At 47.9% G+C, this 113950-nt stretch carries 137 protein-coding genes and 1 pseudogene (2 of these 138 cut by a window edge); 127 read left to right on the top strand and 11 right to left on the bottom strand.

Features of this window, described 5'->3' with window-relative positions:
- From NST99_RS20625 to NST99_RS20600, 6 genes are all read left to right on the top strand, one after another.
- Positions 1 to 2093, top strand: the 3' portion of a protein-coding gene (locus NST99_RS20625) for a DNA ligase (RefSeq protein WP_341094089.1). The gene continues 217 nt to the left of window position 1, outside the view; 2093 of the gene's 2310 nt are visible here — the last part of the coding sequence; the start codon falls outside the window, past its left edge; its stop codon occupies positions 2091 to 2093.
- The gene (locus tag NST99_RS20620; protein ID WP_038593587.1) at positions 2090 to 2389 is read left to right on the top strand and encodes an EscU/YscU/HrcU family type III secretion system export apparatus switch protein; all 300 of its coding nucleotides are present in this window, start codon (positions 2090 to 2092) and stop codon (positions 2387 to 2389) included. Before NST99_RS20625 ends, NST99_RS20620 begins: the two co-directional genes overlap by 4 nt.
- A complete protein-coding gene (locus tag NST99_RS20615) occupies positions 2386 to 2772 on the top strand; it encodes a YraN family protein (protein WP_038593584.1) in 387 nt (128 codons plus the stop codon). Before NST99_RS20620 ends, NST99_RS20615 begins: the two co-directional genes overlap by 4 nt.
- 134 nt (positions 2773 to 2906) lie before the next feature.
- Entirely contained in the window at positions 2907 to 3320 is a 414-nt protein-coding gene (locus NST99_RS20610) for a hypothetical protein (RefSeq protein WP_341094088.1), read from the top strand.
- 66 nt (positions 3321 to 3386) lie between these two features.
- Complete coding sequence (locus NST99_RS20605; RefSeq protein WP_341094087.1) at positions 3387 to 3896, top strand: phosphoesterase; 510 nt, start codon at positions 3387 to 3389, stop codon at positions 3894 to 3896.
- Between the two features lie 193 nt (positions 3897 to 4089).
- Positions 4090 to 5430, top strand: coding sequence for a YifB family Mg chelatase-like AAA ATPase (locus tag NST99_RS20600; protein WP_445744977.1), 1341 nt, complete (start codon positions 4090 to 4092; stop codon positions 5428 to 5430).
- On the opposite strand, the gene NST99_RS20595 is transcribed toward NST99_RS20600, so the two are convergent.
- The 4 genes from NST99_RS20595 to NST99_RS20580 all read right to left on the bottom strand — a co-directional run bounded on the left by NST99_RS20595 (position 5387) and on the right by NST99_RS20580 (position 9100).
- A complete protein-coding gene (locus NST99_RS20595; RefSeq protein WP_341094086.1) occupies positions 5387 to 7030 on the bottom strand; it encodes a recombinase family protein in 1644 nt (547 codons plus the stop codon). The two genes, NST99_RS20600 and NST99_RS20595, sit on opposite strands and share 44 nt — an antisense overlap.
- A 15-nt stretch (positions 7031 to 7045) precedes the next feature.
- The gene (locus NST99_RS20590) at positions 7046 to 7927 is read right to left on the bottom strand and encodes an ImmA/IrrE family metallo-endopeptidase (protein ID WP_341094085.1); all 882 of its coding nucleotides are present in this window, start codon (positions 7925 to 7927) and stop codon (positions 7046 to 7048) included.
- Positions 7928 to 7999: 72 nt separating this feature from the next.
- Positions 8000 to 8725, bottom strand: coding sequence for a hypothetical protein (locus NST99_RS20585; RefSeq protein ID WP_341094084.1), 726 nt, complete (start codon positions 8723 to 8725; stop codon positions 8000 to 8002).
- Between the two features lie 30 nt (positions 8726 to 8755).
- Positions 8756 to 9100: a helix-turn-helix domain-containing protein gene (locus tag NST99_RS20580; protein WP_341094083.1), complete on the bottom strand. Its 345-nt coding sequence runs from the start codon at positions 9098 to 9100 to the stop codon at positions 8756 to 8758.
- A gap of 163 nt (positions 9101 to 9263) precedes the next feature.
- Between NST99_RS20580 and NST99_RS20575 the strand changes: the two genes are divergently transcribed.
- The 34 genes from NST99_RS20575 to NST99_RS20410 all read left to right on the top strand — a co-directional run bounded on the left by NST99_RS20575 (position 9264) and on the right by NST99_RS20410 (position 30166).
- Entirely contained in the window at positions 9264 to 9509 is a 246-nt protein-coding gene (locus NST99_RS20575) for a helix-turn-helix transcriptional regulator (protein WP_341094082.1), read from the top strand.
- Between the two features lie 88 nt (positions 9510 to 9597).
- Entirely contained in the window at positions 9598 to 9738 is a 141-nt protein-coding gene (locus tag NST99_RS20570) for a hypothetical protein (RefSeq protein WP_341094081.1), read from the top strand.
- Between the two features lie 12 nt (positions 9739 to 9750).
- Positions 9751 to 9891 (top strand): hypothetical protein, encoded by a 141-nt coding sequence (locus NST99_RS20565; protein ID WP_341094080.1) that lies wholly within the window; start codon positions 9751 to 9753, stop codon positions 9889 to 9891.
- Between the two features lie 129 nt (positions 9892 to 10020).
- Positions 10021 to 10536 (top strand): XRE family transcriptional regulator, encoded by a 516-nt coding sequence (locus NST99_RS20560; protein WP_341094079.1) that lies wholly within the window; start codon positions 10021 to 10023, stop codon positions 10534 to 10536.
- 9 nt (positions 10537 to 10545) lie between these two features.
- Positions 10546 to 10818 (top strand): hypothetical protein, encoded by a 273-nt coding sequence (locus NST99_RS20555; RefSeq protein WP_341094078.1) that lies wholly within the window; start codon positions 10546 to 10548, stop codon positions 10816 to 10818.
- The gene (locus tag NST99_RS20550; protein ID WP_341094077.1) at positions 10815 to 11084 is read left to right on the top strand and encodes a hypothetical protein; all 270 of its coding nucleotides are present in this window, start codon (positions 10815 to 10817) and stop codon (positions 11082 to 11084) included. Before NST99_RS20555 ends, NST99_RS20550 begins: the two co-directional genes overlap by 4 nt.
- A 4-nt stretch (positions 11085 to 11088) precedes the next feature.
- Positions 11089 to 11343, top strand: a complete 255-nt coding sequence (locus NST99_RS20545) for an AbrB/MazE/SpoVT family DNA-binding domain-containing protein (protein ID WP_341094076.1) — start codon at positions 11089 to 11091, stop codon at positions 11341 to 11343.
- A gap of 116 nt (positions 11344 to 11459) precedes the next feature.
- Positions 11460 to 11711, top strand: a complete 252-nt coding sequence (locus tag NST99_RS20540) for a hypothetical protein (RefSeq protein WP_341094075.1) — start codon at positions 11460 to 11462, stop codon at positions 11709 to 11711.
- A gap of 105 nt (positions 11712 to 11816) precedes the next feature.
- Positions 11817 to 12047, top strand: coding sequence for a hypothetical protein (locus tag NST99_RS20535; RefSeq protein ID WP_341094074.1), 231 nt, complete (start codon positions 11817 to 11819; stop codon positions 12045 to 12047).
- Positions 12044 to 14032: a hypothetical protein gene (locus NST99_RS20530; protein WP_341094073.1), complete on the top strand. Its 1989-nt coding sequence runs from the start codon at positions 12044 to 12046 to the stop codon at positions 14030 to 14032. Before NST99_RS20535 ends, NST99_RS20530 begins: the two co-directional genes overlap by 4 nt.
- Before the next feature lie 253 nt (positions 14033 to 14285).
- Positions 14286 to 15191, top strand: a complete 906-nt coding sequence (locus NST99_RS20525; RefSeq protein ID WP_341094072.1) for a recombinase RecT — start codon at positions 14286 to 14288, stop codon at positions 15189 to 15191.
- Positions 15191 to 15898 (top strand): MBL fold metallo-hydrolase, encoded by a 708-nt coding sequence (locus NST99_RS20520; protein WP_341094070.1) that lies wholly within the window; start codon positions 15191 to 15193, stop codon positions 15896 to 15898. The genes NST99_RS20525 and NST99_RS20520 overlap by 1 nt, the downstream gene beginning before the upstream one ends.
- 187 nt (positions 15899 to 16085) lie before the next feature.
- Complete coding sequence (locus tag NST99_RS20515) at positions 16086 to 16292, top strand: hypothetical protein (RefSeq protein WP_341094069.1); 207 nt, start codon at positions 16086 to 16088, stop codon at positions 16290 to 16292.
- Positions 16289 to 16567 (top strand): hypothetical protein, encoded by a 279-nt coding sequence (locus NST99_RS20510; RefSeq protein ID WP_341094068.1) that lies wholly within the window; start codon positions 16289 to 16291, stop codon positions 16565 to 16567. The genes NST99_RS20515 and NST99_RS20510 overlap by 4 nt, the downstream gene beginning before the upstream one ends.
- A gap of 51 nt (positions 16568 to 16618) precedes the next feature.
- Entirely contained in the window at positions 16619 to 17599 is a 981-nt protein-coding gene (locus NST99_RS20505) for an HTH domain-containing protein (protein ID WP_341094067.1), read from the top strand.
- Entirely contained in the window at positions 17586 to 17930 is a 345-nt protein-coding gene (locus tag NST99_RS20500; protein ID WP_341094066.1) for a hypothetical protein, read from the top strand. Before NST99_RS20505 ends, NST99_RS20500 begins: the two co-directional genes overlap by 14 nt.
- Positions 17923 to 19344 (top strand): replicative DNA helicase, encoded by a 1422-nt coding sequence (gene dnaB / locus NST99_RS20495; RefSeq protein WP_341094065.1) that lies wholly within the window; start codon positions 17923 to 17925, stop codon positions 19342 to 19344. Before NST99_RS20500 ends, dnaB begins: the two co-directional genes overlap by 8 nt.
- Positions 19345 to 19358: 14 nt before the next feature.
- Positions 19359 to 19520, top strand: a complete 162-nt coding sequence (locus NST99_RS20490) for a DUF6906 family protein (RefSeq protein ID WP_341094064.1) — start codon at positions 19359 to 19361, stop codon at positions 19518 to 19520.
- Positions 19520 to 19723, top strand: coding sequence for a hypothetical protein (locus NST99_RS20485; RefSeq protein WP_341094063.1), 204 nt, complete (start codon positions 19520 to 19522; stop codon positions 19721 to 19723). The genes NST99_RS20490 and NST99_RS20485 overlap by 1 nt, the downstream gene beginning before the upstream one ends.
- A 131-nt stretch (positions 19724 to 19854) precedes the next feature.
- On the top strand, positions 19855 to 20268 hold the full coding sequence (locus tag NST99_RS20480) for a RusA family crossover junction endodeoxyribonuclease (protein WP_341097708.1): 414 nt from the start codon (positions 19855 to 19857) through the stop codon (positions 20266 to 20268).
- Positions 20269 to 20290: 22 nt separating this feature from the next.
- On the top strand, positions 20291 to 21076 hold the full coding sequence (locus NST99_RS20475) for a hypothetical protein (RefSeq protein ID WP_341094062.1): 786 nt from the start codon (positions 20291 to 20293) through the stop codon (positions 21074 to 21076).
- A 32-nt stretch (positions 21077 to 21108) separates the two neighbouring features.
- The gene (locus NST99_RS20470; RefSeq protein ID WP_341094060.1) at positions 21109 to 21309 is read left to right on the top strand and encodes an IDEAL domain-containing protein; all 201 of its coding nucleotides are present in this window, start codon (positions 21109 to 21111) and stop codon (positions 21307 to 21309) included.
- Positions 21302 to 21568: a hypothetical protein gene (locus NST99_RS20465; RefSeq protein ID WP_341094059.1), complete on the top strand. Its 267-nt coding sequence runs from the start codon at positions 21302 to 21304 to the stop codon at positions 21566 to 21568. The genes NST99_RS20470 and NST99_RS20465 overlap by 8 nt, the downstream gene beginning before the upstream one ends.
- 2 nt (positions 21569 to 21570) lie before the next feature.
- Positions 21571 to 21801: a hypothetical protein gene (locus NST99_RS20460; RefSeq protein ID WP_341094058.1), complete on the top strand. Its 231-nt coding sequence runs from the start codon at positions 21571 to 21573 to the stop codon at positions 21799 to 21801.
- A 3-nt stretch (positions 21802 to 21804) separates the two neighbouring features.
- Positions 21805 to 22395, top strand: a complete 591-nt coding sequence (locus NST99_RS20455; protein ID WP_341094057.1) for an HNH endonuclease signature motif containing protein — start codon at positions 21805 to 21807, stop codon at positions 22393 to 22395.
- A 19-nt stretch (positions 22396 to 22414) separates the two neighbouring features.
- The gene (locus NST99_RS20450) at positions 22415 to 22861 is read left to right on the top strand and encodes a hypothetical protein (RefSeq protein ID WP_341094056.1); all 447 of its coding nucleotides are present in this window, start codon (positions 22415 to 22417) and stop codon (positions 22859 to 22861) included.
- Between the two features lie 12 nt (positions 22862 to 22873).
- Positions 22874 to 23203 carry a LexA family protein gene (locus NST99_RS20445; RefSeq protein WP_341094055.1) on the top strand — a complete coding sequence of 110 codons (330 nt, stop codon included), beginning with the start codon at positions 22874 to 22876 and terminating at the stop codon, positions 23201 to 23203.
- Positions 23204 to 23288: 85 nt separating this feature from the next.
- Positions 23289 to 23747: an ArpU family phage packaging/lysis transcriptional regulator gene (locus NST99_RS20440; protein ID WP_341094054.1), complete on the top strand. Its 459-nt coding sequence runs from the start codon at positions 23289 to 23291 to the stop codon at positions 23745 to 23747.
- 105 nt (positions 23748 to 23852) lie between these two features.
- On the top strand, positions 23853 to 25553 hold the full coding sequence (locus tag NST99_RS20435; RefSeq protein ID WP_341094053.1) for an AIPR family protein: 1701 nt from the start codon (positions 23853 to 23855) through the stop codon (positions 25551 to 25553).
- 762 nt (positions 25554 to 26315) lie between these two features.
- Positions 26316 to 27011 (top strand): hypothetical protein, encoded by a 696-nt coding sequence (locus NST99_RS20430; protein ID WP_341094052.1) that lies wholly within the window; start codon positions 26316 to 26318, stop codon positions 27009 to 27011.
- A gap of 419 nt (positions 27012 to 27430) precedes the next feature.
- On the top strand, positions 27431 to 27967 hold the full coding sequence (locus NST99_RS20425) for a transcriptional regulator (RefSeq protein WP_341094051.1): 537 nt from the start codon (positions 27431 to 27433) through the stop codon (positions 27965 to 27967).
- A complete protein-coding gene (locus tag NST99_RS20420) occupies positions 27964 to 28995 on the top strand; it encodes a DNA cytosine methyltransferase (RefSeq protein ID WP_341094050.1) in 1032 nt (343 codons plus the stop codon). The genes NST99_RS20425 and NST99_RS20420 overlap by 4 nt, the downstream gene beginning before the upstream one ends.
- A 70-nt stretch (positions 28996 to 29065) precedes the next feature.
- Positions 29066 to 29761: a hypothetical protein gene (locus tag NST99_RS20415; RefSeq protein ID WP_341094049.1), complete on the top strand. Its 696-nt coding sequence runs from the start codon at positions 29066 to 29068 to the stop codon at positions 29759 to 29761.
- Positions 29762 to 29953: 192 nt separating this feature from the next.
- Positions 29954 to 30166, top strand: coding sequence for a hypothetical protein (locus NST99_RS20410; RefSeq protein WP_341094048.1), 213 nt, complete (start codon positions 29954 to 29956; stop codon positions 30164 to 30166).
- On the opposite strand, the gene NST99_RS20405 is transcribed toward NST99_RS20410, so the two are convergent.
- Positions 30163 to 30678, bottom strand: coding sequence for a hypothetical protein (locus NST99_RS20405; protein WP_341094047.1), 516 nt, complete (start codon positions 30676 to 30678; stop codon positions 30163 to 30165). The two genes, NST99_RS20410 and NST99_RS20405, sit on opposite strands and share 4 nt — an antisense overlap.
- A 116-nt stretch (positions 30679 to 30794) precedes the next feature.
- Here NST99_RS20405 and NST99_RS20400 point away from each other — a divergent pair, with 116 nt between their 5' ends.
- The 32 genes from NST99_RS20400 (at position 30795) to NST99_RS20245 (ending at position 60028) form a co-directional block, all read left to right on the top strand.
- Complete coding sequence (locus NST99_RS20400) at positions 30795 to 31700, top strand: phage terminase small subunit-related protein (protein ID WP_341094046.1); 906 nt, start codon at positions 30795 to 30797, stop codon at positions 31698 to 31700.
- On the top strand, positions 31687 to 33003 hold the full coding sequence (locus NST99_RS20395; protein ID WP_341094045.1) for a PBSX family phage terminase large subunit: 1317 nt from the start codon (positions 31687 to 31689) through the stop codon (positions 33001 to 33003). The genes NST99_RS20400 and NST99_RS20395 overlap by 14 nt, the downstream gene beginning before the upstream one ends.
- A gap of 2 nt (positions 33004 to 33005) precedes the next feature.
- On the top strand, positions 33006 to 34484 hold the full coding sequence (locus NST99_RS20390) for a phage portal protein (RefSeq protein WP_341094044.1): 1479 nt from the start codon (positions 33006 to 33008) through the stop codon (positions 34482 to 34484).
- Complete coding sequence (locus tag NST99_RS20385) at positions 34477 to 35307, top strand: phage minor head protein (RefSeq protein ID WP_341094043.1); 831 nt, start codon at positions 34477 to 34479, stop codon at positions 35305 to 35307. The genes NST99_RS20390 and NST99_RS20385 overlap by 8 nt, the downstream gene beginning before the upstream one ends.
- Positions 35308 to 35336: 29 nt before the next feature.
- Positions 35337 to 36563: an XkdF-like putative serine protease domain-containing protein gene (locus NST99_RS20380; protein ID WP_341094042.1), complete on the top strand. Its 1227-nt coding sequence runs from the start codon at positions 35337 to 35339 to the stop codon at positions 36561 to 36563.
- Between the two features lie 21 nt (positions 36564 to 36584).
- Entirely contained in the window at positions 36585 to 37532 is a 948-nt protein-coding gene (locus NST99_RS20375; protein WP_341094041.1) for a major capsid protein, read from the top strand.
- A complete protein-coding gene (locus tag NST99_RS20370) occupies positions 37532 to 37837 on the top strand; it encodes a Rho termination factor N-terminal domain-containing protein (RefSeq protein ID WP_341094040.1) in 306 nt (101 codons plus the stop codon). Before NST99_RS20375 ends, NST99_RS20370 begins: the two co-directional genes overlap by 1 nt.
- On the top strand, positions 37815 to 38201 hold the full coding sequence (locus NST99_RS20365; RefSeq protein ID WP_341094039.1) for a hypothetical protein: 387 nt from the start codon (positions 37815 to 37817) through the stop codon (positions 38199 to 38201). Before NST99_RS20370 ends, NST99_RS20365 begins: the two co-directional genes overlap by 23 nt.
- Positions 38198 to 38524, top strand: a complete 327-nt coding sequence (locus NST99_RS20360; protein WP_341094038.1) for a hypothetical protein — start codon at positions 38198 to 38200, stop codon at positions 38522 to 38524. Before NST99_RS20365 ends, NST99_RS20360 begins: the two co-directional genes overlap by 4 nt.
- A complete protein-coding gene (locus tag NST99_RS20355; RefSeq protein ID WP_341097707.1) occupies positions 38517 to 39005 on the top strand; it encodes an HK97 gp10 family phage protein in 489 nt (162 codons plus the stop codon). The genes NST99_RS20360 and NST99_RS20355 overlap by 8 nt, the downstream gene beginning before the upstream one ends.
- Positions 39005 to 39478 carry a hypothetical protein gene (locus tag NST99_RS20350; protein ID WP_341094037.1) on the top strand — a complete coding sequence of 158 codons (474 nt, stop codon included), beginning with the start codon at positions 39005 to 39007 and terminating at the stop codon, positions 39476 to 39478. The genes NST99_RS20355 and NST99_RS20350 overlap by 1 nt, the downstream gene beginning before the upstream one ends.
- A gap of 161 nt (positions 39479 to 39639) precedes the next feature.
- The gene (locus NST99_RS20345; RefSeq protein WP_341094036.1) at positions 39640 to 40539 is read left to right on the top strand and encodes a dihydrodipicolinate synthase family protein; all 900 of its coding nucleotides are present in this window, start codon (positions 39640 to 39642) and stop codon (positions 40537 to 40539) included.
- 80 nt (positions 40540 to 40619) lie between these two features.
- Positions 40620 to 40865, top strand: coding sequence for a hypothetical protein (locus NST99_RS20340; protein WP_341094035.1), 246 nt, complete (start codon positions 40620 to 40622; stop codon positions 40863 to 40865).
- Positions 40846 to 42198, top strand: coding sequence for a phage tail sheath subtilisin-like domain-containing protein (locus tag NST99_RS20335; RefSeq protein WP_341094034.1), 1353 nt, complete (start codon positions 40846 to 40848; stop codon positions 42196 to 42198). Before NST99_RS20340 ends, NST99_RS20335 begins: the two co-directional genes overlap by 20 nt.
- Positions 42199 to 42201: 3 nt before the next feature.
- Positions 42202 to 42645, top strand: a complete 444-nt coding sequence (locus NST99_RS20330; RefSeq protein WP_341094032.1) for a phage tail tube protein — start codon at positions 42202 to 42204, stop codon at positions 42643 to 42645.
- 59 nt (positions 42646 to 42704) lie between these two features.
- On the top strand, positions 42705 to 43115 hold the full coding sequence (locus tag NST99_RS20325) for a hypothetical protein (protein WP_341094031.1): 411 nt from the start codon (positions 42705 to 42707) through the stop codon (positions 43113 to 43115).
- Positions 43116 to 43561: 446 nt separating this feature from the next.
- Positions 43562 to 47497, top strand: coding sequence for a hypothetical protein (locus tag NST99_RS20320; protein WP_341094030.1), 3936 nt, complete (start codon positions 43562 to 43564; stop codon positions 47495 to 47497).
- Between the two features lie 3 nt (positions 47498 to 47500).
- On the top strand, positions 47501 to 48139 hold the full coding sequence (locus NST99_RS20315; protein ID WP_341094029.1) for a hypothetical protein: 639 nt from the start codon (positions 47501 to 47503) through the stop codon (positions 48137 to 48139).
- A gap of 1 nt (position 48140) precedes the next feature.
- Positions 48141 to 49121 carry an XkdQ/YqbQ family protein gene (locus NST99_RS20310; protein WP_341094028.1) on the top strand — a complete coding sequence of 327 codons (981 nt, stop codon included), beginning with the start codon at positions 48141 to 48143 and terminating at the stop codon, positions 49119 to 49121.
- Between the two features lie 2 nt (positions 49122 to 49123).
- Positions 49124 to 49465: a hypothetical protein gene (locus NST99_RS20305; protein ID WP_341094027.1), complete on the top strand. Its 342-nt coding sequence runs from the start codon at positions 49124 to 49126 to the stop codon at positions 49463 to 49465.
- Positions 49455 to 49895: a DUF2634 domain-containing protein gene (locus tag NST99_RS20300; RefSeq protein WP_341094026.1), complete on the top strand. Its 441-nt coding sequence runs from the start codon at positions 49455 to 49457 to the stop codon at positions 49893 to 49895. The genes NST99_RS20305 and NST99_RS20300 overlap by 11 nt, the downstream gene beginning before the upstream one ends.
- Complete coding sequence (locus NST99_RS20295) at positions 49892 to 50722, top strand: baseplate J/gp47 family protein (RefSeq protein ID WP_341094025.1); 831 nt, start codon at positions 49892 to 49894, stop codon at positions 50720 to 50722. Before NST99_RS20300 ends, NST99_RS20295 begins: the two co-directional genes overlap by 4 nt.
- Positions 50719 to 51540, top strand: a complete 822-nt coding sequence (locus NST99_RS20290) for a hypothetical protein (RefSeq protein WP_341094024.1) — start codon at positions 50719 to 50721, stop codon at positions 51538 to 51540. Before NST99_RS20295 ends, NST99_RS20290 begins: the two co-directional genes overlap by 4 nt.
- Positions 51540 to 51836, top strand: a complete 297-nt coding sequence (locus tag NST99_RS20285; RefSeq protein ID WP_341094023.1) for a hypothetical protein — start codon at positions 51540 to 51542, stop codon at positions 51834 to 51836. Before NST99_RS20290 ends, NST99_RS20285 begins: the two co-directional genes overlap by 1 nt.
- A 12-nt stretch (positions 51837 to 51848) precedes the next feature.
- The gene (locus NST99_RS20280; protein WP_341094022.1) at positions 51849 to 55679 is read left to right on the top strand and encodes a hypothetical protein; all 3831 of its coding nucleotides are present in this window, start codon (positions 51849 to 51851) and stop codon (positions 55677 to 55679) included.
- A 14-nt stretch (positions 55680 to 55693) separates the two neighbouring features.
- A complete protein-coding gene (locus tag NST99_RS20275) occupies positions 55694 to 56500 on the top strand; it encodes a hypothetical protein (RefSeq protein ID WP_341094021.1) in 807 nt (268 codons plus the stop codon).
- Between the two features lie 93 nt (positions 56501 to 56593).
- Complete coding sequence (locus NST99_RS20270) at positions 56594 to 56998, top strand: hypothetical protein (protein ID WP_341094020.1); 405 nt, start codon at positions 56594 to 56596, stop codon at positions 56996 to 56998.
- Positions 56999 to 57009: 11 nt separating this feature from the next.
- Positions 57010 to 57714 (top strand): M15 family metallopeptidase, encoded by a 705-nt coding sequence (locus NST99_RS20265; RefSeq protein WP_341094019.1) that lies wholly within the window; start codon positions 57010 to 57012, stop codon positions 57712 to 57714.
- Positions 57714 to 57929 carry a phage holin gene (locus NST99_RS20260; RefSeq protein WP_341094018.1) on the top strand — a complete coding sequence of 72 codons (216 nt, stop codon included), beginning with the start codon at positions 57714 to 57716 and terminating at the stop codon, positions 57927 to 57929. The genes NST99_RS20265 and NST99_RS20260 overlap by 1 nt, the downstream gene beginning before the upstream one ends.
- A gap of 133 nt (positions 57930 to 58062) precedes the next feature.
- Positions 58063 to 58722: a hypothetical protein gene (locus NST99_RS20255; RefSeq protein WP_341094017.1), complete on the top strand. Its 660-nt coding sequence runs from the start codon at positions 58063 to 58065 to the stop codon at positions 58720 to 58722.
- A complete protein-coding gene (locus NST99_RS20250; protein ID WP_341094016.1) occupies positions 58715 to 58933 on the top strand; it encodes a hypothetical protein in 219 nt (72 codons plus the stop codon). Before NST99_RS20255 ends, NST99_RS20250 begins: the two co-directional genes overlap by 8 nt.
- 450 nt (positions 58934 to 59383) lie before the next feature.
- On the top strand, positions 59384 to 60028 hold the full coding sequence (locus NST99_RS20245) for a hypothetical protein (protein WP_341094015.1): 645 nt from the start codon (positions 59384 to 59386) through the stop codon (positions 60026 to 60028).
- A gap of 238 nt (positions 60029 to 60266) precedes the next feature.
- On the opposite strand, the gene NST99_RS20240 is transcribed toward NST99_RS20245, so the two are convergent.
- Together NST99_RS20240 and NST99_RS20235 are read right to left on the bottom strand one after the other, a co-directional pair.
- Entirely contained in the window at positions 60267 to 61130 is an 864-nt protein-coding gene (locus NST99_RS20240) for an ATP-dependent DNA ligase (protein WP_341094014.1), read from the bottom strand.
- A 68-nt stretch (positions 61131 to 61198) separates the two neighbouring features.
- Positions 61199 to 62182, bottom strand: coding sequence for a hypothetical protein (locus NST99_RS20235; RefSeq protein ID WP_341094012.1), 984 nt, complete (start codon positions 62180 to 62182; stop codon positions 61199 to 61201).
- Between the two features lie 365 nt (positions 62183 to 62547).
- Between NST99_RS20235 and NST99_RS20230 the strand changes: the two genes are divergently transcribed.
- Positions 62548 to 63027 (top strand): hypothetical protein, encoded by a 480-nt coding sequence (locus NST99_RS20230; RefSeq protein WP_341094011.1) that lies wholly within the window; start codon positions 62548 to 62550, stop codon positions 63025 to 63027.
- Between the two features lie 137 nt (positions 63028 to 63164).
- Here NST99_RS20230 and NST99_RS20225 read toward each other — a convergent pair whose 3' ends face one another.
- The 3 genes from NST99_RS20225 to NST99_RS20215 all read right to left on the bottom strand — a co-directional run bounded on the left by NST99_RS20225 (position 63165) and on the right by NST99_RS20215 (position 64983).
- Positions 63165 to 63380, bottom strand: a complete 216-nt coding sequence (locus tag NST99_RS20225; protein WP_341094010.1) for a DUF3006 domain-containing protein — start codon at positions 63378 to 63380, stop codon at positions 63165 to 63167.
- Positions 63377 to 64429 carry an MBL fold metallo-hydrolase gene (locus NST99_RS20220; protein WP_341094009.1) on the bottom strand — a complete coding sequence of 351 codons (1053 nt, stop codon included), beginning with the start codon at positions 64427 to 64429 and terminating at the stop codon, positions 63377 to 63379. Before NST99_RS20220 ends, NST99_RS20225 begins: the two co-directional genes overlap by 4 nt.
- 158 nt (positions 64430 to 64587) lie before the next feature.
- On the bottom strand, positions 64588 to 64983 hold the full coding sequence (locus tag NST99_RS20215) for a helix-turn-helix transcriptional regulator (RefSeq protein ID WP_341094007.1): 396 nt from the start codon (positions 64981 to 64983) through the stop codon (positions 64588 to 64590).
- Positions 64984 to 65063: 80 nt separating this feature from the next.
- Here NST99_RS20215 and NST99_RS20210 point away from each other — a divergent pair.
- Together NST99_RS20210 and NST99_RS20205 are read left to right on the top strand one after the other, a co-directional pair.
- Positions 65064 to 65180 (top strand): annotated as a pseudogene (locus tag NST99_RS20210) (ATP-binding protein); the annotation flags it as partial.
- On the top strand, positions 65169 to 65540 hold the full coding sequence (locus tag NST99_RS20205) for a magnesium chelatase subunit ChlI family protein (protein ID WP_341097706.1): 372 nt from the start codon (positions 65169 to 65171) through the stop codon (positions 65538 to 65540). The pseudogene NST99_RS20210 and the gene NST99_RS20205, both read left to right, overlap by 12 nt.
- 122 nt (positions 65541 to 65662) lie before the next feature.
- On the opposite strand, the gene NST99_RS20200 is transcribed toward NST99_RS20205, so the two are convergent.
- On the bottom strand, positions 65663 to 66091 hold the full coding sequence (locus NST99_RS20200; RefSeq protein ID WP_341094006.1) for an organic hydroperoxide resistance protein: 429 nt from the start codon (positions 66089 to 66091) through the stop codon (positions 65663 to 65665).
- Positions 66092 to 66238: 147 nt separating this feature from the next.
- On the opposite strand from NST99_RS20200, the gene NST99_RS20195 reads away from it, so the two are divergent.
- From NST99_RS20195 to NST99_RS19940, 52 genes are all read left to right on the top strand, one after another.
- Positions 66239 to 66703 (top strand): MarR family winged helix-turn-helix transcriptional regulator, encoded by a 465-nt coding sequence (locus NST99_RS20195; RefSeq protein WP_038593568.1) that lies wholly within the window; start codon positions 66239 to 66241, stop codon positions 66701 to 66703.
- Between the two features lie 348 nt (positions 66704 to 67051).
- Positions 67052 to 68209, top strand: a complete 1158-nt coding sequence (gene sucC / locus NST99_RS20190; protein ID WP_341094005.1) for an ADP-forming succinate--CoA ligase subunit beta — start codon at positions 67052 to 67054, stop codon at positions 68207 to 68209.
- Between the two features lie 66 nt (positions 68210 to 68275).
- Complete coding sequence (gene sucD, locus NST99_RS20185) at positions 68276 to 69205, top strand: succinate--CoA ligase subunit alpha (protein ID WP_038593560.1); 930 nt, start codon at positions 68276 to 68278, stop codon at positions 69203 to 69205.
- 227 nt (positions 69206 to 69432) lie between these two features.
- Positions 69433 to 70551 (top strand): DNA-processing protein DprA, encoded by a 1119-nt coding sequence (dprA, locus tag NST99_RS20180; protein WP_341094004.1) that lies wholly within the window; start codon positions 69433 to 69435, stop codon positions 70549 to 70551.
- Between the two features lie 99 nt (positions 70552 to 70650).
- Positions 70651 to 72747 carry a type I DNA topoisomerase gene (gene topA / locus NST99_RS20175; protein WP_341094003.1) on the top strand — a complete coding sequence of 699 codons (2097 nt, stop codon included), beginning with the start codon at positions 70651 to 70653 and terminating at the stop codon, positions 72745 to 72747.
- A gap of 24 nt (positions 72748 to 72771) precedes the next feature.
- Positions 72772 to 74130, top strand: coding sequence for an FADH(2)-oxidizing methylenetetrahydrofolate--tRNA-(uracil(54)-C(5))-methyltransferase TrmFO (gene trmFO, locus NST99_RS20170; RefSeq protein WP_341094002.1), 1359 nt, complete (start codon positions 72772 to 72774; stop codon positions 74128 to 74130).
- A gap of 66 nt (positions 74131 to 74196) precedes the next feature.
- Positions 74197 to 74739 (top strand): ATP-dependent protease subunit HslV, encoded by a 543-nt coding sequence (hslV, locus tag NST99_RS20165; protein ID WP_341094001.1) that lies wholly within the window; start codon positions 74197 to 74199, stop codon positions 74737 to 74739.
- Between the two features lie 33 nt (positions 74740 to 74772).
- A complete protein-coding gene (gene hslU / locus NST99_RS20160; RefSeq protein WP_341094000.1) occupies positions 74773 to 76173 on the top strand; it encodes an ATP-dependent protease ATPase subunit HslU in 1401 nt (466 codons plus the stop codon).
- 380 nt (positions 76174 to 76553) lie between these two features.
- A complete protein-coding gene (gene flgB, locus NST99_RS20155) occupies positions 76554 to 76961 on the top strand; it encodes a flagellar basal body rod protein FlgB (RefSeq protein ID WP_076110108.1) in 408 nt (135 codons plus the stop codon).
- Between the two features lie 6 nt (positions 76962 to 76967).
- Positions 76968 to 77414 carry a flagellar basal body rod protein FlgC gene (flgC, locus tag NST99_RS20150; protein ID WP_341093999.1) on the top strand — a complete coding sequence of 149 codons (447 nt, stop codon included), beginning with the start codon at positions 76968 to 76970 and terminating at the stop codon, positions 77412 to 77414.
- A gap of 30 nt (positions 77415 to 77444) precedes the next feature.
- The gene (gene fliE, locus NST99_RS20145; protein WP_341093998.1) at positions 77445 to 77753 is read left to right on the top strand and encodes a flagellar hook-basal body complex protein FliE; all 309 of its coding nucleotides are present in this window, start codon (positions 77445 to 77447) and stop codon (positions 77751 to 77753) included.
- Between the two features lie 35 nt (positions 77754 to 77788).
- On the top strand, positions 77789 to 79378 hold the full coding sequence (gene fliF, locus NST99_RS20140; RefSeq protein WP_341093996.1) for a flagellar basal-body MS-ring/collar protein FliF: 1590 nt from the start codon (positions 77789 to 77791) through the stop codon (positions 79376 to 79378).
- 4 nt (positions 79379 to 79382) lie between these two features.
- Positions 79383 to 80399: a flagellar motor switch protein FliG gene (fliG, locus tag NST99_RS20135; RefSeq protein ID WP_341093995.1), complete on the top strand. Its 1017-nt coding sequence runs from the start codon at positions 79383 to 79385 to the stop codon at positions 80397 to 80399.
- Positions 80392 to 81246, top strand: a complete 855-nt coding sequence (locus NST99_RS20130; RefSeq protein ID WP_341093994.1) for a FliH/SctL family protein — start codon at positions 80392 to 80394, stop codon at positions 81244 to 81246. Before fliG ends, NST99_RS20130 begins: the two co-directional genes overlap by 8 nt.
- On the top strand, positions 81239 to 82552 hold the full coding sequence (gene fliI, locus NST99_RS20125) for a flagellar protein export ATPase FliI (RefSeq protein ID WP_038600094.1): 1314 nt from the start codon (positions 81239 to 81241) through the stop codon (positions 82550 to 82552). Before NST99_RS20130 ends, fliI begins: the two co-directional genes overlap by 8 nt.
- 6 nt (positions 82553 to 82558) lie before the next feature.
- A complete protein-coding gene (gene fliJ / locus NST99_RS20120; RefSeq protein WP_341093992.1) occupies positions 82559 to 83002 on the top strand; it encodes a flagellar export protein FliJ in 444 nt (147 codons plus the stop codon).
- Between the two features lie 18 nt (positions 83003 to 83020).
- Positions 83021 to 83968: a MotE family protein gene (locus NST99_RS20115; protein WP_341093991.1), complete on the top strand. Its 948-nt coding sequence runs from the start codon at positions 83021 to 83023 to the stop codon at positions 83966 to 83968.
- A gap of 23 nt (positions 83969 to 83991) precedes the next feature.
- A complete protein-coding gene (locus NST99_RS20110) occupies positions 83992 to 85626 on the top strand; it encodes a flagellar hook-length control protein FliK (RefSeq protein ID WP_341093990.1) in 1635 nt (544 codons plus the stop codon).
- A gap of 28 nt (positions 85627 to 85654) precedes the next feature.
- Positions 85655 to 86146, top strand: a complete 492-nt coding sequence (gene flgD / locus NST99_RS20105; protein WP_341093989.1) for a flagellar hook assembly protein FlgD — start codon at positions 85655 to 85657, stop codon at positions 86144 to 86146.
- Entirely contained in the window at positions 86143 to 86526 is a 384-nt protein-coding gene (locus NST99_RS20100) for a TIGR02530 family flagellar biosynthesis protein (RefSeq protein ID WP_076110103.1), read from the top strand. The genes flgD and NST99_RS20100 overlap by 4 nt, the downstream gene beginning before the upstream one ends.
- A gap of 123 nt (positions 86527 to 86649) precedes the next feature.
- Positions 86650 to 87468 (top strand): flagellar basal body rod protein FlgG, encoded by an 819-nt coding sequence (gene flgG / locus NST99_RS20095; RefSeq protein ID WP_341093988.1) that lies wholly within the window; start codon positions 86650 to 86652, stop codon positions 87466 to 87468.
- 84 nt (positions 87469 to 87552) lie between these two features.
- Entirely contained in the window at positions 87553 to 87777 is a 225-nt protein-coding gene (locus NST99_RS20090) for a flagellar FlbD family protein (RefSeq protein ID WP_038593507.1), read from the top strand.
- Positions 87774 to 88241 (top strand): flagellar basal body-associated FliL family protein, encoded by a 468-nt coding sequence (locus NST99_RS20085; RefSeq protein WP_038593503.1) that lies wholly within the window; start codon positions 87774 to 87776, stop codon positions 88239 to 88241. Before NST99_RS20090 ends, NST99_RS20085 begins: the two co-directional genes overlap by 4 nt.
- A 39-nt stretch (positions 88242 to 88280) precedes the next feature.
- Entirely contained in the window at positions 88281 to 89279 is a 999-nt protein-coding gene (fliM, locus tag NST99_RS20080; RefSeq protein WP_038593500.1) for a flagellar motor switch protein FliM, read from the top strand.
- Entirely contained in the window at positions 89269 to 90579 is a 1311-nt protein-coding gene (gene fliY / locus NST99_RS20075) for a flagellar motor switch phosphatase FliY (RefSeq protein ID WP_341093987.1), read from the top strand. Before fliM ends, fliY begins: the two co-directional genes overlap by 11 nt.
- A gap of 26 nt (positions 90580 to 90605) precedes the next feature.
- Positions 90606 to 90971, top strand: a complete 366-nt coding sequence (locus NST99_RS20070; RefSeq protein ID WP_019910416.1) for a response regulator — start codon at positions 90606 to 90608, stop codon at positions 90969 to 90971.
- A 9-nt stretch (positions 90972 to 90980) separates the two neighbouring features.
- On the top strand, positions 90981 to 91508 hold the full coding sequence (locus NST99_RS20065) for a flagellar biosynthetic protein FliO (RefSeq protein WP_341093986.1): 528 nt from the start codon (positions 90981 to 90983) through the stop codon (positions 91506 to 91508).
- Entirely contained in the window at positions 91505 to 92272 is a 768-nt protein-coding gene (fliP, locus tag NST99_RS20060) for a flagellar type III secretion system pore protein FliP (protein WP_076110099.1), read from the top strand. Before NST99_RS20065 ends, fliP begins: the two co-directional genes overlap by 4 nt.
- Before the next feature lie 22 nt (positions 92273 to 92294).
- A complete protein-coding gene (fliQ, locus tag NST99_RS20055) occupies positions 92295 to 92564 on the top strand; it encodes a flagellar biosynthesis protein FliQ (protein WP_038593488.1) in 270 nt (89 codons plus the stop codon).
- Positions 92565 to 92574: 10 nt separating this feature from the next.
- Complete coding sequence (gene fliR, locus NST99_RS20050; RefSeq protein WP_038600090.1) at positions 92575 to 93360, top strand: flagellar biosynthetic protein FliR; 786 nt, start codon at positions 92575 to 92577, stop codon at positions 93358 to 93360.
- Positions 93361 to 93382: 22 nt separating this feature from the next.
- Positions 93383 to 94477, top strand: coding sequence for a flagellar biosynthesis protein FlhB (flhB, locus tag NST99_RS20045; RefSeq protein ID WP_341093985.1), 1095 nt, complete (start codon positions 93383 to 93385; stop codon positions 94475 to 94477).
- A 20-nt stretch (positions 94478 to 94497) separates the two neighbouring features.
- Entirely contained in the window at positions 94498 to 96531 is a 2034-nt protein-coding gene (flhA, locus tag NST99_RS20040) for a flagellar biosynthesis protein FlhA (protein WP_341093984.1), read from the top strand.
- Positions 96528 to 97958, top strand: coding sequence for a flagellar biosynthesis protein FlhF (flhF, locus tag NST99_RS20035; RefSeq protein WP_341093982.1), 1431 nt, complete (start codon positions 96528 to 96530; stop codon positions 97956 to 97958). The genes flhA and flhF overlap by 4 nt, the downstream gene beginning before the upstream one ends.
- Entirely contained in the window at positions 97958 to 98833 is an 876-nt protein-coding gene (locus NST99_RS20030) for a MinD/ParA family protein (RefSeq protein WP_341093981.1), read from the top strand. Before flhF ends, NST99_RS20030 begins: the two co-directional genes overlap by 1 nt.
- Before the next feature lie 38 nt (positions 98834 to 98871).
- Positions 98872 to 100275, top strand: coding sequence for a protein-glutamate methylesterase/protein-glutamine glutaminase (locus NST99_RS20025; RefSeq protein WP_341093980.1), 1404 nt, complete (start codon positions 98872 to 98874; stop codon positions 100273 to 100275).
- Between the two features lie 34 nt (positions 100276 to 100309).
- The gene (locus NST99_RS20020; RefSeq protein ID WP_341093979.1) at positions 100310 to 102367 is read left to right on the top strand and encodes a chemotaxis protein CheA; all 2058 of its coding nucleotides are present in this window, start codon (positions 100310 to 100312) and stop codon (positions 102365 to 102367) included.
- A gap of 27 nt (positions 102368 to 102394) precedes the next feature.
- Positions 102395 to 102856, top strand: a complete 462-nt coding sequence (locus NST99_RS20015) for a chemotaxis protein CheW (RefSeq protein ID WP_341093977.1) — start codon at positions 102395 to 102397, stop codon at positions 102854 to 102856.
- A 3-nt stretch (positions 102857 to 102859) separates the two neighbouring features.
- Positions 102860 to 103486: a chemotaxis protein CheC gene (locus tag NST99_RS20010; RefSeq protein WP_038593470.1), complete on the top strand. Its 627-nt coding sequence runs from the start codon at positions 102860 to 102862 to the stop codon at positions 103484 to 103486.
- On the top strand, positions 103479 to 103976 hold the full coding sequence (locus tag NST99_RS20005) for a chemotaxis protein CheD (protein WP_038593467.1): 498 nt from the start codon (positions 103479 to 103481) through the stop codon (positions 103974 to 103976). Before NST99_RS20010 ends, NST99_RS20005 begins: the two co-directional genes overlap by 8 nt.
- Before the next feature lie 2 nt (positions 103977 to 103978).
- Complete coding sequence (locus NST99_RS20000) at positions 103979 to 104392, top strand: hypothetical protein (protein ID WP_341093976.1); 414 nt, start codon at positions 103979 to 103981, stop codon at positions 104390 to 104392.
- A gap of 76 nt (positions 104393 to 104468) precedes the next feature.
- Positions 104469 to 105257, top strand: a complete 789-nt coding sequence (locus NST99_RS19995) for a FliA/WhiG family RNA polymerase sigma factor (protein WP_076110092.1) — start codon at positions 104469 to 104471, stop codon at positions 105255 to 105257.
- A 29-nt stretch (positions 105258 to 105286) separates the two neighbouring features.
- Positions 105287 to 106690 carry a DUF342 domain-containing protein gene (locus tag NST99_RS19990; protein WP_341093975.1) on the top strand — a complete coding sequence of 468 codons (1404 nt, stop codon included), beginning with the start codon at positions 105287 to 105289 and terminating at the stop codon, positions 106688 to 106690.
- Between the two features lie 117 nt (positions 106691 to 106807).
- The gene (locus tag NST99_RS19985) at positions 106808 to 107119 is read left to right on the top strand and encodes a hypothetical protein (RefSeq protein WP_341093974.1); all 312 of its coding nucleotides are present in this window, start codon (positions 106808 to 106810) and stop codon (positions 107117 to 107119) included.
- Between the two features lie 37 nt (positions 107120 to 107156).
- The gene (locus NST99_RS19980; RefSeq protein WP_341093973.1) at positions 107157 to 107735 is read left to right on the top strand and encodes a hypothetical protein; all 579 of its coding nucleotides are present in this window, start codon (positions 107157 to 107159) and stop codon (positions 107733 to 107735) included.
- Positions 107732 to 108358 carry a hypothetical protein gene (locus NST99_RS19975; RefSeq protein WP_341093972.1) on the top strand — a complete coding sequence of 209 codons (627 nt, stop codon included), beginning with the start codon at positions 107732 to 107734 and terminating at the stop codon, positions 108356 to 108358. Before NST99_RS19980 ends, NST99_RS19975 begins: the two co-directional genes overlap by 4 nt.
- Before the next feature lie 201 nt (positions 108359 to 108559).
- Entirely contained in the window at positions 108560 to 109261 is a 702-nt protein-coding gene (gene rpsB / locus NST99_RS19970) for a 30S ribosomal protein S2 (RefSeq protein WP_036692565.1), read from the top strand.
- 129 nt (positions 109262 to 109390) lie between these two features.
- A complete protein-coding gene (gene tsf, locus NST99_RS19965) occupies positions 109391 to 110041 on the top strand; it encodes a translation elongation factor Ts (RefSeq protein WP_341093971.1) in 651 nt (216 codons plus the stop codon).
- Between the two features lie 108 nt (positions 110042 to 110149).
- A complete protein-coding gene (gene pyrH / locus NST99_RS19960) occupies positions 110150 to 110878 on the top strand; it encodes a UMP kinase (RefSeq protein WP_038593446.1) in 729 nt (242 codons plus the stop codon).
- Complete coding sequence (gene frr / locus NST99_RS19955) at positions 110878 to 111432, top strand: ribosome recycling factor (RefSeq protein WP_038593444.1); 555 nt, start codon at positions 110878 to 110880, stop codon at positions 111430 to 111432. The genes pyrH and frr overlap by 1 nt, the downstream gene beginning before the upstream one ends.
- A gap of 79 nt (positions 111433 to 111511) precedes the next feature.
- Complete coding sequence (locus tag NST99_RS19950) at positions 111512 to 112285, top strand: isoprenyl transferase (protein WP_341093970.1); 774 nt, start codon at positions 111512 to 111514, stop codon at positions 112283 to 112285.
- Between the two features lie 21 nt (positions 112286 to 112306).
- Positions 112307 to 113110: a phosphatidate cytidylyltransferase gene (locus tag NST99_RS19945; protein WP_341093969.1), complete on the top strand. Its 804-nt coding sequence runs from the start codon at positions 112307 to 112309 to the stop codon at positions 113108 to 113110.
- A gap of 23 nt (positions 113111 to 113133) precedes the next feature.
- A protein-coding gene (locus tag NST99_RS19940; RefSeq protein ID WP_341093968.1) for a 1-deoxy-D-xylulose-5-phosphate reductoisomerase crosses the window boundary here: on the top strand, positions 113134 to 113950 show its 5' portion. 323 nt of this gene lie beyond the right edge of the window; only the first 817 of its 1140 coding nucleotides appear in the window; the start codon lies at positions 113134 to 113136; its stop codon lies off the right edge, out of view.

Raw genomic sequence — 113950 nt, 5'->3', positions numbered from 1 at the left:
CTCCGGGTGAGGGCGGGCTGCCCGTATTGAAGCCGGTCTCCCTTGGCGAATCAGCTCTTGCATCATCTCAGAGCATGGGGGAGGCACTGGAATCACTTGGGCTGTCAGATTCCAAGGCAGGACGGGAGATTATTCAGGCCATGCAATCAGGAGGCCTGCCCCTGACCAAAGAGACGGCGGCGAAGCTCGATGCGGTGATGAACGCCAAGCCGCAGGGCGTGCCGACTTCGGAGTGGCTGGAAGCGGCAGTGATCTCAGTGAAACGGGGACTGCCTGTGACAGCGGAGAGCGTGAAGGGGCTGCAGCAGGCTGTGTTTGGTCCGAAACTGCATGAATTGCTGACCAAGCTTGAAACGGAGCTTACGCTCTGGGCACAGCAGGAAAGTGAAGGGGATGGTGGAAAGGCCATAGGTGGTTCGGAGAAGCTTACGGCTCCTTCCAGATCGGCTGCCCCTTCTTCTACCGGCAATACTGGTACTGGTCTCGCTGTGGCAGGCGGAGAGGTTGATGTCGATCCGGCAGCGGCTAAAGCTGCCTTAGCGGCTTCTGCTATGCCGGACGAAGCTGCTGACGGGGCCAAACCAGCTGTGCAGTCTACGGCAGCGCAGGCTGGTGTAGGGAAGGGTGAACAGGCTGCGGCAGCGATGGCCGCGAACACACCCGAAGCCGAAGGTGCTAAGCCTGAAGCCGCAGCCAAGAACGTGGCAGGTACTGCTGCGGCTGTGCCGACAGACAACGAATCTGCCGACGCGGGTGTTCTCCCTAAGGCAGCAAATGCGGCTTCAGGGAGTTCGGCTGAAGGAGCTGACACGCAGAATCCTGCGGCGCGGCTGAAAGAGAGTGGAACAGATCCTGCGGTGGTACGAATCGGTGCAGGATCTGCCGGATCAGAGGGGGAGCCTGCGGCGAATGCGGCAAAGCCGGGGAGCGCAGCTCAGCCGGAGCGTGCGCAAGCTGCTGCAAGCAATGCCAGTGCACCGACAGCGCAGCAGTCCGGCACGGCCCTGCTAACGAAGCTGCAGGGCGTGCTCAGCGAGCTGCGCGGCACACAGCCGCAGCTCGCCGCTTCGCCGCCCGCTAACGTTGCGGGCGGAAGCCCTGCCCCAACGGCAGCTTCTACGCCGGCGGCAGCACCAACGCCAGCGGCAGCGCCAACACCGGCAGCAGCGCCAGCGTCTACGCCAGCACCAGCGCCATTGGCTGCGCCAACGGCGGCAGTGCCAGCGCCTGCGGCTGCGCCGCCGCAGGGCAATGCAGCCCCGCTGACGCAGGCGGGGCAAACCCAGGCTCCCGCGGCGTCAGCGCCGCGCGGGGAGAGCCCGGCTGCTGCGTCAGCGCCGCAGCCGGGGCCCGCTGCCACCCAGGACACGGAGTCCTGGGTGGGGCGGGTGCTGAAGCTGCTCGGTGCGGAGCACGAGCAGCAGGCGGTGCGCGGCGGCTTCGCAGCAGCCGCAGAGGCGCGGCCTGTGCCAGCGGCCGCGGGAACGCGTGAAGCAGCGCTGCCGCTGGCGGCGCTGCAGGGCGGTGCGGCGGCGGGTGAAGACGCCGCCGACACGCTGAAGGGCGTGCTGCTGCAGGTGATGAGCAGCGATGCCCCGCCTGCGGTGAAGGAAGCCGCAGGCCAGCTTGTGCAGCAGCTGACGGGACAGCAGCTGCTGCTCAACACGGACCGTACGGCACCGTTCGCACAGGTGACGCTGTTTCTGCCGCTGCGGGGCGGGGATGGACAGGAAACGGCTTCTGTCCATATTCAGTCGCGGCGTGGCCGCAAGGGTGAACTGGATGCGGCGAACTGCCGGCTTTGGTTCGATTTGGACATGAAGCAGCTGGGACAGACACTGGTTGACGTCCAAGTGGTCGACCGGATCGTAAGCCTCAAGGTGCATAATAATGATCCTTGGGTACTTGAACTGCTGGAGGATCGGCGGGAGGATGTCCAATCCGCAGTAGAGTCAATAGGCTACCAGCTTTTAAGCTTGCGCACAGAGCCCTTGCCGGAGCCCAGCTCGCTTGCGGCACCCGGTATGAAGACTGTGTCCAAGCTGGCAGACTATGTTCCTGACTCCTACAAAGGAGTCGATTACCGGATATGAGTGAGCCAAATGAAGTTTCACAGAACCTTAAGAAGGCTGTTGCACTGAAATATACTCCAGGCCAAAGCGAAGCCCCGGTAGTTGTGGCCAAAGGGCAAGGTGCTGTGGCGGATATGATTTTGCAGCGGGCCAAGGAGAACGGGGTTGCTGTTCAGGAGGATGCAGCATTGGTGGAGGTCTTGTCGAAGTTGGACCTCGATCAGCAGATTCCTCCTGAGCTGTATCATTTGGTGGCGGAGATTCTAAGCTATATCTACCAGAGTGACCGTTCTGCAGGAGAGCGGAGGCTCAAGTGAGGGAAAACGGCACAGGCGGGCGGTATAGCCGCAAACAAAAAGGCACAGCAGCTGAACAAGCTGCTGTAATGTATTTGACTTCCCAAGGTTACGATATTATTAAATGCAATTGGCGCTGCCGCAGCGGCGAGATTGACATCATTGCTGAGCTTGAAGGCAGGCTGATCTTCGTGGAAGTACGGAGCCGCAGCGGAAACCCTCAGCAGGGGACCCCCGAAGAATCTGTGAACACCCGCAAAATACGGCAGGTGCGCAATACGGCAGAGGTCTATTTGCATGCCACAGGTCAGGAAGAACGGCAGGTCTCCTTTGATGTGATTTCAGTATTACTGAATGACGATACGAGTATTGCTGCTCTAAGGCATATTCGCGAGGCGTTTTAAGCGGGTTTTTGTCGATTTAATGTCCATTTTAGAGCTTATGTCTTGACATTACTTCCGTGTCATGGGTCATTTCTTAAGGGAAATGGGTAAACATTATTGTAACTTTTAATGCTGCCATGAGGAGGGTTGTCCGCATGAGGAATCAACCATTTGATATACAAGTAAGTTTTACATGCCAAGAATGTGAACAGAAGATCGCTGTAGATTTAGGCGGAGAGCCATTATCCGTTGTCTGCTGCAGCCAATGCAACAAAACCTTCACCGTTATGCGGCCAGCCATTGCCGAGGAGATATTGATTGATTGGGAGAATGAGGCGCTTATTCAAAAGATTCGGGCCGAAAAGAGCCAAAGCGACAGCAACAGCCTGTTGTCACTGGTTATTAAAGTGATAGAGCTGCTAACCTGGCGGGATAAGGGCAATGGACAGGTGGAGGCAATTAGAGAAATGCGTAAATGGCTTATTGATCATGAAGAAGTCCCGCCACTCGCTGAATTGATTCAGCTGGATGCAAACCAGCGTTCCAACAAACGGGAATGGCGTAAATAAAATTAAGTTCAGCATAATTGTGAAATCAGAATATACGGAGTTTCCGTGAAAGTTGGGTGTACGCGAATGTCTAAAGTATTTTTTACCTCAGACCACCATTTTGGGCATAAGCTGATTATTGATTTTGAGTCCCGTCCCTTCAGTGGTGTGGAAGAGATGAACCGGACGATGATCGAGAACTGGAATTCCGTGGTGGGGGAAGGGGATACGGTATTTCATCTTGGGGATTTCTCATTTATGAACCTGGAAGCGACGACGGGAATAGTATCTTCACTGAACGGCTACAAGATACTGATTCTCGGCAATCATGACCGCGGGCGAAGCCGCAAATGGTGGCTGGATTCGGGCTTCGACGAGGTTAGTGAATACCCGATGATCTACAAGGATTTCTTCTTTCTTTCACATGAACCGATGTATATGAACAAACATATGCCTTACGTGAATGTGCATGGTCATATTCATGGACAGAAATATGAAGGAAACAATCATTTTAATATTTGTGTGGAGCATTGGGGCTACAAACCGCTCTCTTTTGAGCAAATTACGGATGCTGTGGTGGTAAATGAAGAGGGTTAATTCATCACCTTTTTAAATGCTCTTTCACATTTGTGCAAATAACTGGAGGATGATCTCCCGTTCAGCTATTGCGCACGGCTGCAGATCATTTGTATACTGGTTATAATATAATCTCGGAAAATGAGGAAGCACCCTTTTTCTTGAAACGACAACGCTTATTTTTGGCGTATTTCAGGAGAAGAGGTGTTTTTTTATGTATGGAAAAATGCACAGCGCCTGCCTGTATGGGATTGAGGGTGTGATGATCGGTGTTGAAATTGATCTGGCCAACGGTTTACCACAGACGAATATCATTGGATTGCCTGATTCTGCTATTCGTGAAGCTGTGGAAAGAGTGCGTGCGGCGGTCAAAAACTGCGGTTATCGTTACCCTCAACAGCGTGTTACGGTCAATTTAGCCCCCGCTGATCTGCGTAAGGAAGGTTCGGCATTCGATCTGGCTATTGCCCTGGGCATTCTGACGACAAGCGGCCAACTGGTGATGCCTGAGGCAGAAAAGCTGCTGCTGATCGGCGAACTTGCGCTCGACGGCAGCCTGCGCCCTGTGACAGGTGTGCTGCCGATGGTAGAAGCAGCGCGTCGCGCCGGATTCCGTGCTGTATTGGTGCCATTGGGCAATGCTGCTGAAGCTGCTTTAATTAGCGGGATTACAGTGTATGCGATAGAGCATTTGGGGCAGCTGCCGCAGCCTGAGCACGAATCGGTAATGAACATGGCGGACATCGCAAGGAGAAGCGAGGTAGAGCAAATAGTAAGTGTGAATACAATGGCTGTTGATGAATCGGGTGGCTCAGTCAAAACTAAATCTTCTCTGCCCATAGGATTGGCTGTTGCTGAAGCTGAAGCTGTGACAAAGGAGGATGTCCTGCAAAATTCGCTGCCGTTTCCGGTTTCTGTCAGCAGCGGTCTTGCGAACAGCGAGCGTCCTCCGGTCATGGCGCTTACGCTGGATCATCTGAAATATATACCGGCAGTGATATATGAAGGATCTGCCATAACTGAAGACAACGGTATGCTGGAGGATTACAGTGATGTTCTAGGGCAAAATCATGTGAAGCGGGCTTTAACCATTGCGGCGGCGGGGATGCACAATATTATCCTGATGGGGCCACCGGGAACGGGGAAAACGATGCTCATCAAACGGCTTCCTAGTATTCTACCACCGCTGAATGACAGTGAATCTCTGGAGGTGACCAAAATTTTCAGCGCGGCGGGCAAGCTTAAGGATGCCCACAGCGGGCTGCTGCGGGGGCGCCCGTTCCGTTCGCCCCATCATACCATCTCTGCGGCAGGGCTTATTGGCGGTGGAGGGATTCCCAAGCCGGGGGAGGTCAGCTTAGCCCATCGCGGTATTCTCTTTCTGGATGAGCTGCCGGAATTCTCGCGCAATGTACTAGAGGTTCTGAGGCAGCCCTTGGAGGACCGGGTAGTGACGATCAGCCGTGCCCGCGCTGCATTTACCTTTCCTGCCCAATTTTTGCTGGCCTGCTCTATGAATCCTTGCCCGTGTGTAGAACACCTCTGGATTTATTAAATGAATAACGAATATTCACAATCGCTTTTTTGCGTCCTCCCTCTAATGGCTCAATCGTCTCCACAATGATTTCTTCAACGAGTGTTTTCACTATTTCACGTTTCGTTTCAAAAGTAATATCATTTTCTATTTTCGCTCTTAATTCGGATAGGAGCTCTTCAGCTGAATCAAATTGGTAAGCCAGGTCTTGCTCTGCTTCCATTAATTTATCAAGTTCCTTAACGCGGTATTCTAATGCTACGGTTTCCGACAAAATATCTTGTAGTTGCTTTTCAACGTCGATTGCTTTAATCATCTTCTGGCGATAAAGGGAAAGGATACTTTGTCTCTCCGGTTCTTTTTCCTGTATTCTTTTTAGGATCATTGCTTTTTCCTCGATATATTTAGTCCTAAAAGTTTTTCTTGTATACATTCCTGTTTCGAGTTCTTTTAAAGCTTCCCCTGGATTCTTAATAAAACGAAGGCATTCTTGCCAAGCCAAGTCCTCGATCCATTCTGCAGGAATATTTTTGGAATAACATTTGCCCTGAAGAGGTCCCTTATAAGCGGTCTTTCCGCCGCACATATAATAAGCTTTTTGTTTCCTTTTAGGTCCATTAAAGGCGCCGCCATAATATGTCAAGCCGCAGCATCCGCATTTAATAACCCCACGTAATAAGTAGAATCTGGTCTGATTTCGGAAAGCTTCAATTTGATTATTCCTTAAAGCTTGTTGAGCTCGTTCCCAGGTTTCTACAGATACAATTGAAGCCACCTCACGCACGATTAGTTCTCTTTCTCTAGTCGCTCGTCTTCCGTATTCATGGATGCCTTTGTAAGTTGGATTAACAATCATGTTCCTGATTCGTGAGGGGCTCCATACTCCGGCAGTGTTTTCTTTGCGCTTACCTTTTGTTACTTTCCGACCATGAACAACATATGAGGGCGGGATTCGCAGCGAATTAAAATAATCAGCAACTTTAACTGTTGACATTTTTTCATTAGCTACTAGATGGTACATCAGTCTGATAATACTTGCTTCAGACAAATCTAGTTTTCCAGGAAGAGGCTCTTCATTAACTTCAAGAAATCTTTCTTCATTGACTCGGTACCCAAAGGGGACAATTCCACCAAGCCATTTCCCTAATCGAGCATGACGATTCGCTCCATGCCATAATGTGTCGAGGAGGGTGTCACGGTCAAACTCAGCTTGACCGGCTAAAACGGTTATAATGAATCGCCCCATTGGGTCGCCAGTATCAAAGGGTTCAGTCATACTTTTGATTTTAACACCATGTTCTTCGAGCTGGTAAATGGCATCAAGTGTGACGCGTGCCTTTCGGCCAAGACGCTTCATGTTGTAGATGAGCACGGTTTTGAAACGGCCTGACTTGGCATCCTCCAGCAGCTGTTTTCCGTCCTCACGCTGTTCTAGGCCAATTGTGCCGGTAACTCCATCATCTTTGTACCAGCCCACGATATTCAATTTATGTAACTCACCATATTTCTGAGCAAATTCTATTTGATTTTCAATGGTTTCTCGTTCCTGCTGATCATCTGAAGATACACGGGCATAAACAACAACATCTTTCTCATGCAATACATTTGTAAAATTAAGCATTCATACTTCCTCCCATTAATAATTTAAAGCGTCATCGACAGCTTCCATTGGTAAAATCAATCGGGTTACTGTTTGACCATGACGCCAGGCAACACGGGATAAGTTTATTGTCACATACCCTCTTTGATTTGGTGGGAGTGAAAGGTCACCCGGCAGAACAGTAGCATCATGTCTGGATCGATAGAAGGACGAATTATGAAGCTTATAGTGTCGCTCCATATTGAGAAGTAATGGCTCGTTCCAGTTGAAACCCTGACGCTGCTCGATTACCAGAGCCTCTGGGCGGGAGAGATTGTCTGAACCATACAACGAATGAATACGAGGCTGCTGAAGGTAATCGAGGCCTGTAACAGGGGATTCGAGAATGGTTGCCTCTAGACTAGGCGGAGTAACGCTGGTGTATGTATAGGTTGATAAGAATTTTGACTCGGTTATTCGATCTTCAACTTGTTTGAGGCGCAGCTTAGCAAAATCCAGATGAATTTGGAATTCACTGACCAGTAAGCTAATCACCTCACTTCTGTTCGCTGGCAGTTGCAGCTGTTCAATCATAAAGAACGGTATCATTGCATAAAGCGCGAATCGGTTTGCGTCGTTCTCTTGGGCTTCGCGAAACAATTCTGGCATCCAACGTTGATCACCAGAGTGACGGATGACATGACAAAGCTCGTGAAAAAAGATTTTTCGCTGCTCTATGTAGTCATCGCGCCTGTCAATAAAAATGACTTTATCCTCATTCTCACTAAATGGGCTATTGTCGCAATAAACGATATCTACACCGAAAATCATAGCGATCCTGTCTATATCAAGATCTAGTGGTTTAAGAACGCCATTAGCTCGGTACTGCTCCTCGATCCATTGTTCCATAGGGGTTTTAAAGTATTTGCAAAAATCCATGTTTCTACCTCCTGTACACGTACATATGTTCTATTTTTGTGTTAAAAGAAAAGCCATTGCTGGCTTGAAGTATTATTGTGATGCTCTTATGTTGAATGTTGAAAGGTTATTGTCTTCGATTTTAAACCTATATTTAAGACCATCTCTAACTGTGGCTCCATCAAAGTCTTGAAGGTTTATATCATCTTCTAGGAGCCTGATATCTTTCAAAATGCCCTGTGCATCTTCATAATTGTAAGTAATATTTGAAGTCATTATTAATGTCATAATGGCCGTCAATAGATTTTCACTATTTTCTTCGCTAAAGCCCTTATCTGCTATTAACATAACTTCTTCTATTTTCTTTTCTGAATTTAATGTCCCAACCATGCTTATATGCTCAGTGAAGGTATAGTTAAATGCTTTTGATTCCATTTTCAGACTGGTTATGTGTAGAAAATCAGTTTTATAACCATCCGTTATCGTGTTGAATGCTGATGTGAATTCGGTAGGGCTGACTCCAATTAAATAGTTTAGTTGCTCTTGATTTATTTCATCCGATGTAGCATCTATTTGTCTTGAGCCATCTTCTTTTGAGGAGACATCTTCTTGTGCTTCTTCAATTGTTTTATCATTCTGAGAAGAACCAATCTCGTACGCCCCTATAAAAAATAATGCAAGGAACAGTAATGCAAGAAAAAATCTTTTTTTTGCGTTATTTTTCTTTTTATACAGTGCCACCGATCCCATAACACAAGCTGATAGAAAGCCTATGAGACCTAGTATTAGAAAAGCGTAACCCATTATTAAATGCTCCAATGTCATTTCCTCATCGGCTGAGGGATTTGCTTATTCATTCTGTTTTTTGGCTTGTTCTGCAGCACGTTCTTTCATTTCCCGATAACGTATTAAAGCTGCTTCCATTTCGTCAAGTTCATCCGGAGTGTATTTGTCAGGGCCGCCGTAAAAGGACATGTTTGTTTCGAATTTTGGTATATCCCTTCTACCCAATAAATAATCGGTATCAACATCAAGGGTATCAGCTAACGCAACAAGAGTTTCATCTGATGGGCTGCTGTGTCCATTTTCATAGTTACTTATTGCCGATTTTGTCATTTTAATTTTTAAGGCAAGTTCCTCTTGAGTTAGTTTTCTTATCTTCCTCCATTTGGTAAGTCGATCTCCTCGGAACAATATTAGCCCTCCCCTAAATGAAAAGTACAAGTATATTGTACATTTATAATCTTTGAAAATAAATAAAGTACATGAAACTTGTATTTGTATGTTGACATACACTAAACTTGTACTTTATAATCAACTCACAAGTACAAGGTTAGTGTACAAATGAGGTGAGGACATGAGAAATGAATCCTTGACACAGGCTCGAAAGAGGAAGGGTTTCACTCAGGAGGGACTTGCAGAATTGATGGGTTATTCAAAAGCAAGTGTAAGTAACTGGGAGAACGGTTATTCAAATCCTTCACTTTCGGATGCGTTCAAGGTATCTGAAATTCTTAAAGAGGACATAAACACACTTTTTTCTGGCCTGAAAGTACAATTTCAGTGTACAGAGGAAGAAATCTCAGATAAGGAGGTGGGGTAAGGACAAGTAAAACTAAGAACGCTCACCTCTTCCTAAATGTGATATGGACAACAACCATTAAGTTAATCAGCGAGGGGGGTGAACCATTTTGGAAATTAAAGATATTCGTGAAATTAAGGAAACACGGAAGGTCGAAGAAGTTAACCAACTGATTGCGCAGGGTTGGACTCTTGATTACCGGGAACATGGCCAAGGCTACTCCCGGTATGTGCTTATCAAAATCAAATAAGGGGGGACTGGTGTGGAGAATCCAAAAGGTATCGAATACACAGCTACCTATGAGCCGGACATGAGCAAAATGGTCAAAGCTTTACAGATCGTTAAGGAGGCACCGCTTCCGAATCGACCAGAGGAAGTGCAGAATGAGCGGGATACCGCATGAGAGAAACCCGCCGAGCTGTACCGGCAACGGCGGGTGGGGGATACGGCAAGGGGATTTGCTTAACAACATCATACATCATGCCTCTGTCCGATAGCATCCCATAAAACGGACAAAGGAGAGCGAAATCAATTGGCAATCGGACAATTTGGACCAGCACTACAAGAAGTGCTTAAACGCGCTGGAGAAAACCGGCATAGCGCTGGAAAAGTAGTTAACGTCGATGCTTCTCAAATCGGGAAAATTGTAAAAGGAACCCGCAAAGCTTCAAAACCAGTGATGAAAGCGGCAGCTCAGCACTACGATGATGGACAACTTTATCTTGCAGCTGCTGCTGAAGTGACCGGTGGTGCGTCAGTTCCTTGGCTTGATAACGTTGATCTACATCCCAGTTCAACCCATATCAAAACGATAGAAGAGGTTCAGGAAGCTCTACAAGCATTGTTGAAACTCCCGATTACAAAGAGTCTTGAACAGCTTACTCGCAGTGATCGGGAGCAAATCAAAAATGGAATCATGGAACAGCTTGAGGCGATAACAGCTCTTTCCCATAATACTGCGGTTCTTTGCCGCAAATATGATTTTTCCTACACTGGGTTGTGGAATGAGCACCGAGCGGAATTGAAATCAAAAAGATACTTGAAATGAGGGATTACTTTGGAAAGAGAGCAGTTGGTTGCTGAGGCAAGGGAAGCAGGTCAACATGCAGTACATAACCTGCAGATGATCCGGAAGAACCCGGAAAGGATGTTGCCCGGAAAGGTTGAAAACGCAGAGGAATATCTGAATAACATGATTCGATTTGCGGAAATGGAAATGAAAAATGACCGCCTGGCGGGGCAGTCACTTGGTTTGAAATCTCGGTTAGAGAATCTCTTGATGTCCATTTTAACCCCGAAGCGTGAAAAGCGCAAGGAGGGGGCGGCGTGACGGAGCAGCAGATAAGAAACTTTGGTCAGGCACTGGCTGAACGTTTTAAACAGGTAAGCGATGAAAAGGTCGCCGCAGAAAGACTGTTCCGCGAATCACTTTATTCTCTATTATCAACTCGCTTTGAGGTTCTGGAGCTGGAGCGGAAACGGGATATTGCCCAAGCTACTTATGAAACATGGGACGAGGTCACCGGAAATCTACCTTCAGAGATTCAAAGCGCCTTTACAGAACACTACCAAAAAATAAATTCTCCGGAGGCTTAACTATATGAAATCTACTGGAATTGTACGCAAAATTGACGAGCTTGGACGTATAGTGATCCCGATTGAATTACGTCGCACTATGAACTTGGAGATAAAGGACCCTGTGGAGATTTTTGTTGACGACGACAAGATTATCTTCCGCAAATATGTGCCGGGCTGCGCGATCACTGGAAGCCAAGAAGATTTGGTTCCGTTTGAAGGGAAGCTTTACAGCCGCGCGATCATTCAGCAAATGGCAGCCGCTGCTGGCATTCAGTAGGACAAGCAAGGGCTTCGGCCCCTGTCTTGGAGTATCGGAGCTTAGAAGTAACCTTCCTCCCTCCGGTATTCCAAGATGCGGCTGACGCATCAAGTACATATGAAAGGAGGCAGCGTATGCAAGTCATTCAGAGATTGACAGTGGTAAGTAATCCGACTCGTATTTTTGAAGTTGGTACGGAAGTGGATGGCCGGGAAGTAATTGAGATCCGGCAGGTTGGTGTGAATTACGAAGAGCATGTTCATTCCGAATTTCATGTTGAAGATGAAAATGGTGACTTAATCGCAAGCGTGGAGAATGCACCAGTCATACTTGACTGGAAAAACATTGTTGAGCACGATGCTCCTACTCCCTTATTAGAAAAATAAAAAATGACCGCGGGCAGGCGGCCATCTTAGTTCTTTGACAATTGAATATATTCTCGCCCCCATTTTAGCAGGTGGGGGCGCATTACACAAGAGGAAGTGTTTGGAATGTCAACTGCCTTTTCTGCTGACATCAGTGGTCAGCGCATCGAGGTTGGAATTAAACCTCCTACTAATTACTCTCCGTCGGTGCTTACTATCCGGCAACAATCCGGAACATTCCAACTGCATGCCGATCCTGATCAGCTTGCAGAAGTGGAGTATGCTATCCGCTCTTATCTGGATAGCATCAAATACCCGCAGCCGGTTACTCCGGCAGCTAAGGAGGGAATCGCTTGAAACGTATCGTTCTGGAGCGCTTGACGCTCCGTAATTTCAAAGGAATCAAGGAATTTGATGTTCCGGCCAATGGTCGGGATATTGACATTTTTGGAGATAACGCCACAGGCAAGACCACGATATTCGACGGTTTCTTGTGGCTCCTGTTCGGTAAGGACAGCGAGAATCGCACAGAACAGAAATTCGAGATTAAAGAGCTGAATTTGGTCGGCATGGTTCAGCAGCACAAACTGGAGCACGAAATTGAAGGCTCGCTCCTGGTGGATGGCACCCGGCGGATATTCCGGAGGGTGTACGCCGAGAAGTGGACGAAGAAACGTGGCGCGCCAGTTGAGAGTTTTGAGGGTCACACTACTACGTATTATGTTGATGGCGTTCCACTCAGCATGCGGGAGTTCCAGGCTGAGGCCGACACCATCATCAAGGAAGATTTGTTCAGGTTGCTAACCAGCCCTTCATATTTCAATGGAGTGTTGAAGAAGGAGGAACGCCGCAAGGTGCTGCTGGAGGTTTCCGGCGATCTTACGGATGCTGAGGTCATTCACGACAACCACTTGCTGGCCGAGCTGCCTGCAATCCTGGCAGGGCGGGAGATGGAAGCCCATAAAAAGATAGTGGCCGCCCGCAGTGCCGCCATTAACAAGGAGATTAAGGAGCTGCCGGTGCGGATCAGCGAAGTTCAGCGGCAGATGCCAGATGTCGCTGGATTGGATGAGGAATCGCTCCGGGAAGACATCGCCACGCTGCGTGGTCGCATTGAAGCACGGGAGGCGAAAGTCTCTCGTATCCTCTCCGGGGGGGAGGTTTCGGTAAAGGAAAAGCGGCTTCGGGAAATCGACGCCGAGCTGTTGGACATTAAAAACCGTCTACAGTCGGCTGTGCTGGATCAAGTGGCCATCAAACGTGATGAAGTTAATCGGCTCCATCTGGAGATGGATAAATACCGTCGGACGGTGGAGGACAAGCAGCAGCGTATCAAACAAAACGAACGGATGGCGGCAGGGCGCCGGCAGGAAGCTGAACGTCTCCGGGCTGACTTTGCAGCATTAAAAGAAGAAGTCTTTGAACATCACCATGATGAAAGCTGCCCGACCTGTGGCCAGGCTCTGCCAGCGGAACAGGTACAAGCTGCTCATGACAAGGCGTTGGCCGACCATAACCAGCGCTTGTCTGAACGCAAGGCCCGGATTAATGCTGACGGGAAAGCAGCGGTTGCTGATGCTGAGAAATTTGAACAGGAGACCGTTCGGCTACAGGGTGAGATTGATCAATTAAGTGATGCACTTGCCACCCTGCAGGGAGAGATCAGTGCCGCTGAAACGGAGCTGAGCGAACTGCGCGCAGGCGTGAAAGACCCGGCTGCCGATCCGGAATATGCCGGCAAGCAAGCGGAAGCTGCCCGACTCCAGCAAGAGATTACAGAACTGCGCCAATCCAGCCAAGCCGCCGCTTCAAACGTCAGGGAAGAGATCACACGGCTCCGGCAGGAAGTTGCAGACTTAGAGCATGATTTGGCCAAATTCGATGGCATCCGGCGGGCGCAGCAGCGTATCACGGAGCTGGAGCAGCAGGAGAGTAGCCTGGCCGCTGAATATGAGCGCCTGCAGCACGAACTGTTCCTTTGTGAAGAGTTCACCCGCACTAAGGTCAATCTGCTGGATGCCAAAATCAACAGCAAGTTCAAGCTTGCCCGGTTCCGGTTGTTCGAGGAACAGGTAAACGGTGGGCTTAAAGAGACATGCGACACGCTCTACAAGGGAGTACCGTACGAAGGCGGGCTGAATAATGCCGCCCGGATTAATGTCGGCTTGGATATCATCAACACGCTGAGCACTCATTACGGATTCTCAGCTCCGATCTTTGTTGATAACGCTGAGGCAGTAACCAAGCTGATCGGAACGGATGCCCAGGTGATCCGCCTGGTTGTAAGTGAAGCAGATAAGAAGCTACGCATTGAGACGGTATCTATACAGGAGGCGATTTAATTGTTCGACGTACAGAAAAGCATCATAGCACAGAAAAAATACTGTCAAGAAAATCAAGCGCCACACTTTGCCCCAGAGTCAGGTAACTGCTGGAGCTGTCATAGAAACATCTATGCTTCGTTCGAACGCACTGGATGGAATGGGGGTACGTATACAAGCGGAATCACGGTCGAAAAGGCCGGCTCTGAATTGGTTACGGGTTGCCCTCATTGCAACCGGTCATACTGCGATTAATACACAGGAGGCGATTTGATTGAGTACAGGTAATCAAGTGACAATTATTCAAAAGGACATCACCGATGATGTTAATCGGAGCCTTACACGGTTGCAGGATGACGGGTTGATCTTGCCTCTGAATTACAATGCGAGCAATGCGCTAAAAAGCGCCTTCTTCAAGCTCCAGGAGGTACAGGATAAGAATGGCAAGCCTGCGCTGGAGGTATGTACGCGGGAATCTGTCGCAAATGCGTTGCTAGATATGGTTGTGCAAGGTCTAACCCCGGCCAAGACACAATGTTACTTTATCGTGTACGGCAGCAAGCTTCAGCTTAATCGCTCCTATTTTGGGACACAGGCTGTGCTTAAACGTTTGTCCAACGTAAAGGATATTTGGGCAAACGTGATTTATAAGGGTGATGTATTTGAGTATGAAGTTGCTGGCGGACGCGAAAAATTGGTCAAGCACGAAACCAATTTTGAAAATCGGGACAATGAGATGCTGGGAGCCTACGCCGTGGTCAAAACGCTCGAAGATGAAGAAATCCTTACGGTTATGACTCGAAAGGAAATTGATGCCTCCTGGAGTCAGTCCAAAACAGGACAAGCCGTACACAAAAAGTTTCCGCAGGAAATGGCGAAGCGGACGGTGATCAATCGCGCGGCCAAGGCTTACATCAATACGAGTGATGATAGTGATCTGTTGGTCGATGCCATTTATCGGTCGACAGAAAACGAGTATGACGAGCGTGTTGATGTGACTACTGAAGAAGTCAAATTAGAGATTGCAGAGCATGCGAACAGAGAAGTGATTGATATCAAACCGGATGCTACTCCACCTTCAACGAAACAACAGCCGGCACCACGTACAAAGCAACCTGTCGATGACCCTCATGGTTTTGCTGCAGATGTTCCTCCTAAGGAACAAGAGTTGGATTTTTAATGATAGACATCCAAAGCCTCGGCTCCAGCAGCGCCGGTAATGCCTACCGAATATCGGACGGCCACACCGCGCTCCTGCTTGAAGCCGGTTTTCCTTATAAGTCGATTCAGCGGGCCTTGCAGTTCCGAATGACGGACATTGCCGGGTGCCTGATTACACACGAGCACGGCGATCACAGCCGGGCGGCGGCGGACATCATGCGCGCCGGTATCCCAGTGTATACCAGCCGCGGGACGGCGGATGCACTTGGCTTGTCCGGGCACCGCCTGCGCGCCGTGGTGGTGCTGGAGCCGTTCACGCTTGGCACTTGGATAATCATGGGTTTCGGCGTAGAGCACGACGCAGCGGAGCCGCTGGGCTGGCTGCTGGCGAATCAGGACGGCGATAAGCTTCTCTTCCTGACGGATAGCTATTACTGCCGGTACAAGTTCCAAAGACTCACCCACATTATGATTGAGTGCAATTATTCCATTGACATCGTAAATCGCCGGGTACTGGCGGGTGAGCTTCATCCAGCGCAGAAAAAGCGGCTGCTCCGCTCTCATTTCAGCCTGGAGCATGTAAAGGATTTTCTGAAAGCCAATGATACCCGCGGTGTGGAGGAGATTTGGCTGCTCCATTTGTCTGACGGCAATAGTGACGCTGAGCTGTTCAAACGCAAGATCATGGAGCTTACTGGAGCAGTCGTCCAGGTGGCCTACCGATGAACGGTCCACTCGGAGAGCGTATTTGGAAAAGCATGATAGGCGAGCGGTTATGGGCCTTACGCCCAGTCGATGAAGAGGCATTCAAAAGAGAGGTGCGAGATTATTACGCTCGAGGCAATCCTGGCTTTCGGGTGATCAAAGCAGCCTATCCCTATATTTACATTCAAGACGATAGGGGGCCTGAACAATGAACGCGGTGCAGCAACTTGATCTATTTGCGCTTATTGATTCACCGAAACCAAAGGCTCCAGAACTCAATGGAATGTACTACGAACGGGCCACTGGATTATTCGTCTCATTTGTACGAGGACGACGGCATTACGAAGTCTCTTGGGGACAATGCCTGGGAGATAAGAGCTGGAAAGAAAAAACGAAGAGGGAGCGCGCCATATGAACGAACTGGATAGTAGAAAGGTCTTATTCGATCAGTTGGAATCATCACTGGAGGACGCATACAAACAAGGGCCTGACGGTATCATTGAATATTTAAAAGCCTTGTCGTATTCACTTGGGGCTCAGGTGGCCATTGTGAGTAAGCCAGAACACATTCCAGATATGATCAACGAGGTAATGACGACTTTTGGCCAAGGACTGCAATCTGGAATGCTGGAGCTTCACGGTCTGAACGGCAAATTTAAAGTACATGTCAATGGTGTAATTAGGACCTAATCCTTACACGCTATATAGAACCATTCGCAATATTAGGCAGGGGATGATTGAATGCCCGAAGGCAGTTACCCGTTTCCAACATACTCAGGGCTTTTGCAGCCACAACATTACAAACAAATAGGCAGCGCGATATGGCTTTTCCTGTGGTGTATAAGCTCCACGACAGCGGAGAAGGAGAGAGAGGGAACTGTCTGGGGCATCGTCCTCGGGAACAAGCCTATCCGGATTAATGAGCTTGAAGAGACCTTTGAGGTAAGCAACCGCACTATCCGTTCTTGGATCAAAACACTCGAGGATTATGGTTACATACGAGTGACAAGAGCACCATATGGCCTCATTTTCAGTGTTAAGAACTCTAAAAAGTATCAAAACAGATCGGCAGAAAACTTCCACTCTGATATTGGAGATCGGCAGAATGTTGCCACTCTGAATGATAGTGATAGGCAGAATATTGCCGATCACGCGGCAGAAAACTGCCGATCTAATAAAGATATTATAAAGACTTTGATTGATAGATGGATTGATGGCTTGGAAGAAGATGATCAAAAAGAGTTGAGTTCAAGGTCCGGGGTTCTTTCCACCGCTGTGGGTGCCGTCTCCACAGGCAAAATAGACTTTGATAAACCGACAGTCGAACAGCGTGTCCTTCAAATCGAGAAGTATTACATGCAGCGCAACGGGCTACTCAGTCCCGTTCCTACCGATTGGGAACATGTTCGTGAGATTGCGAACGAGGCCATGCCGCTGGATCTCGTATACTTTTTCATCGATCTGGCAATTGCCCGGAAGAAAGCTAAACGGAGGAGACCTTCGGACAAGATCCGGACGTTCTCGTATTGCAAAACCGTGATTTATGGCTGCTGGGATGAATTGTCCTCATTTCTTGAGCGGTACCTAACTCCCCCCGCGCCTTCACAGCGGGGAACAGTCGCCCTGGGAGTCTCAAGAGAGCGTCGGAAAAGCCACCGGCAACAAGAGATCGACGAGCTTGAAAAGTTCATCGAGGAGGAGAAAAAGCGTGGAAGTGGTTGAAATTGCTCAGCTTTACCGAGAGATCAAGAAGCATTTCCCGTTTTTTGATGCTTCTGTCGAAAAGGTGAAAGCAGATTATAAATATCTCAAAGATTTTCCGGCAGAAACAGCCCAGGAGAATATTGATCGCTATATTCTGACTGAAACGGTAGAGCCCAAGATTGCAAATATTCGTGGTCGGTTGGGTGATTTGCAAGATAGCCAGCGCAGCAAGGAAGCTGCTGCACAACATTTTGCCAATCTCGATGAGTGGAGTTCTAGCGATAAACCACCACCTGAGGGTTACTGGGAAGTTATGAGAAAGAAGCTTCGAGGTGAAACGGATGCTTGATCGTGACGCCTTTCTAGCGGTGACGGGAATTGAAATGCCGGTCGATCTGCAGGCTGAGCAGGCAGTGTTGGGTGCTGTCATGCTCAACCAAGCTGCCTATGATGCTGTAGCAGATATCCTGCAGGGTGGCGAGTTTAGCGATGGCGGACACGCCCGGATATACAGGGCGATGCGTCGTCTCAGTGATGCCGGTCAGCCGATAGATTTGGTCAGCTTAACCTCTCAACTCCAGGACAGCGAGGAACTTGATAAGGTCGGCGGGGTTAGTTATCTGGCCAAGATGGCGCATGCGGTGCCAACAACAGCCAATGTTGCTTACTACGCCGAGCGGGTGCAGGAGATGTTCCTGCGGCGCCAAGCGATTGATGTAGCCCTCGATTTGCTCCAGAACGCTGGTGAAGAACAGGATGTAAAAGGCTTTGTGGCAATGGCTGAGACGGCTGTATCCAAGCTTTCTGACCAGACAGTTCCAGTGCGTGAGTTTGTTGGAATCAAGGATGTGTTAATGCAAGTCTGGGAAGAGGCTGAGCAACGGTACAATGTCCGAGACATAAACCGCGGCATCACAGGTATTGAGTCCGGCTTCGCAGACCTGGATAAGATGACTGCCGGCTTCCAGAAAAACGACTTAATAATCGTGGCAGCACGGCCATCAGTCGGTAAAACGGCGTTTGCACTGAATATTGCTCAAAATGTCGGAGTACGGGCGAAGGAGAATGTTGCTATTTTCAGCTTGGAGATGAGCGCTGCGCAACTTGTTCAGAGAATGATCTGTGCTGAAGCTCAGATCGATGCAAGCCGCATGAGGACAGGACGCTTTGAGGAAGATGACTGGGAGCGCATGGCTTTAGCTGTCAGTGCACTTTCCGAGGCAGATCTTCACATTGATGATACGCCAGGTATTACGGTGAATGATATCCGCGCCAAGTGTCGGAGGTTGAAGAAGGAAAAGGGCCTCGACCTGATCGTCATCGACTATTTGCAGCTCATTCAGGGGCGCGGACAGCGAGGAACCAATCGACAGGAGGAGGTATCCCAAATCAGCCGAACCCTGAAGCAAATCGCCCGGGAGCTTGAGGTGCCAGTCATCGCACTATCTCAGCTCAGCCGTGGAGTTGAGCAGCGTCAGGACAAGCGTCCAATGATGAGCGACCTTCGGGAGTCAGGCGCGATTGAGCAGGATGCCGACATCGTAGCGTTCCTCTACCGCGACGATTATTACGACAAAGGAACTGAAAAAAAGAACATCATTGAGGTCATCATTGCCAAGCAACGTAACGGCCCGGTGGGGACCGTCGAACTTGTCTTCATGAAGAATTTCAATAAATTTGTCAACTATGAGCAGGCGCAAACGGACCAACCACAGCCGCCTGCGGGGAATCTAAAAAATATGGACAAGCGAAAATGGGCTTGAAGGAGAGGATCGGGATGAAACAGGGGAAGCGGCCGACCAGGAAACAGAAAATAATGTTGGCAGGTCTTGATCGGGTAGACCCGAAAAGCTGGCTGATAGAGCGAGACACACCTGAAGAACTGGTTTTGGTTAGTCGTAAGACGGGCAAGCCCAAGACGATCAAAAAAGGTGTGTAATGAGCAGGCGTAATTATTGGCACGTTTATAACTGGCTGCGCCGGCATTATATCGCCACGGGTGCAGTAGCGGAGCGCATGGATCTCCTGGAAGAGTTCGCGGAGCTGGAGTCCGGAGAGATTGACGAAGGCGTTGCAGAATTTGAGCTTGCGATCGGCAAGCGGAAACGGGAGGCGGTACAGGATGGCAAAAAGCACACGTAAACCCATTGATCCAATCTTCCAGCAGCGACATTCCTTTTCTGTATGGGGTGACGGTGGTCAGCTGGCTGGGACAGTGTTTGTACTCGATCCTGGAATGCTTCCGCGTAAGCGAAGAAGGGGGCGTCGAAAGAATGATAGAGTTTACGGTTCTCGGAGAGCCAGTCGCACAAGGTAGGCCGAAATTCAGTACCGCCGGGGGATTCCCGCGGGCTTATGATCCGGCTAAGTCCCGGGATTACAAAGATTACGTTCGGCTGGCGGCGCGAGAGTTTGCGCCGGCTGCACTGCTGGAGGGCGCTCTTGGGATCGCAGTGATAGCCTACCGTTCGACTCCGAAGAGCTTCAGCCAGAAAAAGACAGCAGCGGCTGAGCGTGGTGAAATCCTGCCAACAACTAAGCCGGATGCAGACAACTACCTGAAAGGGGTGAAGGATGCTCTGAAGGGCATCATCTGGAAGGACGACAGTCAGGTTGTGGATGCATTTGTTAAGAAGCGGTACAGCTCAAAGCCGCGGATTGAAATTAAAATTAAGCAACTCCAATAAAATCAGAGGGGACGGGATCGCAATGATTAGGGATTATGCGAAATTTAGCGCAACGGTAGCAAAGGGGATTAAGGTCGGAGATACGGAGGTTGAGATTAAACTGCTGCTTCCGCTGAGAGTCATGCAGGAGAATTTCCTGTTTCTAAGCAGCAATCAAGGGGAGAAGATCAATGTCTTCATGGGCGATCCGCAAGCTGCCTTTGATTTTGACGAAGATGACGGTGATATCTTCCGGGAAGTAACCGGTCGCCGTGTGACTACCGATGCTTCCGGTGTTGTGGTGGACATTGAAAAGCGGGAAGGCGACGATCCAAATCAAGCCAATTTGTTTGATCAGCAGGAAGTCTCGGACAGTGAACAGCTTGATGTTGATGAAGGGGAAGGCTCGCCGGATCAGGCCGAGGGTGACGAGCAGCAAGAAGGAGAACCAGGCAGCGAGGAAGAGCTTGGTGACGATGGATTGAAGCCGGAATGGTTAGAGGAGCAATCTGACGGCCAGTCTGACGAAGTTGTAGAAGAGGGTTCCGAAGAAGAGCAAGACCCCGAAGGTGCAAGTATTCCGGAAGAAGTGAGTAAGGAAGCGCTGGAAGCCTTTATTCTGACCAATCGGCCAGTTTATGACGACATCGAAATTGACGGCACACCTATTCTATTTCCCGAGCTGCTGCAGGAGCGCTTGGATCTGAAGAAGACCTGGAAGGAAATTGCCCAGGAGAAAGAGGTTAGCCCATCTGTGTTATCCGCCAAGTGGGGCGCCTACAAGAAGCGGGTTGAGAGAAAAATGAAGGATGGCGGAGGAGCAGCGTAAGCTGCTCTTCTCTTACAAAGGAGGAGCTGGCGATGCAAACGGGCTTGAACAATCTAACTAGGGAGCATTACGAGACCCTGCTCAGCATTCACGCCGAAGTCGTGTTGGAGGCTGCCATTGAGAAACGGCTGCGACGGTTAATCGACCAGGCACTTGATCAGGGGGATGAGGCAGCATTTCGGCTCTATGCGGCCGAAATGGCTGGGAAGCGGAAGGATGAGGAACATGAATGAACAGGAGCGCCGGCGCATTTTTCAGAAAGTGAAGTCGATGTCGAATACGAAATTTTGGAACTGGATGAACTTCGTCCATTCCCGGGCCTATGCCAAGGCCCAGCAGCATTACGAGGAAGCGATGGGGATCGTCCTGCAGCCGAAGCAGGCTGCGGCAGTGACGGCAAAGGCCAGAGAGATACGGGAAACCTGGGACGGCATGGCCACGATAACGATGGGTGAAACGGAAGGTGCAGAACTCAAATCGGTAGGGGGATGAATATGAGGAACACTATGGGGGATCTGAATAATCACTTATTTGCTCAATTAGAGCGACTGAGCGATGAGGAACTGACCGGAGAAAAATTAGCGGACGAGATCAGTAGAGCAAAGGCAGTAACAAGTGTTGCTTCTCAGATTATCGCAAACGGATCTCTGGTGTTGGACGCCATAAAGCTGGCTGACGACAAGATGAATGCTAATACAGCTATCCCTAAGATGCTGGAGGGATGATCGATGTTTCGATTCACTTCTGAGCAAAAGGAGTATATTCGTACCCATATACAGGGACGGTATGTCTTGGAACTAACCGCATTATTTAATACGAATTTCGGCGTCGAGCTGCAGCCTTCGCAAATGCGAGCCTTTATCAAAAATAACGGCTTGAAGAGCGGCATCGATGCCCGGATTAAACCGGGCAACATTCCACCCAATAAAGGCAAGAAGAAGCTATGGGCCGGTGGTGAAGCTACTCAATTCAAGAAGGGTCATAAGCCTCACAATTATGTTCCTGTAGGATCCGAGAGGGTTAACGGGGATGATTATGTCGACATCAAGATTGCCGACCCTAATAAGTGGCGTGGGAAGCACCTGATCATTTGGGAGCAGCACTGCGGGCGCACCGTTCCGAGGGGACATGCCATTATATTTGGAGATGGGGACAGGCGAAACTTCGATCCAGATAACTTAATCCTTGTTACCCGCGGGCAGTTGGCCATCATGAATAAAAGAGGACTCATCCAAAAGGATTCTAAACTCACGCGGAGCGGCGTGATTCTGGCCGATATTATTCAGAAAATCGGAGAAAGAAAGCGGAACAGCAGTTAATGGAAAGGAGCTTAATGTAATGGAGCATGATGATGAACTGATTGAAATGCATTTGCGGGAAGGTCGGCTTACCGAACATCAGGCGGAAATCGTGCGCGCATATCTTCTGTGCGAAGACCTGAGTAGAACGGCCAAGGCAACCGGAACCAGCTATACTTCAACAGCCTCGACCTTGAGCCGGCTGAAGAGCATTGGAGTATTGGAGAAGAAAGGCAGCCGTTCCCCGTACAAGCTTCGTGAGAATGTTGCGGAACCGGCAGTTTCAGAGAAACATGAAGTCAACCGGCTCTCGGTTCAGACAGATATCCGGATCTCAGATTTTGAGTGTAATTGGATGATTGAACATTATCCCAAACTTAAGCATAAGCGTGGAGCCGCCGCAGCTGCGCTGGGCTGTGATCGATGGAGAGTGTGTCAACTGGCCATAGCTTTGAAGCTGGATCAAAAGAATGCTTCATCCAGATAGGAGGAATTGGTCATGACCAGCGGGCCATTAACGAACAGGCAGAAACAGACACTCGAACTAATAAAAGGCTTTATCGCTCAAAAGGGCTATGCCCCATCTGTTACCGAGGTGGCAGATCTCCTTCAGTTAAAGTCACGTTCCACTGCTCACTCACTTGTTGAGCAGCTTGTAAGGAAAGGATATCTCACTAAGACAGAAAATGAGGTCCGGACACTGCGGGTAGTTGGGGAAGAAGACAGAGGTTCACTCGAGTCATATGAAGCTTTGCGGGAAGAAAATCTGCGGTTGTTGCAGGAGAATGCGGAGCTGAGGGAAAAGCTTGCGGATTTTGAGAATCGATAATATGCGAAGACCCCCATTACCTTGGCGGGGCGGGGGTCGAATCTCTTACCTTCATTCGAATTATACCACGAGTGAGGGGATTATCATGGGGAAAAGCGACAAATTAGCAATCCAACTGGCTTTTGACATCCTCCCGATCGACGAAACAGAGACCCGTCGCAGGGTGGAGGAATACTTAGAAACAGTCCGTGTGTACCGACAGATTGGATTTGTACGACGCCAGGCGGCACTTACGGCCAGTACGGAGCCGCGGTATCATGGATCAACAAATGCAATTAGCCGGACTACGGAAAATATAGCAGTATGGAACACAGACAGGGAGGCGGAACTGGAGCGACAGTCAATGCTGCTGGATCTGGCAATGGGGCGACTTAAGAAGGCTGAGCGGGAAATCATACAGTTGCGTTACCTGGAGCATGAGGATGAGTATGATTCAATACTGTGCGGCGAACTGGGAATGAGCGAACGTAAGTATCGGCGGGTAAAATCCAGAGCTATTTATATACTGGCTTGTGCATTAGGCCTTGAAATTTTAATAGAATAAATATATAGAGTAGCTAGTAAAAAAGCACTAGCTATTCTTTTTTATTTGAACTACTGTATTCATATCCCAACAATGATGATTTGTTGGTTCATAAGGAGGGGTAATATGGATTTAATAACTCAAAATTTATTAGGATCCTTTAGAAAGGAACAAGGTTTTTTAGAAGATATTGATGTTCCAACTTTATTTGAGCATTTTGCAAATTACTGTGTAGCGGCAAGTGAATATGACGAAGATTTCGAACTTGAAAGCATCAGTGTAGCTGGTGGGAATGATCTCCAATTAGATGGAGTAGTAGTGCTAGTCAACGGTGTCATAATCAATTCTATTGAAGAAGTTGATGAACTAGCTAGGATAAACCGATACGTTGAAGCAGAATTTATTTTTGTCCAAGCTAAATCAGGCAGCGATTTTAAAGGTTCCGAAATCTCTGATATGTATTTTGGTATCAGAGAATTATTTTCAACAGAGGCTAAAATGCCAAGAAACGAGTTACTAAGTGAAAAAGAAAAATGCATTAAACACATTTATACTAAAAGTGAATTATTCAAGCATGGAAATCCTGTAATAAAAATTTATTACGTCTCAACAGGAAAATGGGCTGAAGATTCTCAATTAATAACACGAATCAGAACGGGTAATGAGTCACTAGAAGAATTGTCGATATTTGGCCAAGTTTTATTTACTCCAATTGATGCTAGGGGACTGCAACAATTATTCAGTAAAGCAAAAAACAACTTAACAAAAACATTTATATTCTCAAATAGAGTTACTCTCCCGCAAATAAATAGTATTAGAGAATCTTATTTGGGCTACGTTTCTGCTAACGAATACATAAATTTGATTTCAGATGAAAATAATAATTTGATTCGTTCACTTTTTACTGAAAATGTACGGGATTTTCAAGGTGATAATCCAGTTAATAACGAGATAGACAGCACTTTAAAGACGGACGAAAAAGAAGCTTTCGTTGTTTTGAATAATGGTGTAACAATAGTAGCGGAGGATCTAAAGATAACTGGCGATAAGTTTTCTTTGACTGGTTACCAAATAGTTAATGGCTGCCAAACAAGTCATGTTTTATTCAACAATAAAGATTCTATAGACGAATCCGTTCAAATTCCACTAAAGCTGATCATAGCCCCTGATTCAACTATTAAAAATAAAGTTACCAAAGCAACTAACAGACAAACTCCAGTGAAAATTGAGGAACTCTCTGCTCTAACCGATTTTCAAAAACATCTTGAGGAATTCTACTCAGCAATTACTGATAGACACAAACTATACTATGAGAGAAGATCGCAACAATTTCGATCGGATGCTGGGATAGAGAAAATACGGATTGTTACAGTATCTTCACAAATCCGTTCATTCGCTGCTATGTTTTTAAAGCGTGCTCATCAATCAAGTAGATATTATGGAACACTTTTGAAAGATGTCGGAAGTAGAGTCTTTGTTGAAGGGCATCCACCTATTGCTTATTATATCGCCTCGTATACTTTATTTAGGATCGAATGGTTTATGAGAAGAAATCAAGTGGACAATATATATCGACCTTTTAAATATCACTTAATGGGAATTATACGCATGCAAATTCTAGGTCCAGATCTTCCCGAAATGAAGGCAAATAGATTTGTTAGAAGTTGTGAAAGAATACGAGATATTTTATGGAATGATGAAGAGTGTTTAACAGCAATACATAATGGATGTGAGCTGTTGAATCGGATTCTAGAGGGTGATTTGAACAGGGACAACGCTAAAGACTCTACTATTAGTGACAAAGCTGCAGAATTACTAAGGAACTAAATAAAATTGGCCGCTTTTCGACCGGCTTTTGACCGCACAATGGCCGTTCATTAGGCTTTAAGCATGATATATTTGTAATGTGGAAATAAGGCGAGAGTTACACGCACGGCCGCACCTGCGGCACTTAACCGGGGCGTATCTCCTCTCGCTTTTTCTATTTCGAATAATGATCTAGGATCATACCGCCGATCAATCCAATTGAAAGGACGATTACTATTCGTATCACTGCCTTTTTAATAAGTTCTCGCAATACATCGTCTCCTCAAACTCATTTTTTACAGTATAATCCACTAACCGATATGTGGATATGAAAGAGTTAGAGATTTTGAGGATTTTAGAGTCAGCGTAGCAGGAAAGGTTTGAAATCGTCTCTGGCGCTTTTGACTTCGATCTCAGCAGCTCTGTAAAATGGTCTTGTTCTCCTTTGTAACAAAGTTCGTAAAGATTCTAAGCAAAGAGCGTAGCGCATTTGCTGCGGATGCAGAGCGGACGCCGTTCTATAGATCAGACTCATTGCACGATTGAACAGAATACATATTCGGAAGTCGCTCATTATTGGGCGGCTTTTTTATATTGGGGGAATTAATTTGAAGAAGAAGCAACAGCAGCGGCGTTTAAAAGATCCACCTCAGCAGCCGGCTAAGTGTAAGGGCTGCATATGGGGCAGATGGGAAGGAACTGCACAGTTTTGTGGCAGGGTGAAATGTCAGAAGGAAAATACTTCCTAGATGTCGAAATGTGATGTTGAAAGGAGGGGGATTTATGAAGAAAAAAATTGTGCTAATATTTGGAGCTGTATTCCTACTAGCGGCATGTGTACAGTTCTTGTTTCTTGATGGCTTTGAAATGAGTGATATGAAGAGTCTTAATATTAATGTAATGGTAAGCATTCTGTCTATATTGGCAACTGTCATTATAATCGATAATTTGGTTAAAAAACATGAAACCAAAAAGAGACTCGAAGATTATTACTCAATATTAGGTAGAAGTCACGATGTGTTTTTTAATAAACTGAAACAGCCGTATATTCAGATCATTACCAAGGAGCCTAAAGAAATAGAATTAGATGAATTGTTAAGGGATTTGAGCGTATACATTGATGGAGACTTTATAAGGAAAAAAATAAAAGTCCTTCACCTGAATCCTACTAGTATATTTGAATCCAAGGAAATTGAAATAGGTTATTTTGAATTTTTAACTGGTTTTAAAAAAACGATAGATCATGAAATTACATTATATCTGAATAGATATGCTTCAATTATCCCGACAGAAGTAATGAACCATATTTGTAAAATAAGCGAGATATTAAAAGATAACATGCTGGTCAGTCCTTCAGATTTCGGTATTACTGACCAATCGTTTAACGCCAATACAGCGAAATTCGAGCCAAAACAATTTATTGATGTTTTTGAAAGTTTAGGCAGCGAGATATCAGCTTTAAGGAAAATTAACTATTAAGCACCTACGGGTGCTTTTTTTTATGCTCTTTAATGGCCTTCTGTGAGCCGTTCTTAGGCTTTAAATGTAGGAGCGTGTTGTTAGGTGGTGGAGGGCGGAAAAGAGCAGGACGGGCCGATTCTCTTCGTCTCCCTCTAAGTTTCCACCTACCCCAAGATGAAAAACCAACTCAACACAAAAAAGGGCAAACCGTCATAGTCTGCCCTTTTTGCCTACTTCAAACGCTTGAATTTAACTACAGCTGTTTTACACGTGTAATACGCCGCGACCGCACTGCAGATAGCCGGTATTGTCGTACTTAGAATTATAGTAAACATCTTTTTCGCTCCCTTCCTGTTTAGTCACACTAACTATCGTTTTAGTAGTGGTTCCAGTTGGGATGTATTTCTGAGAATATTTATAAAGAGGAGGCATTCACTATGGACATCAGAATTATACCGATCAACCAGCTCAATGCAGCTGTCTATAACCCCCGCGTCGACCTTCAGCCAGGAGATCCGGAATACGAGAAGCTTCGCCGCAGCCTGGATGAATTCGGCTACGTTGACCCGATCGTGTGGAATGAGCAGACCGGCAACATGGTCGGTGGCCATCAGCGTTACAAAGTGCTGGTGACCGAGCAGGGCTGCACGGAGCTGACCGTATCGGTAGTCAACTTGGACCCGGAGCGTGAGCGGCTGCTAAATCTGGCGCTAAATAAAGTGTCTGGCCGCTGGGATGATGAGGCACTGGCGCAGCTGCTGAATGAGCTGCAGGAAGGCGGGGCGGATCTGGCGCTGTCCGGTTTTGATATAGGAGAAGCTGAGAGGTTAATCGCCGATTTCACGGAGCCAGCTGCTGATCTACTTGGTGACTTCCAAAACCGGGAGCTGGATGTGAGTGAATTTGATGAATCTCGATTTGACTGCAAGTGCCCGCGCTGCGGATTTGTTTTCGACCAGGAAGGTGCCTCATGAGTAGGCCAGCATGGGACTGGAGGCTATCAGACCTTGCTAGCGCGCCGAAGCATGGGAAGACGGTATTCTCTTGCTTCTCCTGTGGTGGCGGCTCCACAATGGGCTATAAGCTTGCGGGATACACTGTGCTCGGTAATGTGGAGATAGACCCACAGATGATGCGGATCTATCGGCAGAACCATAACCCGCGGTATCCGTTCCTTATGCCTATTCAGGATTTTAAGGCATTGCCGGATGCGGAGCTGCCGTCGGAGCTGTTCGACCTGGACCTCCTGGACGGATCACCACCGTGTAGCGTGTTCTCGATGTCTGGCAAGAGGAAAGATAAATGGGGAAGTGAACATCGTTTTAGAGAGGGGCAGGCCGTGCAACGGCTGGATGACCTCTTTTTTGATTTTTTGGATGTGGCAGAAAAGCTGCAGCCCCGCGTTGTCGTTGCAGAGAACGTTATTGGGATGATCCGCGGGCAGGCGAAAGGTTTTGTGAGCTTGGTCTTGTCCCGTTTCCGGGAGTTGGGTTATAAGCCACAGCTCTTTCATCTGAATTCAGCCACGATGGGCGTTCCTCAAAAGCGGGAACGTCTTTTCTTTGTGGCAGCCCGGGAAGATCAAGAATTCGCACCGCTTCGTTTGGATTTCAATGAACCACCTGTGTTATATCGGGATGTCCGGAGCGGTGAGGGGAAACCGTTGAATCCTTCGAAGAAAACTTACAATCGCTGGAAAAGGAAACGTCCAAGTGACCTGAGCATGGGGGACATTACTGAGCGAGAGAAGGGGAAGGCAAGCGATTATAACACGATCATCCTTAAAAATCAGAAGGTCTCGAATACATTGGCAAGCTCATCCTGGTTTCTTAGGTCAGATGAGCCATGCCGAATCAGTGATATGGATTCGATTCGGATTCAGACCTTTCCTAGCGATTATAATTTCATGGATGCAGATGTTTCTTATGTATGCGGAATGAGCGTTCCTCCATTAATGATGCACCGGATCGCTGAGCAAATTAATCTTCAATGGTTATCATAGCGATTTCACATAGCGTAAAGAATCGGTAATAACTTACAATAGACTCGAGTCTATTGTGAGGAGGATTTCTGTGAGTGAGATTGAGAAGGATCTAGGTAATACTTCAGGTGATTATTTACATTCTATTGCTAAGGCGGGATTAGCTGCTATACCCATTATTGGTGGAGGAGCTTCTGAATTGTTCTCATTATTAATAGCTCCCCCATTGTCGAAAAGGAGGGATGCATGGTTAATCAGACTGGCTGAAGGAATTGATGAACTGAGGGAGACTATTTCAGAATTTCAGATTGAATCGTTAATTGATAATGAAATTTTTGTTACGACGGTTTTACAAGCAACACAGGCAGCTTTACGTAATCATCATGAAGAAAAACTGACTGCGTTAAGAAATGCTGTGCTTAATTCCGCTGTAGGTATTGATATTGATGAAAGCATTCAGCTTATGTTTCTTAACCTAGTTGATTCAATGACCCCTTGGCATCTTCGTGTGTTGTTACTATTTCAAAATCCTGAAAAATGGTTTGAGGATAACCAGAGACAAGCGCCACAGTTTAGTATGGGTTCTCCAAAAGGAGTTCTTGAATCTGCATTTAATGAATTGAACGGAAAACGTTCATTTTATGATATTCTAGTCAAGGATTTAAATACACAGGGCCTTTTGGGAATAGATAGTCTACACACAATGATGACAGGTAGCGGGGCAATGGCACCAAGAACTACAGATTTTGGTAATTTGTTTATTTCATACATTACACCGCCTTATTAATTGAAATGAAGGCCGCACCGCCTGCTATACTTAGAGGCGGTTTTTCTTCTGCCCAAATTTAAAGGAGGACGCGCTAACGTCCTCCCCATCACCCAGGGTATCCCCCGGCTGAGACAGCGGCGCGCCACGCGTGGCATTCACAGTCATCCGCTGTCTCGTTTCCAAATATACACGGAAGCCGAGGGGAACGCAATGGGAACAAAAGATGAAGATTTATTGCAACAGTATGAGCTTGAAGTTATAGCCGGCATCTTGGAAAGCAAGGCACAATACCGCAAAATTGTTAAGGCTGGCATAGCCAAGTGGGTCAAGGACTTTCAAGACGGCCGGATTGAGATCAAGACGGTGGACGATCTGAAGAAGCTGATTGAGATAGATATTGAGCTGCAGAAGGACGAGATTTAATCGTCCTCCTTTAACGCTTCTTCAATAAATCTCAGGTGCTTCTTTTTGAGGTTGTTTTTTGTATGTTGAATTTGGGAATGCAAACTAAAGACAACAAAAACGAAGGAACAAACTAAGAGGAATTTAATATAAAACCCCATGCCGTTTGAGAAGTTAAGTAAATTGATTTGTACATTTTCAATCCATGAAGTTTGATCTTCTTGAAGAATTTTATTGTCTTTTAGGAAGCTTAGATTTGCTACAGAGATAGTAATTGTAACTGCAATAGCTGCTGTTGTAATAGATATCACTAATTTATGGAACATATCTATAATTTGAGTCATTGAGGTATTATTGTATTCCTCCGATTCAAGCTTTAATTTAAGTAAATTAAGGTTTTTCTTTGGGACTAGTTTATAGCGCTGGAGTAGCTCGTCAGTAGTATATAAATAACGCGATACTTTCTCGACCTTTATTTTTCTGTATGTATTGTTTAACATTCTTTTGAACAAGAAAAGATTGATATAATCCATCAATGTTATAAAAGTAAGTGCTGATACAGATAGAAGAATTAAAGGATTTAAGTTCATTAACAATTCAAATCACCTTTTTATTAATAATATCGGTTCAGGGGGTGGTGAAATGTAGCATGGCCAGAGAGCGCAGTCCCGAGCGGGACAAGGCAAAGCAGATGTGGTTAGAGAGCGGTGGGACGATGAAGCTAAAGGACATCGCCGCCACTCTTTCTATTTCAGACAGTAAAGTCCGAAAGTGGAAGACAATGGACAGCTGGGAAGATGAGCTCAAAGGGAGCGTTTCACCCGAATTCAAAGGGAGCGCTCCAATTGAAACGAAAGGGAGCGCTCCACTTCGCGGCGCTCCCAAAGGAAACAAAAACGCTGCTGGTAATCGCGGCGGCGCTCCCCCAGGGAATCAGAATGCCAAAGGAAACAGCGGCGGTGCTGGTGGGCCGCTTGGCAACAAGAAGGCAGTTACTACCGGTGAGCATGAAACCATCTGGCTGGATACCCTGACCGAAACCGAGCAGCAGTTATTAGAGCAGATAAATACGGACTCTCTCGTTCAGGCTGATGAGTCAATTGCTATGTATTCCTTGCGTGAGCGTCGTATGATGCTTCGAATTAAAGAACTGATGGATGGCCTCTCTGAAACAGAACGTAGTGTATGGTACGAAATGAAAGCCATCAAGGAAGTTGCTGAGATCCACGACGAGAAGACCGGCATCACGAAGAAGATTCCGCATAGCCGGAATGAAATGATGGAATCGAAGATCGAGGAAAAAGGGTTTCGAAAGCTGGACGACATTGTGAAGCTGGAAGAAGCGCTGACCCGCATTCAGGATAAGAAGATCCGCGCTATTGAGCTTAAGAACCGGTTAACCGATGACGAGAAGCGTATCCGTATTGAAACCATGGAGTATGAGCTGCAGATGCTGCGCGGTGGTGGCGGTAAGGAAGACTTCGAGGATGATGGCTTTATCGATGCGCTGAAGGGTATGGCGGCGGGAGTGTGGAGCGACGATGGCGAAGCTTAAACTCAAGCCGCCGGCGTTCAAGTGGTCTCCTTTTTCGCAGAAGCAGCTGAAGGTTCTGACCTGGTGGACACCGGAAAGCCCGCACCATGATAAGGATGCAATCATTTGTGACGGTTCGGTCCGAGCCGGGAAGACGGTCTGCATGTCGTTCTCTTTTATTGCCTGGGCGATGGACACCTTCCGAGGTGAACAATTTGGTATGTCCGGTAAGACTATCGGAGCGCTGCGGCGTAACGTAATCGGTCCGCTGAAGCGCATGCTGGCCAGCCGTGGGTATAATGTTCATGACAATCGATCTGAAAATGTTCTGACCGTTACCCGGGGGCTTATCAGCAACCGCTTTTTCTTGTTTGGCGGCCGAGATGAAAGCTCGCAGGATCTGATCGCCGGTATTACGCTGGCCGGTATGTTCTTCGATGAGGTTGCCCTGATGCCGAAGTCCTTTGTTGACCAGGCGACCGCCCGCTGTTCCATTGATGGTGCCAAGCTGTGGTTTAACTGCAACCCCGCTGGCCCGTATCATTGGTTCAAGATGGAATGGCTCGATCAGCTTCAGAAGAAACATGCGCTGCACCTGCATTTCACAATGGAGGACAACCTGTCTCTCTCCGAGCGTGTGCGTGAGCGGTACCGGCGCATGTACAGCGGGATTTTCTATCAGCGGTACATCCTGGGCCTTTGGGTTATGGCCGAGGGAGTAATCTTCTCCAAGTTTGATGATTCGGTCCATAAGAAGGCACGGGACTGGTTTCCGGCCAAGTTTGACCGCAAGTTCATTTGTATCGACTACGGGGCCAATAACCCAACGGCATTCCTAAAGTACGGTGTCCGCGGGAACATCTATTATGAGTTGGATGAGTATTATCACAACATCCGCCGTAAGGGCGAGAAAACAAATGGCGAATATGCTGATGACCTGGAAGCCTTTATTGACGGCGATGAGTATTCAATCTTCATCGACCCGTCAGCAAAGGCTTTTATTATTGAGCTGAAGAAGCGCGGTATCAACAATATCCGAGCTGCCGTGAATACAGTGCTAGATGGAATTCAGACGGTGTCCAACCGGTTCCAAAACAATGAGTTGTATATCTGTGCTGACAACACCAATTCCCTTCAGGAGTTGGTGTCTTACGTATGGGATGAAAAAGCCGCCGAGCGTGGCGAGGACAAGCCCATTAAGCAAAACGACCATACCTGTGACGCACGCCGGTATGGCATTCATACTGATTATCTGCTGCAGCAAGTGAAGCAGCGCAAAAAGGAGAGAGAGGAGCGACATGATCATGGCGTTGGGTGGGTGTAAGCATGACTAGTGAGGCGCAATGGTTCCAAATATCAAAAGCAGAGGACAGGCATATCCCTTCCAGCGCTCAGCTGCCGGATAGCTTTGAAAACCTCTACGATCAGAACGGGCTGCTGCCTTTCCCTCCTGGCAACGACCCTGCCTCCTGCAAGCTGCTGGTCAAGAACAGCAACATCATCCCACAGTGCATTGAGGCATATAAACGGAACATTGCCGGCTATGGGATTGCGCTCGAATATCTGCCGGGGGAGAACGATGAAACGGCAAAAGAGGAATGGGATCGTGCAGAAAAGTTTCTTGAAACCTGTAATTTGGAGGATTCACCGGATGAGATCATCAGTTCATTAATTGAGGATATAGAGAGCAGCGGAAATGCAAATGTGGAGGTAGCCTGGCCTGCCGGCAGCGAGTTTCCAACACTCTACCGCATGAATCCCAAGTATGTGCGCTGCACAAGGGAGACTAATCGGGCAACAATCAAGCGGAAGAGACTGATTCGGTCAACGAAAAAGATCGAGGAGTTCTCTCAAGACATCTACTCCCGGAAGTATGCCATGAAGCGCGGGACGTCTGTGGTGTGGTTCAGACCATTTGGAACCGAGGGCCAAGACAATCAGATCATTCCGTTGAAGTTGGGGAATGACGGCCCGTATGGAGAGCCGCGTTGGTTTGGGAATGCGCCGGGCGTGGTCGGTAGTCGAGAGGCGGAGGAACTGAACGTTTCCTATTTCAGCAATGGCCGCATGCTCTCAATGCTACTGACGGTAACCAATGGCCGTCTGACCAAGAAGTCTATTGAACTGCTGCAAAAAGTAAAGGGTTCGCAGTCGCAAGGGGGAATTCTGTACCTGGAGGCGATAGGTGAGGAAACGGGTGGTTTGGTAGATGAAAAGATCGAAAAGGTATCTATCAAGCTGGACAAGCTGAATGATCTGCTTCAGCAGGATGCCTTATTCCTGGAATACGGTAAGGAGAAGAAGGCAGACATCCTGTCTTCGTTCCGGCTGCCGCCGATCCTAGTTGGCCAGAGTTCGGATTACAACCGCGCGACCGCGGATGCAGCGCTGCGGTTTGCAGAGGAACAGGTCTTTGAGCCTTACCGCAAGTGGATCATGGACGAGATTTTCAACAAGCGGTTGTTCCCGGCTATGGGCATCTTCCGTGTGAAAGCTACCTTGCGCGGCCCGCGCATCATTGATCCGGAAGACCGCAAGGCGTTGCTGGACTTTATTGCAGATAAAGGTATTATGCTGGTCCGGGATTTGATTCCGATCGCAGAGGAAGTGCTGGATACCACAATCGATGAGTCCAAGTACAGTGAAGAATACCTAGATACACCAATTGCTCAGCTCTTAAACAGCCAGCCTGCATTAACCGTGCCTGAACCTGACACCGATGCGAATGATCTGCAGGAGCAGGTATCCGCCATTGCCAAGCGTCTGCTACGTCAGAGTCATGATGAGGTAGTCAACCATGTGTAAGGAATGCTGGGAGCAGATTGCCAAAGCGGATGATACCGAATTCCTGGATGGCTTGGAACTGACCCATGCTGAGCGGGCGGTCTTGGAGGAGCTTTACAAACAGGGAGAGACGCGGATTGTTGAGATCCTTGAGTTGCAGGGGAAGGAACTGCACGAAGCTATTCTTGAACTCAGCGAGGATTTGCTGATTGATATTGGAGAACTGGGTAAGGTGCTGGCATCGGTACAGACCGGAGAGCTGTTCACCATCCAATTCGAGCAGGCTGTATATGATGCGTTTACCCCATTGTTTCATTTAGCAGGAGAAACGGAACTGGTAGAGCTTGATCCTGACAAAACATGGTCCGTCAAAAACAAAGCTGCTTCACGATTTGCAAAGAATCTGCAAAAGCTGGTTCCAGACATGAACGGCACCAGCGCGGACGTTATGACCAGGGCATTCCAGAAGGCCATCAAGGAGGGAAAGACACCTTCTGAACGGGCCTTAATGGTTCGCGAGATTAGTGCAGCAGCTGCCAAAGGAGACGCAGGTCCTTTTACGATGGAGAGGGCCATCACGGTTTCCCGGACCATGAGCACAGCAGCTGCAAATGGTGGGAAGCTGGAGGGTTGGAAGCAGTCGGATGTTGTCAACGGTAAGAAGTGGCGGTCTTCCAAGGGTGATCGGGCCCGGAAGACACATAAGAAGACCAATGGACAGGTGCAACCGCTGGACAAGCCCTTTGAAGTCGGTAAGAGCAAGCTTATGTTCCCTGGCGATCCAAGCGGACGGCCAGAGGAGATTATTCAGTGTCGTTGCACAATGCAATCTGTAATGGTTTGACACTTTATGAAGGGGGGTGAGAACAGAACATGAGTTATAAACTGAAAGACGCTAAGATCACGCACATCTCCCTGGTAGACAAGGGAGCCAACGGCGTGCCGTTTGCTATCATTAAAGCTGACGGGAAGAACGCCATTCAGAAGCAGGTCCAGATCGCCAAGGTTGATGATGCTAAGCGGGTTGTAATCGGTGTGGTATATCAGCCGGATGTGTTAGATGCCCATGAAGATGAGATGGAAGCCGAAGAGATTGAGAAAGCCGCACATCTGTTTATGGAGAAACAGCACACCTACAATATTGATAAGCAGCATGACCTGGAAGTGGACAAGGGATATGTCGTTGAGTCTTACATTGCTCCTTGTGATATGGAGATTGGTGATCAAATCATTGCGAAAGGTTCCTGGGTGGCCGGGGTGAAAGTAACTGACGATGATACTTGGGATTCCATCAAGAAAGGCGAGATAACCGGATTCAGTATGTGGGGTGTCGGTAAGCGGGAAGAGATTGAGGTGGAAGAGGAGGTATCCAAGGGATTCTTGAGTAGAATCGCTAAGATGCTGGGCCTAATTGAGAAAGGCGCGGTCTCAGATAAATATCATAAGAACCGGAAGAACCGAGAATTTTGGGCGGCACAGGATGCCCTCAACTCGGTTCTTTTTAATTGGGACACTTGGCAAAGTGGTCTGGAAACCGATCCGGAGACCATCCGGGAGGCCCTGCAGGACTTTGTCGATATTGCGCAGGATGTGCTTACCAAGGAAGACATCGTCAAAGCCATTGGCACACCGCCAGAGCAGATTGCCAAGGCAGGCAAGAAGATTTCCACTAGCAACCTGAAACATGTAGACGATGCTATTGCAGCACTGACTGAACTGAAAAATAAAACGGCTCCCGTAGAGGAAGAGTCCGAGGAGGAAGACGATTTGAAAGCTGAAGATATTGCCAAGGCGGTTACGGCTGCCGTTGCGCCGATAGCGAAACAGGTGGAAGGCCTGACCGCTGAAATTGCAGAGCTTAAGAAGGCCGAGGGTGGCGAGGAAGAACAACCTGCTGGCGGAGAAAAGGACGCGGCCACGCCGGAGCAAGCTTCTTTGACAGAAACCATTGCCATGGCCCTTGCCCCGTTGACAGAGCAAATGCAGACGCTAGCAGCTGATGTGCAACTGGTGAAGAATAGCCGCGGTGCTTCCGTGCAAGGTGATGAAGAAGAAATCCAAAAGTCAGGCGGCGCCGTAAGTTTCGGACGCTTTCTGTAAATTGAAGGGGGAATGCAAATCATGAGAACAAACGGCACAATTGCTACTACCAGCATCCAGAAATCCACAATCATCACTCCAATGGATAACACTGCTCTTACGTATGAAGAAGTTACACAGTTTATTGATTGGGCATATGAAAGCAATTCATTTTTGAAAGGGATCCGGAATGAAACCCGAAAGAGTTCTTCCGGTACCATCGACAAAATCGGTGTCCGTGGCCGGAATCTCCGGAGCAAGAAAGAGAATGTCATGGCTACAAACACTGCAACACCCACATTTCCGCAAATTCCTTATGCGGTTGAGCCGGTTGTTCTGCCATTTGAAATAACAGAAGAATTCATCCGGCAGACACAGCGTGTCCGTGGCCAGAACGCAGAGGAGATCATTATGCGCGGCATGGCGAACAACTACGGGGAGAATATGCAGGATATTGCCTTTAACGGTGACACAGCGACACTGGCGACTGATCCGGATTATGAATTCCTTAAAATCAACGATGGCTGGCTGAAGATCGCCAAGGCGACCGGTCATTACTTGGATTGGGCAACGCTATCGGCAGCCGAGAAGACAGGGATTCTGTTTGAGGTGGAGAGAGCCATTCCAACCCGGTTCCGTTCCGGTGGAGTCTTCAAGTACTTCATGCACCCGAATACGTTTAGTGAGCGGCTGCAGCGCCTGGCGGAAAAGGACACCAGTGCTTCCATTCAACTGCAGATCACAGGCGGGGTGAAGAAGATCAACTCTTATGATGTGGAAGAGGTTTGGAGCATGCCTGAGGGCGCTGTCCTCTTTACCTACCAGCCTAACTTCGTCATGGTTCACACCTACGACATGCAGATTCGCAAAACGACCGAGGGCAAGGAAGCCATCTATGCAGACAAACGATTCTACGCCACTCATTCCGACTTTGACGCCATCTTTGAAGAACCTCAGGCTCTGGCCTATGTGGAAGGGGTGGAATTTTAATGCCATATGTAACCTACAGGGGCAAAAACGCCTCCCTCCGGCTGCATAGTATCCGATTTGAGCCGGCTAAGCCAGTCCTGGTTGAAAACGAGACTGCGCTGAAGAACTTGCGGGAGCACCCGGATTTTGAAGTTAATGAGGAGAAGATTATCCCGCTGGAGGACTTGTCGGTGGTGCAGCTGAAGGACAAGGCGAAGAAAGCCGGAATTGAAGGTTTTTCGGACTTGAAGAAGCCGGAGCTGATCGCCGCCCTGAAGGCGCTGGAAGGCGGCGGTGTGCCGGATGTTGACAACGACACTCCTTAAGAGCCGCAGCCGTGTCAGCGTCGTACAGGAAGCGACAGACGCACAGCTTGATCAGTACATCGATGATGCACAGACCCGTATTGAGCTGTATTTGCCTGTTCTTTTCCCGGAGATTGTCGACAAACAGCTTATGCTGGCCTGGGTGAAGCTGGCGGAGTCGCTGGCCTTGCAAGACAGTGAGGAATACCTGGCTTCCGTTGCCCGTGGATATTCTGCGGAAAGTGACGGTGCTTGGACGTATACCCGACAGGCAGTTGAAGGGAAAACCACGGGCAATGCCGATGTGGACTCTATTCTTTTTCTCTGGGTCAAAAAACAGCAGTCCGGGCCGGATGACGGGAACATCACGGCTTATTTGTTGTGAACCATCGCATGAATACCCCGCTGGTGGTGTACCGGGTCGGCCGCCAGCAGGATGCGGACAACCTGTTCAGCGATCGGAAGACAGGGAAGGTTGCGGACTTGAAGTGTTTCGTTGTTAAGACGCAGACTGATGCCAAGGCAGAATCCACTCCTGTCATATACATTGTCAAAAAGACAATCGGTGTTGCAAAAACAGCGGACGTCCGAATCAGCGACGAAGTGTTATTGTTCGGACGTAAGTATTTGGTGATTGACTCTAACCCGCGCCGTTACTGGCGCGAGTTATTAGTTACTTGCGAGGTGAAAGGCAGTGAACATGCATGATTTTGACGGCCTGGCGAAGAAATTCAAGAAGCTGAGTGACGAAGGCGTGAATCAAATCCTTCGGAACATCGCGGAGGCCGTGGGCGAGACGCTGCTGAACCTTGTTGTTGATGAGATTGATAAACAAGAGCTCATTGATACTGGCCTGATGTGGAACTCTTTTTCCCACGGCGAGGACGCGAACGTATGGGAGTGGGATGTGGACCGCAATACTATTTCTATTGAAGTGGGATCCAACCTTCCTTATGCGCGACATCTCAATGACGGATACACTATTCACAAAGCTCACTTTGTGCCGGGATTTTGGAGAGCGAACGGCAAGTTTGTATATGATCCTCGCGCAAAGACCGGGTTTATGGCTAAACCGCGTTCCTTTATTGGCAGACATTACTTTGATATTGCTGTTCAACAGCTGGAAGGCGGCATGAATGCTTTGATTATGAAACGGCTGGAGAAGGAACTGGAGAGGATGCTGTCATGATGGATGTAGGATTAAAAGCTTGGGCAGAACTCGTGCAGCAGGTCTACCCGGATCTTCCGATTTTGCGGAATCGCTCTCGCTGGATGGCAGGGCAGTTTGATCGTCCGAGCGTGTTCATTGAGACGGACCTGGTGTCCGATAAAGCACACACACCGAGGGCAGACCGGATCATTGAGGATGTGGGTCTTGTCTTTCATTATGACATGGACCGTAGCGGGGCAGAGGAAGCCGGGGAGCCGATTCCCTTAGACTTATCCCCCTTCATCCTTTTCCTTCGGCAGCAGCGGTTCTGCGTGGCCTCTCAGCGTTTTGGCATCATGATGGTAATTGAAGCCCCGCACACACGACCGTTGAATGATCGGATGGAAGTCACCTTCAGGTATTCATACCTTTTACACGTGCCAAAGCTGCTTGTGAATGATGATGGATGTCCAGTTGATAAGATCAACGACTTTTTTATTGAGCAAAGCTGAACTTACTGTTAGATTATTTTTTAAACTAATGGGCAATTTACGTTAATAAAGAATCATTAGACTGGCCTAGTCAAATAATTAAAAATTGTACCTTTTAATCCTTTTGTGCGAGGTCTATGCTCGTATTAAAGACATTTTACTATTGAAAGGTTGTATTTATTATGTTTACAGGCTTATCTGCATTTCCTCTAACTCCAATGAATGAGAATGGAATAGATGAGATGGCTTTAATACGATTGCTCAAACGTTTAGCCTCAGCAAAAGTGGATTCGATTGGAGTTTTAGGGTCGACTGGTAGTTATGTTTATCTCAATAGGGAAGAACGGCTGCGTGTTACTCAACTTGCAATTGAGTATGCCGAGGGGATACCAATAATGATTGGAATTAGTGCTTTACGTACACGCGATGTTCTCCAATTTGCCGAAGATGCCCAGAAGGTAGGGGCGAATGCTGTACTTTTAGCGCCTGTTTCCTATCAGCAACTTACTGATGATGAGGTGTACTCACTGTATGAGACAGTAACAAAATCTCTTTCTATACCATTGTGTGTGTACGATAACCCAGGTACAACTCACTTCTGGTTTAGTGATCATTTGCATGGGCGTATTGCGCGGTTACCAAAAGTCCATTCCATAAAGATACCCGGGGTACCTGATTTGGTTTCTGCTAAACAGAGAGTGGAACAACTACGTGCTCATATACCAAAGGATGTGACTATAGGAACTAGTGGAGATCCGTTTGCGGCCGTTGGTTTAAATGCCGGGTGCGAGGCATGGTACTCTGTACTTGGTGGTCTGTATCCTGATATTTGCATAAGTATAACACGTGCTGCTCTGGGCGGGCATTCGATCAATGCTGAAAGTCAATCTGCTTTTCTTGCCCCTCTTTGGCAGATGTTTCAAAGGTACGGTAGTTTACGCGTCGTTGCTACAATTGCGGAAATGCAGGGGCTGATCAAGAATCCGAGTCTTCCGTTACCGCTAAAAAGTTTAGATGGGGTTGCTCGCCAAGAATTAGGAAATATCCTTGCCGATTTGCAACTCGAAATCCCGTTACGCTAACGGGAAACTATAGTAAGGAATTAACCGCTTAGGGAGAGAGCGGTTTTTCTTTTGGACAGAAAAGGGAGGAGAACTTAAGCATGAGTGTAAGAAAACAGATTCGCCAGTCTACTGATGCTGTTCCGAGTGATTTGAACAAGCGAAGCAAACAAGAATGGATTGAGAGCGCAGTGGTTTTGAAGCGGGAACGCTTTGAAGTCGCCGGCGCTCTTTTTGATTGTGCGGATGATGCCCTGCTCTCGCAGCAGGAAGTTGTCCGGAGAGTGGAGGCCTATTTGGGTATGACAACAAAGGAGGAAACAGTGAATGTCGATACAACGGAGTAGACCCGGGGCGTATGTGGAGCTGCAGGCGGTGGCAAAGTCGCGTGTCTTATCAGTATCTGGCCGCGTGCTGGTGCCATATCAGGCCGAGTGGGGCCAGCCGAACAAAGCTATGGATATGACGGATCAGGCGGAACGCTTGAAGGAAACAGGGCTGCAAGTGGATGAATTGGAGCTGGCTGCAGAGAGTGGTGCGACCGTAATTGGGTACCGGGTAACCAATGGCAACGAGAAGGCGGCCGCTGCCGCCGTGGAGGACAGCTACACCATCGAGGCCCGTTATCCTGGGACGCGGGGCAATGATTTCGAGTACATGGTACGTGCTGCTCTGGTGGACTCCAGCAAAAAGGAGATCGTTATCCGGGATAGTAAGGGCATTTTTGATACGGAAACGTTCTTGGTGGCCGATAAGGCCGGTGCCGCTGAGGCGCTCCAGAAATCGAATATGGTCCGCTTCAAGGATACTGGGGCCGTGACTCTGGCCGATGTAGCCTATACCAAGCTGGCTGGCGGCGTTACTGGCACTGCAGCCATCAGTGCCGCTAATTGGAGTGGCATCTTTAACCGGATTGACGGTCTGGTGTTTGATGTCGTGTATCTGCCTTCCCCTGACGCTGCTGTGCAGGCAGCGGCCAAGCAATGGCTGCTGGATCGCCGGACCAAGGCCCGCAAGCTGGCACAGTTGGTTATCGCCGGGGCTGCCGCGACAGACGGTGACATCGAGGCTCACAATACGCGCAGCCGCGCGGCGAATGCCCGTTATATCATTAACTGCTCTTTAGCTGGTGAACACACTAATGGCAAGACCTACGGCTCTTTGCAATGGGCGGCATGGGTCGCAGGCTTGGTAGCAGGCACACCGGCAAATAAGTCTTTTACTGGTGTAAAGGTGCCAATGACCGAGGCAAAGGTGGACTGGAGTCATAGTGAGGTTCTGAAAGGTCTTTCCGAAGGCACACTTATGGCCACACGTGATGGATATGATTACATTATTGAGTCGGCTGTCAACACATTGACCACGCTGGGAGCCGGTGAACGAGAGGACTTTGGAAAAATCCGAGTGTCTATGACGATTGATCAGGTCCTCAACGACATTTACGCTGCTGGCAAGAAGAACAAGGCTAAGCTGGATAATGATCCAGAAGGCCGCGGCTTGTTTATCGCAGCCGTAGTTGGATACCTTAAAATCCGCGCTGAACAAAAGGCGATCGGCTCAGAATTTACATTTACTGAGCATCCGACAAAGAAAAGCGAAATTGATTATGCGTATTTCTCATTGTCCGCCAAGCCGCTTGATGCGATTGAAATATTTAATATTGACTGGGAGGTGGCTTAATACATGGAACGCGAACTAATTGGCCGTAATCTTTCCCTTCAGGATGATAATGGGGACCCGATCCAGACGGTCAAGGAGGTAGAGGTAATTCTGAAGCCGGAAACCTTAGATATTATCCGTGCGAGAAAGATGTCCAAGACAAAGCAGATCGTCGGATTTGAAATCACCGTTAAACTGGTCATGTCTAAACTGGAATCCCGGCTGCGGTACCGGTTGCTGGCAGATTTCAAGGCAGGCAAAACAATGTACCTTGAACGGATCACCGGATCCCTCGAGGACCGTCAGACTGGGAATACAGAACGTGTGATGATTAGCGGTATCCACATCCACGATGAGATGGACATTCTGGTGGCCAAGATCGACGAGAACAACGGTATTGACATTACACTGTCTGGCACAGCGAATGATTTTGACTTTATAGAGCAGTTTCCGGATTACATGGCTTAGGGGTGGGGAACCGCCCTCTTCTATTTAACAACAATATAAAATATATGGAGGAATTGAACATGAGCGACAAATTGCAGAAGTACCTGGCTAAAGGTAAAGAAGGCCGTAAAGACGACACCATCACTGTTTCGGTGGACGGTGAAGAATGGTCTGTTCGCCGTCTGACTACTATGGAGGTACGTCGATCTTATGAGCTGGCGTATGAAGATAATGGCGATCCGAAGGAATCTTATAATGAGATCGATGTGATGATCGTAAAGGCGACCGAACATGAATTTGATTGGAACAATACAGAGTTGCTGAAGGCCTATAAGTGCGCCAGTAAGTTTGAGCTTCCGCCGCGCTTATTTGATAATCCTGCTGATTATTCGGAGCTCAGTAAGGCAGTACGAAATTTCCAAGAAACGAAGGAAGCTCTGCTTAAAGAAGCAAAAAACTCATCAAGCAAGATGGAGAAGCAAGCTGGGTAGCGTCCTTTTGGATAAACCAGAAGCAGCTGCCGGCTGAAATTCTTCCTTTTGAGGTAGACAAGCAGCGGCAGTATTTTTTCTGTCTTGCTGCTAGCATGGTCGCGGAAGAAGAAGCCAAGCGCCTGGCCAACAAGAAATAGGCGGGATGGAGGTGAAAGATTATAGCAGCTACAACAAAGGTTACGGTCCCGTTCGAGGCAAAGGACCTTATTTCCGGCGCTGTCCGGAATATGCGGAATGCACTTCGTGGAGCAACCGATGATTTACTTGATTTCCGGAGAGCCGCTGGGCAGATGGGGGATAACCTGATATCGGATCTTCGGAGATCCCGGAGCGCAGCGGATGATTTAAGTAGTCGCATTAGTGGTGCTGCGGACGAGACACGTCGACTAGGACGATCCAATGTAGATGATATTTTCCGGCGTGCTCGTTCGGGAGCGGATGAATTGCGTCGCTCCGCATCTCGCGCAGACTCAGAAATTCGCGGATTGAGTGATTCTCGGGTGCATATACAAGCGCAAGATGGAGTCAGTCCGGTTATAGACGGGATTTCCTCAAAGTTAACAACTTTGGCAGCAACAGCTGGAGCGATTCTCATTGGCGGCGGTATCAAAGACGCCTTATTCGGAAACGTGATGGACTACTATTCCGAAGCTGCCCGCAGTGCAACGGTCTTACCTGAAAAGGACCGGCTCAATGCTCTTCAAGTAGGTAATGAGTTGCATGCCAAAGGCCTTGTGGCTTCGCAAGCCCAAGCAGCTGGAATGCTGGGAGATTTATCCCCAATGGTTCGCGATAAATCGAAGGCGGGCGATATGCTTTCATCTGCTGTGCAACTTCAATTTCTTATTCCAGATGCAAGTATTGAGGAAATTGGGAGAGGGCTCTCGCAATCTGCGAATACCTTCAAAGAATCCTATGCTTCTGTTGCAGACAGCATGGCGTACGCCTATAGCAAAGTAGGTGATCCACAGAAAGATCTCTTCGATACATTTTGGGAGTATTCCGGATATTTTAAGAACACTGGCGCAAACTCGGGTCAGATGGCCAACTTCTTGACCCAGAGTGTGAAGGAAGGAGCCTTCAATTTTGACAAGCCAGCCGATTTTATCAAGGAAACTTTTGGTGTGAAGGCTCTCGACGCTGGCGACATGGAGAAATATTTTACTCTTCGCGGTGCTGGGAAGATTGATGCAGCGAAGCAAGCAGCTTCCTTCACTGGTGATATCAATTCCGGCGATGAGCAGCGTGCAAAGGGTGCTTTGATGGCCCTAGTTGGTGATTTGGCTAGTCAAACGCAGAGTCAACTGAAAGCTTCGTTGGTTTCGCTTGGCTCGGCTACTGCAGAGGACAACGGACTTGCTGTGCTTAAGACTTTCCAAGTGCCATTTCAGCCGGCTCCTGCAGAGATTGCAGGAACAACGGAAAGAATGGTTCAAGCTCAACAGGCCGCAAATCCGATGCAAGATATTATCCAGACCCGTGCGCAGATCGATCAGCAAATGCAGGAACTGGGTGCGAATTTATCAACGGCTGTACTTCCGGTGCTTCAAGAATTTAATACCCTTCTCACAGAAAATAAAGATAATATTCAAGAACTTGGTTCAAAAATTGTTGGCATGGTCAGCAAAATGACAAGCTTTTACAATGACAATTTCAACACAATTAACAATGGGTTGTTACTTATTGGAGGTAGCATCGCTGCTTTTAAAGTAGCAAAACTCGGAAAAGGGTTAAAAGAAAAAACGGTTGCTGGAGCTAGTAAAGTCCGGAGTTGGTTAAGTTGGGGAAATGCAGGTGTTCCACCTACTTCTGCTCCATCCGAAGAAGTAGGCGGCCCTACAAGTCGCCGCTTCACGCTTAATCGAGGGCGTAGAGGTAGTGGCAGCAACGGAGGAATTGGCGGGCTGAGCTCCTTATCATCCATGACTGTAAATGCAAGTGTGGTCTATCTCAACGAGGCTGGAGGGCTTGGTGGGCAAAATCGCGGTGGGAGAAATAACAGAGGTGGTCAGAGACGAGGGCGACGCGGTCGATCTGGGAGCGGTGGTGCAAATACCCGAAGTGGCCGTAACTCGAATGGCTCTCTCTCTGCACGTCGTAGGACGAGCACACCGGACATGCCTGACATCGATACTCCAGATGTGGGACAACGGCGGACTGGTCGTGTAACCTACCGGAACACTAATAGGCTCCCGACTGGCTCACCGATCCCAGATGTTATTCCAGATGCACCGGGCGGCAGGGGAATCAGGGGATTGTTTAAAGGTGGGAAGAAGGCTCTTAAAGCTGCCGGGATACTCGGGACGGTGGCTGGAATTGGCCTTACCGGATATGATCTATACCAAGCTTCAAAGGAAGACGGCTTGAGGGCAGAACTTTCCTCGACAGGCGGCTCTAGGGTAGGTGGTATGGCTGGAGGGGTAGTCGGAGGAATAGTTGGTACTATCGCCGGTCCGCTTGGAACCGTATTGGGAGCAACAGCGGGCGGTTGGGTTGGCGACAAATTGGGTTCTCTAGCTGATTCTAGCGGAATCACTAAGTCTGTCGTAGATGGGGTGGTTTCGGCTGCTGGCGGCATTAAGGATGCGGCAGCTTCAATAGGTGGTTGGCTCGGCATCACCAAGAAAAAAGAAGAGAAAAAGCCCGAGGTTAAACCTCCGCCTGAATCCAAGGTCACCTTTGGCAACTTAACGCCCGAGCGTGAAAAGCAGCTGCAGGAGACCTTCAACGTATTCCGAGCCAATGTGGCCAAGGATGGATTAAAGACTGCATTGACCAGCGCCGTTAACGAGAGCGGTGTGAAGGGGACTGTCGATAAGATTAAGAATACCTTTGTTGGCGCATGGAAAAGCACGGAATCAGGCAAGGCTCAGCAAAATGTGCAGGCCGTTGGAGCAGCTGCACAGATAACAACTGGACAGACTCAGCAGCTAGGTGTAACTACGAAGAACAGCACCGCCGGAATTGTCCAGGGTGCTGGTGCAGCGGGTTCGAGCATGTTCGGTGTCGGGGCCGCTGTAAAAACGGCTACAGACGAGACAAAGCAGCACTTGCTTTCCATCCAGACCGTCACGAGCCAGGCCGAGAGCTGGGGGAGCAATTTTGTTACGCGGATTGCTGCCGGAATGCGGAGTAAATACCCTGCGGTGACGGCCGTGGTATCTGAAATCGGTAAAGCGTTCAAACAATTAATTACCTCGGGAGCAGCGCCGACATCCGGAAACAAACCCCATACCTCCTCCGGCGGAGCAGCTTACGCTAACGGCGATATTATTACTCGGCCTCATATCGGGTTGGTCGGTGAGGCGGGGCCGGAAGCTATCATTCCGCTCTCTGGCGGTCGCCGCAAACGTGGCGTGGAATTGTGGGAACGGGCAGGGCAAATGCTTGGTGTCCGCGCTTATGCCAATGGTGGCATTGTTGGCGCACAGCCTCTGCGGACTCATGCGTACCAAGCTAAGGCTTATATCGATGATAACAATGACCGTATTGGCTACGGAGCCGGTTATGCTGAAGGCATCCATGGATCTCTTGAAATGGTGAAGAAGCAAGGCCTGAAACGTTACACTAGGGCTATGAGCAAAGCCAGTAACCTCACAGATGCGTATAAAATCAGGGCAACCGGACATCAACTGCGTAGGCAAGCCGCTAAGATGAAGACCTTTGCCAGGGGGACAAAACTTCTCAGCAAAGTGGTTCGTCCGGTTGGTTACGCTATGGACGGTTGGGATATCCTCTTTGCTGGCAAAGGTAAACGAGGACGGCAGGCAGCCAAAGTAGCCGGTGGAATTGGAGGAGGGATCGCCGGCGGAGCTGCAACTGGAGCACTGTTAGGCACTTTCCTCATGCCTGGTGTCGGCACAGCTGTTGGTGGTGCGATTGGCGGTCTGTTGGGGACGATCGGTGGTGAGAAGCTGGCAACCAAACTTTTCGATGGGATTTCCGGTTTCTTTGGCCGCAGAAAGAAGCGGAAAAAGAAGAAATATGCGTTTGGGGGCCTAATCAGTGACCCTCATCTCGGTCTGGTCGGCGAAGCCGGTCCAGAAATGATTATTCCTTTGTCCGCTGGTAAACGGGGGCGAGGGCTTGACCTATGGAAACAAGCAGGTGAACTGCTGGGTGCCCGTCCTTATGCAAACGGTGGTGCAGTAGGAATGAAGTCCTCTTCCAGCATTCCAGTGGCCAAGACGCTGGCACAAGCCCCTGCATCGATGCGGGATGTCATCATTGAGAATATCAACATCGACTTTGGCGAACTGGCCAAAGGAATAACGAACTTTGCTGAATTTGCGAAAATGCTGAACAGCTCGCAGGGTCGAGCGTTGTTCCGGAAGATTTTTGGCGAAGAGTTTTATAAAGCTTTGGAAAGTGGAGGGTAAGGCATGTTAACCATGATCCGCGACAAAAATCGATTCACCTTCCCCATTACGCCGGCGGAGATACAGATCACAAGCAGCAATGAAGTTGAAACGTTTGTTGTAATCACAGGGCGAGAAAAGACAAGTAAGAGACTCACTTCTAAGCTGAAGCGAGTCTCTTTTTCCGTGATCTTCCCCCGGTCATGGGAGGAACTCTGGGAAACTGGCAAAGAGACGGTGGCCTACCAATCTCCGGAGCAGGCGTGGAAGCTGATGGAGCAATGGAAGGCCAAGCAGGTTGTGATCAACTTCGAGTCACTGTTCTCGCAAACCATGTGGTTTGAGAGTTTTGAGGCTACTTATAAAGATGGCCAGGCTAATTTGCATATCAATTTTAATTTTGTGGAGTACGATCCGGTAAAAATCGTATCATACTCAAACGCAAAGCAGCTCCTGAAGCCTGGCGTGATCATCACCAAATCATCCAAAAGTCGCCCAAACACAACCGGGAAGACGGACAAGAAGAATAAAAAAAAGAAGAGCGAGAAGCAGAAGAAGGCTGAGAAGAAAGCAGCGGCAGATAATGCCAAAGGCAATTTCGATTACCTGACTCAAAAGGAGCGTATTTTGGATAAGACCTCCAGCGTAAAGGGAGGGAAATAACTTGGACAATTTCGCCGTTTTATACGGCAAGGAGAACAGTCGATTTTTGCTGACTGATGCAATCACAGAGTTGTCTTGGTCTTCCTCGCGGGATGAGATCGCCCGCAGTATGACCGTGCGCTTGCGAGATGCTACTGATCTTAAAGCTGCAGGGACATTAATGTGCTTTTCACAGCAGTTAAAAGGAGCAGCGTTGCTGCACGGTAAAAATCAGTTTTTTCATGGTCCGATTCTCAAATTTGAGCAAAATGAATTTACAGATGAATGGGAGATCGACGCCCGAGAAATTGGTTGGTATTTGGCTAAGAATAAAGGCGCTCGTCCTTATCTAAAGGGGGAGGCAGGAGCAGAACTGCAACGATATGTTAAATCCACGGGGATTGATTTCCGCTGTCCTGCCTTCGGCTTTAACCTGGATGAAAGATATGGAACCATGTTTCATAGTGAGGTCATACTGGATGTACTGCAAAAAGCGTATGAGCGATCCGGCTACCGGTACCATGTCGATGTAATCCGGACGGATCAGAGTTTTTACTTACAGGTCGTAAGAGAGGGGACGAATACTCTTGTTCCTGTATTTATCCCGGAACAGATGGAAGCAAGCACCGCTGGTTACAGCATCGAGGAGACCTATACAGTGGTCACAGCTCAAAAGTACAAGGATGACAAGCTCGCCTCATCTGTAACCAAAACAGCATCCGGCGCCGTGCAGGCTATGGGCCGGATGGAGGAAATCATTGAGGTAGAGGAAGAGGAAGACCCGGCCATTATCGCCACACAGCGCCTTAAGGCTTTGTCGCAGGCTAAGCAGATCAAGAAAATAACGGTCAGACATGAGGACCATACACTTGCAGGGCTGCGTGCCGGGTGGATGGTGCTCATTAAGACGGATCATACATCCAAATGGATTGTAGAGTCTGCGGAGTCCAGCTTTAAGAACGGCATGTATACCGTAAAACTTGAACTGGAGAGGAGAGAATAGCATTGCTTAATGACGCGCTTAAACTGCTGCGGGAGAAGACAGCCGGTCATATCGATGCCCGGGATACAGAGAGGGCTACGCTGCTGAGTTGGCCGGGGAGCCCGGCGATTCAAGTTGACGGTGATCAGGAGGCTTACACCGCAGATAAGCTGGTCTTTGCAGAGTATCTGCAGGAGCGCCGCATCGATACAGTATTTGAGGTCAAGCAGCCAGCGGTCTCTACGCTTACGGGCATTCTGGTTCTCCCCAGTCCCCTGCAGGCGGGTGACCGGCTCATTGTCTCCCGATTAACCGGACAGCGTTATTACGTACATGGAAAGGATGTAGGCGGCAATGGCGGATGATAGTTTGTTTCCTGGTCTGGACCTTGCGGACCTTGGCGAGGTCGAGCTCATGGAATCGGTCGTCTCGGCCAACAAATGGACTTATATGATTGATTACCGTAATCGGCGCGCTGTGTTTGATGATGCTGGCTACCCCAAAAAGACTAGCAGCTATCCAGAGTTCCTGGTCCAGACTGCCCTGAAGATATTGAACACTGAGCGTTTTCGGTATGTTTTATACGATGAGGAAGTTGGCGTCGAACGGTCCGAGTGGTCCGGTTGGGAAGATGTAGAGATTAAGCGGGACATAGAAGAGGCATTGATGGCCCACGTCGAAATTCAACGGGCTGAAGTGAAGTCAATGGAACGAGCTGGTCATGAGATGCACCTAAGCATTTCTTTAATAGGCGTTGCTGGCAATGCTGAACTGGAGGAGGTTATTGGCGTATGACTATTAAATTAACAGACTTGCCGGCGCTCCCAAGCATGGCGATCCTGGAGGAAACCCCGGAGGATATATATCGGCGGTGGGTCAATCGGGCAATTGCACTGGCTATTGAGCGGGGACTACCACCGCCGCCAACGGATGAAGGTGAGTATTTTTACGATCTATGGTATCCGCTGGCCATCGAGATTGCGGAGCAGCAGGTGCTATGGACATATGGTTTCCTTCAGGCCTTTCCCATCTGGGCGGATGGGGAATTCTTGGACGGCCATGGTTGGGCAGCGGGGGTGACGAGAAAAGAAGGGGAAGACGACGACACATTGCGCCTCCGGATGTTGGAGCGAGCTGTGACGGAAGTGGGCAGCGGACGGCGGAAGGATTATGAAACTTGGGCATTGGAAATGGCCGGGGTCGGTGGGGCTATTGCCCGTGAGAAAGAACGGCACGATAATTCCATTGACCTCTATCTTACGGACCTGGAGGGGCAGCCAATCACCGAAGCATTTGCAGACACCGTCAAGTCGTGGATGTGGGAGGAACGGCGGATCGCCGGCCATGACTTGGGGGTGCATCCTGCGCCGGTCTTTGTCGTAGTGGTGTCAGCACATTTAATAACCTCTGAAGGTGCAGACCTGAATGAAATGGCCACATCAATTCAGCAACGGATTTTAGCATACGCAAGGGAGCGAACAAAACTGGCTTACAATTATGTAGGTTCGTTGCTGCTTGTAAATGGAGTGGAGGATTACGAAAACTATACTTTGAACGGAATGGAGGAAGATGTCGAAATGACGCCTTCCTCCATTCCGCGTGTTGAGGTGGTTTTTTCGTGATTCCAGAGCGCTACCGGGGCATGTTGCCGCCATATTGGTATGAGATCGATATCGTTGACCGGCACTTTTCTGTTTTGGAACAGGAGATGATAGACCGGGAGCGGACCATTGATGATCTTGGTAACCAGTTCCTTCTGCCGCGGGCGACTTGGTCCTTATGGGTATGGGAGTGGATATATTTTAGAAGAAAAATGAATGGGTCTGAGAGTTCTAGAAGAGAAGGAATTCGCCAGAAACGATGGGGAAATACTCCTTTCCGGATTCCTGTCTTACGTGATCTGGGGAGTCAATATGGCAAATTGGTGGATATCATTGAAGATATAAATAACAAGGAGATCGAATTCCAGTTTTCAACAGAAGAACCCATCGATCAGGAAGCGTTAAAACGTAATTTTGAATATATTCGGCCCGTTCATGTTCGATATATGACGGTGAGTCTCAAGGAGCCGGACTGGAATAGTGGTATAAAGATAGCTGAGCAGTATTCGGTTCTCAACTATCCCTTCCAGTCATTCGCCAGCGAGACACTTTACTGCGGCATTCCTTATGACGGTCCGAAGGTGGTCAACCTTCCGACGCCGCCAGTATACGCAAGCGGGGAGCGCATCGCGCAGACCTTCGAACGGGTCCTGCAGGCAGCCTTCCCGGTCACAGGTGCACTTTACGCTGGAGGACTGGAAGCACCGGTGACTATAATCCCGGTTAATCAGGCAATCAATTACTCTGGTGGGGCAACAATGACCGCAGCCTACAGCAAGCAGTTGCAGGCTACCTACAAGCTAACCGGCACAATCAACGCGGGAACGGAGGAAACTTAATGGCACTAACGATAAGCGCTCATAACAAGACAAAAGCCTGGTTCCGGGACATGATCGCATATGGAACGTACACGATAGGCAATGCGGTTACCCAAATGCCTATTCATTCGCTGACTTTAACCGGGGACGTAATCACGCTGCAGTTTTATTTGGCCGAAACAGTCGCCGGTACGATTACAAAATTTCAGGTGATCGACAAAGACGGCGAAGTCTGGGATGACCAGCCAGACAGCATTGTAAAGCCAGCGCTTAATGGGTTGCTGGTGACATTTAAATACACACTCACAAGAGTATAGGGGGACTGACTAATGGGCTACACGAAGACAGCCTGGAAGGATCATATCGTAGACAGCAGCGGGGCCGTTGTCCAGCAGGGTACACCGCTGAATGCGAAGAACCTGCTGCACATTGAAGAAGGTATAGCGAACGCATCGGCCAATGACGCGGGCGTCCTGGCTGCAGCTGCAGCACACAGCGGCGTGTTAGACATGCCAGGAATCCGTGGGGTATTTACTTCGCAATATGTACTAGGCGAGGTTCAGGTCCCGGGAGCCGCATGGATGGTGCAGGGGCAGAACATTCTGGCGTATACTCCTAATAGTAAGTTTCTAATTCTGGGGAATGTGCTTGATATCAAAGCACCGACAGCAGAGGGCGGCGTAACAGGTGTTTTGTCTAGTGCGCATCGTATTGACCTTCCGGCACCCCCAACCGAAGGCACACGCGACGATCTGGTATTTTTGGAAGCTTGGCGCGATTCGGATACACAGGAATGGAAGACTAGATTCAGGGTTGTGACTGACATTGATTTTAATGTCAATCCAGAAGGGATGCGGGCAGACGGCACAAGCTGGGATAAAACCAAAGTAACGGCGCAGGGCGGCAAACCCAATCCTCTGCCTGGGTTAACAGGTACACCGGATCAGTCGTGGTATCGGACTTACTTTGCTAAACCCTTTAGTAATGGAGCATTGCCTACAGCCGTGGAAGATAAAGGACTTTACATTGCAGGCGATGGGTCCCACACCTCTAAAGCTTTATTAAATACCTATGACGGATTTGTTTACGCGATTCCGTTACTCAAAATCAACCGTCGGAATTCGGGGGGCTATAGCGTTAAAAACCCGAACGGGGCACGGGAGTTTTTTGTCGTATCGTCGGCGCTGGCTTCGCCAATAGCACCGGGAGCTACTGGCCAACTTACCTTAAACACTGTAGACTATGCGCGAATTCTTACCGGTGATTTGTTTTACTACGACGCTAACTATAACGTAACGGTCATTAGTAAGGACGGCGGTAACAAAATTACAATTAAAAACACGGGAACATCAACAAGTGGGGGCTTGGATTCAGTTCAAGCCCTAAGCACGGCAAACAGACCTGACGGTTTGTATGCCAACATCATAGCCGCCCGGGACATTACCGACTTGCGGCACAAGACATACCTGGTTGCCCCCTCTTATGAGCAGCTGCTGATCGACGGTACGGACCAAATTCTTCGCGGTGCTTCCCAAGTGGAAAGACCCACGGCAATGAGGAAAACCTACGTCGGTGTACGGAAAACACCGCTGGACGCAAATCATGTATTTTACGCTAGTTTTGACGGTACAAGTATTGCAGAGGTCGGCGGCCCTACTGGAATTACAGGAACATATTTACCTTCACTTTCCGGCAGTAGCATGCGGTTTCCTAATACAATCCCAAGTAACAGCCTCAATCTATCATCACCAATACAAGATACCTTTACTATCGACTTTATTCTGGAAGACGAAAATATACCGAAGGTCATTGCCAACGGAGGGACTCGGCAGTTATTGGCCTTATTGGATTCTAACGGTACGGCACAGGCTACCATTGTAGTAAGGGAAGAATTGGCAAACACAGACAGGGCAATTGTTTTTTTAACGGCTAGTTCTGCGGGCTGGACATCATCTGTAGGCTATTCTTATGTGAAAGCAATTCATGGACGTTCCTTATTTATAAGAATTACTCGCAGTGCTGGTATTACTCGAATTTATGTAAATGGAGTAAAAGTCGCTGAAAACGCTACTGTTTCAATGACCACCCCAGCCACAAAATTAACACTGGGTAAAGGGTATATTTGGCAAACTCCCAACACATATTTTGACTGGCAAGGTGGTTCAGTTTCCGATTTTTCTATTTCAAATGTAGACCGGGGTACGGTCTTCGCCACGTTGCCCGCTGACTTTATCCTGGGCTATGCGGATATTACGCCAGCGCTAACCTCCCAGCGCCGGATCAATAGCGACGCCCCGACGGCACAAAAAACCTACGCAGTCGCTAGAGTGCAGAACCAAACACAGGAGCGCGGGATCACTGTTACGAAGGGAACCGGCGTAAATGCTGCAGCCTGGGAAGCGGGCGATAAAATCAAAGTGCGAGGCCTTGCTGGGGAGATTATTGGCGGGGTTATTGACTCAGACACGGCACTGACAAAAATAAATAGTATAGGCGGGGGCATTGGCCTTACTTGGCCAGTGAATGATGTGAGCAAAGTGGCAGTATCGGACACTTGTCGTATATGGGACGCAACTGTAAATGCTGTAGGCGATTCTATGAGTATTACGGGCATAGACGCTACAGCTAAGACGGTGACCTTCAGCACTTCACTTACGTTAAATCATATGAATCAATACTATTTAGTGGAAACGACTGCCAGCACTTCAAGTCCTTTAGTCCGGGTCGTTATTTCCGGCACTTCTATAACCGTACCCGGGACCTGGACGGGCCTTGGAACAAATGAAGCGGAATTAACCATGGGAACCCTACCAGGCGGCCTGATTGCTCAGGATATTATTATTGAGTACAGCCTTAATATGCCGGTAGGTCAGGGGGGATTGCATCAGGTATACACATCTGTATTAGCTGGAGAAGCGAACGGAAAGAAACTGGTTCCTAGTGCGGTAGCAATAACCGACGACTTTGTCGGTAAGATTGCTGGAAGCACCGCTGCTAACCCGAACAGAGCCTACCACGTAGGGGGGACGACTTTAGCCACGCCAAGCGCTCCAGGGGCAGAACTGTCCCAGGCCGATTACGATGCCATAAAGAGCAAAGATGCTTCTTTGAAAGTTACGACCGTAACCGGACCGGGAAATTTTGCTCAAAATTTATTTTCTTTTGACATAATCCGCATGTTCGAAGACAAATATGGGAAGATTCCAGGAGCTTATACTGTAACCGAAAAAGTATCCTGGTTAGCTGCCAATATTGCAAGAATTACATTTAATGCTCACGCATACGGAGCAGAACCCGTAGGCAACTATGTTAGTATTTCCGCCCGTGTAGGGGGTGCTTGGAGCGATTTTGTTAGCCATCCATACGGCATTATCAATCCGCTGACTATTGCAACATTAAGTAATGTCATCGACGCGGCGGGGTTCGTGCATTATCTTGTATTCGCGGGTGCTTCCGATGGCGCGAAGGCATCAAGCCTTTTTGTAGATTCGATATCCGTAGAAATCACATTAACAAGCAAAGCGGGATACATTTCGCTTGTGCCGGAAAATTCCCGCCGGGACGATGGATTAGGCAGCATCTTATATATCCGTAGAACGACCCGGGAAGTCGAAAGTCTTTTTGCAGGGAATGACGAAGATAACGGTATTGTCGTATATGGGGATTACCTACCGATGCAAGATATGGCTACTACAATCACTGCACCCTTATCCGGTACCGCAGATGTATTACTGAGCATGCAAGGCATCGTTTCAGTAGCCGGAACAAATAAGGCCTATGGTGATTTAAACAGCTACAGTAATGCTATTGCCCGTTTAGTGGGTCCAGGGGATGATCTTAATTATAAAGTGGACCCGCAGAGCCTTATGCTGACTAGTAATTATACAGATAACTACGTCGCTAGTGTGGTGCGCTATACTTACGCAGACTCCCCTAACGTCGCCAAATTATCTACAGCCTGGTATACCGATGATCTGCCAGAATGGTGTAAACAAATAGCCGAATTCTTTTTTTGTACACAATCATTAGTGACTTATAATGGTGAACTGCTTATTCGTCTGCAGGTGAACCGCAGAAGCCGAAAAGCATTACCTGGGCTGGGCGGCGGTGCGACATATGTATATTATCGCTTACCTGGTCGCCCATTAATTAAACTTTAAGGAGGATTGAACCCATGGATAATGTCACTTTTAATCGGCAAGATCACACCGTAACCGGGCTTAACCGTCCGGCCGGTCCTGCGGAATACAGCCTGTCTCTTCCGTATCAGATTACAGCAAATAAACAAGTTTCCCGGGTCAACGGAGAGAAGCAGAAGGCGAATGAAGACGGCCAGCTGCTGTACTATGGCAAGCCGATCCTGGGGGACGACGGTACAGAGACGGTGAACGAAGTCACTACCGCCCGGATTGCTACAGCCTGGGAGGAACAGACCCAGGAATATACCTTGGTAAATGAGGACGGTAGCCGGACACCGGTAAGTAATACGGCCAAGGTCGCTACGGCATGGGAGGACCTGGAGCCGGTTATGGTGCAGAATGTGGAGCCGTACCAGGTGAGCTTCACAGAGCAGCCGAGCCTGTTCACCTTTGACGAGTTGAGTGCTGCCAAGAGGATCAGCTTAAATAAGGCGTACAAGCCTCTACAACTCATTTACTACGACGAGGATTTTAGCCTGGATCATTTTTCCGATGATCTGGTAGAACATGCGGCCAACATGGGGGACGGAGTAATGGCCATTCATCCGGGCGGTAAATGCCGGACGGTTAAGCTGCCGCTGGGTAGGTCTACTAACACAATCCGGCTGTACCTGGAAGCCCATGAGGGGATCACCGTCGAAGTAGGGGCAGCAGTTTCCAGCATGATAGCCGTTGTCGATGGAATCGTAAAGATGCCTGCAGCTGCCGACGCCGTGTATGTACGCTTCACCAATACGACGGAATCATATAAAGAGGTTTACGCCTTCGGATTGCTGGCGTAAGCAGAGCTAGCGCCCAATGAGGCGTTTTTATTTTGCCCTCGGAGCTGATCCGGGGGCTGTTTTTATACACCAATTAGATAAAGGGGAGCATTCATGATGGCAGACGGGGGAGCAGATGATGTAAGGGGAGGGGCTGAGGATGTAATGCCATTACAACGCCTTGAAGAAGTAGAGGCGGGGTTGAGCACTCTGTCCAGTGAGTTTGCCCGATTAGCTGCCGAGAACGTTACGGCAAATACTAAGCTGAGGCTACTGGAAGAGAATGACCATCGTCATGATGAAAATATTAAGGAGATCAATAGTTCAACCATCAAAATGGAGATTCAGTTCAGTGCAATTATGGCTAAGTTCGACAGCCTAGAAAGCAAAATTTTCTCTCTGCTTCAGCAAGCTAACAAGGACAGCGGCGCAGAACGAAAGCTTTGGATGGATATGATTAAATACATTGTTTTGATTGCTCTTGGAGCAGCAGCAGGTAATCAATTTTTAGGGAAATAAGGAGTGATGTAATGCTTACATTGGATCAGGTAAAACTCAAATCACATAAACGTCTAATCGGGCTGCATCCTGTCCTTAAAGCGGCCATGGAGGCCCTCATTGAGCGGAGTTATGCCCGAGGGGTCAATATAGTCATTACCCAAGGGCTGCGGACCATTGAAGAGCAGAATGCCCTGTACGCCCAGGGTCGTACAAAACCCGGGCCTATTGTCACTAACGCAAAGGGCGGCACCAGTTACCACAACTTTGGACTTGCTATTGACTTTGCGCTGCTGCTGCCAGATGGGAAACAGGTGTCTTGGGATCTGAAACGTGACGGAGACGGTGATAAGGTAGCAGACTGGTCAGAGGTTGTCCAGGAAGCTAAGGCGTTAGGCTTCGAATGGGGCGGGGATTTCGTGTCCATCAAGGATGCGCCACACTTCCAAATGACGTTCGGCCTTAGAACCTCTCAGTTACGCGCAGGCAAGGAGCCAACAGCAGCACAGGTAAAAGCGGCATATGCCAAGATTGATAAATGTAAGGGGGAGGCGGACGAAGTGAAAAAAGACGTACCCGTGTCAGTAATCGTAAACGGCAAGAAGGTGGCCGACGGTGTAGCAGATAACGGAGTAACCTATACACCAGCAAGGGCCGTGGCAGAGGCTTTAGGGGCTACAGTGGACTATGACGCTAAGTCCAAAACAATGACAATCACCAGTAAGGGGGCTAAATGATGAAAAGCAAATGGCGTAATTATGGATTGTGGATGTCTTTGACGGCTGCTGTGCTGCTGGGCGTGCAGACCATCGGTGTAATATTTGGGGTGCAATTATCTCCCGAGAAATATGATGAGGTTACTGCGGCGGTGAATGCTGTTCTGGGTATCCTTGTAGTATTGGGGATTGTGAGTAATCCGGAAGCTGGTAAGGGCTATACAGACAAGGGATAGATGGTACATGCGCCCACTGGCTTCGGCTAGTGGGCTTTTTCTATTTCTGCGCTAAAAAGTTATTAGCATTTTGTTTACAAAATGTTATTATTCAAATTAAAGCTCTACTTATCTTAATCGGAGTGTGATTATAATGATGTCGATTTTTAATGAAATGGATGAGCGTTTGAGAAATATTGAAGCTTTAAAAGGGGATTATTTTAATGAGTCATGTATTTTAATTTTTGCTTATTTGGATTATCTGAGCAATTTTACTGAGAAAATCAATAAAAAGGGTAATAATAATCATAGAGAGAATTTTAGATACTTCATCAAAAACTACTCGAATTTAGAATCTGAATTAATGTGTCTACAGATTGATAAATTCTATAATGATTACTCAATTAACAGAAATGACGAGAAAAATAGATACGAGCATTATTTCAAGCGAATTGAATTGCTTTTGGATCAAGTTAGGAAAGGCCAAGAAGTTCCATTAAATAAATTTTTCACTCTCGACGATGTTGATGAAATTGATAAAGATTATTTTAAATCTTATACAATATTCAACAAAATCTATGACCATCGCAATTTTTTAATTCATGAGTATAGAAATAATTTGGATTATGGAGGAGTGCCGATTTCACCTTTTTTGAGTTATACAGAGAATATACAAGGGGGGGAAGGGTGGTTTACCTGCGAAGTTCCATACTCTTTTCTGAGGACTTTACTTTTAAACTGTTATACAAACGTTAGAAAAGAGTATGAAAAAACAATGAAAATTTTATCCCCTCTCTTTTTGTCGCATGAATAATATTTACAAAGTCCTGGAGAGCGATACAGATTTCCTAGTTGCGGCTCTGGCACAATCAAAGGTCTCAGTCTGGTACCGGGAAGATCCGGACCCAATCGGTCATCTGATGGATTATGGTGGCATAGTAGAGGGGTATACTCCAGACTCTATTAAAATTGCTGGAGCTTACTTCGTTAGAAAACGGTTTGAATTTAGAGCATACATAAGATAACCCGCCGGGCATAAGCCTGACGGGTTATTTGTAGTAGCGTTATGTATTTTAAAGTACCTAACGGGAAATTGATCACGTTGCTCAACTGTGGATTGTCTCTGATTTCAAAATAGTAATCACAAGTGAATGGCTCCAGGAAGACTCCACGCTTATGGTACGAGTATACTTGTTGCTTTTCCCATCCTAGTATTCCCACCGCAGAAAAGAAGCTGTAATAGCGCCAGATGATTTTGTTCCGTATTATGCACAATAAAGAAAATTAATAAGACCACGTACATTTATCATGCGCTTGGTCATTTTGCTCAATAGGATGCAAGTAAGCCATTTATAACTGACAAATGAAAAGCAGCCAAGAATACTCCTCGACAGAATGGAATATGTGCTACTACGCCATAGTGCATAAAAAAGTGAATTTCATCAAATTATAAATAAAAAAGGAAGGGTGAAAAAATGAAACTCGATATCAACGGTAATATTCAAGAAGGAATGCAACTTATGGACCCGCCAACTAAGCCTGAATATGAATCCTGTGTAATTGAGGGCACTACGGTACTTCTAAAGGATGGAACTGAAAAACCTATTGAAAAAATAAGTGTTTTTTCCCCCACACATGAAGGAGATATACTCTTGAATATTCATGGTTCTGAAGTATATCCAGTAGCTTTGATTTCAGGTCCTGTAAATAATTTACCACTAGTATCATTTAAAATTGAAACAGAGAAAAAAATATATCAAATTAAAGTTTCGATTTGGCATGCATTCACAAAAAATCATTTTAGTTTAACACCGGCATATATGTTTGTAGAGGGCGACAGAATTATGACTTCAACAGGTGAAGGTGTTGTTACTTCAATTGTGTACGAGGAGTATAAGGGTCAACTTTGGAATGTTTTTTTGGCAGGTAAGTCTTTTAAAGATAGTCTTCACAATTTAAATGATGAAATGATGTATTCATTTCTGATGAATTCTTTGCTTGGCTTGCAACCCAAAGAACATTTGATTTTCTGTAATGGAATCCCTTCAGCATCATTCATGCTTCAAAAACAAGTGATTGAACAATACAGTCAAGGAATAAACATTAATCAGTTTAATTAATTGCACTGTGTATTCATGTGGGCAGAATTGCGGTTACTCGGGTATGTTAGATTAAAAGGGAAGTGACTCTGATGGGGTCAATATTCCAGGTTTATTTAAAATTTAAGGATTAGTCTCTGGCTTCGGCTAGGGGATTTTTGTCCTTTAGCAGTAAACTTTGTAGTCATTTCGGAGTACAGTCAAACGATAATATTGATCATGTAGAAGAGCCGCACAGGAATAATTCTAGGCGGCTTTTTTATACAATAAACTCCGTGAATACCGGACTCCGCAACATGCCGGATTTGGTCCAGTTCCTCATTCTCACCTTGGCGCGTAGCCGGGGCTCCAGATGTATAAACTCCTTATCCTCGCCCTTTACAAGTTGGTTGGCCACACCACGAAAGGCCTGCTTATGCAGCGGTGACACTCCAAGCTCTATAATCCCAGCTGGCCTCAGCTTTCCGGACGTACCGGACGGTACTGCAGCAAGCCAGCCGAATTCCTGTTTTCGATAACCGGTTATATAAACCTCTGCATAGGTCCAGTTAATGACCTTCTGCCAAGCATGGGATCGGCGTCCAGTTTCATAAATGGTGTTCCTACGCTTGCCCACTACACCTTCCATACCTCGCGTCTCAATCTGTTCAAACAAGGCCACGCCAGCGCCATCAACATGCGGCACCACTCCAAAACTTCCAGACGGTAGTGATAATCCCGCCAGTATCTCCTTGCGGTGCAGTAGCGGTAATCTGCGCAGATCCTTACCTTTGTATTGAAGGATATCAAAGATAGCGTAATAAGCCGGAAGCGTCGCCGTGAGTTGCTGAATCTTGTCTGCCCGCCGTGCCTGAAATCGACTCATGACGGACTCAAAATCAGATACGCCGGTTGCCGGATCTACGCAGGCGACCTCACCGTCTAAGATTATATCGTCATCAAACGGAAGCTGAAGTTCCGGGTACTGCCGGGTGCAGTCGTTGTTATGGCGGGTGTACAGTCGAACTGTGCCGGACTGCTGGGAGTAGATCAGCCGATGTCCGTCAATCTTTGGTTCAAATATATAATCGCTGTGGCTGAATGGGCCAGCAGCGGTTTGTAATAACATAGGGGATATAAACATAAAAAACCTCCTCAATCCAATTATAGCGCTTGGCTATAAGGGAAAGAGGAGGTAAGTGCTGGGAAGGATTATTCTGATGTTGTATATTCACTTACTTCATAGGTAAGTATTTTATCAAATACGACATAATCTTTACGCTTCTTAAAGGGGCCTTTATTGTTGCTATGTTTATTAATAGCATGCATTCCTGGGCCTCTACCTGCATCACGGGCATCGTACCAGGTTAAGAATGCATCTACTTCTGCAATTGGTAGGTCGTATTCTTTTTCTGTTCCATTAACCAGAGTGATGGTAAGGATAGCCCGATCTCCTGTAGGCTGCTCTGGAGTTGCTGTAGGCTTAGGAGTTGTTGAAGGCGTTGGAGTAGCGGTTGGTGTATGTGTCGCCGTTGGAGCTGGCGTACTCGTAGCCGTAGCTGTTGGTTCAGGTGTTGCGGTTGCCGTAGGAGTTGAAGTAGCAGTTGGGCTAGGTGTCGCCGTTGCTGTTGGTGTTGGTGTTGGAACTGGAGTTGCCGTTGGTGAAGGTGTTGTAGTCGGTGTAGGCTCAACAGTAGGAGTTGGAGTTGGAGTAGGAGTAGCAGAGTACACCTCGGCAGTATAAATTAAAGATTGTCCACTTCCCTGTACCCGTATTTTAGCTACGTTTTCAATAGGTTTATTTAATGTAATTATGTTCCCTTTCCTTGTATTCCCTCCTGTATAACCATAACCCACTAGCACCTTCCAATCCGAAGATCCTTGAAGTTGGTAATATAGAAATGCACAGGCCCCATAGCTGTCTAATTGAGCATCGAGAATATAACTTACAATGGTAAATGTTGGCATGTTAAAATCGACATTATGATCCTTGTTATATTCCATAGATTTTCCATATGTAATTGAATCACTATCAAACATATAGGAGATATTACGCCAATTAGTTTCATTAGTAACTACGTATTGGCTATTGCCTTGTAAGAGTGGAGTATTAGATTCTGCGCTTGAAACCTTAGAAATTGGAATAACACCTAAAAAAAGAACTAGTGAAACAATAAATAAAAAAGCTTTTTTCATTTAACGCACCCCTTATTATGTTTTTTTCCAATAGTTACTTTACATTACTAAAACAAGGATTGTCTAAACAAATATGTCTATATCTGCAATAAAGTGAGTGAAGAAGGTGATTTTCTTTTTTATCCCAGACAAAGAATATCTTACTGGTTGAATAAAGAACATTTGTTTGCATATAATACAAACAAATGTTCTTATTTTGGAGGTGCGGACTATTCTAGAGGATACCCCGCGTAAGCTGTGCTGCAATTATCGAGGGCTGGTAACGTAAACACGCCGTATGATACAGCGCCGCAGGGAGGCGCACAGAGCGCCAGGCGTGGAACTAACATAGATTACTGGTTGTATCATTGAGGGGGCAGTACAAAATGAGTAAATTAGACGGTAATGAGAGGTGGAAAACTAAGATGCTACTTACCGATCATGTGGATCAGTACGATCAGAGGGATAAGGATCAGGGAGCCGGCAGTAAGATGCTCACGAATGACGAGCGCGAGATGATACGGGACCTCATTTTGCTGCCACATATAGATACAATGGTGGGCAAGAGCCTGAAGGAGATCGAGCATTCCGGCAACGTCCTTAAACGAGCTTATCAGATGGCCGGGCAGGCAATACAGCGCCGGATCATGCAGGATACCTACGGGCTGCAAAAAGAGCTAAAACAGCGGAACGTCCGGTTTATTGCTGATGAGCAGGATGAATTTATATCGTACTACAAAATCTTTTGCCGGGGATATCAGGAGAGATTCGGACTTACCCGCGACGTAATGCGTACTGAGATTAGCCTGCGGCTGACTAAATATACAGCGGAACTCGGAGAGTCATTAAAAGATCATCTTAAATAAGCGACATATAAAGGGAAATGAGAAGGGACACTGCATTAAATATGGACCAGCGAGGATGATTGGGACTGGATTAATATAGAGGATATTATAGATGTGACTACATAAAAAGACCCCGAGAATAATCCCGGGGTTTAGTTTTAGTCTTCAAAAAGTTCATCCATCAGATTATCAATTTCTTTCTTGCGTTGTGCAGTGTCCTCTTTATCAATTGCAACTTTACCATCTTCAAAAATCAAGGTGTCCCCAGCTGTAACCTCGTCTGGCAACTCAGACTTTAGTATGTCCTCAGTCTTTCCATCAAACTCAATTACAGCATACTCACCCTCGAAGCGATCAACGATTCCCTTCCTCATTTGGATGCCCCCTTAGTCGATGTGAAAGTGATTTTAGTGCCATCGCTAATTGCTGTAATTGTGCCTTTTTGATCTGTCCGAAGGACGGTAGCATTGGCGTTTTTTAACCTTGCAAGTATTCCAGAATCCGGGTGTCCGTAATTGTTTTTACCTACACTAATTACTGCGTACTGTGGTTTGACGGCGTCAAGGAATGCTTTGCTGGTTGAACTATTCGAACCGTGATGGCCGACTTTTAATACATCAGCTTTTAAATTCAAACCATCCGCAAGCATATCGTTTTCAGACTGCAATTCCGCGTCCCCGGTAAAGAGGAAGGACTTGTTTTTATATGTAACCTTTAAGACGGCGCTCCAATCGTTAAGGTTATCCCCATAAGAATTAATAGGGGCCAGGAAATTCGCCTCAACACCAGTCAAGGGAATAGTAACTCCTTTAGTCACTGCTTTAATTGTGCGTCCTTCATTCTTAACAGCGGTTAGAAAATCCTTATAAGTCTCCGTGGTGTGCGAAACCTTCGGTGCATACACAGCCTTCACATCCACAGCCTTCAGCACGTCGTCCAGCCCACCAATATGATCCGCATCGGGATGTGTAGCTACCATGGCATCAAGTGTTTTTACCCCAAGAGCGTTCAGGTATTTCACTACATTTTTACCCTGATTATTGTTGCCCCCATCAATAAGTATGTATTGATTTTTTGGAGTACGGATTAGAGTAGAGTCACCTTGTCCAACATCAAAAAAATAGACCTGCAGCGTGCCGGCATTTTGTTTTTTAGGTAATGCAAGTCCTGGCGCCGGTTGGACAGTTGGTTTTGCGGTTGGTTTTGGCTTCGCTGTAGGTTTTGCAGTGGCGGCCGGAGTTGACTTGGACTTTCCACCATTGTGATAATGATATTCACCGTCCTGTAGCCCCCACTTGGCACAATTCGTTCTACAATAATGTCCGCCGTCTGAATCAGTTCTTCCGGGATGCGCATTGGCGATAACAGGAAGCAAAATCAGTAAAACCGACAAAATCATTGATAAAGCAATTCTTTTCTTCATAAAATCCCCCCAGAGTAGTTCTGGGAGTAGTCTATCAGAATAAGGGAATATTTACTACAAAAAAAGCGAAACGTTGCTGGCAGTTATGCTCGCGGGGTTTCGTTTTCTATATTGCTATTGTCTTTTTCTTTTTGTCTACAGACTTTTATTTCAAGCCATTAACTTTGTAATATCGAAAGGTATTGATTTATTTCCTTCATCTTAATGCAAGACGGTTTATGTCGATCATTTTCCCAGTTTGTTATAGTTTTCGCATCTACGCAAAAACAGACCGCAAGCCCCCTAATTGTCATGCCGTTGTAAACACGAGCCTTTCTGATCCGTTCACCCAAAGTTCGCTCAGGTAAGTTTTCAAAGCAACCCAAGTATGAGATAGGGAGATCCAAAAGTGCTGATAGCTTTTTTAAGGTAGGGAGAGAAGGGGCGTGAATATTTCTTTCTATATAAGAGTGTGCTGTGAGGGATATTCCAATCTCCTTGGCCACTTCGGCAATTAGTAAATCTTTGTTAATTCTACCTTGTCGTATTCTACTGCCGGCTTTAGTTGGTATCACGTTATCTATTTGAGTCAATAGCATAGGTTTCCGTTGCAATATAGAAATTCCAGAGGTGTTATCTTCACGGATGCCATTGCGGGTATTTGGGAAGCGGAGAGCTGCAGCAGAGATGCACCTGCAGTCCTGCGAGGATTGCACAATACCGCTCTAAGATTTCCGGACCGCTGCTGGACCGGATTGATATGCAGGTGGATGTTCCCCGTCCGAAGGATTGGGGTGGTGAGGGGCCTTCATTATCCTCGGCAGAGATGCGCGCAGAGGTTCTGAAAGCCCAGGCTATTCAGACAGAGAGATATAAGACTCTGCCGATATCCTGGAACAGCGAACTATCCGGTGCGGCACTGCGCCGTTATGCCAGCTTGGGCAGGGAAGGCACATTGATGCTGCACACCATTCTGGAAAGTCTCGGCTTAAGCATGCGGGCCCATGACCGGATTATTAAGCTGGCCCGGACGATTGCCGATCTGGAGGGATCTGTAGACATTGTCTCTGCACATCTGGCGGAGGCAGTGCAGTACCGCAATCTCGACAGGCAGATCATGACAGAGGACTAGCGATTTATAGTATATAGACTATTACGAATAATGAGATATATTAACGGCAAACAAGCCGCCCATAGCCAATGGACGGCTTGTTCTGTTCTCATTCTGAGAATGATTGGAAGGACGCAGATTCTTTACAGTACGTTTATTTCCACTTCAATGTTGCCGCGGGTAGCGCGGGAGTAAGGGCAGGCGCCGTGGGCGGCTTCTGCAAGCTGGGCTGCAGTTTCATGGTCAACGCCTTTAACAAGAACATCAAGCTTCACAGCGATGCCGAAACCTCCGTCTTCAACTTTGCCGAAGCTTACAGTAGCGGTAACTTCGCTGCCTTCAATCTTCACTTTGCCCATCCGGGCCACCATGTTCAACGCGCTGTCAAAACAAGCAGAATATCCGGCAGCGAACAGCTGCTCAGGATTTGTGCCTTCTCCGCCGGCGCCGCCCATTTCGCGGGGAGTGCTGATCGTAAGCGCCAGCTTAGGGTTCTCCGACTCAATAGTTCCGTTTCTTCCACCTACTGCTTTAACTGTAGTTTCATACATTTTTTGTTGAATAGTCATCATTATTATCCGCTCCCGTTCATCCGATAATGTATTGTACACAACTTAATTTAACACAATTAAAATAATAGTCAATCTATTTTTCGCTATTAATATGATATTACGGATGAATTGTGATAAAATAATGTCATAAAGGCAGGTGAAGAAGAAATGCAAAAGACAACGACAACTCCTGAGCTAATGCTTGATAATCAACTTTGTTTTACCATCTATGCTTGCTCGCGCGAATTTACGAAGCTGTATCAGCCTCACCTGGACAAGATCGGTTTAACGTACTCCCAGTATCTAGTAATGATTGTGCTTTGGGAAAGACAGCAGTGTACGGTTAAAGAACTGGGCGAAGCCCTCTTTTTGGACTCCGGTACCTTAACGCCGCTATTGAAACGGCTGCAGGCAGCAGGCTTAATTCTGCGTGAGCGTTCCTTGCAGGATGAGCGGAAGGTTCTGATTTCCCTGACAGAAAAGGGCTGGGCGCTGCAGGGTGAAGCGGCATGCATCCCGGGGAAAATGGCGGAAGGAACGATGCTCTCGGCAGATGAATTTGTTGCTCTGCTGGGCCAGTTTAAAGACCTTCTGGCTCGTGTACACGAAGCTAACATTAATGCCTCTAAATAGCTCTTGAAAGCTGTGTCAATATAATCGTTCGCATTCCGGCATGAAATCAAGCGAAAATGTGTGTGCAAATAGTGAAAGTTTTTGAGGAAAGCGCTTTTAAAACATGTTACAATATTCTGGGTTTCCTTTTCTGACATATAGCTAAATATAGATGAAAATCTGTATTTCAAAGCTTGTGTCACTGGCAGAAGCCACGCCGTTTCTATTAGATGCGGTTAGGTTTTCTGCTTGTGCCGGAATATGTAGCAATAAACCGGTCTGGACCCGGCTTTGGACAATCAAAACGGAAAGCGGAATGGCTGCAGGCTGCCTGTTTAAGCCACCGCAACACTTTAGGAGGCTTCCGGTATGAATATCCACGAGTATCAGGGAAAAGAAGTACTTAAGAAGTACGGCGTAGCCGTACCGAACGGAAAAGTAGCTTATACAGTGGAGGAAGCAGTAGAAGCTGCAGTATCGCTGGGTACACCGGTAGTGGTGGTAAAAGCGCAGATTCATGCAGGCGGACGCGGAAAAGCCGGCGGTGTGAAGGTAGCGAAGTCGCTTGAAGAAGTCCGGTCTTATGCCGGAGAGATTCTTGGCAAGACACTGGTGACCCATCAAACCGGTCCTGAAGGCAAGGTTGTAAAGCGGCTGCTGATTGAAGAAGGCTGCCAGATTGTGAAAGAATATTACATTGGAATCGTGGTGGACCGTGGCTCCGGCCGGGTGGTCATGATGGCTTCTGAAGAAGGCGGCACGGAAATTGAGGAGGTAGCGGCCACTCATCCGGAAAAGATATTCAAGGAAATCATTGATCCTGCAGTAGGCTTGCAGACTTTCCAGGCCCGCAAACTGGCGTACAGCATTGCTATTCCGACAGAACTGGTGAATAAGGCTGTCAAGTTCATGCAAGCGCTATATTTGGCTTTTGTGGATAAGGATTGCTCTATTGCGGAGATTAATCCGCTGGTCGTTACAGCTGACGGGAATGTAATGGCTCTGGATGCCAAACTTAATTTTGACTCTAACGCATTGTTTCGGCATAAGGATATTCTGGAGCTGCGGGACCTTGATGAAGAGGACGAGAAGGAAATTGAAGCCTCGAAATACGATCTCAGCTATATTGCCCTTGACGGCAACATTGGCTGTATGGTCAACGGCGCGGGACTTGCGATGGCTACAATGGATATCATTAAATATTACGGCGGCGAACCGGCCAATTTCCTGGATGTAGGGGGCGGTGCGACGACCGAGAAGGTTACCGAAGCTTTTAAAATCATTTTGTCCGATGATAAAGTGAATGGGATCTTCGTCAATATATTCGGTGGAATTATGCGCTGCGATGTTATCGCCACGGGTGTGGTGGAAGCGGCCCGGCAGCTTGGTCTGACCAAACCGCTCGTCGTGCGTCTTGAGGGAACCAATGTGGCACTGGGCAAGCAGATTCTTGCCGGTTCCGGACTAAATATCGTTGCTGCCGACTCCATGGCGGACGGTGCCCGGAAGATTGTTGCTCTTGTGTAATCGCAGCTGGGCCTTTGGGCACCAGTGCTCGTATTCGACAAACTAAGTAGGGATGTGACCTAAAACATGAGCATTCTTGTAGATAAAAATACGAAAGTCATCACGCAGGGCATAACAGGTTCGACGGGCTTGTTCCATACCAAGGGAGCGCTGGATTACGGCACGCAAATGGTGGGCGGGGTTACACCGGGCAAAGGCGGCACGACGGTGAATATCACGCTGGAGAACGGCAGTGAGGTCAGCCTTCCGGTATTTGATACGGTGATAGCAGCCAAGGCAGCGACCGGGGCAACTGCGAGTGTAATCTATGTGCCACCGGCGTTTGCTGCCGATTCCATTATGGAAGCAGTGGATGCAGGACTGGAACTGGTCATTTGCATTACTGAAGGCATCCCGGTACTGGATATGGTGAAAGTATCGCGTTACATGGAAGGTCGTTCTACGGTTCTGATTGGTCCGAACTGTCCGGGTGTGATTACACCGGGAGAGTGTAAAATCGGCATTATGCCGGGCTACATCCATACTCCTGGGTACGTAGGGGTTGTCTCACGCAGTGGAACTTTGACCTATGAGGCGGTGCATCAGCTTACTGAGCGCGGCATTGGCCAGTCTTCGGCAGTAGGGATTGGCGGAGACCCGGTTAAGGGCTCGGAGTTTATTGATATTCTCAAGCTGTTTAATGAGGATCCGGGAACCAAGGCGGTCATTATGATCGGAGAAATCGGCGGTACGGCAGAGGAAGAAGCTGCTGTATGGATCAAGGAAAATATGACCAAACCGGTAGTTGGTTTTATCGGCGGGGTTACCGCACCTCCCGGCAAACGAATGGGCCATGCAGGTGCGATTATTTCCGGAGGCAAGGGGACGGCCAGCGAAAAAATTGCCGTGCTGGAATCCTGCGGTATTAAGGTGGCCCCTACTCCGGCAGAAATGGGCTCTACGCTTGTAAGTGTGCTGGAAGAGCGCGGCATTCTGAGCGCCTTTACTGGAAGCTAAGTTTCTACTATTATATTTATCAGCATACGTATGTTCTTTAGCAGGGCATCGTGTATAATATGTTCAAAGGTAAGCAACCTTTTGTTCCTGTTCATGGGGATAAAAGGTTGCTTTTTTTGCGTTCAAGTCTGCTGCCGTATAGACGTTTAAGGAACTGTAACTTGCATTTCTGACACAGGTATCACAAAATAGGGAAGGCTGACCTTCCTCACGAGGGAGATGTACGTATGGATTCGCGATATTTGTTGTTTGGATTAAATGAAGTGGAAGGCATCGGCTGGAAGAGTATCGACAAAATTTGTCGAGCGGGTATGTTAACGGATGTGGCTTTTACCTGTGGTGCCGGTGATTGGGAACGTGTGGGAATCAGCGGGAAAATGTCGCAGCGTCTCGAAGCTGTATATACTTCCGAGTGGATACACCGTCGTCACATTCTAATGAAAGAAAGCGGAGTAGAAATGGTAACTCTGCTCGACGAGGAGTATCCCGGGCTTCTGAAAGAGACGCCGCAGCCGCCGTGGGTGCTCTACTATCGAGGCAGCCTGCCCCTGGCCTCCCGCCCGGCGATTGCCATGGTTGGTACCCGTGTGCCTACGGCTTATGGCCGTAAGGTAGGGGAGACGCTGTCAGAGCAGTTGAGCGGGGCAGGTCTTACTGTGGTCAGCGGACTGGCCCGGGGGATCGACAGTGTATGCCATGAAGCGGCCCTGCGTGGATGCGGGAGTACGATTGCGGTGGTCGCGACAGGACTGGATAAGGTCTATCCCTTAGAAAACCGGGAACTGGAACATCAAATCGCTCAGGACGGACTTGTAATTAGCGAATATCCAATAGGCACTAAAAGCCACCCAGGCTTGTTTCCACAGCGCAACCGGATTATTGCCGGCCTTGCCCTTGGGACGGTGGTTGTAGAGGCGGACAGCCGCAGTGGCTCACTAATTACTGCCGATGCAGCCCTTGAGGCTGGTAGAGATGTTTTTGCCGTACCGGGTCCAGTGACTTCACCCAAAAGCAGGGGTGCGAACGACCTGATCAAACAAGGGGCAAAATTAGTGACCGGCGCTCACGACATCGTGGAGGAATACATATCCTATCTGCCTGTAAAGCCGGTGGAACAGAGAGAGAAAGAGCTCTTTAACCCGGAAAACGGAGACAAGCAGGCAGAAAAGAAATTGACAAGTGAGGAGTCTCACCTATACCATATACTGCATCAAGGCCCATTTACGTTGGATGAGCTGTTGGGTAGAACGAAATGGGATTTTGGACATTTGCATTCAGTTCTGTTATCTTTAATCATAAAAAAAGCGGTAACACAATTACCGGGTGCAATTTATAAGGTAATTTAATATAGAAGAGATTGTGTTAAGCGTATGCTTTCGGATTCAGATATGCCCGAAGCAGTTCTAGGAAGCTTATGCTTACAAAACTTTTAGGAGGAACAACCTATGGCGGATGCATTAGTTATCGTCGAATCGCCTGCAAAAGCGAAGACCATCGGCAAATATTTAGGCAGTAAATATATCGTAAAGGCCTCAATGGGACATATCAGAGATTTGCCAAAGAGCCAGATTGGCGTAGAAGTAGAGAATGATTTCAGTCCCAAATATATCACGATCCGCGGTAAGGGTTCCATATTGAAGGAACTCAAAGACGCCAGCAAAAAAGTGAAAAAAGTCTATCTGGCGGCTGACCCGGATCGTGAAGGTGAAGCCATTGCCTGGCATCTGGCGCATGCGCTGGATTTGGATAATACCGAGGAGTGCCGTGTTGTTTTTAATGAAATCACCAAACAAGCAGTCAAGGATGCTTTTAAGACACCCCGCAAAATCAACATGGATCTTGTGAATGCACAGCAGGCCCGGCGGATTCTTGACCGCCTTGTCGGTTACAAGATTAGCCCGCTATTATGGAAGAAAGTCAAAAAAGGCCTGTCCGCCGGACGGGTTCAATCGGTTGCAGTCAAGATCATTATGGACCGGGAGAATGAAATTTCCGCTTTCGTCCCTACTGAATATTGGAGCATCACCGCAAAGCTCGGCATTCGTGACTCCAGTTTTGAAGCGAAGTTTCATAAGCTGAACGGAGTGAAAAAAGAGCTGGGCCAGGAAAGCGATGTTCAGGAAGTTCTGGAAGCTATCAAGAATGCCGCTTTCAAAGTAAATGAAGTGAAAGAGAAGGAGAGGCAGCGCCACCCTTCTGCACCGTTTACGACAAGTTCGCTGCAGCAGGAAGCTGCGCGTAAACTGGGTTTTCGTGCAGCCAAGACTATGTCTGTGGCACAGCAGCTCTATGAAGGTGTGGAGCTGGGCAAAGAAGGCACCGTCGGTTTAATTACCTACATGCGTACTGACTCCACCCGGCTGTCCACAACGGCACAGGATGAAGCCAAGGAACTGATTGGGACAAAATACGGTGAGAAGTTTATACCGGAGTCGCCTCGCCAGTATTCCAAAAAAGCTGCAGGTTCGCAGGACGCGCATGAAGCGATCCGCCCTACATCAGCATTTCGCGAGCCGGAAACCGTCAAAGAATATATGAGCCGCGATCAATTCCGCTTGTATAAGCTGATCTGGGAGCGTTTTGTATCCAGTCAAATGGCTTCCGCGCTCTTGGATACGCTCTCCGTGGATATCGCCGCAGGCGATGCAATCTTCAGAGCCGTAGGCTCGAAGGTTTCATTCCCGGGCTTTATGAAGGTTTATGTAGAAGGTAATGATGATGGAACAACAGATGAAGAGAAGTTTCTGCCTCCGCTCAAAGCTGGAGATGATCTGATTAAACAGGACATTGAGCCCAAACAGCATTTCACGCAGCCTCCACCGCGTTATACAGAAGCACGTCTTGTAAAGACGCTGGAAGAGCTGGGTATTGGGCGTCCAAGTACCTATGCACCAACGCTGGAAACGATCCAGAAGCGTGGTTATGTGGCTATCGAAGAGAAGAAATTTATGCCTACTGAGCTTGGTGAGCTGATTATAGAGCAGATGGAGGAATTTTTCCCCGAAATTCTTGATGTGGAATTTACAGCACACATGGAGGGGGATCTTGACCATGTAGAAGAAGGCGCAGAGGATTGGGTGAAGGTACTGGCCCAGTTTTACGAGTCTTTCGAGAAGCGGCTAATCTTCGCGGAAGAAGAAATGAAAGAGATCGAGATTGAAGATGAGGTCTCTGACGAGCTCTGCGAGAAATGCGGTAAAGCGATGGTTTACAAGCTGGGGCGTTTCGGGAAATTTCTGGCATGCTCAGGATTTCCGGATTGCCGCAATACCAAGCCGATCGTGAAGGATATCGGAGTAAACTGTCCGAAATGTCATGAAGGCAAGGTTGTTGAGCGGCGCAGTAAAAAGGGACGCGTCTTCTACGGCTGCGATCAGTATCCAGGCTGTGATTTTGTTTCCTGGGATAGACCTTCCATTAAACCATGCCCTGTATGCAACTCCTGGATGGTTGAGAAGCGCAACAAGCAAGGGACCAAGCTGCAATGCACCTCGTGCGATCATACAGAGGCCGTGTTGGACAACGAAGAATTAGCAGAATAATAGTCGCTACAGGAGGAAAGGAAATTGACAGAAACAGCTAAAGTAACAGTAATAGGCGCCGGTCTTGCCGGCAGTGAGGCCGCATGGCAGATCGCTTCGAGCGGAGTGCCGGTCAGACTATATGAAATGAGACCTGTTGTAAAGACGCCTGCGCATCACACGGATCAGTTCGCTGAACTGGTATGCAGCAACTCCCTGCGTGCAAATGGTCTTGGTAATGCCGTCGGTGTATTAAAGGAAGAAATGCGGCGCTTGAATTCACTTGTCCTGGGTGCCGCAGACCGGCATGCCGTTCCTGCCGGCGGCGCGCTCGCCGTAGACCGGGACGGATTTTCGGGTGAGATTACTTCGACGCTGCACAATCATCCTTTGGTGGAAGTCATAAATGAAGAACTTACGCATATACCGGAGGAAGGGATTGTTGTCATCGCGACCGGTCCGCTGACTTCTCCGGCTTTGTCTGCTGAGATTAAAGCGCTGCTCGGTGAAGAATATTTCTACTTCTATGACGCTGCAGCGCCGATTGTGGAGAAAGACACCATCGACATGAGCAAGGTGTATTTGGCCTCCCGTTATGACAAAGGGGAAGCAGCCTATCTAAACTGTCCGATGACGGAAGAGGAATTTGATGTTTTTTATGATGCGCTGATCTCGGCCGAGACCGCAGCACTTAAAGATTTTGAGAAAGAGATTTACTTTGAAGGCTGTATGCCGATTGAAATCATGATGAAGCGTGGCAAGCAAACGGCATTGTTCGGTCCAATGAAGCCGGTAGGGCTCATGAATCCCCACACTGGGAAATTGCCTTATGCAGTAGTGCAGCTGCGTCAGGATAATGCTGCCGGTACACTGTACAACCTGGTTGGATTCCAGACCCATCTTAAATGGGGGGAGCAGAAACGTGTTTTCTCACTGATCCCGGGTCTTGAGAATGCAGAATATGTTCGTTATGGCGTAATGCACCGCAATACTTTTATTAATTCTCCAAAACTGCTGCATCCCACATATCAGATGAAAGGCAAAGAAAGATTATTTTTTGCCGGACAGATGACGGGTGTCGAAGGTTATGTGGAATCGGCTGCTTCCGGAATGATCGCCGGAATCAACGCGGCCAGAGCTGCGCTTGGCGAGGAAGGCCTGATCTTTCCGGAGGACAGTGTACTGGGCAGCATGCCTGCTTACATTACTTCTGCAGATCCAGAGCATTTCCAGCCAATGAATGCCAACTTTGGCCTGCTTCCTAAGCTTGAGAAGAAAATCCGCAGTAAGAAGGAAAAAAATGAATTTCTGGCTCAGCGTGCACTGGACAGTATTGCCGATTTCGCTGCACGTACAGGACTTCCCTACACAGAACCGGAGATCACTGAACCAAACCCGTCATAAACTATGGTGTGTTAAGCCGTTCTTTTGCAATGGCATCTCACAAAACTTTTAGGAGGTTGCAAAATCATGTTACCCAGCTTTCATGCGACTACAATTTGTGCGGTTAGACATAATGGCCATTCGGCAATAGCCGGCGATGGTCAGGTTACTTTTGGAGAAAGTGTCATCATGAAGACGACGGCTAAAAAAGTCCGCCGCCTGTACAGAGGACAAGTAATCGCTGGCTTTGCGGGTTCCGTTGCCGATGCGATTACTTTATTCGAGAAGTTTGAAGGCAAGCTGGAGGAGCATCACGGCAATCTGCAGCGGGCAGCTGTGGAACTGGCCAAAGATTGGCGCCAGGACCGAATTCTGCGCAAGCTGGAAGCCTTAATGATTGTGATGGATAAAGAGGGAATGCTGCTGATCTCCGGTAATGGTGAAATCATTGAACCGGATGATGATGTGTTGGCTATTGGCTCCGGAGGCAACTTTGCACTGGCGTCAGGACGTGCGCTGAAGCGCCATGCTCCAAATTTAGAAGCTGCCGAAATTGCCAGGGAAGCACTGCAAATCGCTTCCGAGATTTGTGTATATACGAATTCCAATATTATTGTTGAACAATTATAGGCACGGCGCCGCAGAAAGAGGGAGGAAGTCATAATGGGTAATCAATCGCTTACACCGCGTCAAATCGTAGCAGAGCTCGATAAATATATCGTTGGCCAGAAGCAGGCAAAAAAATCGGTGGCAGTTGCACTGCGTAACCGTTACCGCCGTAGTTTGCTTGCTGAAGAGCTGCGGGATGAAGTTGTTCCAAAAAACATTCTGATGATCGGTCCTACTGGGGTAGGGAAGACTGAGATCGCCCGCCGGCTCGCCAAGCTTGTAAATGCCCCGTTCATCAAAGTAGAGGCTACCAAGTTTACCGAGGTTGGTTATGTGGGGCGCGATGTGGAATCCATGGTCCGTGATTTGGTGGAGACCTCCATCCGTATGGTTAAGCTTGAGCGGACAGAAAAGGTGAAAGACCGGGCTGAAGAGCTGGCAAATGAGCGGATTGTCTCAATTCTTGTACCCTCTACTTCCAAGAACAAGTCACAGCGGAATCCCTTCGAAATGATTTTCGGCGGCAATAACGCAAGCTCCGAAGACACAAAGGAAGAGCCCGAGGATGGTTCACTCAGCGAACGCCGGCGTGGGGTCAAATTCAAACTGCTGGCAGGGCAGCTGGAAGATGACATCATAGAAATCGACGTGGAGGATACCGCTCCTACGATGCTGGACATGTTTGCCGGGCAAGGCAATGACCAGATGGGAATGAACATGCAGGAAATGTTCGGCAGTCTACTGCCCAAGCGGACCAAAAAACGCAAGCTGCCGATCAAGGAAGCACGCAAAGTGCTGATTCAGGATGAAGCAGCGAAGCTGATTGACATGGATGACGTCATTCAGGAATCCGTGTCCCGTGCCGAGCAGTCCGGCATTATTTTTATCGATGAAATTGATAAGGTTGCCAGCCAGGGCAAAGGTTCTGGACCCGATGTTTCCCGTGAAGGGGTGCAACGTGATATATTGCCTATCGTCGAAGGATCTACGGTGATGACTAAATACGGACCTGTGAAGACGGATTATGTTCTGTTTATGGCAGCGGGAGCCTTTCATATTGCGAAGCCTTCCGACCTTATCCCTGAGCTTCAGGGGCGTTTCCCGATCCGTGTGGAGCTGAGCAGTCTTACCCTGGAGGATTTCGTCTCCATATTGACTGAACCGGAGAATGCGCTGACCAAACAATATGTTAATTTGCTCAAGACGGAAAATATTGAAATTCAGTTCCAGCCGGAAGCGATCCAGGAAATCGCAAAAATTGCAGCCTCTGTGAACCAGAACATGGAAAATATAGGTGCGCGTCGTTTGCATACCATTCTCGAGAAACTGCTGGAAGACCTATCTTTTGAAGCTCCTGAATTAACTCTCGAAACAATGGTAATCACTCCGGAATATGTTCGTGAAAAACTGTCGGAAATCGCACAGGACCGCGATTTAAGCCAGTATATCCTCTAATCCGACAGCCTTCGAAATTACTTCAAATTAGGTATATGGAAGTAGTGACATGACAAAAGTCGGTGAAAATCAACCTTTTTATGTCACTAAATGCTAAATAAAGTTAGATATTGGAACGAAAAAGGTAAAAAATTGAAAAACCATGCTTTAAGCCCTCTCTTTTCAGAAAAGATAGGGCTTATTTCTTATTGTAATAATATACAATTTCTAAGAGAATCAATGTATATGAGATTGACATTTTAAATCTTCATCGACAGCTTTCGACCTGCGCGCTAGGATTAAAAGTTAAAAATTTAGCTTTATTTGTCGAAAGTAGCAGGATTTCGGAAGAAGTTGTGGAATTCTTTTCATTATGATAGCTTTGGAAGGGGGGGATTTGCATGGGTTTGCTAAACAATGTCAGTTTTCAAAGACTACAGGCAGGCATTGATGCCGCCAATAAACGACAAAGTGTTTTGGCCAACAATGTGGCAAATAACGACACACCGAATTTCAAACGCTCCGACGTTTCTTTTGAAAGTTTGCTTAGGCAACAGGAAAGTGGGCTGAAGTCAACGCTTAACGCGAAGATATCGGATTCCCGCCATTTCCAATTCGGATCGGCTACAGCCGTTCCGTCAGCAGTAGTCACTACCGACCACACCACCTCGATGAACAACAATGATAATAATGTGGATATGGAACGCGAGATGGCGTTAAGCGCCGAGAATCAGCTTCGGTACAACTCTTATGTACATCTGTTAAACAGTGATATCACTAAAATGCGCACAGCAGTTGAGGGGAGGTAGCAAATAGTGAATTTTGGTAGCAGTTTTGGAATAAGCGCTTCAGCTTTAACCGCTCAGCGGTTGCGGATGGATGTAATATCCTCTAATATTGCTAACGCTGAAACAACCAGAGCCTCTGTAGTGGACGGCAAAGCCGTACCTTACCGGAGAAAGCTGGTAGTGCTGGAAACAGCCGAGAACAAAAGCTTTTCCAACATATTGAATGCAAAGATGAATGGTGAAAGCGAAGGGGTTAAGGTACAGTCAATTATTGATGATGCCTCACCTATGAAGCCGGTATATAACCCCAGCCATCCTGATGCGAATGCCGAAGGTTATGTGTATATGCCTAACGTAGATGTCACGAAGGAAATGGTGGATATGCTGTCTTCCTACCGTTCCTATGAAGCTAATGTTACGATGCTGAACGCGTCCAAGGCTATGGTAAGTAAAGCGCTTGAAATTGGACGGTAATTTTGAAATGACATCTTAGGAGGAAAACAGTTGATACAGAATTTAACTATCGGAAGCCAAGCTGTTCAACCGCTTGCTATGAAGCCAGTAGCTACAGAGTCAGAAGCGGTTAGCGGTTCCAAGCAAAGCTTTGGTTCTTATCTGCAGGATGCACTTAATCAAGTGGCAGAGCAAGAGCAATATTCCAAGGAAATGAATAATAAATTCGTATTGGGAGAAGTCAACATTGATGAGGCTTTGATTTCTTCCCAGCAGGCATTGCTGAGTTTGCAGCTGACTACACAAGTCCGGAACAAAGTGATCGAAGCCTATCAGGAAATTATGAGAACTCAAATCTAAATAATCCTTAGCTTAGTTTCGGATGGGGTGACACTGTGAATGAACGATTGGCCCAGTACCGGGAGAAAATCACCCAGTATTGGAACAGATTTAGCGCTAAACAGAAGATTTTATTTTTTTCTACATTGTTTATTATTATTTTAATAATCGTAGTTTTGACCATGAGGCTTTCGAAAACGGAATATGAAGTAGCATTTCGAGATCTGGACAGCACAGACTCCGCTGGAGTCATGACTTACCTGGATACAAAAGGAGTTTCATACCGGTTAAGTCCAGATGGACACAGCATATCCGTACCAAGCACAGAAGCCGCTCGCATTAAAGTGGATATTGGCTCGCAGGGAATCGTGCAGGGAGGTTCCATCGGATATAAAGTGTTTGACGAATCTTCGTCGATGATCGGTACGACGGACAGTGAGTTTGATGTTAAATACAACAATGCTTTAAATGGTGAAGTGGAACAGCTGATGAGACGGATGCAGGGAATCAAGGATGCTAAGGTGCTGATTAATTTGCCCAAAGAGACGGTCTTTGCCGCTCAAGAGGGTCAGGAGCAGGCTTCGGCTTCCGTTGTACTTTCCTTTGATCCAGGATTTAGACCCTCACAGGACAATATTGACGGTTATTTCAACCTTGTAAAAACTGCTGTGCCGAATTTGCCGATTGACAACATCACGATTGCAAATAACGAGATCGAGTTGATGCCGACAGCTAAAGGCGGACAGGCAGGAGTTACCAACCAAGTTGAAGAAAACTTTGCTCTTCAAAAGAAATTTGAAGAAGAAGTTAAGAAAAATGTGAAACAGTTCCTAACTACGCTCACAGGACCAGATAAAGTCGATGTCCTTGTCTTCTCTAAGTTGAATTTTGACAAAGAGAACCGGAAAGAAGATCTTGTTACTCCGGTAGATACAGAGAATATGAAAGGGATTGAAATCAGTTCGCAGATTATCAGCAATTCCTATTCGGGGCAAGGAAATACTACCGGAGGCGTTGCGGGTACGGGCTCAGAAGATGTCTCAGGTTATCCATCTGGAACTAATACAGGCACTTCTACATCTGAAGAATCATCAGAGACCCGGAACTTCGAAGTGAACCGGATCACCAAGGATATTATCGCTAGCCCGTATACTGTAAAAGATTTAACCATAAATGTTGCGGTTGAACCACCTACAGGAAAAAATATTTTGGATGACACTACTTCAGCAGCAATTAAGAATATTCTGACCAATATTGTAAGAGCTACTCTAGCAGATTCAGGAGTCACTTATACAGACGCAGATTTGACCAAAAAAGTTTCGGTATTCTCGCAACAATTTGGAGATACAGCTGCTGATTCAGGGTCGGGCGGACTTGCTACGTGGATGATTTGGGCCATTGCCGCGGCAGCATTGCTGGTCGGCGCAGGCGGGGGATACTTCATTTACCGCAGCCGCAAGAAGACAGAAGAAGAAGAAGTGGAAGAAGACATTCCGCTGCAGGTTCCTACCGAGTTTCCTTCTATTAACTTGGAGAGCGTGACGAATGAAAGTCAGGTTCGCAAGCAGTTGGAAAGTCTGGCGAAGAAAAAGCCGGATGAATTCGTAAACTTGTTGCGTACATGGCTTGCAGACGAACAGAGGTGAACTAATGGCAAAAGCTAGCCAGCAGGGTCTCAGCGGCCGTCAAAAAGCGGCGATCCTGCTTATCACACTAGGCCCTGAGGTATCGGCACAAATATTCAAACATCTAAGAGACGAGGAGATTGAACAGTTGACTCTGGAGATAGCCAATGTCCGTAAGGTAGACAGCGGCGAGAAAGAGTCAATCATGTCCGAGTTTCACCAAATATGCCTCGCTCAGGAATATATTTCTCAAGGCGGTATTAACTACGCCAAGGAGATTCTGGAGAAAGCGCTTGGTTCAACCAAGGCTATGGAGGTCATTAACCGCCTGACGGCAACGCTGCAAGTCAGACCTTTTGATTTTGCACGCAAAGCTGATCCGCATCAAATATTAAACTTTATCCAGAATGAAAATGTACAAACCATTGCCCTTGTATTATCTTATCTGCAGTTTGAGCAGGCAGCTTCCATTCTTTCTTCGTTGCCACAAGAGAAGCAGGCTGAAGTTGCGAGAAGAATCGCGATTATGGATAGTACTTCACCAGAGGTCGTTACGCAAATCGAACGCGTGCTGGAGCAGAAGCTTTCTGCAACAGTAACGCAGGATTATACGAATGCAGGCGGTATCGAATCTATCGTACAGATCCTGAACGGTGTTGACCGGGGGACAGAACGTACGATTCTGGATTCCCTGGAAATACAGGATCCGGAGCTGGCCGAAGAGATCAAAAAACGGATGTTCGTGTTCGAAGATATTGTCAATGTGGACAATCGTTCCATCCAGCGCATTATCAAAGATATCGAGAATACGGATTTACAGCTTGCACTCAAAGTGGCCAGCGAAGAAGTGCGCGATGTTATTTTCCGCAACATGTCCAAACGGATGGCCGAAAGCTTCCGCGAGGAAATGGAATATATGGGTCCGGTGCGGTTGCGTGATGTTGAGGAAGCACAGACCCGCATTGTAGGCACGATCCGCAGACTCGAAGAGTCAGGTGAGATTATCATCGCCCGTGGTGGAGGAGATGACATCATTGTCTAAGCTGATTAAACATTCTCAATATGTTCCTGTAGATGTGCTTAAACGGCTGGAACAAGCCAGGCAGCATGCAGGGCTTGTTGAAGAACCGGCTCACGAAGAAACAGCAGCAGCAGGAGAGGTTCAATATCAGGACCCGGCCCGTGAAGAGGCAGAGCAAGCACGCAAGCAAATGCTGAAGGACGCTCAGGAGTTCGCTGAAGGACAGGTCCGGAACGCATCGCAGGAAGCAGAGAATATTGTGGAATCGGCACGGAATGAAGCTGAGGAATGGTGGAGACAGCGCAGGGAGCAGGATGAGCACCTTATAGAAGCTATCAAGGCCGAGGCGTTTCAGCAAGGGTATCAGGAAGGCGTCACACAGGCTGAACAGGATATGGTGCAGAAGCTTGCGGAGATGATGGAGGAAGCACGTAATGTTCTTCAAGAAGCATACCGCGGTAGAGACGTCATTATTCAGGAGGCTGAACCTTTCCTGGTGGAACTTAGCTGCAGTATCGCCGAGAAAATTGTGGACAAGCAGCTGACGGTTGAACCGCAGTTCGCACTGGATCTGATCCGCAAGAATCTGGCCCGCAAACGCGAGCAGGGACTTATCTCCCTCTGCGTTTCACCTGCACAATTCGCTTTCGTCAATGCGGCCAGGGAAGAATTGGCACTGGCGGTGGATTCGCAGGCCGAACTACAAATCCTGCCTGATTCCACAGTTAAGGATCTTGGCTGTGTGATCCGCTCTTCCTTCGGCAGCATTGATGCACGAATCGACACTCAGCTTGCAGAAATTAAGAAAGAGCTGGTTCGAATCGCATTAGACACCGAGGAGCACAGAAATGGGGAAGGCGATGCTTGACAGTGGGCGATATAAAGAACAGCTGCGTAATTTCGATCCTGTAAGAATTAACGGGAAGGTTACCCAGGTGATCGGGCTGATGGTTGAGTCAGAAGGACCGGATGCCAGCATCGGTGATGTCTGTTACATCTATCCTTCAAAAGGCAATAAGCCGCTGCAAGCTGAGGTTGTAGGCTTCCGCGATAATAAAGTGCTGCTGATGCCTCTTGGAGAATTGCAGGCGATAGGTCCCGGTTGTGATGTTGTAGGTACAGGCAAACCGCTGAGCGTTCAGGTTGGTTCCGAACTGCTTGGCAAGGTGCTCGATGGATTGGGCCAGCCGCTTGACGGCTCACTGATTCCGGCCCGGATGCCGCATAGCTCTACCTTCAATATTCCGTCCAATCCGCTGAATCGTCCCCGGGTACATGAGCCTATCAGTATTGGCGTCCGGGCGATCGACGGTCTGCTTACGATCGGCAAAGGTCAGCGGGTAGGGATTTTTGCAGGGTCCGGCGTCGGTAAGAGTACTCTAATGGGCATGATCGCCCGCAATACTTCGGCGGACGTGAATGTGATTGCCCTTATCGGTGAACGGGGCAGGGAAGTGCTGGATTTCATTGAACGTGATTTAGGGCCGGAAGGACTGCAGCGCTCGGTAGTTATTGTTGCCACATCCGACCAGCCGGCACTCATCCGGATCAAAGGTGCACTGATCGCCACAACGATTGCTGAATATTTCCGCGACCGGGGACTGAATGTGATGCTGATGATGGATTCGGTAACACGTTACGCTATGGCACAGCGCGAAGTAGGGCTGGCGGTAGGCGAACCTCCTGCAATGAGAGGTTACACCCCTTCCGTATTTGCCAGTCTGCCCAAGCTGCTGGAACGGGCGGGAACAGGGCCAACGGGTTCCATTACCGCTTTTTACACAGTGCTGGTTGACGGTGACGATATGAATGAACCCATTGCCGATGCTGTGCGGGGTATACTCGACGGACATATTGTGCTCAACCGGAATATCGCCAATAAAGGCCACTTTCCTGCAATTGATGTACTGGCCAGCATCAGTCGTGTAATGAAGGATATTGCTCCCGAGGAGCAAATTGACGCGGCCGAGAATGTAAAACGACTTATGGCGGTATATAAGGATTCAGAGGACTTGATCAATATCGGTGCCTATCAGAGAGGCTCCAATGCCCAGATTGATGAGTCGATGCATTATATAGACAGCATCTGGGATTTCACGAAACAGAAAGTTAACGAAAAAGTGACGCTGGCCGAGGTTCAACAATCATTAATTTCACAGTTCTCGAGGAGTTGATCAGCAGTGAGGTTCCATTATACTTTTCAAAAAGTTGTGGACTTGAAAGGCAACGAAAAAACACAGGCAGAGTGGATGCTTTCAAGTGCGCTCGGAGAATTGCAAGCCCAGGAAAAAAGTCTTGATGAATTAATCTCTCAGCGCAGCACACTGATGCTGTCCCTGCAAAGTGCAGCCGAACAAAAGACACCGATGGCCAAGATTCGAGAGATGCAGGATTACATGGATTATCTGGATACCTGTATCACCCGCAAGCATTTGGATATCCGCCGGGCTCATGTAGAGGTGCAGCATAAGCAGGATCATCTCAGCACCAAGGTCCTTGACGAGAAGGTCTGGCTGAAAGCCAAAGACAAGGCTCAAACTATATTTCAGCAGAATATGATTTTACGGGAACAAAACGAACTGGATGAGATGGCTACCGTCCGCTTCGCGATGAAATCCCTCTAACCCGGGAGGTTTCCGCTAGTGGCTAACAATGATATGGAATTTGAAAATGAAGAGTCAGCAGGTAAATTCGAGCGGTTTTTGTTCTTAATGATTCCGATCATATTCACTCTCGTACTGCTTGGTGTGTTGTTGACTCTATTTAATATGGATATCCGCAACAACGTGCTGGCAATCGGAAACAAGATCCCTTTTATCGAAAAGGTGATTCCTGATCCTCCCGCCGAACCGGGGAGCGAGACTGCAGCTGATCCTGAAGCGCAAAGCGAAGAGCAGGAGGCAAGTTCGGAAACAACGATCAAAAAACTTAAGGCCCAGGTTGCTGAGCAGTCCAAACAGCTGCAGCAGGTGACCGAAGAAAAAACGACTCAGCAAACACAGGTTCAGGCGCTCCAAAAGCAGATTGACGGTATGAAGGAAGAAGCTGCAGCTGCGGAGGTTGCTCCTGAGGAGACGGAAGATCCGTATGAAGTGAAGGTTGCTGAATTAGCCAAGCTGTATGCGGGCATGAAAGCCTCCAAGGCAGCTCCGATTATGGAAAATTTAACTACCGAAGAAATGGTTCAAGTTTTCAGCGCCATGAGTAAAGCCAGCAAAACAGCGATTCTGGAAAAAATGGATCCTAAAAAGGCTGCAGATGTCTCGATTAAGCTAAAAGAAACGACGGATTCTACCGATATGGCTATTGCAGCCCTTCAATCGAGGTTGAAGCAGAATGAGGCTAGTGTGGCCACAACAACTTCAAGCGCTAATCTCAATAAGGACAAGCTCAGCCAGACATTCACATCCATGCCTGCGACAGAAGCGGCAACCTTGCTTGGTTCCATGTACAGTATTAGCCCTGATAAGGTGATTACGATATTGAACACGGTGAGTGACAGTGTAAGATCCTCAATCTTAGGCGAGATGACGAAGAAAAATAGCACTCAAACTGCCAAAATTGTAAATCGGCTGATGGGTGGTAAATAACACTTGAAAGGAGGTGAAAAATAATGAGTTTAGTCGTTCCATCACTTTCTGGCGGTAACCTGACAACATCGGCAGGAACTTCTTCTGCTGCAGCCGGAGCAGCTTCAGCCCTTGGTGGAGCAACTGCTGCAAATGGAACAACAACGGCAATGCCTTTTGCCCAGACTCTAGTTCAGAGTATGACTGGAGGAATTGCAAAGGAAACAGAGACGCCTTTACTGGGCAACCTGGCTTCATTGCTGCAGGGTTTGCTGAATAGCGCAAGCCCGACGGGGGAAGAAGCTGGTCAATCGCTGGGCGGTAAGGATGCAGAAAGTTCCGGGAGCTCTAAGCAGCTGGAAGGGCTTTTGCAGGATATTGAGAAGCTGGATGACAACATCAGCGCTGACCCTGCTTTGCTCACTGCCCTGCAAGGCTGGCTGATTCAGGTATCGGCACTGCTGTCCGGCAGTAACAACCCTGCTGAGACTGTTGCAGCAAACATGGACATCGACCCTGCATCGGGCTTATCTCCGCTTGCCCAGAATTCAGAGACTGTGCGTTTTGTTGTTCAGGATGACCTTACTAGTCTAGTGAATCTGATTCAGCAGTCGTCCGTTACCGGGAATGAAAAAATTGCGGCCGAGGGCATTGAGATGTTGAACGAGTTCACGGTCATTATGGCCCAAGTTGCTGTTCCAGAAAATAAACTTAATTCAAAACCAGTTGTCCATGCGGAGTCATCAGCCCTAGAGAATAACGGTAGTGCTATAGAGTTAACTCGGGCAGAAACTTCTGTACAGGACAATAAAGCCAAAACGGTAGAGGCAACGATCCTTAGCAATACTCCTGCTGTGACATTGAAACAACAGGCAATGGCTGAGAATAACAAGCCTGTATATCATTTTGAAGCTAAGGCACCTGTACCAACTGTCGGCATTGCTGCCGCCACAACTGCCGCTAACGTTGAGAGCGCAGAGCCGCTTACGCCTGTAACAAATACGGGTGCTGCTGCGGCAGAGGTGATCACAACACCGGCCTCCAAGACTGGAGCGGAGATTAAACCATCCGGAATCTTAGAAGAAGCTTTGCCCGAGATCAATGGGACTGCAGATGAGAACAATGTCGTGACTGCAGGACAATTGTCGCTTAGAGGCGGTATCACAGCGCCGCTGAAGGCAGCGACAGTCCAAGTGCCCGTTCATCAATTTGCTCAAGAAATGGACAAAATGATCACGGGGAAACTTGAAATTCTAAAAAAAGGCGGGGTAGCTGAAGCTACAATTACGCTTTTTCCGGAAAATTTGGGACAAGTAGATGTTAAGATTACGATGCAAAACGGCAATTTGATTGCCCAGTTCTTGACTGAGCATTCCGGAGCCAAAGATATGCTTGAGCAGCAGATGAGTCAATTGCGCAGCGCATTGCAGTCTCAAGGACTTCAGGTCGAGAAATTGGAAGTTTCGCAGAATTCAGCGCTTCTTTCCCAGTTCAACGGGCAGCAGGGACGTCAATCGGCTTCCGGAGGGCAACAGCAGGATGGTCGCTCCAAGGAACGTCGTGAGGAAATTGCTGATGCGGTGCTTGCTGCAGAGCTTAATGGGGAATGGAAGGATTGGGTAGCAAACGGCCAGGAGGATATCCGTAACGAAGGCGGAGGCTTTTCAGCCAAAGCTTAATATTTTGAAAAAAGTGAGGTGAAATGAAATGGAATCAACGACTCCGATAACGACTACCAAAGATCAATGGAATTATGTAGTTCCTGACAGCAGCAAGAAAACAACAGGGAGCTCCGTCCTGGGCAAGGATCAGTTCTTGAAAATCCTCATGACTCAATTGCAGAATCAGGATCCCACGCAGCCTATGGAGGATAAAGAATTTATCGCCCAGATGGCTCAATTCTCATCAGTAGAGCAACTTATGAATATTTCGACCCAAATGACGGCTATGAGTCAGTCGCTTGGTTCGGTCTCCGGATTGATCGGCAAGGATGTCACCTGGACTGATACGGAAACCAAACTTCCAAAGACAGGAAATGTGGAATCCATCGTTGTCAATAAGGGTGTGCAATATGCAGTTGTAGGCACCGAGCGAATTGCCTTAACTGACATTACACAAATCCAGAATGCAGCATCTAAAGTGGAAACTGTGAGCGATAAGACTCAAGACGGCGCCGGGGAGAGCGGGGGGACAATATGAGCGACAGGTTGACTATAGGACAACTGTATCCCTCAAGTGTACATCCTCAGGCTCTACAGCGACAGCAGGCAGCAAAGAATACGGTCAAAACAGAAGCTTCATTTGAAAGTGTGCTTCAGCGGAATTTACTGAAATTCAGCAATCATGCCGCGAAACGACTGGAGCAACGGGGGATTGAACTTGGAACCCGTCAATTGGATGAGATCTCTTCGGCAGTGGATAAAGCTGCAGCCAAGGGTAGCAAAGAATCCTTGATATTAATGAAGGATATGGCTCTAATTGTCAGTGTGCCTAACCGTACTGTAGTCACAGCTATGGATGGAAGCTCTATGAAGGACAATGTGTTCACACAAATTGATAGTGCAGTTATTATCTCATAAACCGGCCGGTCCTATCGGGAGAGCCGGAGTGGACGCCGACCGACTGACGTGTCTACAGCTCAAATATAAATTACTTTATAAATTATGGGTCCGTTGACTCTATAATCCGGGAGGATATTAATCATGTTAAGATCTATGTATTCAGGCGTTTCAGGTATGCGCGGATTTCAAACCAAGCTGGATGTCATCGGCAACAACATTGCCAATGTGAACACACTCGGTTTCAAATCAGGCCGTGTAATGTTCAAGGACATCATGAGCCAAACTGTATCAGGCGTTACTGCTCCGGTTGATGGCGGTCAAGGCGGGGTCAATGCGCAGCAGATTGGCCTTGGAGTAAGCATCGGTTCCGTAGACACCATGCATCTGGCGGGCAGTGCCATGACTACCAACAATCCTACCGACCTGCGGATTGACGGAGACGGCTTCTTCGTGGTTAGACTTTCGGATGATCAAGAGACTCCTTTTCTGACCCGTGCCGGTGATTTCCATATGGATGCAGCCCGCAACCTGATCACTTCCGATGGACTGCATGTTCTGAATTCCGATAGCGAGGCTATTCAACTTGCTCCGGAGGTAACGGCGTTTTCAATTTCCAGCGACGGCACTATCGTACAGACGATGGCTGACGGAACAACAGAGCCGGGCGTTAGAATCGGTATGGCTAAAGTAAGCAATCCGCAAGGGTTGGAGAAAATCGGCGGCAATCTGTACCGCATGACGCTGAATGCGAATGCCGATGGCGAGCTTGTGATAACGACTCCGAATGATGCGGAAGCAGGTACAGGGAAAATCGTTTCCGGTCAGCTGGAAATGTCCAATGTCGATCTGACGGGTGAGTTTACTGAAATGATCGTAACCCAGCGCGGCTTTCAGGCGAACTCACGTATTATTACAACTTCTGATGAAGTCCTTCAGGAAGTTGTTAACCTCAAGCGTTAATTTTTAAACCATAATCATAAACTTGCTGTATTGTGAAGTCTTGGGGGAGGAACTCCTCCCCCTATTTTTGTTAGGAGGCCTGTTATGATTTCGGTAACAAGATTGAATGGAACGCCAATGTTTTTAAATGCTTTGCTGGTAGAAATGGTAGAGGAAGGCCCGGATACTTACATTACACTGGTAACCGGAAAAAGACTGATCGTGCTTGAAAAAGCCGATGAGGTCATACGTAAGATCCGAGATTATAACAGGGACATAGGCACATATGCTGCCACCATTAAAGTCCAGTCTATGGAGGAGCTCTCATGAAAAAGATGATGCCGTGGCTCATTACAATTTTACTTGCGGTAACACTCATCGTAGTAGCTGCATTTTTACTAATGGATAAGATCTTCCCAAGCGATGCGAATGATGTGAAAGCGGCAGTTCAAAATGTGGAAACCAACAGAATGAGTGCTGATCAAATCGTCGAACTGACGGCGCAAATCACCGATATCAAAACTAATCTTGCCGATCCCGATTACATCCTTTCAGTAGACATCGCGTTCCAATTGGATACAGCGAAGTCCAAGGAAGAATTCGAAAAGATAAAAGCTATTAAGATCACGCCGCTAATTATTAAGGCGATTGCCGATACCAAGCCAGAGGATCTGAATGGTGCTAGCGGCAAAGATCAAATCAGCAGCAAGCTGGTGAATATAATCAACAAGAATTTGACTGAAGGGTCTATAACCCAGATCGAATTCACTAAATTCATTATGGCTTCTATTTAGCTGCTGGCGGGTTTAATTGTTTGATGGGGGGTGATTGAATTGGTTGATGTACTATCACAAAATGAAATTGATGCTCTGCTTGCCGCACTTTCATCCGGTGAAATGGATGCCGACGAACTTAAAAAAGAAGAAACCCAGAAAAAAATCCGCTCTTACGATTTCAAACGGGCCGTGCGCTTCTCGAAAGATCATATCCGCAGTCTTACGCGGATTCATGATAACTTTGCCCGCTATCTTACGACGTACTTTTCGGCCCAATTGCGTACCTTTGTGCAGATCAGTGTCGTACAAGTAGAGCAGCTCCCTTATGATGAGTTCATCCGTTCCATTCCAAAAATGACGATTCTGAATATTTTCGAAGCGGAACCGCTGGAGGGACGAATGGTCATGGAGGTGCATCCGAATATTGCCTTCGCCATGCTCGATAGGCTGCTGGGCGGTTTTGGAACAGCACCAAGCAAGATTAATGCACTGACCGAAATTGAAACAACCATCATGGAGAGAATTTTCAGCAGATGCTTTGAAAGTCTACAGGAAGCCTGGAAGACGGTTCTGGATATTAATCCACGGATGGAAGCTCTGGAGACGAACCCGCAATTCATGCAGATTGTATCACCGAATGAAACGATTGCGCTGATCTCGTTAAGCACCAAAATAGGCGACACTACCGGGATGATCAATCTATGTATCCCTCATGTCGTACTGGAGCCGATTATGACAAGGCTGTCCGTACACCAATGGTTTGTTTCTGAGAAGAAGGTGCGGGACGAGGTTGAACTTGAATCTATCCGTTCGAGAGTTCACAGGGCGCAGCTGCCTATAGTTGCAGAGCTGGGTGAATCCAGGTTATCCATAGCTGAATTTCTCGGGCTTAGCGTCGGCGACGTAATCTCTCTCAATAAGACCGTGGATTCCGGGCTGTCGATCAAAGTAGGGGACAAGCTGAAATTCATCGGAAGTCCAGGGATGATTAAAGAGCGTGTAGCTGTGCAAATAGACGAGATTGTCAGTGAAGGAGCTGAAGAGTTTGACGAGTAAAGACTATTTATCCCAAGAAGAGATCGATGCTCTTCTCAGACAGTCCGCGGAAGGCTCAATGGAACCACAGGAAAAGACAGTTGATGATTACCTGACACCATTTGAGCAGGATGCGCTGGGGGAAATCGGTAATATTACTTTTGGCAGTGCAGCGACTGCACTTTCCACTTTGCTGGGTAAGAAGGTAGATATTACGACTCCGCAAGTGTCCATCATTACCCGCGGACAGTTTGAGGAAGCTTTTCCTAAGCCTCATGTTGCCGTACATGTACAGTACGTCGATGGTTTTCAAGGCATTAACTCATTGGTAATTAAGATCAGGGATGCGCAAGTCATTGCCGACTTAATGCTTGGCGGTGAAGGAGAACCGAAGGATGAAGAGCTGAATGAAATTCATATCAGCGCCGTGCAGGAAGCAATGAACCAGATGATGGGCTCGTCTGCTACCTCCATGTCAACGATCTTCAACCGGTTCGTCAACATCTCGCCTCCGGGAATTGATATCCTGAATATGTCGAGTGGAGAAGGGGTAGGCAGTCTTCCGGATGACGAAACCTTGATTCAAATTTCCTTCCGTCTGAAAATCGGGGATCTTATCGACTCCACGATTATGCAGCTTTTACCGGTTCAGTTCGCCAAGGATATGGTCAGCATGCTGCTCGGTGATGTCAGCCAGGCGGATCAGGAGGCGGCTGTGTCGACAGCGGATAAGTCTGCTGCACCAGCGCCTGCATCTGCACCTGCCCAGGCTCCTGCAGCACCTCCAGTGCAGCAGACACCGCCTGGACCTGGCGAAGTGCCGCCGCAATATCCGCCGCAGGGAATGCCGCCTTATCCGGGGATGCCTGAAGGAGGCTATTATTATCCACCGGCAGGAATGCCCGCTTATGGAGCGCCGGGCGTGCCGCCATATGGAGTACCGCCGCAGGGAATGCCTTACGGACAGGTTCCACCACAGGCGCCGCCTCTTGGACGCAATGTAAATGTACAGCCTGTTCAATTCGCTAATCTTAGCGCAGGAGCCTTTGGTAATATTGATGAAAATAATTTAAATTTATTGATGGACATACCACTGAGAGTGACCGTAGAATTAGGAAGGACCCAGAAGCAGATCAAAGATATTCTGGAAATGTCGCAAGGTTCGATTATCGAGCTGGACAAGCTGGCTGGTGAGCCTGTTGACATTCTGGTGAACAACAAGCTCATTGCCAAGGGTGAAGTCGTAGTTATCGACGAAAACTTCGGAGTTCGCGTTACGGATATCGTCAGCCAGTGGGACCGAATTCAAAAATTACAATAAGCATACTTAGGGAGGATTTTTTAAAAATGGCTAACCGAATTCTAATCGTGGACGATGCAGCATTTATGAGAATGATGATCCGGGATATTTTGTCAAAGAACGGATTTGAGGTAGTGGGTGAAGCCCAGGACGGTTCGCAGGCTATTGAGAAGTTTAAAGAACTGCGTCCGGATCTGATCACGATGGATATTACCATGCCTGAAATGGACGGAATTGCCGCCCTTAAAGAAATTAAAAAAGTAGATGCCAATGCCAAGGTAATCATGTGTTCAGCCATGGGTCAGCAGGCTATGGTCATTGACGCGATTCAAGCGGGTGCCAAGGACTTTATTGTTAAACCGTTCCAGGCTGACCGTGTTATTGAAGCGATCAACAAAACGCTGGGCGTGTAGGAATCAGACATGCCGGCTAACAGCGAACCGCTGGGAAACAGTAACCCCCTGCTGAGTTTACTCAACGTTATTTTTGTCCTTGCGGCAATCGTCATTCTAATAGTGCTGCTGATCCGTTTTCTTGGCCGCCGCAATCAGACGTTAATGAGCGGGCGCTCCATCCGAACGCTGGGTGCGCTCGGACTGGGCCCCAATAAGTCTGTGCAGATTATTGAAATCGGCGGCAGCCTTTACATGATTGGGGTCGGTGAGAATATATCCATGCTGGATAAAATCACGGACCCGGCGGAAGTGGCACTTATCATTTCTACGTTTGAAGAAGAGTCGTCAGGACAGAACAACTTTCTGGTGCCGCTCATTTCCAAAATCAAAGCCAAGGTGCGCGGTGAGGTTCCATCTCAGGAAATCGAACTTAGTGAAACATCCTCTTTTTATGAGACCCTGCAATCCAAGCTTGCACTTGCACCTGAGCGCAACGAAAAGATGGAAGAGCTTCTCCGGGATGATGCACTTAAAGATGAGTCGAGGGATTTATGAAAAAAAAGCTGATTCTTTCATTTCTGCTGCTCGGTATGTTCAGTGTTTTGCTTTTGCATCCGATACACGCAGATCCTATACCGAACATTAATATTCAAGTAGGCGACAGTAACGGCTCAAGCAGCGGGGGGACCAGTTCCATCTCTATTCTGCTACTTGTGACAGTTCTGAGTGTAGCCCCGGCTTTTCTTGTTCTAATGACCAGCTTCACACGGATCGTCATCGTATTGGGTTTCGTCAGAACCTCACTCGGTACACAGCAGATGCCTCCGAACCAAGTGCTTGTAGGATTGGCGCTTTTTCTTACTCTCTTCATAATGTCGCCTACACTTGCACAGGTGAATGAAACGGCGCTGCAGCCGTACATGAAAGGTACCTTAACTCAGTCCGAAGCGCTTAATAAAGCAGCCGAACCGATGAAGGAATTCATGTTCAAACAGACGAACACCAAAGATCTGCTTTTGTTTATGAATTACACGGGCAACAATGCCACGGTCAAACCCGCCACGTACAATGATATTCCGTTGACAGTGATGGTGCCGGCTTTTGCCATTGGTGAAATGAAAAAGGCGTTTACAATGGGCTTCATGATTTTTATACCTTTTCTGATCATTGATATTGTAGTTTCGAGTACACTGATGGCCATGGGGATGATGATGTTGCCTCCGGTCATGATTTCATTACCGTTCAAAATAATGCTCTTCGTACTGGTAGACGGCTGGTACTTAGTTGTAAAATCACTGCTGATGAGTTTTAACACCTGACGTATAAGAGGAGGCATAAGGGATGAATACGGAGTTTATTATCGGTCTAGCCGGCCAAGCCGTATATTTGGTGCTGGAAACAAGCGCTCCCATGCTGATTCTTGGTCTGGTGGTAGGACTGATAGTCAGTATTTTCCAAGCTACAACCCAGATTCAGGAGCAGACGCTTGCGTTCGTTCCCAAAATCGTCGCCGTACTGCTTGCATTACTGCTGTTCGGCCCTTGGATCATTACGAAGCTGGTAGACTTCACCAGTCAAATTTTGGGCAGTCTCTACATGTATATCGGTTAAGACTATGGATATGGAGACCCTTCTGCAAAGTTTTCCCGTCTTTCTGTTGATTTTTTGTCGAATTTCCGCTTTTTTTGTTGTAATACCAGTGTTTTCTTCTCAGAGTCTGCCGGCAACTTTCAAAATCGGATTGTCCTTTTTTGTCGCCTTAGTTGTCTTCAGCTCAAGGGGGACCGGCATTGTTGTTCCGCAGGACCTCACCTACATTCTGCTAGTGGCCAGGGAAGCGTTGATAGGTTTGCTGCTCGGGTTCATCGGCTATCTGATGTTTATGACGATTCAGACGGCCGGCTCCTTCATTGATATTCAAATCGGATTTGGGATCGCCAACGTCATTGACCCAATGACTGGAGCATCGGCCCCAATCATAGGTAACTTTAAGTACATGATCGCCCTGCTGCTGTTTCTGAGCATGAATGGACATCATTACTTGCTGAATGCGATCGTATACAGCTATAACTGGGTACCTCTAGACAACGATTTGTTTGTCAAAATGATCAATGGCAGCCTTTCAGAATTTCTGGTCCGCTCTTTTGCCCAATCTTTTATGCTGGCCTTTCAAATGTCGGCACCTTTGGTTACCGCGCTGTTTCTTACGGATATCGGTTTAGCCTTTCTGGCAAGAACCGCTCCGCAATATAATGTATTCGTCATCGGGGTACCGCTCAAAATTATTATAGGTCTCGCGCTGCTTCTTATTCTGATGCCGAGTCTGGCTGCCTTGTTCCAGAATCTCTTCGACATTATGTTTGAGTCCATGCAAAATTTGCTGGGGCTTATGGGGAAGAGTCCTTAGGTGACTGTAAGGAGAGAGTGTAATGCCGAAGCCGAAACGATATAAACTGGATCTTCAGCATTTTGGGGGGGACAAGACAGAGAAAGCCACCCCGAAAAAACGTCAGGATGCCCGTAAAAAGGGTCAGGTAGCCAAAAGTGCCGAACTTTCCGGTGCGGTTGTATTATTTTCGGCGCTGCTTAGTCTGACGATGTTCGGAAGTTTCATGAAAGAACGTTTTATGAGTTTGTATATGGATGTTTTTCAGAATCGCATGATGATGGAAGTAACAGCGGAAAATGTGTCCAAGATGTTCAACGAGTATGGTCTGCAGATACTGATTCTGCTGGCCCCGCTGCTCGGGATTACCTTCTTACTCGCACTAGTCGTAAATTTTGCACAGGTTGGCTTTATGGCCTCAGGTGAGGGGATTACGCCTAAGTTCAGCAAGATTAATCCAATCAAGGGGTTCAAAAATATATTTTCCATGCGTTCGTTTGTGGAATTCCTGAAATCGGTTTTTAAACTGGTGCTGATTGCCTATCTGGTTTACAGCACGCTTTGGGGAGAGAAAGAGAGTTTTGCTGCTCTTTCACATGTGAATGCGGAGGGTGTATACCGTTTCACTGCAAAGATGACCATGAACCTTGGCATCAAAATAGCAGCTGTATTGTTTATTATGGCAGTTCTTGATTATATGTACCAGAAGTACGAACATGAAAAAAGTCTGAAAATGTCCAAGCAGGACATTAAAGATGAATACAAAAAGATGGAGGGCGATCCCTTAATTAAAGGAAAGATCAGGGAGCGCCAACGCCGAATGGCAATGCAGCGGATGATGCAGGAAGTGCCAAAGGCGGATGTGATCATTACGAATCCTACGCACTTTGCCGTTGCCCTTAAATATGACGGTTCCAAAATGGAGGCTCCGCAGATTATAGCCAAAGGCCAGGATTATGTGGCGCTCCGCATTCGAGAGCTGGCTAAGGAGCATGGTGTTGTGACTATGGAGAACAAGCCGCTGGCACGGGCATTATTCCAAAGAGCAGAAATTGGCGATGTCGTTCCTGCCGATCTGTTCCAGGCGGTTGCCGAAGTGCTGGCCTATGTATACAAGCTTAAAGGTAAGAGGAGATAAGCCGGGGGAGGTAAAGGACATTGAAAGCTAAAGATCTAACAGTTCTACTGGGCGTTATCGGTATTGTGCTTATGATGATTCTGCCCATCCCGGTCTGGCTTCTGGATGTACTGCTGATTGTCAATATTTCGATAGCACTAACCATTATTTTGGTCGCAATGAATACAAAGGATCCGCTGCAATTTTCGATTTTCCCTTCTTTGCTGTTGATCACAACTTTATTCCGTCTCGCACTCAATATTTCCACAACTAAGCTGATCCTTAAGGATGGTCATGCGGGTGAAGTTGTTGCCACGTTCGGCAGCTGGATTGCCGGGGGACAAATCGCTATCGGATTCATCGTCTTTCTAATTCTGGTTGTTGTGCAGTTCATTGTTATTACCAAAGGTTCGGAACGTGTTGCTGAAGTAGGCGCCCGGTTTACATTGGACGCGATGCCCGGTAAACAAATGAGTATTGATGCTGATTTGAATGCAGGGATGATTAATGAACAGCAGGCACGGGAACGCCGCCGGAATGTGGAACGCGAAGCTGACTTCTTCGGAGCAATGGATGGTGCGAGTAAATTCGTCAAAGGTGACGCAATTGCCAGTATCATCATCCTGCTGATCAACCTGATCGGCGGTTTCGTCATCGGGATGACTATTCATGGACTGTCGTTTCAGGAGGCACTTTCGACATATTCCGTACTGACAATTGGTGATGGACTGGTCAGCCAAATTCCTGCTTTGCTCATTTCAACCGCTTCCGGTTTGATCGTTACACGGGCGGCGTCAGAAGGAAACCTGGCAGAGGATTTGACAGGCCAATTATTGTCCTATCCGAAGCTCTTGTATATCGTTGCGGCGACAATTGCCTTCCTTGGATTCTTCACTCCGATTACAATAATGTCTACCTTGCCCCTGGCAGCACTCATGGGATATGCGGCTTACAGCATGGGCCAGAAGGCAAACCAAAAACAAATGGCCGAGGAACAACTGGTCGAGGAGAAGCAGATTGAAGAGGTGCGGAGTCCAGAGAGCGTCATAAACTTGCTTACAGTGGATCCCATTGAATTTGAGTTCGGTTACGGACTTATTCCTCTGGCCGATACAGGTCAGGGTGGAGATTTACTCGACAGAATTATCATGATTAGACGGCAATGTGCCCTAGAAATGGGACTTGTGGTGCCCGTTATTCGTATTCGCGACAATATTCAGCTAAAACCGAATGAATATGTCATAAAAATTAAAGGGAATAATGTCGGCGGTGGTGAATTATTACTTAATCACTATCTTGCCATGAGTCCCGGTTATGATGATGAATCTATAAACGGTATTGAGACTGTTGAACCATCTTTTGGACTTCCGGCACTTTGGATTGACGAATCGGTGAAAGAACGGGCGGAATTATCCGGCTACACCGTAGTTGATCCGCCTTCCGTGGTTGCTACGCATTTGACGGAGCTGATCAAACGTCATGGGCATGAGCTGCTAGGACGTCAGGAAACCAAACAGCTGGTTGACAATCTCCGGGAGAATTACCCCGTGCTGGTTGATGAACTTATTCCTTCGGTACTGGCAATTGGTGATGTTCAGAAGGTGCTCGGTAAGCTGCTGCGCGAAAAGATCTCGATCCGCGATTTGGTGACGATCTTCGAAACGCTGGCGGACTATGGTACTTACACCAAAGATCCTGATATCTTGACCGAGTATGTCCGCCAGTCGTTGTCGAGACAGATTACACAGCAATTTTCCCAAGTGGGAGAGACGCTGCGTGTAATTACTGTCGGGCCTAATTTGGAGAAGAAAATTTCCGAAAGTGTGCAGCAAACGGAACAGGGCAGCTATCTGGCACTGGATCCGGTTTCGACACAAACCGTGTATCAGCGGCTTACAGAACAGATCAACCGTCTGCTTCAGTCCGGGCAGCAGCCTATCGTACTGACTTCACCGACCATTCGTATGTATTTGCGGCAGGTTATTGAGCGGACGATGCAGGATATTCCAGTGTTGTCCTACAGCGAACTGGAACCTAATATCGAAATTCAAAGCGTTGGAGTGGTGAACTTATGAGAGTGAAGCGTTATGTGGTCGATACGATGCCTGACGCCTTGCATTCCATCCGCAGCGAGCTAGGAAGCGATGCCGTCATCCTAAGCACCAAGGAAGTTAAAGTCGGCGGATTTATGGGCATGTTTAAAAAGAAAAAAATTGAAGTTGTAGCCGCAGTAGAAGAGGTGCGGAAGCCGGCTGTACCTGATAAGGCCCCTGTACAATCGCTGAATATTCCGCGTAGTGCAGTGCCGCAGGCCTATCAGAAAGCCGCCACAGCATCATCGCCGTCAGCATCGCTCACGAAGGAGCCTGCGGCTGGCCGGAGCTTTGCTGAAATTGCCGCTGCCATATCGGAAGCCACCGGGATTGCTGAGGCAGGAGGGAATGTAGCCGTTCTACCTTCAACTGCAACCGCAACCGTAACTGCTGTTGAGGAACAGAAAGAGGAATTGGATAGAGAGCTTGCATATGCAATGCAGGTTTCTGCTCCGAAGGAACAGCCTGGATCGGTCACGGCACTTCACGAGAACTTTGGTGCTGAACCCAATCCTCCCGCAGTCTCGGTAGCTGAAAGTGATGTCCTTCGCGAAATCAGGGACATGAAGCACTGGATGGAACGTATCGCCCGCTACTCTTCAAGCGGAGTGGAATTGCCCGAGCAGCTGGAACAGCTTAAGATCCGTTTACTGGACCAGGAGACTGACCCGGTGCTGGTGGAGGAATGGATCAGCAATGTGTTTACCCGCTGGAATGATGAGGGGCGTACCGGAGCTCCTGATCAATTCGGTGAAATGCTGAAAGCTCAGGTGGATGAATTTTTGTCAGGCCGAATTGCAAAAGGAATTGCGGCGGATACGCGGATTGTTTACATTGCCGGGCCAACCGGAGTGGGCAAAACAACAACAATCGCCAAGCTGGCGGCAGAGCAGCTGTTTAAACAAGGCAGGAAGGTAGGCCTCATTACCTCCGATACTTACCGGATTTCCGCGGTGGAGCAGCTGCGCACGTATGCATCGATACTGAATATTCCGCTGGAGGTTGTTCAGTCCCCGGGAGATTTGCAAAGAGCGTTGTTCCGCCTGGAGAGCTGTGACCTCGTTTTGATGGATACGGCAGGCCGGAATTACCGTAATGAGATGCTCGTCGCTGAACTTCAGAGCCTGCTGGCCAAGGAACTTAAGAGTGAAACTTTCCTTGTACTCAGCCTGACCTCCAAAAGCCGCGATATGAAGACGATCGCCGAGCATTTCGGCCGTTATCAGCTTGATAAGGTTATCTTCACAAAGCTGGACGAGACAGGAAGCTATGGTCCGTTATTTAATGTTCTGAATGACTTCCCTCTTATGCTGTCTTATATAACTAATGGCCAGAATGTGCCAGATGACCTGCTAATGGCTACCAAAGAGCAGCTATCAGGGATGTTGCTGGGAACAGGAGGGGCGTAATGGATCAGGCGCAGTCCTTGAGACAGCTGGTGTCCAACAAGGACACCAAACTCGTGCCCAAAGACGGGGTATCCGCCAGAATCATCACCGTATGCAGTGGAAAAGGCGGTGTCGGAAAGTCGAATTTCACGCTGAACTTTGCTTTAGCGCTGAAGGCAATGGGCCGTAAGGTGCTATTGTTCGACGCCGATATCGGAATGGCCAATATAGACGTGTTAATGGGTGTCTCTTCTAAATATAATTTGTACCACCTGCTGAAAAGAGAGGCGGATATCGGACAAATTATTCAGACGGGCCCAGGAGGTCTACAATTCATTGCAGGCGGATCGGGTATGGATGAGCTGTTTTCTCTCTCGGAATCAGATTTGAATTACTTTACAACACAGATTGCGCAAATTGCTGATACTATGGATTTTATCCTGTTCGATACGGGGGCAGGACTTTCCAAAGAAACGCTCAAATTTATTAGCTCGGCGGATGATTGCCTTGTGGTAACAACCCCTGAGCCTACAGCTATAACTGATGCATATGCATTGATGAAGGTAGTGCACAATTCTTTTCCCGAAACTTCTTTTAGACTGATTGTGAACCAAGCAGGAGACGAGAGGGAAGCGAAAGCAACCAGCGACAAAATCCGCATGGCGGCAAGCCGCTTTTTACAATTAGATATTCCGTTTCTCGGGTATATGAGTAGTGATGCACATGTTGTTCAGGCAGTTAAGAAACAAGTTCCATTCTCAGTGGCTTTTCCGAACAGTGCAGCAGCCAAGGACGTACAGCGGCTTGCCCAAAACTATTTGGCCGCGGATTCAGCGGAACCAATCAAGGTAGAGGGCATAAAGGGATTTATCAACAGGTGGTTGAAGCGTAAATAATAATTGTTCTGAATTAGAGGAGCAGAGGTGGAAATGATATGAAGCCATATAAAGTTTTGGTTGTTGATGATTCTGCATTTATGCGCAAGATCATTTCCGATTTGATTGAAAATGACGCGAACTTCCAGGTTACCGCTACGGCTTCAAACGGCCGTGAAGCTATTGAGAAAGTGAATCAGCTTTCTCCGGATCTGGTAACGATGGATGTGGAGATGCCGGAAATGAACGGCCTGGAGGCGCTGAAAATAATAATGGCCCAGCGTCCGCTGCCGGTGATCATGCTCTCAGGAATCAATGAGCAGGGCATGAAGGAAACGATTATGGCGCTGGAGTCAGGAGCATTTGATTTCATACGTAAGCCATCCATTTCCAACTCCCAGGATATTATTGCTGTAGGAGAATCTCTCCGGGAGCAAATGAAAGAAGCGATGATGGCCCGTGAGCAGCGTCAAGCTCGGGCATCCGCCTCCAAGAGTGAGGACAAGCCGCCAGCTGCGGTTACTCCAAAACCTCTGGCGGATCCTCCTGTACGCAAGCAGGAACTTCCCAAGAAAGCAAAAGCTGCGGAAGTTCCCGGCACACCAGCACAAAACAAGTTGAAGCCGGAGGCAAAGACCGCGTCCCCTAAGGAAACGGGCAAGAATTTGCTTGATAAGCAGCCAGGGAATAGCGGATCCCCGCGAAATCCTGTCAATCCTGCTGCAGCTCCGGCAAGCCCGGCATCTTCTGAAAAAGCAAAAAACCGCTCCAAAGCGAACTCTACTCCAGTCACACCTGATGTACGTCTGCAACTGGAGGGTGTCCCCGGTACGTTCGCCGAACCTCCTGCAGCTTCGGCTGACCGGAAGTCCGGCAGTATTAAAGGGCTGCGTAAGCTCGTTGCTGTAGGCTGCTCTACAGGCGGGCCACGTGCGCTCAAAGCGTTTTTGGAGAACATCCCGGCTGAATTTCCGGCACCGATAGTCATTGTCCAGCATATGCCGCCCAATTTCACCAAATCATTGGCCCAGCGGCTTAATACCTTCAGCCCGCTTGAGGTTGCAGAAGCGGAGCATGGCATGATCCTTCGCCAAGGAGCGGCTTATATTGCTCCCGGAGGTTATCATCTGAAGGTTGTTCCAGCAGCAGGCGGACAATATGCGATTGAACTTACGAGTGAGGATGCCCGCAACGGGCATCGTCCATCCGTGGACATGATGTTCGAATCACTATTGCCGCTTACCACGCTGGAACGGCATGCGGTGATTATGACGGGCATGGGCAGCGATGGTGCCAGGATGATGAAGTCCCTATATGATTCGGGTGTAACCTCAACCTTCGCTGAAAGTGAAGAAACCTGCGTTGTATATGGAATGCCGCGATCTGCGGTGGAATTGAATTGCGTTAAACATATCCTGCCTTTGCATGAAATTGCTCCAAGGCTGGTGCAAGCCGTTAAATAATGGAAAAGCGAACTTGAAGGGGAGGTGCTCGTTAGTGGACATGAACCAATATTTATCCATGTTTATTGATGAGTCAAATGATCATCTGCAGTCATTGAACGAAAGTATGATGGGGTTGGAAGCAAATCCTGATGATCTAAGTATTGTACAGGTAATATTCCGCTCTGCGCATACCTTAAAAGGTATGGCGGCTACGATGGGTTTTGAGGATTTGGCTTCTCTTACCCACCAGATGGAAAATGTTCTGGATTTAGTGCGCAATAACAAGCTGCGGATGCAGGATTTCATTTTTGACACACTGTTCAAAAGTCTGGATGCCCTGGAATCAATGGTTGAGGATATTACGGCTGGGGGCGAAGGTAAGGCAGATGTCTCGGCAATTGTGACTTCTCTTCAGGCCATTGTTCGAGGTGAAGTTCCTACTGCAGCCGGTGCCGCTGCCGAGGTTACAGCTGCAGCTCAAAAGACTGGAGACGCTCCGGTGTTTTTAGATGAATTCCAATACTCGGTTCTGCAGCAGTCGCTGCAGGAAGGCCATCAGGTGCTGTATGTGGATGTAGCGATCCGTCAGGATTGTCAGCTTAAAGCAGTGCGGGCATATATGGTTTTCGATCTCCTTGAACGTTCAGGAGAGGTGGTCAAATCCTTCCCTTCGGTTCAGGATATAGAGCAGGAAAAATTCGATTACGGCTTTTCCCTCTATTACATAACCCAAAAGGACGCAAGTGAAATTCAATCCATGATCCTAAACTTATCGGAAATTGATAAGGTTACGGCTTTAGCCCTTGATCAAGAGACACTGGAACAGATGGTGCAGGATATGGCTGCCGCTACTGTGGAAGCACCGGTTCAAGAGGAAACTGCTCCCGTAGCGGCACCGGCTGCAGCACCGGTCAGAGAAGAAACAATCAAAGCGGCAGCTGCCAAAACAGTTGCAGCGCCTTCCAGGACGATCCGCGTAGATATCGAACGCCTGGATGTGCTGATGAACCTGTTTAGTGAACTGCTGATCGACCGTGTCCGTCTGGAACAGCTGGCTACAGAAGTGCAGAATAGTGACCTTACTGAGACTGTTGAACATATGGGACGGGTCAGCGGCGATTTGCAGAACATTGTCATGAAGCTGCGCATGGTACCGGTCGACACGGTATTTAACCGATTCCCCCGCATGGTTCGTGACCTTGCCAAATCTCTGGACAAAAAAATCGATCTGATCGTTACGGGTGCTGAAACAGAGCTTGACCGTACTGTTATTGATGAGATCGGTGATCCGCTGGTGCATTTGCTCCGTAATGCCGTTGACCATGGGGTTGAAGGCGTACAGGAGCGTATTGCTGCCGGCAAACCGGAGACGGGTACGATAAATCTGCGAGCTTTCCATAGCGGCAATCACGTCTTTATCGAAATTGAGGAGGACGGAGCCGGAATAAATCCGCAGAAAATCCTGAAATCTGCCGTTAAAAAGGGAATTCTTACTCAGGATCAGGCTGCTGGCTATTCGGATGATGAAGCCATTCAACTTTTGTTCTCACCGGGCTTCAGTACCGCAGAGGTTATCTCTGACGTATCAGGGCGCGGAGTCGGACTCGATGTCGTGAAATCCAAGATTACTTCTCTTGGCGGCAACGTGGTTGTTTATTCCACCTTTGGTAAAGGAACTAACTTTTCAGTACAGCTTCCACTAACCTTATCGATTATCGCGGCCATGCTGGTGCGGCTTGGTTCTGAGAAATATGCCATCCCGCTTTCTTCCATCGTGGAGACTGGAATTGTGAAGAAAACTCAGATCCGCACGATTCATAGCAACAAAATGATTGAATTCCGTAACGGTCATATCCCTCTGCTTTCTCTGAGCAAATTCTTCTCGGTACCTGATTTTGATGAAAGTACTGAAGAGGAAACGGAAATAGTAGTAGTCCGCAAAGGGGAACGCCTCGTAGCCCTGGCCGTTCAGGATTTTATTGGGCAGAACGAAATCGTCATCAAGAATCTTGGCAAGTATCTGCCTGAGGTTCAAGGCATCTCCGGGGCGACCATACTTGGTGACGGTCAGGTTGCACTTATTATTGATCCGAACGCTTTTATTAAATAATCAGGATAGAACAGGGAGGTTCATTCCATGGCTGAAGATATCAAAGTAATCGTATTTAAACTAGGCGCTGAAGAGTACGGCATCGAAGTGGAGAAAGTCCAAACGATTGAACGCATGATGCCAATTACCCGTGTGCCGAAGACCTACTCCTTTATTAAGGGAGTTATCAATTTGCGCGGAGTGGTTATTCCGGTAATTGATTTGCGGGGCCGTTTCGGAATTGAGGAAGCTGATCATACTGATCAGACCCGTATCATTATCGTCAATGTAAATGCAATGGAAGTTGGCTTTATTGTGGACTCGGCCAATGATGTTATTGACTTGAACCGCGATTCCATCGATACACCACCGGAGGTTGTGGGGGGCATCAGAGCGAAGTATCTGGACGGGGTGGCCAAAATTGGAGAAGAACGTTTACTGATCATGCTCAATTTGAACGAGGTGCTGAACAAGGGCGAAATCGTGCAATTGGAAAGCCTAGAGGGCTAACATATGGAGCTTTTCAAAAACTTCAAGGATTTTAAAATGGATGTCCTTAAGGAAGTGGGCAACATTGGAGCTGGTAACGCCGCCACCGCGTTATCTCAGCTTCTTGGCAAACCGATCGACATGGCTGTTCCGAAAGTGCAGCTGCTGAGCTTTGAAGAAATCACTGAAAAGGTCGGAGGAGCAGAAGAACTGGTATATGCGGTTTTCCTGCGGGTCGAAGGTGAAGCACCGGGCAATCTCTTTTTCATTCTTACTCCGGAAGCGGCTATAAGCCTGCTTAACCGGGTTGCCGGTATTGAGATTTCTCCCGAGCAGGAGCTGGGTGAAATGGAGCTTTCGGCTTTGAATGAAATTGGTAACATTCTCGCCGGGTCTTACCTTTCTTCACTTGCTGACTTCACATCGCTTTCCATGTACCCTACAGTGCCTGCACTGGCCATGGACATGGCCGGGGCCATTCTGGGATACGGTCTGCTGCAGTTCGGTCAGATGGGCGATGATGCTTTGCTGATCGACACAACTTTCCTGGAAGGCAAGGACGAAATTGAAGGACAGTTCTTTCTTATTCCCGATCCAGAATCATTCCCGAAGATCTTTAAATCACTAGGAGTACCGTTTGATAATGATTGAAGAACAAAGCATTATTAAAGTAGGTATGGCAGATCTTAATGTAGGAAGCCAAGACAGCCTTGTGCGTACAACAGGTCTTGGTTCCTGCGTGGGGCTTACATTGTTTGATCCTGGGAAGAAGCTGGCGGGGATGGCGCATGTGATGCTGCCTTCGTCGGATATCGCACGTGAGGGACAAATGAACATTGCCAAATTTGCAGATACCGCAGTGCCGGAGCTTCTGAACCGCTTGCTTGCACTTGGAGCAATGCGCAGCAGGATCGTGGCCAAGATGGCCGGAGGCTCTCAAATGTTTGCCTTTGCCGGGGGGAATGACACCATGAGGATCGGGCCTCGTAATGTGGAATCCTGTAAGCTTGCTTTGGAGGCGCTAAAGATCCCTTTGATTGCCGAGGACACAGGCGGCAATTTTGGCCGCACCATTGAAATTTCCTGCAGTACCGGTATACTCTATATCCGCAGCGTGCAAAAAGGCACTAGGGAAATATAACCATGAGCAGAAAAATAGTAGTGAACACCATCGTCGGAGCGATAGGATTTTTGTTTACCTTTTTTGTGAACTATGGGCATAATTTACTTGGAACAAGTTTAATTCGGGCCAGTTTTGGATTTATTATTTGGTTTGTGCTTGCATTCCTCTTAAGTTGGGTATTGGGTTTTATTGCTGGACAGTCTGTACAGCCAGAAGAGGATGAGACAAGCTTAGAGGGCAATGAGGCGCTGGGTGGCAATTTCGATGTCATTACTCCGGATGAGGATGAAGAATTAATAAACCTGCTGAAACCGAAGCCGGCCGAAGAAAGCGGAAGCACAGAAGGTTTTACACCGCTGCAGCCGCCTAAGCTGGTCTCTATGAAAGATCCTGAAGAATTGGCCAAGGCCGTTCGTCACCTGAAAGAAGAATAAGCGTGTGCTATTGCGGAAGTGGCTCACCTGTTCCGTGTTATGCCCGCTGACTAAACTTTGGGAAGGGTGAAAGCCGTTGAACGAGCATAAAGCTTCTCAATCGGAAACTGACGGGCTCTGGGAACAGTGGAAAGAGCAAGGTAATCCCGAAGCCAAAAAAAAGCTGATTGAGAATTACCTCCATATTGTAGATTACGTGTCCAGCCGCTTAGCAGTCGGATTACCCAAAAATGTATCTAAAGATGATTTGGCCAGCAACGGTGTCATGGGTTTGATTGATGCCATCGAGAAATTCGACTATAAGCGGGGACTCCAGTTTCAGACTTATGCTTCCTGGCGTGTGCGTGGAGCGATTCTTGATTCATTGCGCCAGAGCGACTGGGTTCCCAGGTCCGTGAGGGAGAAAGCCAAAAAAATCGAAGATGCTTACCAGCAGCTGGAGCAGAAATACCTAAGATCAGTCAGTGACGAGGAAATGAGCGAATATCTGAATGTTTCGGAGACGGAATTTCAGAATATGCTGCAGGACGTAGCAGTAATGTCGCTCTGCTCACTAGAGGATCCTATTCGCGAGGAAGAATCAGAGACACGCTTGTCCATCCTGGTGGATGACAAAGCCAAAAATCCGGATCGCAAAGTAAATGAGTTTTATTTGCGCGATACGCTGACTAAAGGCATCGAGAAACTAACGGTGAAAGAAAGGACCGTTGTGTCCCTTTTATATTATGAAGATTTATCATTAAGCGAGATCGCCGAGGTGATGTCACTGTCGCCTTCACGGATTTCGCAGCTTCATTCAAAAGCTATTTTGCGGCTGAGAGGAACGCTTGAGAAAAATCGCGATCTTCTCATGCAAAACGATTAACCGGGCGACGGTGACAAGGGGGAGCAAAATTGATCGGTAATTATGCTTTGAACCAGTACGTGAGTATCACGTTTTCGGAGGATAAAGGGATTGCGTACCTCCAATTTTCCAAAAGGGATGAAAACTTCTCCTGTTCGAGTGAAGATCTCGAAAGCTTCCTAAACAGTCACAATATTCGTTACGGTATTCAGCGGGATATTGTACAGCGAATCAGCAGTAATCCAGAAGAGTATTTCTTCAACAGGGTGCCAATTGCGATTGGTGATCCCGCGGAGAATGGTACGGATGGGCGGGTGGTCCTTACTATTGATATGGAGGAGGACCGCAAACCGCTCGAAAAAGCTGATGGAAAGGTCGATTATAAGGACCTGGTCCGGCTTCACAATGTTAAGAAAGGCCAGTTGATTGCCAGAAAAATTCCGCCGATGCCCGGCAAAAGCGGCAATACGGTTACCGGTGAGGAAATTCCGTATCGGGTGGGAAAAGACGCACACTTTAAAGTCGGCAAAAATGTTTTGATCGATCAAGATGAAACTTCGATGTATGCCGCGATGGACGGACTCGTTACTCTGACGGAGAAGGGAAAGGTCAATGTTTTCCCGGTTTATGAAGTCAACGGTGATGTTGATTACAGTACGGGAAATATTGATTTTGTAGGGACAGTTGTTATTCGTGGCAATGTCTTGACCGGGTTTACGGTTAAATCTGCCGGAGATATCCGTGTGGTTGGCGGAGTGGAAGGTGCTGAACTGATTTCCGGGGGATCGATCGAGATTGCCGGCGGAATTATCGGATACAACAAGGGACTCGTCAGTGCAGGCAAAAATGTAAAAGTATCGTTCATCCAGGATGGAAATGTTGTCGCCGGAGAGGATGTTATCGTTTCGCAAAGTATTATGCACTCTAATATCCGGGCAGGCCGGGATGTGCTTTGTAATGGATCAAAGGGACTTATAGTAGGTGGAGTTGTACAAGCCGGTGAAAGAGTTGTAGCAAGAACCATCGGAAATACGATGTCTACGGCGACGGCTATTGAGGTTGGCGTTGTACCAGAACTCCGGAATGAGATTAACGATCTGCGCCATGAGCTGCGGCAGCTGCTTGAAAATGAGGATAAAACCAACAAAGCGCTGTACCTGCTGAATCAATTGGCGAACAATGGTCAGCTTGCTCCTGATAAGGTGGCTTTGCGCGTTAAACTGAACGCCACTAAGCAATCGCATATGCGTGAGGAGAAGCGCATTAAAGAGCGTGTACTAGAAATTGAAAGAATGCTCGAGGATACGGTTAGAGCAAGGGTGGAAGTAGTTAAGACCATTTACGGAGGTTCCAAAATCGTAATTGGCAGATATACACGTTTTGTCAAGGATCCTACGGAACGGGTTGTATTTATTTATAGTGAAGGCGATATCACATTGGCGCCGTACGTTTAATCAGGCGGGCAGCGACAGGCGGCCGGCCATCCTTGATGTCTAAGTACAGCAGGCTTCGGAAGGATTTGCGAATCTTGGGACGGCCCGTCCGTTTCTATTTATGAGAAGAGGGTTGCTATGAGTCTGAAACCGGTGGAATTGCAGATTGCCCTGCCCCGGACAACTGACGCGGGCAAAGTCCAGCATGGGCTGCAGCATCGTCCTGCTGTGGATCAGCAGCAGCTCGCAGGACAGAATGTCAAGCAGAGCTCGGAGCTGGCCCATCGCAGCACTGAGGTTGACGAATCTGCGGAAGCTGCGCTGCGCAATGATGATAGCCAGGGAAATCATGCGGGAAGTCAGTCCTCTTCCCATCAACAAGAGAAACAGCAGACGTCTCACGACGCTGAACATCCCTATAAGGGCCGACGGATCGATCTCAGTCTCTGAGAGGATATAATTTGATATGTAAAAGGAGATAGGGCACTTGCAACCATGGGTATATATCGTGCTGGTAGGCGCTGTCGCTATCGTTTATGCCCTGAGACTGCCGGCGCGTGCAAAAGAAGACTCAGCCGATAAGCAGAGTCTAAAGGAAACAGAAGCGGCGCTTGAACTATATATGGCGGACATCGAGCGGGAAAATGATAAAATGCTGCAGCTTGTCAGCGGCATCAAACAGCAATCCCAGAACAACAGAACAGCAATGCAGGAGGAGATCAATTCACTTCGGGAGCAAGTTGCCGATCTGCAGAAGAACTCAATGCTGCTTGAAACGCGTCTGACGGCTGAAGAAAAGGGCCTGCTGCAGCTAACAGCTTCATTTGCCAAGGAATCTTCAGCCAGCCGCGCTTCAGAAGCTGTGAGACCGCCTTCAACAGAGCACGCTGCAGAACAGCCGGAGCCGAAACCAAAGCCGGTCAACTCGATCAAATTGCGTTATCCGCGATTGTTCGAGCTGCATGAGCAAGGAAAGTCTATTGACGCTATCGCTAAGACAGCAGGACTTCAGCGTGGAGAGGTTCAACTGATTCTGCAGCTGGCCAAGCAGGAGGAAACGGTATGATCAAGAATCGTTCCTTCATGTTCGGACTAGGTACAGGCCTGATTGCCGGAGCATTACTGCTGCAAGTGATGATCACCGGGGGAGCCGCTCCCTTGTCCAAGGAGAAGCTAATCAAGGAAGCTGCGAAGCTGAACCTTACCGTAACCGATCCGAGTGCAACACCTACTGCCACTAGTAATACAGGTAACACAGGAGAGGGAACAGAAGGATCAGGGAAAGAGGGGACAGCTGCGGTTGTTCCGTCAGCAACTGAATCCGCCGCTCCAGCTTCGCCTGCTTCTACGCCGCAAGCAGCGGTGGAGCCAAGCGCTGCCGCTGCTCCTTCTAAGCCGGCTACCCCGTCAAAGCCTGCAAGCGAGAAGAAACCATCAAGTGCCCCAGTTGCGCCAGCCACTCCGGAGGTTGCTGTAAACGGCTCGATATCTGTTACAATTCCTACCGGCAGCACACTTACGGAAACTGCCGATTTGCTGGTCAAAGCAGGTGTGATTACGGATAAGAACAAGTTTCTTCAGACGGCAGTAAGCCGTAAAGCCAACACAAAAATTCAAAATGGACGGTACAGCTTTACTAAAGGCGAGAGTAATAATGTTATCATTGATAAGCTGATTACAGTGAAATAATTTATCTTAGAACTTTGGAATTCACAAAACTTTTCATGAATCGTTGCATACATTATTTTATTATGGTATAGTAATTGACGGTGTTAAAACACACGCCGGTTGATTTCGACAAGGGGTGCTTTCTTCAGAAGAAAGTCTTGTAGAAAAATGACGCACGGCGGAGGAGACACACAATAAACCAAAACTAGGAGGTGTGTGAAGATGGCAGTAATTTCCATGAAGCAGCTTCTCGAAGCTGGGGTACACTTCGGTCATCAGACTCGTCGTTGGAATCCAAAGATGGATCGTTATATCTTCACTGAAAGAAACGGAATTTACATTATTGACCTGCAAAAAACGGTTAAAAAGGTAGAGGAAGCTTACAACTTTGTGAAAAGCGTCGCTGGCGACAACGGCACAATCCTGTTCGTAGGAACAAAGAAACAAGCTCAAGATTCCGTAAAAGAAGAAGCTGAACGTTCGGGTATGTTCTTCATTAACCAACGTTGGCTGGGTGGTACCCTGACTAACTTCCAAACTATTCAGAAGCGTATTGATCGCCTGAAGAAACTGGAAGCTTGGGAAGAAGACGGTACCTTCGCAGTTCTGCCTAAGAAAGAAGTAATCCTTCTCCGCAAAGAGAAAGATCGTCTTGAAAAATTCCTGGGCGGCATCAAGAACATGAAAGGTCTGCCAAGCGCGCTGTTCATCATCGACCCGCGTAAAGAGCGCATCGCTGTTGCGGAAGCTCGCAAATTGGGTATTCCTATCGTGGCTATCGTTGATACTAACTGTGATCCGGACGAAATCGACTATGTTATCCCGGGCAACGACGACGCAATTCGCGCCGTGAAATTGCTTACTGGTAAAATGGCTGATGCCGTTGTCGAAGCTCATCAGGGCGAAGACACAACTACTGCTTAAATAGCAGCCGGAATCAAACAAGAACTTAAATGAAAAGGGTGGTTGGCAGGTGGATAACCTCTCACTGCCCTTTTTTTAGGATAATGGACCAAAATGGTATAAAACGACAATTATCTGGAGGGAATAACAATGGCAGTAGATGCAAAAGCAGTAAAGGAACTTCGTGAAAGAACAGGCGCAGGGATGCTGGATTGCAAAAAGGCGCTTGAAGAAGCTAATAATGACATCACCAAAGCCGCTGAATTGCTTCGCGAAAAAGGTCTTTCCGCAGCAGCAAACAAAGCTGGACGTATTGCTACTGAAGGTACAGTAGAATCTTACATCCATGCTGGCGGACGTATTGGCGTACTTGTAGAAATCAACTGCGAAACTGACTTCGTAGGTAAAACGGATTCCTTCAAAGAATTTGCACGCGATATCGCAATGCAAATTGCTGCAGCTAACCCGCTGTATGTTCGTCGTGAAGAAGTTCCGGCAGAAGCTGTAGAGAAAGAAAAAGAAATTCTGAAGGCACAAGCACTTAATGAAGGCAAGCCTGAGAAAATCGTTGAAAAAATGGTTGAAGGCCGTATCAGCAAGTTCTACGAAGAATATTGTTTGCTTGAGCAATCCTTCGTTAAAGATCCGGACAAAACTATTTCCCAGCTGCTGAACGAAAAAATCAGCACCATTGGCGAAAACATCTCCATCCGTCGTTTTGTTCGTTTTGAACTGGGCGAAGGCCTGGAAAAGAAAGTCGACAACTTTGTTGAAGAAGTAATGGCGCAAGTTAATCAATAAGAAGCAAGACTGATTACAACTTCATTGAACTGAATAATGCAAGCATCAAATGAACGGAACACAGGCACAATCGTGTTCCGTCTTTTGTAAGAAAGTGAGGGTATACATTTGGAACAGCCGGTATTTAAAAGAGTAGTCCTTAAGGTAAGCGGTGAGTCACTATCAGGACAAAACGGATATGGCATTGATGCCGAGACGATTATTTCCATCGCAGAGCAGGTCAAGGAAGTTGTTGAGCTTGGAGTTCAAGTCGCTATTGTTTGCGGCGGAGGCAATATCTGGCGCGGAATCGCAGGAAGCGCAAGCGGTATAGACCGTGCAACAGCCGACTACATGGGGATGCTGGCAACAGTGATGAACTCACTTGCACTGCAGGATGCATTGGAGCAAATCGATGTTCCTACCCGGGTACAGACCTCCATTTCGATGCAGCAGATTGCTGAGCCTTACATCCGCCGCCGCGCCATTCGCCATTTGGAGAAAGGCCGCGTGGTAATCTTTGCCGCAGGAACGGGCAACCCCTTCTTCTCGACGGATACGACAGCAGCTCTCAGAGCAGCTGAGATTGAAGCGGAAGTTATCCTGATGGCGAAGAATAAAGTGGACGGTGTCTACTCAGCAGATCCTTTCAAAGACAGTACTGCTGAGAAATACGAGCAGCTGACCTATATGGACGTGCTGAACAAAAATCTTGGCGTCATGGATTCCACTGCATCCTCTCTGTGCATGGACAATAATATACCGCTCATTGTGTTTGCTATTACAGAGCAAGGCAATATCAAACGTGTCGTTCTCGGTGAGAAGATCGGGACGATTGTTAAAGGGAGTGTAGATTAATGCCACAAGCGGTCAAGAAAAATGCCGAAGAGCGTATGGAAAAAGCGATTTTATCGCTGAAACGTGATTTGGCCTCATTGCGGGCGGGACGCGCTTCGACAGCGCTGCTGGATCGCATTCAAGTTGAATATTATGGTGCACCTACCCCTGTCAACCAGCTGGCCAACATCAGTACACCGGATTCACGGACGCTGCTGATTCAGCCTTGGGACAGATCATCGCTTTCCGACATTGAACGGGCAATTATGAAGTCCGATCTGGGACTTACACCGGCTAACGACGGTACAATCATCCGTTTGTCCATCCCTGCGCTAACCGAGGAACGTCGTACTGAGCTTGTGAAGTTCACCAAAAAGTTCGGTGAGGAAGCAAAGGTAGCCATCCGCAATATCCGCCGCGATGCCAACGATGATATCAAGAAAATGGAGAAGAACGGCATCTCCGAAGATGAATCACACGGACACCAAGAAGATATTCAGAAATCAACGGATAAGTTCATAGCTGAAGTTGATAAGGTGCTCTTGTCCAAAGAAAAAGAGATTATGGAAGTATAATGACAATCAAGAGACTTCAGGGCCCCTCCGTTTATGGTGGGGTTTGTCTCTTTCTGATAAGAGCTTGGAGGAAACGGAAATGATCAAACGGATTCAAGCATGGCTGAGCCGTAAAGACAGGCAGGAGCCACAGCCAGTCGAGATTTCACCGGACAACATTCCCCGGCATGTGGCTGTAATTATGGACGGCAATGGACGCTGGGCTAAACGGCGTGGTTTGCCACGCATTGTCGGCCATCAGAATGGGATGAAAGCTGTAAAACGTGCAACGATTGCCGCGAACGACCTAGGCGTTGAGTTTTTGACCATGTACGCTTTTTCTACAGAGAACTGGAAACGTCCTAAGGATGAAGTTGATTTCCTGATGCGTTTGCCTGTGGAGTTCCTGGCCCTTGAACTGGACGAGCTGATTGAGAAAAACGTACAAGTGCGCGTGATGGGTGATACCGATGCTTTGCCTACACATACCCGGAAGGCGATGGAAGAAGCCGTTGCCCGGACACAAGGGAATACTGGACTTATATTAAATTTTGCCCTGAATTATGGAGGACGTAAAGAAATCGAGGATTGCATGCGCAGATTGGGTCAGGATATCCAAGCAGGGCTGCTGTCCCCGGAGGAGATTACATCGGAGCTGATCGACAGCCGACTGTTATCAGGCGGGCTGCCGGATCCGGATCTGCTGATCCGGACCAGTGGAGAGATGCGGCTCAGCAACTTTATGCTCTGGCAGGTCGCTTACAGCGAGCTCTGGTTTACAGATGTATTCTGGCCGGAGTTTGATAAAACGCATTTGCTGCAGGCTGTGGCGGAGTACCAGAGACGCACACGCCGTTATGGTGGACTGAAGTAGCCTGATGGGAGATGGGAATCTTTGAAGCAGCGATTGATCACCGGAATTGTTGCCGGAGCAGTGTTTTTGGGATTGTGTTTTTTAGGCGGCTGGGCTTATCAGCTTTTGCTTGCCGGTATGGCGCTCATCGGGTTTTATGAATTTGTTAAAATGACAGGTGTCCGGGGGTTTGGTGGTACTGCGATACTTGGTTATGCTGCTGTAGCCTTCTACATGATTCCTTGGAGCCTGCTCGGAGCGAATCCATGGCTGTCCTGGGAACAAGGCATATGGCTTCTGTTGCTGCTGTTCCTGCTGGTGACGGTGTTCAGTAAGAATAAGCAGGATATTAAGATTACTTCACTCCTGTTCACAGGGATTGTATACATAGGAATGGGCTTTTCCTATATGGCTGCGGCCCGGGCTGCGGGCGACGGTCATGGGCTCTTCTGGACCTTCCTTTTGTTGTGCTGCATTTGGGGCAGTGACGCAGGTGCTTATTTTGTAGGGAGAAGCTTTGGGAGAAATAAGCTCTGGCCGGCAATCAGTCCCAATAAAACGGTAGAGGGAGCCCTTGGCGGGGTACTGATCTCTATCGTAATTTCCATTATTTTCGCGATATTTGTTCCTGATCTGCTGACTTACGGACGCGCGCTGCTTATCGGTTTGTCCTGCGCTGTGCTCGGTCAGCTTGGAGATCTTGTACAATCTGCCTATAAACGGGTGTACGGTATTAAGGATTCAGGCTCGCTGCTGCCAGGTCATGGAGGAATTCTTGACCGCTGCGACAGCTGGATTATCGTATTTCCTTTCGTACATATCGTAATGCTTATGCCTTACTATTAAACGACGGGAAAGAAGGTTCACATGTGAAGAAAATAAGTGTTCTCGGATCTACCGGCTCGATCGGCACTCAAACACTGGATGTAGTTGCAATGCATCCTGACTCTTTCGATGTTGATGGTTTGGCTGCAGGTAGCAATACCGCCCTGCTTCTGGAGCAGGTCCGCCGCTTCCAGCCTCGCCGAGTATCAGTGTCCACGAAAGAACTCGCTGAGCAGATCAGACCGGAGCTGCCTTCCGGTATTGAGCTTTTTTACGGAAGTGAGGGATTGGTAGAAATTGCTGCAGGGGGGGACGCTGATACGGTCGTCACGGCAGTGGTGGGCAGCGTGGGCTTGCAGTCAACGCTTGCCGCGATCGAAGCCGGACGGCATATTGGGTTAGCCAATAAGGAAACGCTTGTCACGGCAGGACATTTGGTTACCGAGCTTGCCAACCGTAAAGGTGTTAGGCTGCTGCCCATCGACAGTGAACACTCTGCAATTTTTCAATGTCTGAACGGTGAGAACCGCGAGGATGTTTCCAGTATTACCATCACCGCCTCCGGAGGGTCCTTCCGTGATTACAACCGCGAGCAGCTGAAGAAGGTTTCCGTAGAGGATGCGCTTCGCCACCCCAACTGGAGTATGGGAGCCAAAATAACAATTGATTCGGCAACCATGGTTAACAAAGGACTTGAGGTCATTGAAGCGCATTGGCTGTTCGATCTGCCCTATGAGCAGATAAATGTCCTGCTGCATCCGGAGAGTATCATTCACTCCTATGTAGAATTCCGGGACAGCAGTATTGTCGCCCAGCTCGGAAATCCGGATATGCGGGTCCCGATCCAATATGCACTGACCT

The sequence above is a fragment of the Paenibacillus sp. FSL L8-0470 genome, from assembly GCF_038008625.1.
In the GTDB taxonomy this organism is placed as follows: domain Bacteria; phylum Bacillota; class Bacilli; order Paenibacillales; family Paenibacillaceae; genus Paenibacillus_AQ.
This window is presented reverse-complemented; position numbering and strand designations above follow the sequence as displayed.

Bases quoted from the DNA above. Each gene is read 5' to 3' on its own strand.
- NST99_RS20255 (WP_341094017.1), top strand. From the start codon at position 58,063: ATGATGTCGATTTTTAATGAAATGGATGAGCGTTTGAGAAATATTGAA.
- NST99_RS20365 (WP_341094039.1), top strand. From the start codon at position 37,815: ATGTTGACAACGACACTCCTTAAGAGCCGCAGCCGTGTCAGCGTCGTA.
- NST99_RS20070 (WP_019910416.1), top strand. From the start codon at position 90,606: ATGGCTAACCGAATTCTAATCGTGGACGATGCAGCATTTATGAGAATG.
- NST99_RS20535 (WP_341094074.1), top strand. From the start codon at position 11,817: ATGTCAACTGCCTTTTCTGCTGACATCAGTGGTCAGCGCATCGAGGTT.
- NST99_RS20610 (WP_341094088.1), top strand. From the start codon at position 2,907: ATGAGGAATCAACCATTTGATATACAAGTAAGTTTTACATGCCAAGAA.
- NST99_RS20015 (WP_341093977.1), top strand. From the start codon at position 102,395: ATGGCTGAAGATATCAAAGTAATCGTATTTAAACTAGGCGCTGAAGAG.
- flhB (WP_341093985.1), top strand. From the start codon at position 93,383: ATGCCGAAGCCGAAACGATATAAACTGGATCTTCAGCATTTTGGGGGG.
- fliQ (WP_038593488.1), top strand. From the start codon at position 92,295: ATGAATACGGAGTTTATTATCGGTCTAGCCGGCCAAGCCGTATATTTG.
- NST99_RS20200 (WP_341094006.1), bottom strand. From the start codon at position 66,091: ATGATGACTATTCAACAAAAAATGTATGAAACTACAGTTAAAGCAGTA.
- dprA (WP_341094004.1), top strand. From the start codon at position 69,433: ATGGATTCGCGATATTTGTTGTTTGGATTAAATGAAGTGGAAGGCATC.
- NST99_RS20195 (WP_038593568.1), top strand. From the start codon at position 66,239: ATGCAAAAGACAACGACAACTCCTGAGCTAATGCTTGATAATCAACTT.
- NST99_RS20375 (WP_341094041.1), top strand. From the start codon at position 36,585: ATGAGAACAAACGGCACAATTGCTACTACCAGCATCCAGAAATCCACA.
- fliP (WP_076110099.1), top strand. From the start codon at position 91,505: ATGAAAAAAAAGCTGATTCTTTCATTTCTGCTGCTCGGTATGTTCAGT.
- NST99_RS20025 (WP_341093980.1), top strand. From the start codon at position 98,872: ATGAAGCCATATAAAGTTTTGGTTGTTGATGATTCTGCATTTATGCGC.
- NST99_RS20450 (WP_341094056.1), top strand. From the start codon at position 22,415: ATGGAGCATGATGATGAACTGATTGAAATGCATTTGCGGGAAGGTCGG.
- NST99_RS20325 (WP_341094031.1), top strand. From the start codon at position 42,705: ATGAGCGACAAATTGCAGAAGTACCTGGCTAAAGGTAAAGAAGGCCGT.
- NST99_RS20340 (WP_341094035.1), top strand. From the start codon at position 40,620: ATGAGTGTAAGAAAACAGATTCGCCAGTCTACTGATGCTGTTCCGAGT.
- NST99_RS20405 (WP_341094047.1), bottom strand. From the start codon at position 30,678: ATGGATTATATCAATCTTTTCTTGTTCAAAAGAATGTTAAACAATACA.
- flgG (WP_341093988.1), top strand. From the start codon at position 86,650: ATGTTAAGATCTATGTATTCAGGCGTTTCAGGTATGCGCGGATTTCAA.
- NST99_RS20515 (WP_341094069.1), top strand. From the start codon at position 16,086: ATGAACGCGGTGCAGCAACTTGATCTATTTGCGCTTATTGATTCACCG.
- NST99_RS19975 (WP_341093972.1), top strand. From the start codon at position 107,732: ATGATCAAGAATCGTTCCTTCATGTTCGGACTAGGTACAGGCCTGATT.
- flgD (WP_341093989.1), top strand. From the start codon at position 85,655: ATGGAATCAACGACTCCGATAACGACTACCAAAGATCAATGGAATTAT.
- NST99_RS20620 (WP_038593587.1), top strand. From the start codon at position 2,090: ATGAGTGAGCCAAATGAAGTTTCACAGAACCTTAAGAAGGCTGTTGCA.
- NST99_RS20480 (WP_341097708.1), top strand. From the start codon at position 19,855: ATGATAGAGTTTACGGTTCTCGGAGAGCCAGTCGCACAAGGTAGGCCG.
- NST99_RS20400 (WP_341094046.1), top strand. From the start codon at position 30,795: ATGGCCAGAGAGCGCAGTCCCGAGCGGGACAAGGCAAAGCAGATGTGG.
- NST99_RS20240 (WP_341094014.1), bottom strand. From the start codon at position 61,130: ATGTTTATATCCCCTATGTTATTACAAACCGCTGCTGGCCCATTCAGC.
- flgB (WP_076110108.1), top strand. From the start codon at position 76,554: ATGGGTTTGCTAAACAATGTCAGTTTTCAAAGACTACAGGCAGGCATT.
- sucC (WP_341094005.1), top strand. From the start codon at position 67,052: ATGAATATCCACGAGTATCAGGGAAAAGAAGTACTTAAGAAGTACGGC.
- flhF (WP_341093982.1), top strand. From the start codon at position 96,528: ATGAGAGTGAAGCGTTATGTGGTCGATACGATGCCTGACGCCTTGCAT.
- NST99_RS20000 (WP_341093976.1), top strand. From the start codon at position 103,979: ATGAGCAGAAAAATAGTAGTGAACACCATCGTCGGAGCGATAGGATTT.
- NST99_RS20445 (WP_341094055.1), top strand. From the start codon at position 22,874: ATGACCAGCGGGCCATTAACGAACAGGCAGAAACAGACACTCGAACTA.
- frr (WP_038593444.1), top strand. From the start codon at position 110,878: ATGCCACAAGCGGTCAAGAAAAATGCCGAAGAGCGTATGGAAAAAGCG.
- NST99_RS20380 (WP_341094042.1), top strand. From the start codon at position 35,337: ATGAGTTATAAACTGAAAGACGCTAAGATCACGCACATCTCCCTGGTA.
- sucD (WP_038593560.1), top strand. From the start codon at position 68,276: ATGAGCATTCTTGTAGATAAAAATACGAAAGTCATCACGCAGGGCATA.
- NST99_RS20295 (WP_341094025.1), top strand. From the start codon at position 49,892: ATGACTATTAAATTAACAGACTTGCCGGCGCTCCCAAGCATGGCGATC.
- NST99_RS20010 (WP_038593470.1), top strand. From the start codon at position 102,860: ATGGAGCTTTTCAAAAACTTCAAGGATTTTAAAATGGATGTCCTTAAG.
- fliR (WP_038600090.1), top strand. From the start codon at position 92,575: ATGGAGACCCTTCTGCAAAGTTTTCCCGTCTTTCTGTTGATTTTTTGT.
- NST99_RS20090 (WP_038593507.1), top strand. From the start codon at position 87,553: ATGATTTCGGTAACAAGATTGAATGGAACGCCAATGTTTTTAAATGCT.
- NST99_RS20510 (WP_341094068.1), top strand. From the start codon at position 16,289: ATGAACGAACTGGATAGTAGAAAGGTCTTATTCGATCAGTTGGAATCA.
- NST99_RS20005 (WP_038593467.1), top strand. From the start codon at position 103,479: ATGATTGAAGAACAAAGCATTATTAAAGTAGGTATGGCAGATCTTAAT.
- NST99_RS20490 (WP_341094064.1), top strand. From the start codon at position 19,359: ATGAAACAGGGGAAGCGGCCGACCAGGAAACAGAAAATAATGTTGGCA.
- hslV (WP_341094001.1), top strand. From the start codon at position 74,197: ATGTTACCCAGCTTTCATGCGACTACAATTTGTGCGGTTAGACATAAT.
- NST99_RS20425 (WP_341094051.1), top strand. From the start codon at position 27,431: ATGGACATCAGAATTATACCGATCAACCAGCTCAATGCAGCTGTCTAT.
- NST99_RS20390 (WP_341094044.1), top strand. From the start codon at position 33,006: ATGACTAGTGAGGCGCAATGGTTCCAAATATCAAAAGCAGAGGACAGG.
- NST99_RS20275 (WP_341094021.1), top strand. From the start codon at position 55,694: ATGGATAATGTCACTTTTAATCGGCAAGATCACACCGTAACCGGGCTT.
- NST99_RS20030 (WP_341093981.1), top strand. From the start codon at position 97,958: ATGGATCAGGCGCAGTCCTTGAGACAGCTGGTGTCCAACAAGGACACC.
- NST99_RS20600 (WP_445744977.1), top strand. From the start codon at position 4,090: ATGTATGGAAAAATGCACAGCGCCTGCCTGTATGGGATTGAGGGTGTG.
- fliI (WP_038600094.1), top strand. From the start codon at position 81,239: ATGCTTGACAGTGGGCGATATAAAGAACAGCTGCGTAATTTCGATCCT.
- NST99_RS20245 (WP_341094015.1), top strand. From the start codon at position 59,384: ATGAAACTCGATATCAACGGTAATATTCAAGAAGGAATGCAACTTATG.
- NST99_RS20345 (WP_341094036.1), top strand. From the start codon at position 39,640: ATGTTTACAGGCTTATCTGCATTTCCTCTAACTCCAATGAATGAGAAT.
- NST99_RS20285 (WP_341094023.1), top strand. From the start codon at position 51,540: ATGGCACTAACGATAAGCGCTCATAACAAGACAAAAGCCTGGTTCCGG.
- NST99_RS20300 (WP_341094026.1), top strand. From the start codon at position 49,455: ATGGCGGATGATAGTTTGTTTCCTGGTCTGGACCTTGCGGACCTTGGC.
- NST99_RS20315 (WP_341094029.1), top strand. From the start codon at position 47,501: ATGTTAACCATGATCCGCGACAAAAATCGATTCACCTTCCCCATTACG.
- NST99_RS20330 (WP_341094032.1), top strand. From the start codon at position 42,202: ATGGAACGCGAACTAATTGGCCGTAATCTTTCCCTTCAGGATGATAAT.
- NST99_RS20470 (WP_341094060.1), top strand. From the start codon at position 21,109: ATGCAAACGGGCTTGAACAATCTAACTAGGGAGCATTACGAGACCCTG.
- hslU (WP_341094000.1), top strand. From the start codon at position 74,773: ATGGGTAATCAATCGCTTACACCGCGTCAAATCGTAGCAGAGCTCGAT.
- NST99_RS20595 (WP_341094086.1), bottom strand. From the start codon at position 7,030: ATGCTTAATTTTACAAATGTATTGCATGAGAAAGATGTTGTTGTTTAT.
- NST99_RS20385 (WP_341094043.1), top strand. From the start codon at position 34,477: ATGTGTAAGGAATGCTGGGAGCAGATTGCCAAAGCGGATGATACCGAA.
- NST99_RS20235 (WP_341094012.1), bottom strand. From the start codon at position 62,182: ATGAAAAAAGCTTTTTTATTTATTGTTTCACTAGTTCTTTTTTTAGGT.
- NST99_RS20485 (WP_341094063.1), top strand. From the start codon at position 19,520: ATGAGCAGGCGTAATTATTGGCACGTTTATAACTGGCTGCGCCGGCAT.
- NST99_RS20505 (WP_341094067.1), top strand. From the start codon at position 16,619: ATGCCCGAAGGCAGTTACCCGTTTCCAACATACTCAGGGCTTTTGCAG.
- NST99_RS20520 (WP_341094070.1), top strand. From the start codon at position 15,191: ATGATAGACATCCAAAGCCTCGGCTCCAGCAGCGCCGGTAATGCCTAC.
- topA (WP_341094003.1), top strand. From the start codon at position 70,651: ATGGCGGATGCATTAGTTATCGTCGAATCGCCTGCAAAAGCGAAGACC.
- NST99_RS20370 (WP_341094040.1), top strand. From the start codon at position 37,532: ATGCCATATGTAACCTACAGGGGCAAAAACGCCTCCCTCCGGCTGCAT.
- NST99_RS20575 (WP_341094082.1), top strand. From the start codon at position 9,264: ATGAGAAATGAATCCTTGACACAGGCTCGAAAGAGGAAGGGTTTCACT.
- NST99_RS20435 (WP_341094053.1), top strand. From the start codon at position 23,853: ATGGATTTAATAACTCAAAATTTATTAGGATCCTTTAGAAAGGAACAA.
- NST99_RS19950 (WP_341093970.1), top strand. From the start codon at position 111,512: ATGATCAAACGGATTCAAGCATGGCTGAGCCGTAAAGACAGGCAGGAG.
- tsf (WP_341093971.1), top strand. From the start codon at position 109,391: ATGGCAGTAGATGCAAAAGCAGTAAAGGAACTTCGTGAAAGAACAGGC.
- NST99_RS20355 (WP_341097707.1), top strand. From the start codon at position 38,517: ATGCATGATTTTGACGGCCTGGCGAAGAAATTCAAGAAGCTGAGTGAC.
- NST99_RS20270 (WP_341094020.1), top strand. From the start codon at position 56,594: ATGATGGCAGACGGGGGAGCAGATGATGTAAGGGGAGGGGCTGAGGAT.
- rpsB (WP_036692565.1), top strand. From the start codon at position 108,560: ATGGCAGTAATTTCCATGAAGCAGCTTCTCGAAGCTGGGGTACACTTC.
- NST99_RS20540 (WP_341094075.1), top strand. From the start codon at position 11,460: ATGCAAGTCATTCAGAGATTGACAGTGGTAAGTAATCCGACTCGTATT.
- NST99_RS20100 (WP_076110103.1), top strand. From the start codon at position 86,143: ATGAGCGACAGGTTGACTATAGGACAACTGTATCCCTCAAGTGTACAT.
- NST99_RS20420 (WP_341094050.1), top strand. From the start codon at position 27,964: ATGAGTAGGCCAGCATGGGACTGGAGGCTATCAGACCTTGCTAGCGCG.
- NST99_RS20545 (WP_341094076.1), top strand. From the start codon at position 11,089: ATGAAATCTACTGGAATTGTACGCAAAATTGACGAGCTTGGACGTATA.
- NST99_RS20395 (WP_341094045.1), top strand. From the start codon at position 31,687: ATGGCGAAGCTTAAACTCAAGCCGCCGGCGTTCAAGTGGTCTCCTTTT.
- NST99_RS19985 (WP_341093974.1), top strand. From the start codon at position 106,808: ATGAGTCTGAAACCGGTGGAATTGCAGATTGCCCTGCCCCGGACAACT.
- NST99_RS20590 (WP_341094085.1), bottom strand. From the start codon at position 7,927: ATGGATTTTTGCAAATACTTTAAAACCCCTATGGAACAATGGATCGAG.
- NST99_RS20460 (WP_341094058.1), top strand. From the start codon at position 21,571: ATGAGGAACACTATGGGGGATCTGAATAATCACTTATTTGCTCAATTA.
- NST99_RS20410 (WP_341094048.1), top strand. From the start codon at position 29,954: ATGGGAACAAAAGATGAAGATTTATTGCAACAGTATGAGCTTGAAGTT.
- NST99_RS20230 (WP_341094011.1), top strand. From the start codon at position 62,548: ATGAGTAAATTAGACGGTAATGAGAGGTGGAAAACTAAGATGCTACTT.
- NST99_RS20465 (WP_341094059.1), top strand. From the start codon at position 21,302: ATGAATGAACAGGAGCGCCGGCGCATTTTTCAGAAAGTGAAGTCGATG.
- NST99_RS20335 (WP_341094034.1), top strand. From the start codon at position 40,846: ATGTCGATACAACGGAGTAGACCCGGGGCGTATGTGGAGCTGCAGGCG.
- NST99_RS20440 (WP_341094054.1), top strand. From the start codon at position 23,289: ATGGGGAAAAGCGACAAATTAGCAATCCAACTGGCTTTTGACATCCTC.
- NST99_RS20220 (WP_341094009.1), bottom strand. From the start codon at position 64,429: ATGAAGAAAAGAATTGCTTTATCAATGATTTTGTCGGTTTTACTGATT.
- NST99_RS20475 (WP_341094062.1), top strand. From the start codon at position 20,291: ATGATTAGGGATTATGCGAAATTTAGCGCAACGGTAGCAAAGGGGATT.
- fliG (WP_341093995.1), top strand. From the start codon at position 79,383: ATGGCAAAAGCTAGCCAGCAGGGTCTCAGCGGCCGTCAAAAAGCGGCG.
- NST99_RS20605 (WP_341094087.1), top strand. From the start codon at position 3,387: ATGTCTAAAGTATTTTTTACCTCAGACCACCATTTTGGGCATAAGCTG.
- NST99_RS20110 (WP_341093990.1), top strand. From the start codon at position 83,992: ATGAGTTTAGTCGTTCCATCACTTTCTGGCGGTAACCTGACAACATCG.
- NST99_RS20280 (WP_341094022.1), top strand. From the start codon at position 51,849: ATGGGCTACACGAAGACAGCCTGGAAGGATCATATCGTAGACAGCAGC.
- NST99_RS20225 (WP_341094010.1), bottom strand. From the start codon at position 63,380: ATGAGGAAGGGAATCGTTGATCGCTTCGAGGGTGAGTATGCTGTAATT.
- NST99_RS20250 (WP_341094016.1), top strand. From the start codon at position 58,715: ATGAATAATATTTACAAAGTCCTGGAGAGCGATACAGATTTCCTAGTT.
- NST99_RS20350 (WP_341094037.1), top strand. From the start codon at position 39,005: ATGGATGTAGGATTAAAAGCTTGGGCAGAACTCGTGCAGCAGGTCTAC.
- NST99_RS20265 (WP_341094019.1), top strand. From the start codon at position 57,010: ATGCTTACATTGGATCAGGTAAAACTCAAATCACATAAACGTCTAATC.
- NST99_RS20260 (WP_341094018.1), top strand. From the start codon at position 57,714: ATGAAAAGCAAATGGCGTAATTATGGATTGTGGATGTCTTTGACGGCT.
- NST99_RS20205 (WP_341097706.1), top strand. From the start codon at position 65,169: ATGCAGGTGGATGTTCCCCGTCCGAAGGATTGGGGTGGTGAGGGGCCT.
- NST99_RS20065 (WP_341093986.1), top strand. From the start codon at position 90,981: ATGCCGGCTAACAGCGAACCGCTGGGAAACAGTAACCCCCTGCTGAGT.
- NST99_RS20430 (WP_341094052.1), top strand. From the start codon at position 26,316: ATGAAGAAAAAAATTGTGCTAATATTTGGAGCTGTATTCCTACTAGCG.
- NST99_RS20455 (WP_341094057.1), top strand. From the start codon at position 21,805: ATGTTTCGATTCACTTCTGAGCAAAAGGAGTATATTCGTACCCATATA.
- NST99_RS20085 (WP_038593503.1), top strand. From the start codon at position 87,774: ATGAAAAAGATGATGCCGTGGCTCATTACAATTTTACTTGCGGTAACA.
- dnaB (WP_341094065.1), top strand. From the start codon at position 17,923: ATGCTTGATCGTGACGCCTTTCTAGCGGTGACGGGAATTGAAATGCCG.